This window comes from Zoogloea dura (assembly GCF_012927165.1).
GTDB classification, from domain to species: domain Bacteria; phylum Pseudomonadota; class Gammaproteobacteria; order Burkholderiales; family Rhodocyclaceae; genus Zoogloea; species Zoogloea dura.
The window spans coordinates 1-115,343 of record NZ_JABBGA010000001.1 but is presented as its reverse complement, the minus strand read 5'-3'; the positions used below and the strand labels follow the sequence as shown (position 1 = coordinate 115,343).

The 115,343-nt window shown below is 65.0% G+C and carries 99 protein-coding genes and 5 tRNA genes; 28 read left to right on the top strand and 76 right to left on the bottom strand.

Annotated elements, in window-relative coordinates; all coding sequences use genetic code 11:
* Window positions 1-207: 207 nt before the first annotated feature.
* The 8 genes from HHL15_RS00520 to HHL15_RS00485 form a co-directional block, all read right to left on the bottom strand.
* Window positions 208-284, bottom strand: a tRNA-Asp gene (locus tag HHL15_RS00520).
* Between the two features lie 29 nt (window positions 285-313).
* Window positions 314-389: transfer RNA gene (locus HHL15_RS00515), tRNA-Val, on the bottom strand.
* A gap of 40 nt (window positions 390-429) precedes the next feature.
* Window positions 430-702: an HU family DNA-binding protein gene (locus HHL15_RS00510; protein ID WP_169143864.1), complete on the bottom strand. Its 273-nt coding sequence runs from the start codon at window positions 700-702 to the stop codon at window positions 430-432.
* Between the two features lie 267 nt (window positions 703-969).
* On the bottom strand, window positions 970-1,248 hold the full coding sequence (gene rpsT, locus HHL15_RS00505; RefSeq protein ID WP_169143863.1) for a 30S ribosomal protein S20: 279 nt from the start codon (window positions 1,246-1,248) through the stop codon (window positions 970-972).
* Between the two features lie 147 nt (window positions 1,249-1,395).
* Window positions 1,396-2,580: an acetyl-CoA C-acyltransferase family protein gene (locus tag HHL15_RS00500; protein ID WP_169143862.1), complete on the bottom strand. Its 1,185-nt coding sequence runs from the start codon at window positions 2,578-2,580 to the stop codon at window positions 1,396-1,398.
* Window positions 2,581-2,607: 27 nt separating this feature from the next.
* Window positions 2,608-3,534 carry a CobD/CbiB family protein gene (locus tag HHL15_RS00495; RefSeq protein ID WP_169143861.1) on the bottom strand — a complete coding sequence of 309 codons (927 nt, stop codon included), beginning with the start codon at window positions 3,532-3,534 and terminating at the stop codon, window positions 2,608-2,610.
* 93 nt (window positions 3,535-3,627) lie between these two features.
* Window positions 3,628-4,206, bottom strand: coding sequence for a CoA pyrophosphatase (locus HHL15_RS00490; protein WP_408065710.1), 579 nt, complete (start codon window positions 4,204-4,206; stop codon window positions 3,628-3,630).
* A gap of 37 nt (window positions 4,207-4,243) precedes the next feature.
* Window positions 4,244-4,879 carry a retropepsin-like aspartic protease family protein gene (locus HHL15_RS00485; RefSeq protein WP_328824968.1) on the bottom strand — a complete coding sequence of 212 codons (636 nt, stop codon included), beginning with the start codon at window positions 4,877-4,879 and terminating at the stop codon, window positions 4,244-4,246.
* A 22-nt stretch (window positions 4,880-4,901) separates the two neighbouring features.
* Here HHL15_RS00485 and HHL15_RS00480 point away from each other — a divergent pair, with 22 nt between their 5' ends.
* Complete coding sequence (locus HHL15_RS00480) at window positions 4,902-5,603, top strand: type 1 glutamine amidotransferase (RefSeq protein ID WP_169143858.1); 702 nt, start codon at window positions 4,902-4,904, stop codon at window positions 5,601-5,603.
* A gap of 71 nt (window positions 5,604-5,674) precedes the next feature.
* Here HHL15_RS00480 and HHL15_RS00475 read toward each other — a convergent pair whose 3' ends face one another.
* The 6 genes from HHL15_RS00475 to argF are packed head-to-tail and all read right to left on the bottom strand — an operon-like array spanning window position 5,675 to window position 9,167.
* A complete protein-coding gene (locus tag HHL15_RS00475) occupies window positions 5,675-5,863 on the bottom strand; it encodes a YjfB family protein (RefSeq protein WP_169143857.1) in 189 nt (62 codons plus the stop codon).
* 4 nt (window positions 5,864-5,867) lie between these two features.
* Window positions 5,868-6,353, bottom strand: a complete 486-nt coding sequence (locus HHL15_RS00470) for a YajQ family cyclic di-GMP-binding protein (RefSeq protein ID WP_169143856.1) — start codon at window positions 6,351-6,353, stop codon at window positions 5,868-5,870.
* A gap of 13 nt (window positions 6,354-6,366) precedes the next feature.
* A complete protein-coding gene (ppnP, locus tag HHL15_RS00465) occupies window positions 6,367-6,690 on the bottom strand; it encodes a pyrimidine/purine nucleoside phosphorylase (protein ID WP_169143855.1) in 324 nt (107 codons plus the stop codon).
* 22 nt (window positions 6,691-6,712) lie between these two features.
* Window positions 6,713-6,946, bottom strand: coding sequence for a DUF2788 domain-containing protein (locus HHL15_RS00460; protein WP_169143854.1), 234 nt, complete (start codon window positions 6,944-6,946; stop codon window positions 6,713-6,715).
* Between the two features lie 9 nt (window positions 6,947-6,955).
* A complete protein-coding gene (locus HHL15_RS00455) occupies window positions 6,956-8,185 on the bottom strand; it encodes an argininosuccinate synthase (RefSeq protein WP_169143853.1) in 1,230 nt (409 codons plus the stop codon).
* Window positions 8,186-8,234: 49 nt separating this feature from the next.
* Complete coding sequence (gene argF, locus HHL15_RS00450) at window positions 8,235-9,167, bottom strand: ornithine carbamoyltransferase (protein ID WP_169143852.1); 933 nt, start codon at window positions 9,165-9,167, stop codon at window positions 8,235-8,237.
* Window positions 9,168-9,614: 447 nt separating this feature from the next.
* Here argF and HHL15_RS00445 point away from each other — a divergent pair, with 447 nt between their 5' ends.
* The 3 genes from HHL15_RS00445 (at window position 9,615) to HHL15_RS00435 (ending at window position 13,770) form a co-directional block, all read left to right on the top strand.
* Window positions 9,615-11,426: an asparagine synthetase B family protein gene (locus HHL15_RS00445; protein WP_169143851.1), complete on the top strand. Its 1,812-nt coding sequence runs from the start codon at window positions 9,615-9,617 to the stop codon at window positions 11,424-11,426.
* Window positions 11,426-12,154 (top strand): hypothetical protein, encoded by a 729-nt coding sequence (locus HHL15_RS00440; protein WP_169143850.1) that lies wholly within the window; start codon window positions 11,426-11,428, stop codon window positions 12,152-12,154. The genes HHL15_RS00445 and HHL15_RS00440 overlap by 1 nt, the downstream gene beginning before the upstream one ends.
* Window positions 12,155-12,345: 191 nt before the next feature.
* Entirely contained in the window at window positions 12,346-13,770 is a 1,425-nt protein-coding gene (locus HHL15_RS00435; protein ID WP_169143849.1) for an oligosaccharide flippase family protein, read from the top strand.
* Between the two features lie 33 nt (window positions 13,771-13,803).
* Here the strand turns inward: HHL15_RS00435 and HHL15_RS00430 are convergent, their stop codons facing one another.
* From HHL15_RS00430 to HHL15_RS00320, 23 genes are all read right to left on the bottom strand, one after another.
* Window positions 13,804-14,850, bottom strand: a complete 1,047-nt coding sequence (locus HHL15_RS00430; protein WP_169143848.1) for a glycosyltransferase — start codon at window positions 14,848-14,850, stop codon at window positions 13,804-13,806.
* 126 nt (window positions 14,851-14,976) lie between these two features.
* Entirely contained in the window at window positions 14,977-15,957 is a 981-nt protein-coding gene (locus tag HHL15_RS00425) for a glycosyltransferase family 2 protein (RefSeq protein WP_169143847.1), read from the bottom strand.
* Between the two features lie 132 nt (window positions 15,958-16,089).
* Window positions 16,090-17,268, bottom strand: a complete 1,179-nt coding sequence (locus tag HHL15_RS00420) for a beta-L-arabinofuranosidase domain-containing protein (RefSeq protein ID WP_206198517.1) — start codon at window positions 17,266-17,268, stop codon at window positions 16,090-16,092.
* A 36-nt stretch (window positions 17,269-17,304) separates the two neighbouring features.
* Window positions 17,305-18,141: an AAC(3) family N-acetyltransferase gene (locus HHL15_RS00415; RefSeq protein WP_169143846.1), complete on the bottom strand. Its 837-nt coding sequence runs from the start codon at window positions 18,139-18,141 to the stop codon at window positions 17,305-17,307.
* The gene (locus HHL15_RS00410) at window positions 18,138-19,550 is read right to left on the bottom strand and encodes a glycosyltransferase (protein ID WP_169143845.1); all 1,413 of its coding nucleotides are present in this window, start codon (window positions 19,548-19,550) and stop codon (window positions 18,138-18,140) included. Before HHL15_RS00410 ends, HHL15_RS00415 begins: the two co-directional genes overlap by 4 nt.
* Window positions 19,543-20,805 (bottom strand): glycosyltransferase family 4 protein, encoded by a 1,263-nt coding sequence (locus HHL15_RS00405; protein ID WP_169143844.1) that lies wholly within the window; start codon window positions 20,803-20,805, stop codon window positions 19,543-19,545. Before HHL15_RS00405 ends, HHL15_RS00410 begins: the two co-directional genes overlap by 8 nt.
* Window positions 20,802-22,376: an exosortase A gene (gene xrtA / locus HHL15_RS00400; RefSeq protein WP_169143843.1), complete on the bottom strand. Its 1,575-nt coding sequence runs from the start codon at window positions 22,374-22,376 to the stop codon at window positions 20,802-20,804. The genes HHL15_RS00405 and xrtA overlap by 4 nt, the downstream gene beginning before the upstream one ends.
* A complete protein-coding gene (locus HHL15_RS00395; protein ID WP_169143842.1) occupies window positions 22,373-23,740 on the bottom strand; it encodes a putative O-glycosylation ligase, exosortase A system-associated in 1,368 nt (455 codons plus the stop codon). The genes xrtA and HHL15_RS00395 overlap by 4 nt, the downstream gene beginning before the upstream one ends.
* A gap of 44 nt (window positions 23,741-23,784) precedes the next feature.
* On the bottom strand, window positions 23,785-25,155 hold the full coding sequence (locus HHL15_RS00390; RefSeq protein WP_169143841.1) for a phenylacetate--CoA ligase family protein: 1,371 nt from the start codon (window positions 25,153-25,155) through the stop codon (window positions 23,785-23,787).
* A gap of 8 nt (window positions 25,156-25,163) precedes the next feature.
* Entirely contained in the window at window positions 25,164-26,270 is a 1,107-nt protein-coding gene (locus HHL15_RS00385; RefSeq protein WP_169143840.1) for a glycosyltransferase family 4 protein, read from the bottom strand.
* Window positions 26,267-27,478 (bottom strand): TIGR04063 family PEP-CTERM/XrtA system glycosyltransferase, encoded by a 1,212-nt coding sequence (locus tag HHL15_RS00380; RefSeq protein ID WP_169143839.1) that lies wholly within the window; start codon window positions 27,476-27,478, stop codon window positions 26,267-26,269. Before HHL15_RS00380 ends, HHL15_RS00385 begins: the two co-directional genes overlap by 4 nt.
* A gap of 12 nt (window positions 27,479-27,490) precedes the next feature.
* Complete coding sequence (locus HHL15_RS00375; RefSeq protein WP_169143838.1) at window positions 27,491-29,407, bottom strand: XrtA/PEP-CTERM system amidotransferase; 1,917 nt, start codon at window positions 29,405-29,407, stop codon at window positions 27,491-27,493.
* Between the two features lie 15 nt (window positions 29,408-29,422).
* Window positions 29,423-30,613, bottom strand: coding sequence for a TIGR03088 family PEP-CTERM/XrtA system glycosyltransferase (locus HHL15_RS00370; protein WP_169143837.1), 1,191 nt, complete (start codon window positions 30,611-30,613; stop codon window positions 29,423-29,425).
* Window positions 30,610-31,860, bottom strand: a complete 1,251-nt coding sequence (locus HHL15_RS00365; protein WP_169143836.1) for a TIGR03087 family PEP-CTERM/XrtA system glycosyltransferase — start codon at window positions 31,858-31,860, stop codon at window positions 30,610-30,612. Before HHL15_RS00365 ends, HHL15_RS00370 begins: the two co-directional genes overlap by 4 nt.
* A gap of 6 nt (window positions 31,861-31,866) precedes the next feature.
* Window positions 31,867-32,904, bottom strand: a complete 1,038-nt coding sequence (locus HHL15_RS00360) for a FemAB family XrtA/PEP-CTERM system-associated protein (RefSeq protein ID WP_169143835.1) — start codon at window positions 32,902-32,904, stop codon at window positions 31,867-31,869.
* Between the two features lie 10 nt (window positions 32,905-32,914).
* Window positions 32,915-33,787 carry an XrtA system polysaccharide deacetylase gene (locus HHL15_RS00355; protein WP_169143834.1) on the bottom strand — a complete coding sequence of 291 codons (873 nt, stop codon included), beginning with the start codon at window positions 33,785-33,787 and terminating at the stop codon, window positions 32,915-32,917.
* Complete coding sequence (locus tag HHL15_RS00350; protein WP_169143833.1) at window positions 33,784-34,863, bottom strand: XrtA/PEP-CTERM system-associated ATPase; 1,080 nt, start codon at window positions 34,861-34,863, stop codon at window positions 33,784-33,786. Before HHL15_RS00350 ends, HHL15_RS00355 begins: the two co-directional genes overlap by 4 nt.
* A 6-nt stretch (window positions 34,864-34,869) precedes the next feature.
* The gene (locus HHL15_RS00345) at window positions 34,870-36,399 is read right to left on the bottom strand and encodes a TIGR03016 family PEP-CTERM system-associated outer membrane protein (protein WP_169143832.1); all 1,530 of its coding nucleotides are present in this window, start codon (window positions 36,397-36,399) and stop codon (window positions 34,870-34,872) included.
* Between the two features lie 53 nt (window positions 36,400-36,452).
* Window positions 36,453-37,463, bottom strand: a complete 1,011-nt coding sequence (locus HHL15_RS00340) for an XrtA-associated tyrosine autokinase (RefSeq protein WP_169143831.1) — start codon at window positions 37,461-37,463, stop codon at window positions 36,453-36,455.
* An 11-nt stretch (window positions 37,464-37,474) separates the two neighbouring features.
* Window positions 37,475-39,034 carry an XrtA system polysaccharide chain length determinant gene (locus HHL15_RS00335; RefSeq protein ID WP_169143830.1) on the bottom strand — a complete coding sequence of 520 codons (1,560 nt, stop codon included), beginning with the start codon at window positions 39,032-39,034 and terminating at the stop codon, window positions 37,475-37,477.
* Between the two features lie 64 nt (window positions 39,035-39,098).
* The gene (locus tag HHL15_RS00330) at window positions 39,099-39,707 is read right to left on the bottom strand and encodes an XrtA/PEP-CTERM system exopolysaccharide export protein (protein ID WP_235943157.1); all 609 of its coding nucleotides are present in this window, start codon (window positions 39,705-39,707) and stop codon (window positions 39,099-39,101) included.
* 186 nt (window positions 39,708-39,893) lie between these two features.
* The gene (locus tag HHL15_RS00325; RefSeq protein WP_169143829.1) at window positions 39,894-41,189 is read right to left on the bottom strand and encodes a DUF1302 family protein; all 1,296 of its coding nucleotides are present in this window, start codon (window positions 41,187-41,189) and stop codon (window positions 39,894-39,896) included.
* A 26-nt stretch (window positions 41,190-41,215) separates the two neighbouring features.
* On the bottom strand, window positions 41,216-41,962 hold the full coding sequence (locus HHL15_RS00320) for an ABC transporter ATP-binding protein (protein ID WP_169143828.1): 747 nt from the start codon (window positions 41,960-41,962) through the stop codon (window positions 41,216-41,218).
* Between the two features lie 42 nt (window positions 41,963-42,004).
* Here HHL15_RS00320 and HHL15_RS00315 point away from each other — a divergent pair, with 42 nt between their 5' ends.
* Window positions 42,005-42,787, top strand: coding sequence for an outer membrane lipoprotein-sorting protein (locus HHL15_RS00315; RefSeq protein WP_206198516.1), 783 nt, complete (start codon window positions 42,005-42,007; stop codon window positions 42,785-42,787).
* Window positions 42,788-42,814: 27 nt separating this feature from the next.
* Here the strand turns inward: HHL15_RS00315 and HHL15_RS00310 are convergent, their stop codons facing one another.
* Genes HHL15_RS00310 through rnr form a run of 3 tightly spaced genes read right to left on the bottom strand, consistent with a single transcriptional unit; the run spans window position 42,815 to window position 46,773 of the window.
* Window positions 42,815-43,486 (bottom strand): HugZ family pyridoxamine 5'-phosphate oxidase, encoded by a 672-nt coding sequence (locus tag HHL15_RS00310; protein ID WP_169143827.1) that lies wholly within the window; start codon window positions 43,484-43,486, stop codon window positions 42,815-42,817.
* A gap of 7 nt (window positions 43,487-43,493) precedes the next feature.
* Entirely contained in the window at window positions 43,494-44,240 is a 747-nt protein-coding gene (gene rlmB / locus HHL15_RS00305; protein ID WP_169143826.1) for a 23S rRNA (guanosine(2251)-2'-O)-methyltransferase RlmB, read from the bottom strand.
* On the bottom strand, window positions 44,233-46,773 hold the full coding sequence (gene rnr, locus HHL15_RS00300; protein WP_408065709.1) for a ribonuclease R: 2,541 nt from the start codon (window positions 46,771-46,773) through the stop codon (window positions 44,233-44,235). Before rnr ends, rlmB begins: the two co-directional genes overlap by 8 nt.
* Before the next feature lie 33 nt (window positions 46,774-46,806).
* Between rnr and HHL15_RS00295 the strand changes: the two genes are divergently transcribed.
* From HHL15_RS00295 to HHL15_RS00285, 3 genes are all read left to right on the top strand, one after another.
* A tRNA-Leu gene (locus tag HHL15_RS00295) sits at window positions 46,807-46,891 on the top strand.
* Window positions 46,892-47,045: 154 nt separating this feature from the next.
* Window positions 47,046-47,130: transfer RNA gene (locus tag HHL15_RS00290), tRNA-Leu, on the top strand.
* A 167-nt stretch (window positions 47,131-47,297) separates the two neighbouring features.
* A tRNA-Leu gene (locus HHL15_RS00285) sits at window positions 47,298-47,382 on the top strand.
* A gap of 195 nt (window positions 47,383-47,577) precedes the next feature.
* On the opposite strand, the gene HHL15_RS00280 is transcribed toward HHL15_RS00285, so the two are convergent.
* The 18 genes from HHL15_RS00280 to HHL15_RS00195 form a co-directional block, all read right to left on the bottom strand.
* Window positions 47,578-48,888, bottom strand: coding sequence for an adenylosuccinate synthase (locus tag HHL15_RS00280; RefSeq protein WP_169143825.1), 1,311 nt, complete (start codon window positions 48,886-48,888; stop codon window positions 47,578-47,580).
* Between the two features lie 6 nt (window positions 48,889-48,894).
* Window positions 48,895-50,049, bottom strand: a complete 1,155-nt coding sequence (locus HHL15_RS00275) for an ATP phosphoribosyltransferase regulatory subunit (RefSeq protein ID WP_169144299.1) — start codon at window positions 50,047-50,049, stop codon at window positions 48,895-48,897.
* Between the two features lie 15 nt (window positions 50,050-50,064).
* Window positions 50,065-50,250: a DUF2065 domain-containing protein gene (locus tag HHL15_RS00270; protein WP_169143824.1), complete on the bottom strand. Its 186-nt coding sequence runs from the start codon at window positions 50,248-50,250 to the stop codon at window positions 50,065-50,067.
* Window positions 50,250-51,158, bottom strand: a complete 909-nt coding sequence (gene hflC / locus HHL15_RS00265; protein WP_169143823.1) for a protease modulator HflC — start codon at window positions 51,156-51,158, stop codon at window positions 50,250-50,252. Before hflC ends, HHL15_RS00270 begins: the two co-directional genes overlap by 1 nt.
* Window positions 51,158-52,429 (bottom strand): FtsH protease activity modulator HflK, encoded by a 1,272-nt coding sequence (gene hflK / locus HHL15_RS00260; protein ID WP_169143822.1) that lies wholly within the window; start codon window positions 52,427-52,429, stop codon window positions 51,158-51,160. The genes hflC and hflK overlap by 1 nt, the downstream gene beginning before the upstream one ends.
* 56 nt (window positions 52,430-52,485) lie before the next feature.
* Entirely contained in the window at window positions 52,486-53,622 is a 1,137-nt protein-coding gene (gene hflX, locus HHL15_RS00255) for a GTPase HflX (protein WP_169143821.1), read from the bottom strand.
* A 51-nt stretch (window positions 53,623-53,673) separates the two neighbouring features.
* Window positions 53,674-53,916, bottom strand: a complete 243-nt coding sequence (hfq, locus tag HHL15_RS00250; protein ID WP_079434940.1) for an RNA chaperone Hfq — start codon at window positions 53,914-53,916, stop codon at window positions 53,674-53,676.
* Between the two features lie 102 nt (window positions 53,917-54,018).
* Window positions 54,019-55,347, bottom strand: a complete 1,329-nt coding sequence (der, locus tag HHL15_RS00245) for a ribosome biogenesis GTPase Der (RefSeq protein ID WP_169143820.1) — start codon at window positions 55,345-55,347, stop codon at window positions 54,019-54,021.
* A gap of 15 nt (window positions 55,348-55,362) precedes the next feature.
* Window positions 55,363-56,502 (bottom strand): outer membrane protein assembly factor BamB, encoded by a 1,140-nt coding sequence (gene bamB, locus HHL15_RS00240; RefSeq protein ID WP_169143819.1) that lies wholly within the window; start codon window positions 56,500-56,502, stop codon window positions 55,363-55,365.
* Entirely contained in the window at window positions 56,499-57,152 is a 654-nt protein-coding gene (locus HHL15_RS00235) for a YfgM family protein (RefSeq protein ID WP_169143818.1), read from the bottom strand. Before HHL15_RS00235 ends, bamB begins: the two co-directional genes overlap by 4 nt.
* Complete coding sequence (gene hisS, locus HHL15_RS00230; protein ID WP_169143817.1) at window positions 57,139-58,434, bottom strand: histidine--tRNA ligase; 1,296 nt, start codon at window positions 58,432-58,434, stop codon at window positions 57,139-57,141. The genes HHL15_RS00235 and hisS overlap by 14 nt, the downstream gene beginning before the upstream one ends.
* Before the next feature lie 36 nt (window positions 58,435-58,470).
* On the bottom strand, window positions 58,471-59,721 hold the full coding sequence (ispG, locus tag HHL15_RS00225) for a flavodoxin-dependent (E)-4-hydroxy-3-methylbut-2-enyl-diphosphate synthase (RefSeq protein WP_169143816.1): 1,251 nt from the start codon (window positions 59,719-59,721) through the stop codon (window positions 58,471-58,473).
* Window positions 59,722-59,732: 11 nt separating this feature from the next.
* A complete protein-coding gene (locus HHL15_RS00220) occupies window positions 59,733-60,680 on the bottom strand; it encodes a RodZ domain-containing protein (RefSeq protein ID WP_169143815.1) in 948 nt (315 codons plus the stop codon).
* Window positions 60,681-60,694: 14 nt separating this feature from the next.
* Window positions 60,695-61,492, bottom strand: a complete 798-nt coding sequence (gene pilW, locus HHL15_RS00215; RefSeq protein WP_169143814.1) for a type IV pilus biogenesis/stability protein PilW — start codon at window positions 61,490-61,492, stop codon at window positions 60,695-60,697.
* A 4-nt stretch (window positions 61,493-61,496) separates the two neighbouring features.
* Window positions 61,497-62,594 carry a 23S rRNA (adenine(2503)-C(2))-methyltransferase RlmN gene (gene rlmN, locus HHL15_RS00210; RefSeq protein ID WP_169143813.1) on the bottom strand — a complete coding sequence of 366 codons (1,098 nt, stop codon included), beginning with the start codon at window positions 62,592-62,594 and terminating at the stop codon, window positions 61,497-61,499.
* 48 nt (window positions 62,595-62,642) lie between these two features.
* Entirely contained in the window at window positions 62,643-63,068 is a 426-nt protein-coding gene (gene ndk / locus HHL15_RS00205; protein ID WP_169143812.1) for a nucleoside-diphosphate kinase, read from the bottom strand.
* 414 nt (window positions 63,069-63,482) lie between these two features.
* Window positions 63,483-63,665: a cbb3-type cytochrome oxidase assembly protein CcoS gene (gene ccoS, locus HHL15_RS00200; protein ID WP_169143811.1), complete on the bottom strand. Its 183-nt coding sequence runs from the start codon at window positions 63,663-63,665 to the stop codon at window positions 63,483-63,485.
* A gap of 8 nt (window positions 63,666-63,673) precedes the next feature.
* Window positions 63,674-66,133: a heavy metal translocating P-type ATPase gene (locus HHL15_RS00195; protein ID WP_235943156.1), complete on the bottom strand. Its 2,460-nt coding sequence runs from the start codon at window positions 66,131-66,133 to the stop codon at window positions 63,674-63,676.
* Window positions 66,134-66,316: 183 nt separating this feature from the next.
* On the opposite strand from HHL15_RS00195, the gene HHL15_RS00190 reads away from it, so the two are divergent.
* Both HHL15_RS00190 and HHL15_RS00185 read left to right on the top strand, forming a co-directional pair.
* Window positions 66,317-66,475, top strand: coding sequence for a DUF3309 family protein (locus HHL15_RS00190; protein ID WP_169143809.1), 159 nt, complete (start codon window positions 66,317-66,319; stop codon window positions 66,473-66,475).
* Window positions 66,476-66,519: 44 nt separating this feature from the next.
* Window positions 66,520-66,684 carry a DUF1328 domain-containing protein gene (locus HHL15_RS00185; protein WP_169143808.1) on the top strand — a complete coding sequence of 55 codons (165 nt, stop codon included), beginning with the start codon at window positions 66,520-66,522 and terminating at the stop codon, window positions 66,682-66,684.
* Window positions 66,685-66,782: 98 nt separating this feature from the next.
* Here HHL15_RS00185 and HHL15_RS00180 read toward each other — a convergent pair whose 3' ends face one another.
* From HHL15_RS00180 to HHL15_RS00165, 4 genes are all read right to left on the bottom strand, one after another.
* Window positions 66,783-67,346, bottom strand: coding sequence for a lipid-binding SYLF domain-containing protein (locus HHL15_RS00180; RefSeq protein WP_169143807.1), 564 nt, complete (start codon window positions 67,344-67,346; stop codon window positions 66,783-66,785).
* A gap of 156 nt (window positions 67,347-67,502) precedes the next feature.
* A complete protein-coding gene (locus HHL15_RS00175) occupies window positions 67,503-67,823 on the bottom strand; it encodes a chaperone modulator CbpM (protein ID WP_169143806.1) in 321 nt (106 codons plus the stop codon).
* Between the two features lie 2 nt (window positions 67,824-67,825).
* A complete protein-coding gene (locus HHL15_RS00170; protein ID WP_169143805.1) occupies window positions 67,826-68,773 on the bottom strand; it encodes a DnaJ C-terminal domain-containing protein in 948 nt (315 codons plus the stop codon).
* Between the two features lie 40 nt (window positions 68,774-68,813).
* On the bottom strand, window positions 68,814-69,497 hold the full coding sequence (locus HHL15_RS00165; protein ID WP_235943155.1) for a Crp/Fnr family transcriptional regulator: 684 nt from the start codon (window positions 69,495-69,497) through the stop codon (window positions 68,814-68,816).
* Window positions 69,498-69,736: 239 nt separating this feature from the next.
* Here HHL15_RS00165 and HHL15_RS00160 point away from each other — a divergent pair, with 239 nt between their 5' ends.
* Together HHL15_RS00160 and HHL15_RS00155 are read left to right on the top strand one after the other, a co-directional pair.
* A complete protein-coding gene (locus HHL15_RS00160) occupies window positions 69,737-70,141 on the top strand; it encodes a DUF4398 domain-containing protein (protein ID WP_169143803.1) in 405 nt (134 codons plus the stop codon).
* Window positions 70,142-70,171: 30 nt separating this feature from the next.
* Window positions 70,172-71,020 (top strand): OmpA family protein, encoded by an 849-nt coding sequence (locus HHL15_RS00155; protein WP_169143802.1) that lies wholly within the window; start codon window positions 70,172-70,174, stop codon window positions 71,018-71,020.
* A 278-nt stretch (window positions 71,021-71,298) separates the two neighbouring features.
* Here the strand turns inward: HHL15_RS00155 and HHL15_RS00150 are convergent, their stop codons facing one another.
* The 3 genes from HHL15_RS00150 to HHL15_RS00140 all read right to left on the bottom strand — a co-directional run bounded on the left by HHL15_RS00150 (window position 71,299) and on the right by HHL15_RS00140 (window position 72,214).
* Complete coding sequence (locus tag HHL15_RS00150) at window positions 71,299-71,493, bottom strand: hypothetical protein (protein ID WP_169143801.1); 195 nt, start codon at window positions 71,491-71,493, stop codon at window positions 71,299-71,301.
* Between the two features lie 92 nt (window positions 71,494-71,585).
* Window positions 71,586-71,810 carry a CsbD family protein gene (locus HHL15_RS00145; RefSeq protein WP_169143800.1) on the bottom strand — a complete coding sequence of 75 codons (225 nt, stop codon included), beginning with the start codon at window positions 71,808-71,810 and terminating at the stop codon, window positions 71,586-71,588.
* Window positions 71,811-71,866: 56 nt separating this feature from the next.
* Window positions 71,867-72,214: a DUF883 family protein gene (locus HHL15_RS00140; RefSeq protein ID WP_169143799.1), complete on the bottom strand. Its 348-nt coding sequence runs from the start codon at window positions 72,212-72,214 to the stop codon at window positions 71,867-71,869.
* A gap of 200 nt (window positions 72,215-72,414) precedes the next feature.
* Here HHL15_RS00140 and HHL15_RS00135 point away from each other — a divergent pair, with 200 nt between their 5' ends.
* The 4 genes from HHL15_RS00135 to HHL15_RS00120 all read left to right on the top strand — a co-directional run bounded on the left by HHL15_RS00135 (window position 72,415) and on the right by HHL15_RS00120 (window position 75,220).
* On the top strand, window positions 72,415-72,735 hold the full coding sequence (locus HHL15_RS00135; RefSeq protein WP_169143798.1) for a DUF1840 domain-containing protein: 321 nt from the start codon (window positions 72,415-72,417) through the stop codon (window positions 72,733-72,735).
* Between the two features lie 147 nt (window positions 72,736-72,882).
* Window positions 72,883-73,602, top strand: coding sequence for a Crp/Fnr family transcriptional regulator (locus tag HHL15_RS00130; protein WP_169143797.1), 720 nt, complete (start codon window positions 72,883-72,885; stop codon window positions 73,600-73,602).
* Window positions 73,599-74,399 (top strand): N-formylglutamate amidohydrolase, encoded by an 801-nt coding sequence (locus tag HHL15_RS00125; protein ID WP_328824967.1) that lies wholly within the window; start codon window positions 73,599-73,601, stop codon window positions 74,397-74,399. Before HHL15_RS00130 ends, HHL15_RS00125 begins: the two co-directional genes overlap by 4 nt.
* A complete protein-coding gene (locus tag HHL15_RS00120) occupies window positions 74,396-75,220 on the top strand; it encodes a transglutaminase-like domain-containing protein (protein WP_169143796.1) in 825 nt (274 codons plus the stop codon). Before HHL15_RS00125 ends, HHL15_RS00120 begins: the two co-directional genes overlap by 4 nt.
* 17 nt (window positions 75,221-75,237) lie before the next feature.
* Here HHL15_RS00120 and HHL15_RS26725 read toward each other — a convergent pair whose 3' ends face one another.
* A complete protein-coding gene (locus tag HHL15_RS26725) occupies window positions 75,238-84,141 on the bottom strand; it encodes a GH36-type glycosyl hydrolase domain-containing protein (RefSeq protein WP_328824966.1) in 8,904 nt (2,967 codons plus the stop codon).
* A gap of 212 nt (window positions 84,142-84,353) precedes the next feature.
* On the bottom strand, window positions 84,354-85,646 hold the full coding sequence (locus HHL15_RS00110; RefSeq protein WP_169143795.1) for a cation:proton antiporter: 1,293 nt from the start codon (window positions 85,644-85,646) through the stop codon (window positions 84,354-84,356).
* Between the two features lie 285 nt (window positions 85,647-85,931).
* Here HHL15_RS00110 and HHL15_RS00105 point away from each other — a divergent pair, with 285 nt between their 5' ends.
* Window positions 85,932-88,547: a chemotaxis protein CheB gene (locus tag HHL15_RS00105; protein ID WP_206198515.1), complete on the top strand. Its 2,616-nt coding sequence runs from the start codon at window positions 85,932-85,934 to the stop codon at window positions 88,545-88,547.
* Complete coding sequence (locus HHL15_RS00100) at window positions 88,537-90,039, top strand: ATP-binding protein (protein WP_169143794.1); 1,503 nt, start codon at window positions 88,537-88,539, stop codon at window positions 90,037-90,039. The genes HHL15_RS00105 and HHL15_RS00100 overlap by 11 nt, the downstream gene beginning before the upstream one ends.
* Here HHL15_RS00100 and HHL15_RS00095 read toward each other — a convergent pair.
* Together HHL15_RS00095 and acnA are read right to left on the bottom strand one after the other, a co-directional pair.
* Entirely contained in the window at window positions 90,036-91,376 is a 1,341-nt protein-coding gene (locus tag HHL15_RS00095; RefSeq protein ID WP_169143793.1) for a helix-turn-helix domain-containing protein, read from the bottom strand. The two genes, HHL15_RS00100 and HHL15_RS00095, sit on opposite strands and share 4 nt — an antisense overlap.
* Window positions 91,377-91,496: 120 nt before the next feature.
* The gene (gene acnA / locus HHL15_RS00090; protein WP_169143792.1) at window positions 91,497-94,241 is read right to left on the bottom strand and encodes an aconitate hydratase AcnA; all 2,745 of its coding nucleotides are present in this window, start codon (window positions 94,239-94,241) and stop codon (window positions 91,497-91,499) included.
* Window positions 94,242-94,382: 141 nt separating this feature from the next.
* Here acnA and fumC point away from each other — a divergent pair, with 141 nt between their 5' ends.
* Together fumC and HHL15_RS00080 are read left to right on the top strand one after the other, a co-directional pair.
* On the top strand, window positions 94,383-95,789 hold the full coding sequence (fumC, locus tag HHL15_RS00085; RefSeq protein WP_206198514.1) for a class II fumarate hydratase: 1,407 nt from the start codon (window positions 94,383-94,385) through the stop codon (window positions 95,787-95,789).
* A 428-nt stretch (window positions 95,790-96,217) separates the two neighbouring features.
* The gene (locus HHL15_RS00080; RefSeq protein ID WP_169143791.1) at window positions 96,218-97,855 is read left to right on the top strand and encodes a DUF4139 domain-containing protein; all 1,638 of its coding nucleotides are present in this window, start codon (window positions 96,218-96,220) and stop codon (window positions 97,853-97,855) included.
* A gap of 21 nt (window positions 97,856-97,876) precedes the next feature.
* Here HHL15_RS00080 and HHL15_RS00075 read toward each other — a convergent pair whose 3' ends face one another.
* The 3 genes from HHL15_RS00075 to HHL15_RS00065 form a co-directional block, all read right to left on the bottom strand.
* Window positions 97,877-99,313, bottom strand: a complete 1,437-nt coding sequence (locus HHL15_RS00075; RefSeq protein ID WP_169143790.1) for a DNA recombination protein RmuC — start codon at window positions 99,311-99,313, stop codon at window positions 97,877-97,879.
* 27 nt (window positions 99,314-99,340) lie between these two features.
* Window positions 99,341-101,851 (bottom strand): ABC transporter permease, encoded by a 2,511-nt coding sequence (locus HHL15_RS00070; RefSeq protein WP_169143789.1) that lies wholly within the window; start codon window positions 101,849-101,851, stop codon window positions 99,341-99,343.
* A gap of 95 nt (window positions 101,852-101,946) precedes the next feature.
* Window positions 101,947-103,116: a M20 aminoacylase family protein gene (locus tag HHL15_RS00065; protein ID WP_169143788.1), complete on the bottom strand. Its 1,170-nt coding sequence runs from the start codon at window positions 103,114-103,116 to the stop codon at window positions 101,947-101,949.
* A 91-nt stretch (window positions 103,117-103,207) separates the two neighbouring features.
* Between HHL15_RS00065 and HHL15_RS00060 the strand changes: the two genes are divergently transcribed.
* The 3 genes from HHL15_RS00060 to HHL15_RS00050 are packed head-to-tail and all read left to right on the top strand — an operon-like array spanning window position 103,208 to window position 106,192.
* Complete coding sequence (locus HHL15_RS00060) at window positions 103,208-104,128, top strand: histone deacetylase family protein (RefSeq protein ID WP_169143787.1); 921 nt, start codon at window positions 103,208-103,210, stop codon at window positions 104,126-104,128.
* A 29-nt stretch (window positions 104,129-104,157) separates the two neighbouring features.
* Entirely contained in the window at window positions 104,158-105,000 is an 843-nt protein-coding gene (locus HHL15_RS00055) for an AAA family ATPase (protein WP_169143786.1), read from the top strand.
* Window positions 105,001-105,013: 13 nt separating this feature from the next.
* Entirely contained in the window at window positions 105,014-106,192 is a 1,179-nt protein-coding gene (locus tag HHL15_RS00050) for a vWA domain-containing protein (protein ID WP_169143785.1), read from the top strand.
* A gap of 32 nt (window positions 106,193-106,224) precedes the next feature.
* Here the strand turns inward: HHL15_RS00050 and HHL15_RS00045 are convergent, their stop codons facing one another.
* Entirely contained in the window at window positions 106,225-106,995 is a 771-nt protein-coding gene (locus tag HHL15_RS00045; RefSeq protein ID WP_169143784.1) for an oxygen-binding di-iron domain-containing protein, read from the bottom strand.
* Window positions 106,996-107,161: 166 nt separating this feature from the next.
* On the opposite strand from HHL15_RS00045, the gene HHL15_RS00040 reads away from it, so the two are divergent.
* Complete coding sequence (locus HHL15_RS00040) at window positions 107,162-107,746, top strand: hypothetical protein (protein ID WP_169143783.1); 585 nt, start codon at window positions 107,162-107,164, stop codon at window positions 107,744-107,746.
* A 71-nt stretch (window positions 107,747-107,817) separates the two neighbouring features.
* Here the strand turns inward: HHL15_RS00040 and htpG are convergent, their stop codons facing one another.
* Window positions 107,818-109,740, bottom strand: a complete 1,923-nt coding sequence (htpG, locus tag HHL15_RS00035; RefSeq protein WP_169143782.1) for a molecular chaperone HtpG — start codon at window positions 109,738-109,740, stop codon at window positions 107,818-107,820.
* A gap of 107 nt (window positions 109,741-109,847) precedes the next feature.
* On the opposite strand from htpG, the gene HHL15_RS00030 reads away from it, so the two are divergent.
* A complete protein-coding gene (locus tag HHL15_RS00030) occupies window positions 109,848-111,653 on the top strand; it encodes a sensor histidine kinase (RefSeq protein ID WP_169143781.1) in 1,806 nt (601 codons plus the stop codon).
* Window positions 111,654-111,690: 37 nt separating this feature from the next.
* Here HHL15_RS00030 and greB read toward each other — a convergent pair whose 3' ends face one another.
* Together greB and HHL15_RS00020 are read right to left on the bottom strand one after the other, a co-directional pair.
* Window positions 111,691-112,248 (bottom strand): transcription elongation factor GreB, encoded by a 558-nt coding sequence (gene greB / locus HHL15_RS00025; RefSeq protein ID WP_169143780.1) that lies wholly within the window; start codon window positions 112,246-112,248, stop codon window positions 111,691-111,693.
* Between the two features lie 86 nt (window positions 112,249-112,334).
* The gene (locus HHL15_RS00020; RefSeq protein ID WP_169143779.1) at window positions 112,335-112,568 is read right to left on the bottom strand and encodes a DUF3567 family protein; all 234 of its coding nucleotides are present in this window, start codon (window positions 112,566-112,568) and stop codon (window positions 112,335-112,337) included.
* A gap of 149 nt (window positions 112,569-112,717) precedes the next feature.
* Here HHL15_RS00020 and HHL15_RS00015 point away from each other — a divergent pair, with 149 nt between their 5' ends.
* The 3 genes from HHL15_RS00015 to HHL15_RS00005 are packed head-to-tail and all read left to right on the top strand — an operon-like array spanning window position 112,718 to window position 115,121.
* On the top strand, window positions 112,718-112,942 hold the full coding sequence (locus HHL15_RS00015) for a DUF465 domain-containing protein (protein ID WP_169143778.1): 225 nt from the start codon (window positions 112,718-112,720) through the stop codon (window positions 112,940-112,942).
* Between the two features lie 33 nt (window positions 112,943-112,975).
* Window positions 112,976-114,280, top strand: coding sequence for an O-acetylhomoserine aminocarboxypropyltransferase (locus tag HHL15_RS00010; protein WP_169143777.1), 1,305 nt, complete (start codon window positions 112,976-112,978; stop codon window positions 114,278-114,280).
* Window positions 114,281-114,290: 10 nt separating this feature from the next.
* Window positions 114,291-115,121: an alpha/beta fold hydrolase gene (locus HHL15_RS00005; protein WP_169143776.1), complete on the top strand. Its 831-nt coding sequence runs from the start codon at window positions 114,291-114,293 to the stop codon at window positions 115,119-115,121.
* The last annotated feature ends 222 nt before the right edge of the window (window positions 115,122-115,343 follow it).

Below are 115,343 nucleotides of genomic sequence, written 5' to 3'. Positions count from 1 at the left end.
GCTTTGACAGCCGACCCTCCCAAGCTTTCGGAGTCTACAGCCTGCCGGCAAGTGGAACAAGCCCCTGCGGCGGGCGGCTTCCGCCCCAATAAAACATGCGGCCCCGAATCGGGGAAGCAAACAAAGTCAGGGCGTAAAAAAAGCCACCGCAGGGGTGGCTTTTCTTGCATGTCGCCTCCCATTCAGGGCGGCGACATGCATGGATCCTGGCGGAGTGGACGGGACTCGAACCCGCGACCCCCGGCGTGACAGGCCGGTATTCTAACCAACTGAACTACCACTCCAGGCTTGCCTGAGAAATTTCGAAATAGTGTGGTGGGTGCTGACGGGGTCGAACCGCCGACATTCGCCTTGTAAGGGCGACGCTCTACCGACTGAGCTAAGCACCCGTTTCACTTTATTTTCGAAACCACCGAAAGCAAGAGCCCATCAGTTTAGCGCATCTTTCAGCGCTTTGCCAGGCCTAAATTTAGGAATTGCCGCAGACTTGATCTTGATGGCCGCCCCCGTCCTGGGATTCCGCCCTGAACGTGCGGCACGCTTGCCTACATGGAAAGTACCAAAACCAACCAGCGTGACACTCCCCCCCTTCTTGAGCGCCTGCTTGACTGCAGCCACCGCCGCATCCAGTGCACGCCCGGCAGCCGCTTTCGACATATCGGCTTCTGCAGCAATCTGATCGATCAACTCGGATTTATTCATACTCGCCCCCTCGTTATAGAAGTTAACAAACAGGAAACTCCGACATCAAAACGCCCAGCCAATACCTGCAGACACTCATCAGGTGCAAAAATTATTCTTTATATAACGCCCTAAAAATCACGATGTCAAGAATGCACCGAGGAACATCCGCAACGACCGCACCCTACCGCCACAAGCATGCCGCCATAAAGCAAAAAAAGGACTGCATGCGCAGTCCTTTTTTATTCACAGCCGGGCTCACGCCCGCCGCGCCTTGCAAGAGATCTATCAGGCAGCAGCTACGGCGCCCATGCCCTTGATGGCGGCAGACAGACGGCTCTTGTGGCGAGCAGCCTTGTTCTTGTGAATGATCTTCTTGTCGGCAATGCTGTCGATCGTACGCTGGGAAGAAACAAACACCTGCTGGGCAGCTTGCTTGTCACCACCGAGGACCGCCTTGCGGACAGCCTTGATGGCGGTACGCAGACGGGAACGAAGACTCATGTTGAGGGCGCGGGCCTTCACAGCTTGACGGGCGCGCTTACGGGCTTGTGCCGAGTTGGCCATCTTTTAGTAATCCTGAAAGAAATGCAATGAAGCCAAGGATTCTATGGGAAATACCATTCTCTTGGCAAGCTGTTTATTGCACAAATTACATAATCAAAGAAACAGGGCCTCGCCATGGCGAGGCCCTGTGGATTCAGCAAAGCTGGATCAGATACGCTCGAACACGGCCGCAATACCTTGACCACCACCGATACACATGGTGACGAGGGCGTAGCGGCCACCGGTGCGCTGCAGTTCGTACAAGGCCTTGGTGGCGATGAAGGCACCGGAACAGCCAACCGGGTGCCCCAGGGCGATCGCGCCGCCGTTCGGGTTGGTCTTGGCCGGATCCAAACCCAGCACGCGCATCACGGACAGAGCCTGAGCCGCAAAAGCTTCATTGGACTCGATGACATCCATCTGATCCAGGGTCAGGCCGGCCTTCTTGAGCGCCAGGCGGGACGCCGGGATCGGGCCTTCGCCCATGATGTCGTTGGGAACACCGGCGATGGCGTAGGACACCAGGCGGGCCATCGGCTTGTAACCGGCATTCACGGCGGTAGCGCCGTCAGCCAGCACGAAGAAGGCCGCGCCGTCGTTGATGCCGGAAGCGTTGCCGGCAGTGACGGTGCCATCCTTCTTGAAGGCCGGCTTCATCTTGGCCAGGGACTCCATGGTGGTGCCGCGCTTCAGGTGCTCGTCGGTATCGAACACCACGTCACCCTTGCGGGTCTGCTTGACGATGGGAACGATCTGGGACTTGAAGCGGCCCTCGTCGATCGCTACAGCAGCACGACGCTGGGACTCGACCGCAAACGCATCCTGCTCTTCACGGCTGATGCCGTGCTTGGCAGCCAGGTTCTCGGCAGTGATGCCCATGTGGCCGACGCCAAACGGGTCGGTCAGCACTGCAACCATGCTGTCGATAGCCTTGGTGTCACCCATGCGGGCACCGGAGCGCAGCGCCGGCATCAGGTAGGCAGCCTTGGACATGACTTCAACGCCGCCGCCGATACCGTAATCGGAGTCACCCAGAAGGATGTTCTGGGCGGTGGTGACGATACCCTGCAGACCGGACGAACAGAGACGGCTCACCTGCATGGCCACGGATTCCATCGGCAGGCCGGCCTGGATGGAAGCCACACGGGACACGTAGGCGTAGCGGGAGTCGGTCGGCATGCAGTTGCCGACGGTCACGTAGTTGATCAGCTGGGGATCCACACCGGAACGGGCGATGGACTCCTTCATGACGATACCGGCCAGCTCACTGGCATCGAAATCAGCAAGGGCGCCACCGAAGCCACCGATGGCGGAACGAACTGCACTCAATACGACCACATCACGACTAGCCATCTGTATTCCTCCTCAGAATTATTACAATTAACTACCAACCCAGCCTGCAACGCCCAGCAATGCCAGCAGCAACATCACCAGCACCAAGGTGCGCCAAATCAGGCCGATGGTACTCTGCATGAAGTCCGCGTCAGCTTCGTCGCCGACGCCCATCTCGGGACGCTCCACGACCTCCCCGGACTCATGGATAGGCATGCCGAGACGCACGCCCAGCGCGCCGCCACCACTGGCCAAGAGTATACCGGAAGCCTTGTCCTTCCATTGATTCGCCTGGGCCCGCCAGCAATACACTCCATCCTCGAAGTCACCTACGATGGAGAAGGCTGCAGCGGTCATGCGAACCGGCAACCAGTCGAGCGCAGCGAATGCCTTACGGGCGAACTGACCGAAATCGCCGAAATCCGGATCCCCATCGCGACGTCCCCATTTCTCCTCGAAGAAGCGGGCCAGCCGATACAGGACGGCCCCGCTCGGTCCGGGCATGAGGATGAACCAGAAGGCTACACCGAACACATTACGGTGCGAGGCGACCAGCGCCTCCTCGATGGCGAGGCGCGCCACCTCGCTGGAGCTTGAACCTTCGTGGCGGCGGCCGCGCCATTCACCGACAAGCTGGCGGGCACGGGGCAGCTCCCCCATGCGCAGGGCGAGCTGGATGTCGGTGAAAAAATGGCTCACCTGCCGGAAGCCCATGGTGAGGTACAGCACCAAGACATTAAAGAGGATCCCGAGCAGGGGATGGATATGCCACAGCAGGAAGAAGACCAGCGCCGACCCGAAGCACGCAGCGATCACGGCCACCCACCAGGCCACAGCGCCATGACGGGACTCTCCGTCGTTGAAGCGATCCTCGAGAAAACGGGAAAATGCCTTCAGGGGCACGTCGACGAAGCGCGCGGGGAGCGGGCGGAGTTGCTCTATGAGCAGTGCGACGATCAGCGAAAACAGGGTCATGCGGCGGGGGGCCTTGGCTGGCCCTCATGGATCAATCCTATTGGGGATGGAGCAAGATACCATCAAACGGACCCAACACAAACGGCGTTCGGTTCACCGGTTCAGGAAACGCTGGAGGCTCACGATCATTCCGGCGGTTGCCCCCCAGATGAAGTAACCACCGTAGGGCATGGCGTAATACTCCCGCAGGCTGCCCCGCACCTCCATGGAGTGACGCTGATGATTGTCGGGATCCAGGAGGAATGACAGCGGCACCTCGAAGGCCTCGGCCACCTCGAAATCGTCCAGAGCCAGCTCGAACGGCGGCGCCACGAGACCAACCACGGGCACCACCTCGAAGCCCGTACCGGTCCGGTAAGGCGGCAGCGCCCCAAGCAATTCCACGTGGCGACGGGCCAGGCCGATCTCTTCCTCGGTCTCCCTGAGTGCCGTATCCATCGGCGACACATCCCCCTCCTCGACCCGCCCTCCAGGAAAACTCACCTGCCCGGGATGATGATGGAGGTGGTCGGTACGCTGCGTGAGCAGCATCGTCAAACCACCCTCCCGCATCACGATAGGCACCAGCACCGCAGCAGGCCGGAGAGGGCCAGGCGGCACACCATCCTCAAGCGGCGCATCGAAACTGGCCGGCAGGCTGAAGCGATGCCGCAACCATTCGGGAGTAAGCAAGGGGGGCTGATTCAAGAAAGAAGTCATCGATCAGAGTCTAGTAGCGCTGGCGCAGGTAGAGCGCCCCGCCCTCCCGCCGCATGTCCATACGATTCAGAAAACTCATCCCCAGCAGGGCCTGGGGCATATCCACCTCGAGCACAACCCCTGGCACGTTACGCAAGGTAATACCGTTGATGCGCACCGAATCCAGAGAAACCAGCCAGCCGCGCGCCTGACCGTTGGCGGTTTCCATGACGCGCGGCTCGCCCCGGGTATAAGCCACCCCGGCCTTCAGCGCGTCACTGCGCCCCAGGGCCACGGAAGTGGCACCAGTATCCACCAGAAAACGGATGGCCACGCCATTGACGGCCCCCTGTGCATGAAAATGCCCGCGGCTGTCGCCCTGCAACACGATCGACTCCGAGGCCACTCCGGTTGCACCGACACTGACGGCATGCTCTCCCACCACCAGGCGGCGACGCTTGCCGTCCACCTCAACGGTGGCTCCGGCATCATCGACAGCCACGATGCGGACGCCTTCCGGGGTACTGGCCCCTACTGCCAGGGCCCTGGGAGCACCATTGTTGATGATCACCAACGCCTTGCCCGGAAAGACTCCGGCCAAGGCCACCTCGGTAGCCTGAGCACCAAAGCTCACGCAGGCGAGGAGCAGACCGCTAAACTTGTGCACACGCACAATCTGGAGGAATCGCATGAAACCGGTAGCAATCATTCGACATAGCCTGACTGAAGGTCCGGGGCATTTTGCCACATTCCTGGACAGCCGCAGCCTCCCCTGGACCCTGATCCGCATCGACGCGGGCGATCCGGTCCCCACCTCCTGCGACGACTACTCGGGACTCTGCCTGATGGGCGGCCCCATGAGCGTGAACGATGATCTGCCCTGGATCCCTCCCCTGCTCGACCTCATCCGGAAGATGATGGCCGCCGACAAGCCGGTGATCGGGCATTGCCTCGGTGGCCAACTGATGAGCAAGGCCCTGGGTGGGCAGGTCAGCCGCAATCCAGTCAAGGAGATCGGCTGGGCTGCGGTATCGGTTGTGGACTCCCCCCTGGCCCGGGAATGGTTCGGTGACATCACGGGCTTCGAGAGCTTTCACTGGCATGGCGAGACCTTCTCGATTCCCGCGGGTGCGACGCGGATCCTGGAAAGCGCAGCCTGTCCAAACCAGGCTTACGCGCTCGGCAAGCACCTGGGCATGCAGTGCCACGTGGAAATGAGCGCCAGGATGATCGACGACTGGTGCGCCAGTGGCGCCGAAGAGATTGCGGCAGCCGGCGGAGTTCCGACCGTCCAGACCCCCGAAGCGATGAAGATCGACCGGGAGGCCCGCCTGAAGGCGCTCAACCAGTCGGCCGAGACGCTCTACACGCACTGGGTCAAGGGTCTCTGAAACGCTCAAAATGAAGAAAGCCAGCACGAAGCTGGCTTTCTGGCACTAGCGGTACCGGTCGGGAGGACCGGTCAGGCGTAGGTGTCCACCGAACGTCCGACAGTTGCAGTCGGATCAGGCGCCGGAGTGACCGGCGGAAGGGATGCAATCATCTGCTGAGCCACAGCCTGTTGCTGATCAAGGCTCTTTCGCAGCATCGTGATCGAAAGCCCGTCCTGGGTCTGGACCTGGCTGGTGGACGCCACGGACGAAATACTCATTCCATCAATCCCGGAAGTTGCCGTACTGCAAAGGATAGTCGGTGATTTCCTTGCGCACCAGGGCGATACACTCTTGCAGGAGATCCCGCTTGGCGCCGGTGACGCGCACGGCCTCACCCTGGATGCTGGCCTGCACCTTGAGCTTGCTATCCTTGATGAGCTTGACGATCTTCTTGGACTGCTCCTGCTCGATGCCCACGCGCACGGTGAGCTCCTGCTTGACCTTGTTGCCGCTGACCTTCTGCACGTCGCCGTGCTTGAGGCAGCGCACATCGATCTTCTTGCCCGTCATCTCCGGCAGGAGGATGGCCTGCATCTGGTCGAGCTGGAACTCGGTGTCGCCGTGAAGGGTGAGCAACTTCTCGCTCTGTTCCACGCGTGCATCCGAGCCCTTGAAGTCGTAGCGCCCGGTAATCTTGCGGTTGGCCCCCTCGACTGCGTTGCGCAGGGCGACCATATCGACTTCGGACGTGATGTCGAACGATGGCATGGCCCGCTCCCGCTCAGCCGAAGTAACAGACGTAGTGGTAGGGCTCGCCCGTCACTTCGATGTCGAAACTGGAGTCGCCCGGCACATTGAAGCTCTCGCCGGCCGCGGAAGTCTTCCACTCGGCCTCGCCCTTCAGGCGATAGCGGCAGGCACCGGCAACGGTCTCCATCACTTCGGGAGCGCCAGTGTTGAAGGTGAGGCTGGCAGGCAGGATCACGCCGACGGTCTTCTTGCTGCCATCAGCAAACAGCACGGTGTGGCTGACACACTTGCCGTCGAAATACACGTTGGCCTGCTTGACGACGGAAACGCCGTCGAATTGGGCGGACTGGGTCATTGCGTTCAATTCCGGTGAAAGATTATTCGATGCCAAGGAGCCTCTGGATGACCGCCTTGGCCATGAAGCCGACAAAGCCGACCCCGAGCCCCACGAACATCCAGATCGCACCATATTTCCCCGCCTTGGACTCCCAGGCAAGGTGGCCGATGATGAAAATCATGTATGCGATCAAGCCACCGACACAGACCTTGAGGGAGATGTCCTCAAACTCGGCGACGGTCAGCCCGAACAGCAAAGGGGCGCTGGGGTCCATACCGGCTCGTCAGTCGCGCTTGCTCTTGGCGTTGGCGGCAATGCGCATGCGCAGCGCATTCAGGCGGATGAAACCGTGGGCATCCTTCTGGTTGTAGGCGCCCTGGTCGTCCTCGAAGGTGGCGATCGTCGGGTCGAACAGCGAGTCGGTGCTGGAGTCACGGGAGACGACGATCACATTGCCCTTGTAGAGCTTGATGCGCACCCAGCCGTTGACAGTCTGCTGGGTCTGATCGATCAGGGCCTGCAGCGCCAGACGCTCGGGCGACCACCAGTAGCCCGTGTAGATCATGCTCGCGTAACGCGGCATGAGGTCATCCTTGAGGTGGGCCACTTCCCGGTCGAGGGTGATGGACTCGATGGCGCGGTGGGCACGCAGCAGGATGGTGCCGCCCGGGGTTTCGTAACAGCCGCGGGACTTCATCCCCACGTAGCGGTTCTCCACCAGGTCGAGGCGGCCGATGCCATGCTTGCCACCCAGCTCGTTGAGCTTGGCCAACAGTTCATGGGCCTTCATGCGGGTACCGTTGATGGAGACCAGGTCACCCTTCTCGAACTCCAGGTCCACATACTCTGCGGCATCGGGAGCCGCTTCCGGGGACACGGTCCAGCGCCACATGGATTCCTCGGCCTCAGCCGCCGGATTCTCGAGGTGGCGGCCCTCGAAGGAGATGTGCAGCAGGTTGGCGTCCATGGAATACGGGGAGCCGCCCTGCTTGTGCTTCATCTCGATGGGGATGCCGTTCTTCTCGGCATAGGCCAGCAGCTTCTCGCGGGACAGCAGGTCCCATTCGCGCCACGGGGCGATGACCTTCACGTTCGGCATCAGGGCGTAGTAGCCCAGTTCGAAGCGGACCTGGTCGTTGCCCTTGCCGGTGGCGCCGTGGGACACCGCGTCGGCGCCGGTCTGGCGGGCGATGTCGATCTGGCGCTTGGCGATCAGCGGACGGGCGATGGAGGTACCCAGCAGGTACTCGCCTTCGTAGATGGTGTTGGCGCGGAACATCGGGAAGACGAAGTCACGCACAAACTCTTCGCGCAGATCGTCGATGAAGATGTTCTCGGGCTTGATGCCGAACTGCAGGGCCTTGGCCCGTGCCGGCTCGAGCTCTTCACCCTGGCCCAGGTCGGCGGTGAAGGTCACCACCTCGCACTGGTAGGTGTCCTGGAGCCACTTGAGGATTACGGAAGTATCCAGCCCGCCCGAGTAGGCAAGCACAACCTTGTTTACGTCGCTCATGTCCTGCTTTCCGAATAGGAGTAGTTGAGTCTTTGTTCGATGGATGCGGTCAGGCGCAATCGCCTTCGATCCTGCCGACGAGAAGGAATTCCATCAGGGCCTTCTGCGCATGGAGCCGGTTCTCCGCCTCGTCCCAGACGACCGACTGAGGTCCGTCGATCACCTCGGCAGACACTTCCTCGCCCCGGTGAGCAGGCAGGCAGTGCATGAAAACCGCGCCAGGATTGGCCACCTTCATCATGTCCTCATCCACCTGCCAGTCGGCGAAGTCGCGCATACGCTCTTCGTTCTCGGCCTCGAAGCCCATGCTGGTCCAGACGTCCGTCGTCACCAGGTCGGCGCCCTTGCAGGCTTCCATGGGATCGTCGAAATGCGCGAAATGCCCGGTACCGATCAGCCCTGCCCGCTCGGGCTCGACCTCGTAGCCCGGCGGGGTCGAGACACGGACCTGGAAGTCCAGCACCTCGGCCGCCTGCAGCCAGGTATTGCAGACGTTGTTGGAATCACCCACCCAGGCCACCGTCTTGCCCTGGATGGGGCCGCGGTGCTCGATGAAGGTGAAGATGTCCGCCAGGATCTGGCACGGATGGTATTCGTTGGTCAGGCCATTGATCACCGGAACCCGCGAATATTCGGCAAAGCGCTCGATGATGGACTGCTCGAAGGTGCGGATCATCACGATGTCGCTCATGCGCGAGATCACCTGGGCCGCATCTTCAACAGGCTCACCACGGCCCAGCTGCGAGTCGCGGGTGTTCAGATAGATGGCCGATCCACCAAGCTGCTGCATGCCGGCCTCGAAGGAAAGGCGCGTGCGGGTGCTCGCCTTTTCGAAGATCATCACCAGAGTCCGGTCGAACAGCGGGTGATGAGGTTCGTAGCGCTTGAAGCGCTCCTTGATCCAGCGTGTCCGGGCAAAGAGGTAGTCGTACTCTGCGCGGGAAAAATCGTTGAACTGTAAGTAATGTCTCGGTGCGTTCATGGCACTCGTTCTTGGTTGTGGTGCAGCAGGAAACCTGTTGAGGAGCCGGACACTCCGCCCCCCCGCCCTGCCTACTGCACACTGAGCCCGCCCCGGCCGCTGCCGGTTCGGCAGAAAGGCGAAACGGCGACTCTCGCCGCCGTTTGTCTGCCAATATCAGGCCAGTGATGCTAATTCAAAAGTGCCCGTTTGTACAGACCGGAGCCACCCACCCTCCAGGCCGGGACGCACTTGCCGGGTAGATCAAAGCGAAGCACTACGTCACAAAATGCCCCATACATTCGTGCCAATATCATGATCATTTGCTAACCTTCGGTGGCGCGGAAAACCAGGGATGCCGCGCACCCTGCCGGGCATCCCCATCCGCAGCAGCCCGACTCCGCCCCTGAGCGATACCGTTTCTGAAACAGCCATTCCGGCCCCCACCTCCCAAGGCGCAGCGTACCCATGATCCGCGGTTTCATCGATTTCGACATCCTCGAACAGCCCTCCGCCCTCGCCGCCTGCGCGCCGGGCGAGCCCCTTGCCTTCAGGGGCCTCCACCTGGAGCACGACCACAGCGCCCGGACGGTGGTCAATGAGCGGGCCCTGCTCGTGCTGCTCGGCACGCCCCGCATCCGCGATGCCGCCCTCGCCGCCCGTGTTGCCGACCTCGGCTGGAAGGACGTCCTTCCCACTCTCTGCGGCAACCCGGAGGCGCTGCTGGGCAAGCTGGGCGGACGGTTCGCCCTTCTCTGGATCGACCTCGGCCAACGCAGCATCGGCCTCGCCTCGGATCGCTTCAATACCTTCAACTTCTGCTACGCCCGCGAAGGCGGCAGGCTCAGCTTCTCCGACCGGGCCGACGAAGTGCCGGCGCTGCGCCGGGAGATCAACCGGCAGGCCGTCTTTGACTATTTCTATTTCCATACCATTCCAGCGCCCGGCACCATCTTCGAAGGCATCCGCCGCCTCGAGCCCGGCAGCTTCCTGCTCGGCAACGCACAAGGCTCCCAGCTGCACGCCTGGTGGGCTCCCCATTTCGAAGAGTCAGCCAAGGCCGACTTCGGCAAGTCGGCCCAAAGTTTCAAGGACCTGATCCGCAATGCGGTCGAAAGGGAACTCGACGGCTCCCCTGTCGGCGCTTTCCTGTCGGGAGGAACCGACAGCTCCACCGTGGTGGGCATGCTGGGACGGAGCGGCAATCCCGTTACAGCGTATTCGATCGGTTTCGAAGCCGAGGGCTACGACGAGATGGAGTACGCAAAGCTCGCCGCCAAGCACTTCGGTGTGCGGCACACGCCCTACTACATCACTTCCGACGACCTCGTCGCCAACATCCCCCACGTGGCCACCCACTACGACCAGCCCTTCGGCAATTCATCCGTACTGCCCGCTTACTTGTGCGCCAAGCTCGCCCACGACGACGGCCTGGTCAAGATGTTTGCCGGCGACGGCGGCGATGAACTGTTCGGAGGCAACACCCGCTACGCCAAGCAACGCGTATTCGGCTACTACGACCGGGTCCCCGGGCTGCTCAAGGGCGCCTTGCTGGAACCCGTCCTGACCGGCACCCCACTGGGCAAGCTACCCTTGATGCGCAAGGCTGCCAGCTACGTCGAACAGGCCAGCACCCCCCTGCCCGACCGCAACGCCTTGTACAACCTGATCCTCCGTCTGGGGATCGACAACGTGTTTGAAAAGGACTTCATCGGTACGGTCGATACCGGCGCCCCCCTCGACCTGCAGCGCCGGGTCTGGCAAGGCATCGACGCCCATAGCCTGATCAACCGCATGCTCGGCTTCGACTGGCGCTTCACCCTGGCAGACAATGATCTGCCCAAAGTGGTCGGCAGCACGCAGCTTGCCGGCATGAACGTGATCTTTCCGCTGCTCGACGACGAACTACTCGACTTCTCCCTCAAGCTTCCGCCTGAGTACAAACTAAAGGGGCTCAAGCTGCGCTGGTTCTTCAAGGAAGCCCTCAAGGACTTCCTGCCTCCGGAGATCATCGTCAAGAAAAAGCAGGGCTTCGGCCTGCCCTTTGGTCACTGGCTGCTCAAGCACGCCGGATTGCAGAAACTCGCCCACGAATCCCTGAACCTGCTGGTCGATCAGAAAATACTGCGCAAGCCCTTCGTGGACGCCCTGTTCGCCAAGCATCTGCCAGCGTTCCCCGGGTATTATGGGGAGATGGTCTGGATTTCGATGATGCTGGGCCAATGGCTGGCCGGACAATCCCTGCCCGAAGCACGCAGCCTTACCTCGAGGAACACCTGATGCGCCGCAAGATACTCGGAACCGGGCTGCTGATGCTGGCCCTGCTGGCGACGGCAGCCCATGCTTCGGAATACGACTGCGGCAGCCTCGAGAACAGCCTGGGCCCCTTCGACTACAACGATCCTGCAATGCGCGTCCCCACAGGTGAAAACCCGATGGGCCAGGTCAGACGCGTGGAGAACGTGCACTTCCAGCCAGACATGCAGTTCCTGAATACCCGCAAGTTCTCACCGGAGCGGCTCCGCGCAGAGTTTGCCTACACACTCGGAGCCTTCCCGAACCACCGCATCGCCCTGAACGCTGTGTCCAGGCTCGAGATGCTCTACAGCAAGCAGCTCCCCCCCATCGGCAAGCGCTTCACCGCCGACTGCTTTTTCGATCGTGCGATTCGCTTCCGCCCCGAGGACAAGGGGGTACGCTTTGTCTATGGCGTACACCTGCACCAGAGGGGACGTTTCCAGGATGCCCTCAAGGAATACAAGCTGGCCGAAACCCTGGGCGAAGACAGCGCCAATTTCTACTACAACTTCGGCCTGCTCCATGCCGACATGAAAAACTGGCAGGAAGCCAGGCGTTGCGCCGAGATCGCCTATGGCCAGGGTGCCCAGCTCCCGGGTCTCGCCCAGCGCATCCAGAAGGCCGGGCACGGCACGGTCACCGGGGGACAGGCCAGAGCAGCTGCCGTCAGTGAAGAGGCAACTCCCTCCCCTGCCCCCGAAGCCCGCTAGGGCGCGCAGCGCCCCCTGACATGCACGGCAGTCCGACACGACCGACACGAAAACCCTGCGTGGCAGATTCCTGCCGCCCCCCGCCCCCCTCATACCAAACCAGGCGGAACCTTTTCCCGGATGACCAGCAGCCCCGAACGCGCCCCGCGGGCACGGCACTTGGGACGTATGAGCAAGCCGGGTAGATCTTCATGCTCAACATCAAAAAGAAACTCGCCGTCTCGTATCTTCAGCGCAATGCCACGCTGGTCCTGCAGCTTGTCTCATCACTCATTCTTGCCCGTCTGCTGAGCCCAGCCGAAATCGGCATCTTCGCCATCGGCAGCGTCGCAGTGTCCTTCCTGCACGTACTGCGTGATCTGGGTATCTCCGGCTACATCGTCCAGGAAAAGGAACTCAGCACCGAGCGGATCCGGACGGCCCAGGGATTCATGTGGATCACCAGCAGCACCCTGGCCCTTGTAGTGTTCCTTGCCGCGGTCCCTTTCGGCCACTTCTACAACGAAGAAGGCGTGACCGACGTTCTGCGCGTACTTGCGGTCAACACCCTGCTGCTGCCTGTCGGGGCGATCACCATCGGGCTGATGTCCCGCAGGATGGAGTTTGAGCGCCTCTTTGTCCTGAACGTGAGTTCGGCGGTCGTGCAGGCCGGCGCTTCAATCCTGCTGGCGGCCCTCGGCTACGGCTTCATGAGCCTCGCCTGGGGCAGCCTGGCGGGCGGGTTGACCACCGCGCTGATTGCCGCAGCCTTCCGCGACCGGGATCAACCCTGGATTCCGTCGTTTTCCGAACGCAAGCGGGTCTTTGCCGGCTGCTCCCGGCTCAGCGGATCGTCCATCCTTTACGAACTGGGCTTGAGCGGGCCGGAGCTCATCTGCGGCCGCAGCCTCGGCTTCGAAGCCGTGGCTTTCTATGGCAAGGCACAGGGAGCAGCCATGCTGCTGCTGCGGGCGCTGGTGGATAGCATCGTGCCGGTGGCCGTGTCCTACTACTCCCATTGCAGCCGCAGTGACATTTCTCTGAAGGAACCCTACCTGCGAGCCCTGTCGTGCCTGTCAGTCGTGGCCCTTCCCGCCTTTGCCTGCCTGGCTGTACTGGCCGGCCCTGTCATCGACCTGCTCTACGGCGACCAATGGCTGGCGGCAACAGTCCCCCTGCAGATCGCCACCTCCGGTGCCGCAATGATCGCTCTCGCCAACGTGGCGGGCGCAGTTCTCGTCGGTTCGGGACGAGCGGGCGATAACTTCGCGCTGCATGCAGTCTTCCAGCCGGCCAAGATCGTCCTGGCCCTGCTGGCGGCGCAGGCCGGGCTGATCTGGATCGTCATCGCGGTTGCCGCTGCGGACATCGGCATTTCGATCGCCAGCATCCTCAGGGTCAACCGGATCTTCAATGTGTCCTGGAGCGAATGCTTCTCCGCTGTCAGCCCGAGCATCGGTCTCGCCGTGATAGAGGGCCTGATCAGCTGGGCGATCCTGTCAGTCGGCAGGGAGCAGGCCCTCGGATCTGCAACCATCCTCGTGGCCGCAGCGCTCATCATCATCACCAGTTGGGCGCTTGCCCTCTTCGCCATCAAGCATGCGCTGGTAGCCGACTTCATCAAGAGACGGGCTTGAAGCCCGCGCAGGCGATGGCTCCGCTTCACGCGCTCAGAGGCAAGCCTCCAGGTCGCGTAGCACATCGGCGGCGATCCGATCCCAGTCGTGTTCGGCCGCAAAGCGCCGTGCCGACTCCGACACGGCTCGCGGATCTGCACTCAGGACCTGCGCCATCCGCTCCGGCAACTGCTCCTCCCGATGAGCCTTGTCATAGAGGAACACGAACTCCCTGTCTCCCAGGGTCGAGAACACGCCCTGCCTGGGCGCGATGATCGGCTTGCCGAAGGTCGCTGCCAGGTAGAGCATCCCTGATGTATAGATCTCGTCATAGGGCGCCAGGATGCAATCCACCGCAGACATCCAGGTGCATACCACCTCATCAGGCACGTCGTCCCCTCCCAAGCACAGCCGGACGCCCGGGAGATCAGCTGCCAGGCGCTGCAGGCGCTCCGCATAGTCTGCGTTGAGGCATTGCCCCATCACCACCAGCCGGGTATTGCCGGCGGAAGCCACCCTTGAAAAGGCGGTGATGGCTGCATGCGCGCCCTTGTAGGGCGAGATGCCACCGAACAGGAAGAACACGAAATCGTCCTGTGCCAGGCCAAGCTCCTGCCGTGCCTGAGCCTTCGATGGAATGTCCGGGTAGACCGGGTCGTAATTGCCATGGGGCAAGAGGATGACGCCTCGCCTGCGGTGAAACAGGCGCGCAACGTCAGCGCCAGCGCCGGGAAAGGTGACGCAGACCACATTGACGCTGTGAATGCACAGGAAACGGGCCAGCCAGGCCTTCCAGTCCCGCTTGCGGTTATGGGGATACTGGTTGTGCATGGTCCAAATCACCTTGTATCCCAGCGATCGGGCCATCAGGATCTTGAGCACGAAGGCTGCCAGGCGGACCAGCGAGACACCGTTACGGCCATCCCCGTAGTAGGTATCCAGCCAGTGAAAGTGCAGCACATCGACCTTCCCCCGATGCTCGCGCAACCACTCCTGGCCAAAATAACCGGACCGGACATAACTCACCCCCTGGCGCCCCAACGCGCCATAGAGCAAGGAAAGATAGGGATTGCCCAGGAAAGGGTTCGGAAACGAACTCATGCTGATGGACTTCGACTTAACCCGCACCCCCGAATCCTGCATAACCACTCCTGTCACAGTCACATTCCGCCGGAGCTTTTGCCCACGACGCTTTTCAATCAAGCCGGCCGTACGGCCAGACTCCGGCTAGCTCAGACTGGCACCGAGCATGGCCCCCAGGCGGTAGGGGAAAAAGCGGGCAATGGGATCGAGATAGCCACATCGATCAAAATCTACCCCCGGCGGTCCGAAACGTCCGCCGAGATAATGAAGCACCCCCGCCACACAAGCCCGGGCCTGTCTGATGCGGCCCGAATCATGGAGATTGCGTGCCTCCACCAGGATCTGCGCGGCGATCTTCCTCCTCAGCCTTGAGCGATGCTCGGCCGGCGTGTTTTCGGCCCAGAAGAGCAAGGCGTTCCTGCTGCAGAAGTAGAAATAATGAGGGGGGCGATCGTATGAATTGGGGAAGGAGTGATGCATCACGCTGACAGAAAAGGCCATCCGGCAGCGGTAGCCGTGGCGCACCGCCCTGGCGGACAATTCATCGTCCTCGTAGTAGGCGAAATAGCGCTCGTCGAAACCGCCCATTTCCTTCAGCATCGAACAGCGGGCCAGCAGGGCGGTTCCGGTCAACCACATGTCGTCGTGGCCCGCCGCTTCCCGCGCGCGGACCTCCTCAACATTCATCGGCCTCACACTGCGGAGCTCCTGCCAGTCATGCCATGCCCCGCAGAACTGATACCTGGCCCCCCCTCCATCCAGCGGGGGTAGCTCGATCAACGGCGACACCAGTCCCACCTTCGGGTCACTCTCGGCCACCGCGACCAGGCCTGCGAGATCGTCCTTGCCCACCGTACAGTCGTTGTTGAGGATCCAGACGTAGTCGAACCCTCGCTCCAGCGCCATGCGGATGGCCGTATTGTGCCCCCCGGCAAAGCCCAGGTTGGCCTTGTTCGACGCGAACTCGAACTCCGGAAACTCGCCGCGGAGGACCGAGACCTCATCCTCGCGGGAGGCGTTGTCCGTGACCACGATGCAAGCCCCGGCATAGTCGAGCCCGCGGAGCGAGGCGAGACAGGCCCGGGTTGTATCAAGTCCGTTCCAGTTGAGGATGCTGATCAGCACCCTGGGCAGAGGAGGAGAAGTCGGCATGGCACACACATAACAAAGTTGATTCCCGGAATCCGGCCCGGCTTCACGCCCGGCGACCGGCCTGCGGCAGACATTCCCCAGACAGCGACAGGCCCCACAGCCCCCTCAAAGAGCAGGCTCCTTGCGGATCACATAGCCAGGACCGCCCCGGTTTGCGCTGTCCATCATCAGCGCATCGGCATAGAACTTGGTGGCCCAGTTGGGATACTGCCAGGGGTGGTAGCCACCGTTCAGCGGATGTGAACCCTTGATGCCGCCCACCGTCGCCCGCTCCTCACCGGACAGCAGTTGGGTACGCTTGACGAAGCCGAGGATCTGCGTGGTCGCATCACGGTAGCGGGCTTCGCCGGTGATCTGGAAGAGTCGCCCCCAGTTGATGCCGAGCTGGCAATCGCCGGTCAGGCACGACCATTTGACGGTCGGACGCCATTGCTCGTCGAAACGGCCGGGCAGCCGGCCGTCCGCCGGCAGGGCCGCCACCATGGCATCACCGATCCGGCGGGCCGCGGCGATGAAATCCTCACGTCCGGCATAGACGCCGATCTCCAGCAGGCCGCGCATGGCGTAGGCAATGGTGTGGGTGAAGGGCTGCTTGTTGTCCTGCAGGCAGTTGGTATCGAGCCAGCCGTTGGCCCGCGCCTGGGTCAGGGCCCATTCGCAGTTGCGCACGGCTGCGTCCAGGAAGCGCGTCTCCCCGGTGATCTGGTGAGTGCGCGCCAGGCTCCAGGCGGAACGGGTGTTGTAGGTGTTGATCTGCTTGCCGGTCATCGGCGAGCCGAACTTACGCCAGCAGCCGTCCTCGTCCATGATGTCGCACAACCAGGCCGACGCGCGAACGGCTGCAGTCCGGTAGCGCTCGTCACCTTCCTCTTCGAAGGCCCTGACCCAGCCGAAGATGACCTGCCCGGTATTGAATACGGTGGGCTGGTCGGAATCGCCCAGCGCGCCGGCCAGCACGCCGCCATCGGGCAGCTGGATGTCGATCTCCCAGTCGGCCATGCGGCGGGCCCGCACCCGGCTGTCCTCGTCTCCGGCGATCGCCGCGTAGCGGTACAGGGTGGGAATGATGTAGCCGGTCGTCTCCGGGTAGGACGGCGCCCAGCGGCGGGAACGGACCAGCCAGGTCTGGGCGACACCGCCATTGCCGGTGACGTCCTGGGCATGCTTCAACCAGGCGATCGCGGCATCCAGGTGGATCCGGTTGTCGGTGGGCTCGGTCAGGCCGATGCCGAGGGTGTCCTTCAGGACGAGACGCTTCTGGCGCAGGGTTTCGCTGATACTCATCGCGTTTTTTTCCAGGTCTTTCGGGATTCGTTACGATCAGGGCGCATCGAAGAAATGCGTGCCGGCAGCCACGAAGCGGGCCGACTCGCGGCTGTGGTCGGAGGCCCTGATCCAGCTCAGGCGGGTATTGCCGATACGGGCTCCATGCAGCACGCCAGCCTGCTCCAGGTGCGCCACCAGGCGCGACTCGCGGCGCAGGCGGTTGGCTTCGGCGGACAGCACCCGCACCGGGCAGTCGAGGACGGCACCGCTGCGATCGATCACCTGGCCGCTCATCGTCCCGGGCTCGTACAGGGCGCAGGGCAAGGTGGCCTCCAGTTGGTCCTCGACGAAATGGGTGTAGGTGAAGGTCGAAAAGGGTGCATCGAAACCGAGGATGAGGGCGTCGCGCTCGAGCATGCGCATGAAGGGCGAGGCCGCGCCAAAGGGTCGCTCGGCACGTTCGTGGCCCTCGACGAAAGCATCGGCGTCACGCCCCCAGGCGAGCAGCGGGTGAGTGGGGCTGAGGCTGCGGCGCACGTTCTCGCTGCGCCGGAAGACCTCGGACACCAGGCCCATCATCGACGGGCTGCGGGCCACGTTCATCGGCTTGCCCTTGGCCAGCCACTGGGCGGAGCTCATGTTGTGGTAAGGCATCGACGGCATCACCAGGAGGCCGGTTTCACCCACAGCCTCCTTGAAGACCCGCACCAGGTCCGCCGGCTTGCCCTGGAAACCGTTGTAGGGCAGCCACGACGAATGCACGACCAGCGTGGAGCCGGGCTGTACGCCGCAGGCGCGCAGCTGCGGCAGCAGCTTGTCTGCTCCGTAGGCCCACACGCTACGGGCGGCGGTCTCCTTGACCCATTGTTTGAGGGCGGCCAGGCGGCTCATGGACGCTCCTTTCGCGCGGCTTCCACCACTTCGTCGAGCAGGCGCGCGAAACGGGCGGTGATCGCCTTGCGATCGAACTGGGCCAGGTAGGCGTCGTCCGAATCCACCGTCTCTGGCACCGGGCGGGCCAGCCACTCCCGCAGCATGGCCTCGCAGGCCTCCACCGATTCGGCCGGCACAGCCTTGCCGAGGCGGGCCCGCTCAATGATCTGCTGGGTGGCACCCGGGTCGCACAGGGCGAAGATCGGACGGCGGACCGACACATACTCGAAGAGCTTGCCCGGGATCACGCCATCGGAGGTCTCCCCGGTATCGACGATCAGCAGCAGGTAGTCGCAATTGACCTGGGCGTTCATCGCCTCCGCGTAGCTGACATCACCCGCGAAATCATAGAGATGGGCGATCCCGTAATCGGCCAGGATGCGGTCGTAGCGTTCGCGGATGGACGGCTCGACACCACCGAGGATGCGTACCCGGGCCCGTGCCGCCAGGGCCGGATCACTGCGGTGGATGCATCCGAGGGCTTCCGCAAAGGCATGGCCGCGCCGGTTCTTGAACAGCCGGCCGGTGTAGACAAACTCCACCGTTTCCCCCGTGAAGGGCCGGGTACGCTGGCGGTCGCCGTAGAGTTCAGTATCGTAGCCGTTGGTCAGCGTCTCCCAGCGCGCCTTGAGATCCGGGTGCAGACGCTGCATGTAGGTTGTCTTGGGCTCGGAGACGGTAATGACCACATCGGCCTCACTCAGGAGGCGCTTCTCCATTCGAAACTCGAGCTTTTTGCGCCAGCCGGGCACCCATTCCCGCAGCACATCACCAAACCACAGGTCACGGTAGTCCACGAGCCATGGGATCCCCGTCTCCTTGCGCAGCGCATGGCCGGCAAACATGCTGGCAAAGGGAGGCAGCGTCGTGTAGATCGCGTCGATCCGGCCCGCCTTGCAGAGGGGCCGGGCAGCCTCGACGACAGCCGTTGCCCACGGGCGGTAATCATCCGGCACATGCACGAAATTACGCAGGAGCCAGCGCGTGAGGGCGTGGGCACGATCCATCAATCCGCCCTGCGCCTGCGTGGACACGGGCGCAGGCGCCCTCCCCCCGCCCGGCACGCCGGCGCCTGCCGGCGCGCTCACCGGCATCGGACTCCGTCCCATCAAGCGCTTCACCGCATTGGCGATCTCGGCTTCGATGTCCCGCAGGGGCAGCCGAATGACCTCAACGCCGTCGGTGATCTCGGCCGACAGGGAAGGGTCGTAGTTGGGCTCGGTGCCGTTGGGCTGCAAAGTGATGACGATGGAGCGCCAGCCATACTGGCGGAGCTGCTCCACGAACTTGACCGTGCGAATCCGACCGATGGTCTTGAGTGGCGGAAACTCGCCCGCGATCACCAGCAAGGTGCGCGGCTCAGACATGCTTCTCTCCCTTGTTCTGCAGGCTGCGGCAGAGATCCTGGAAGATCCCGACCCGATTGGTCCAGCTGTTGGTCTGGGCGTGACGCAAGGCCCCCGCTTCCAGCTCGCGGCGCAGCGCGTCATCGCCCAGGATGCGGTTGATGGCCTGCCCGATCTCCTCGCTGCGCTCCCCGTCCACCAGCAGGCCGCTGACACCGTCCCGGACGGCCTCGACGGCCCCCCCCGCGCGGCCACCGACCACCGCACGACCGCAGGCATTGGCCTCAAGGAAGACCAGGCCGAAGCCCTCGGTGTCGCCGTCGGGCATCGTGCGGTTGGGCATCACGAACAGGCTGGCGCTGCGATAGGCGGCCAGCAGGGTGGCATCATCCACCGACCCCGTGAAACAAATGCTGTCGGCCACCCCGGAAGCCTGGGCCATGGCCTGCAGCGCGGCCCGCTGCGGCCCGTCGCCGACGATGACCAGGTGGGCATCCGGATGGGCCGCACGGACCTGCGGCCAGGCCTCGATGGTCTTGTCGAAGCCCTTGCGCGGCACCAGCCGGCCAACCGCCACCACAAGGCGCCGGCCATGCAGGCCGAAACGCTCCCGCAGGGCCGTATTGTCCGGGCCCGGCGAGAAGCGCCGCGTGTCCACACCGTTCTCGATGAGGCAGATCTTCCCGGGTGCCACACCCATCTGCTCCGCCAGGGCCTTCTCGGTGAAACGGCTCACCGCCACCACGGCATCGGCAGATTGCAGGTGGGCTGCGCGCCGACGTCCGAAGGAACCGGCATCCATGCGCTGGGTCACTTCCTCGCCATGCACGTAGAGGACCATCCGCGTCCCCGCCACCGCCCGGAAGAACTCCGCCAGCCAGGCCATCGAAGCGAGCTCGCCGATGCAGATCACCCGGACGTCATGCTTCCGGATCAAGCTCCAGACTGTACTGATGACCTTCAGGCGCAGCGGAATGTCGATGGTCAGATAGCGCCACGCCGATACCAGCTTGTTGGCCGGCGGCGGCATCTCGGCCGGGCGCAGCAGATCCAGGCGGTGCACCGGGAAGCCGCAGCCGGCATCATGCTCACGCCAACCCGGGATCTCCTCGCCGGTTTCATAGTGGCGGCGGCTCGCCAGCGCCAGCATGGCCCCGGGAGGCGCATAGCGGCACAGGTTGGCATACACCGTGGCCGAACCGCCCTGGATCGGCGTGAAGATGCTGGCAACCATCAGGCAGGCGCCCCCCGTATCCATCGGTCCGGCCCCCTTCATTGCCCGCCCTGCCCGTCTTGGGCAGCGCGATCGAGGTCGCCCAGGAGGCGCTCCAGGTGCGTCGCGGCAAAGTCCTGCACCCGTCGGCTGGCCTGCTCCACGCTCTCTGCGCTGTAAGCCGTGAGCGCCACGAAGGCCGCATCGTCCCCCTGTCCGCGCAACCGCGACCACACCTGCAGCAGCTTGCTGCCGAGATCGCTGGTGGTCGTGCTGCCTCCAACCCAATACAGATGATGCAACGCCGCATGCTTCCCGTTGCGGCTGTACCCCTCGAGGCGGGTTGGCGGAAGCGTCGGGCCAGCCCTCTCTGCATTCGCTGAGACAGACCAACTCCAGTCCCCGGTGGGTTCGATCTTGTTGAGGACACTGATCAACTCGGCCCCCTGAGCCTGATTGCGGTAGTAAGCGACGAACACATCGATGGGCTCGCCCTTGAACAGGTAGGTGGCCTGGTAGGTCATGCGTGCTCCGGGATAGACCGGCTGAACCTTGTCCGTCGGGCCCTCGGCACGCTCCAGGCCACTCAGCGAAGCCAGGGCAAGCGCTGGAGCAGCGGCGGATCCACGCACCTCGAGCCCTGCCGAAGCAAGCTGCCAACCATACGGCATCAGGGCCGCCACCAGCGCAGCGGAAGCGATCCGGCCCAAGGTCGCGCGCTCCCCGGGTGCCATTGGGGGAGAAACGGGAACCGGATCGCGCCAGCGGGTACCCACGGCGAAGCTCGCAAAGATGGCAACGCCAAAGATCAGCCAGCCCAGTGCCAGGTGGCTCAGGCCAAGCCCCCATTCATTGCCGGTCAGATGGGCCACCATCACGATCACGTAAGCCCTGATCCAGTTGGCAAACAAAGGCATGATCACCGCCCAGACCATGAACAGCACCCGCTTCAGGGGCCGGGTGTAGGTCAGGTAGGCAAAAACGGCACCGATGAAGATCGATGTCAGGAGATAGCGTATCCCGCCACAGGCCTCCACCACCGACCAGCGCCCGCTGGGAATGACGAAGTTCCGCCCTTCCTGATAGACCGGCACGCCGCTTTCGCGCAAGGCCACCACCGTTGCATCGGCGGTCCAGTTCATCAGGGTCGGCAGGATCTCGTGCCCGAAAGGCACGGCGAACAGCATGAAACTCAGCGGCCCCATGCACAGCCGGGCCGCCCTGTCGCCCGCCACCGCCCAGACGGCCCCGAACAGCATGAAGACCACCGAGAACTGGACAACGCCAGCCACCGACACCATGTCCCCCAGCAGCGCGGCAAAGCCCAGCAGATTCAGGAAAGCGAAGCCCTTCCATGAGGGGCGGCAGCTCACCTCCTGCAGTTGCGGGCGCTTCGTCCATAGCAGATAGGCCACCACCAGCAGAACCACATAGCCATGAGAATGGCTGGGGAGGGTCTCCCAAGCTTGGAGCACCAGCGCCACATGCCCGCGAAAGCTCAGCAGGATGGCACACCACACCAGTAAAACGGCCCCGAAAGTCAGGGCGGGCCTGTTGCCGGTCTCCCGGCCAGAGGATGGCGGAGTCTCCCGGAGCTCGTCCGGACTCTTGATGCGCGGTTCGACGACACTCATCCGATCACCCCACCACCTGCTGCCGGGCCGCGTCCGGCGGCCAGTTGCGCCCCTCCCTTTGCTGCCGGCGGGCTGGCCAGGCCGGCCCCGGCTTCAGACAGGTGGCGGCGGGCCCATAGCTCGGTGGTCACGAGAACGACCATCAGGTAATAGGGCATGTCCCAGTAGGCCAGGCTCAGGAAGGCTCCGCCAACGGCAAAGCCGATCAGGCTCACCTTGAACATGGCCCCCATCTGCACGACCCATTCGAGCCCCGGGTCCTTCTTGCCGAGGAGCATCAAGCGCCCCGCAGTCCGGTAGGTGAGCAACCAGAACAGGAGGTAGAGAAACAGGCCGATGTAGCCATGCTGGCCAAGGATCTGGAAGTAGATGCTGTGCGCCACGATGACGAAATTCGGATTCGGGGCGTACATCTGGTAGACGAAGGACGAATCAGTCACGAACCCGGCCCCGAAGAGCCGGCTGTTGGCGATGTTGAACGCCATCGTCCAGGCATTGATGCGCCCCATCGCCGACTCGTCTTCCTCGTAGGTCTTGATCGTGTTCATCCGGGAGGTCCATTCATCCGGCATGAACATGATTGCTGCCGGGGCCAGCAGCAGCAGCACCAGCCCGATCGTCAGCTTCGACTTGCTACGCCACCAGAATACCGTCGACATGGCGGAAATCGCCAGCAAGGCCCCCCGCGACTGGCTGCCGAGGGCCGCAAAGACGCTCAGGCAGATCAGCACGACAAGCCCCCGCTTGAACCACTTCTTGCTGAGAGGCTTGAAGACAGGCAGGCGCAATACCGTGTCTGCCTGGAGAATCAGGTAGTAGATCAGCGGGATGGTCACGATCAGCGCAACTGCGAGCTCGTTATTCCCTTCGATGGGGCTGGCCGTGGGACCCCAGACCCGCTGTCCACCGCCGGTGGTCAGGGTGAAGATGCCCCCCTTTGCACCGAAGTAGCCGATCGAAATCACCAGTACGCCGATCACACCAAGGATCTGTTCGCGGGTACGCACCACCGACGCGGTGACCACCACCATCAGCATCACCTTCAGCACCTCCACGTACACGCTGGCGCTCTCTGCGGGGTGGATGGCCAGCGCAGTGGTCAGGCCCATCCAGAAGACCATCAGGATCAGCACGGTGATCGGGCCACCGCTCGGCCAGCGTACCTCCTTGGAGTGGGCGAACATCGATGTCGCGGTGATGGCCACCGCCAGCAGCGCGAAAGGCATCGAATAGGCAAACCCCCAGCCAAGCCGATGGGGGTTCATGACACCGATCCAGACCCACAGCAACGCGCCGTAATAGGGATTCTTGAGCGCCTTGATCGCCCCGTAGGAAAACAGCAGCAGTACCAGTAAATCACGCAATTTTCACGCCCCAATTCCTGCAAAAGGCCACCTCTCGGCGCCTCTCAAGCCCTTGCCGCAAGGTCGGTCGCGATACGGCTGACAACATAGCGGAACTTGCCCGACGCTTCGGCCGGCAGCACCTCGACCTGCTTCACATCGATGACGACCGAATCGCCCAGGCGACGCTTCAGGCCGCTCTCGATACGCCCCGTATCGCCCGGCACGAAGGCCGGACCGGGCACCACGTATACCGTCGTCAAGCCCAGGCTCTCCTGGACGATCTTGAACGACGCGACGCCCGGAATATCCCGAAGAACATAAATCAAGGCAAGGCCATGCATCACGGTTCCATCGGCGGCGATCACAAAATCAGTGCTTCGCCCCTGGATCTCGCTGAGAACGGGCAAGCCACGCCCACAGGCGCAAGCCTGTGTGCCCAGGACACCGACATCCCCTGTACGGTAGCGGATGAAGGGATAGTCCCGGGTCGCCAGGTGGGTCACCACGATCTCGCCGGACTGCCCCGGCGGCAAGACCCGCCCTTCCCCGTCGATGATCTCCACCACGATGTCTTCGGCGGTGATGTGCATGGAACCGGACGGGCACTGGTGGGCGATGAAGCCCGCATCGCGCCCGCCGTAGCCGTTGGCCACCGGGCAGGCGAAGAGCCGGCTGATCGCCTCGCGCTGATGGTCGTAAAGGCGCTCCGAAGTGACGAAGACCACCTTCACACCCAGATCATCCAGGCGAATGCCCTTGCGTTCCGCGTAGCCCGCGATGTGGCTGATCGCCGAGGGGTAGCCGAAAAGCATGCGCGGCCGCATCTCGCGGATGGTGTCGATGAAGCCCTGGACCTTTTCGTCCGACATCTCGAAGGCCGGCAGCAGGCGGGTCCGCATCAGTGCGTCACGGATCAGGCGGACACGGTCCTGGGTACCCAGCTCGATGGGCGAGCCCCAGATCACCACCTCCGGATCGCCGATATCCACATCCCACCAGCGGGTCGCGCGCCATTTGGCGGCGACATCGTGGGTCACGCGCTCGGTACCGATGAAGAAGATCAGCGGCTCGCCGCTCGACCCCCCGGTATTGAAGCGCGACAGACCGACGGCATTGCTCGCCCGCAGGGCGTCGCTGTTGTCACGGATGAGCTTCTTGGTCAGATAGGGTAGCGCCTGCAGGTCGGCGATGCTGGCCACCCCTACCGGGTCGAAGCGATGCTCCGCGAACAGCGCCCGGTAGTAGGGCACATGCTCCTGCACATCGAGGAGGAAGGCCTTCAGGCGCTTCAACTGCAGGGCCTCTATGCGCTCGCGGGGCCACCACTGGGAATCCTCCATGCCCTCCTTGACGCGCACCGTGTCATGGTGCTTGAGGCGCTCCTGGAGGGGGAAAAGCACGCGGGAAACAAAACGGCCGTAGAGATCGGACATGATGACTTTCAATCCTTCGTCCGGCGATCCGCCGGTTGATGGGGGCGCCGCATGGCATCCATGTAGGCAGCCAGCAGCTCACTCCTGACGGCTTGCCAGCTATAGCGGCGCACCTCGGCCAGGCCGGCCTCACGCAGCGCCGATGCCAGCGTGGCGTCGCCGAGAACCCGCAAGGCCTCCGCCGCCATGGCCTCCGGCGCATCGCGGGGCACCAGCAGGGCGGTCTGCCCGTGACGCACGATGTAGGGAATTCCACCGACGTCGGTGGTCACCACCGGCACACCGCTGGCCAGCGACTCGAGCACCGAGTTGGGCATGTTGTCGACTCGGCTGGGGTTGAGGGACAGATCGGCGTCCCGGTACAGCGCGGCCATCTGGTCCCGGTCCAGGCGGCCGGTGAAACGCACGTGTGCAGCCACACCGAGCTCAGCAGCCAGGGCCTTCAGCGCGCCCTCCAGCGGGCCGCTGCCGGCCACCGACAACACGGCATCGGGGCGCGCCGCGTGGACAATGGCAAAAGCCCGCAGCGCCGTATCGATGCCGTATATGGCCTCCAGGTTGCGCGCCACCATCAGGTGCGCGCCGCCTTTGGGCGGCACCGGACGGAAACGGGCCAGATCGATGATGTTGGAGACCACCCGCCCCTGCATGCCAAAGCGGGCGAACACCTCCTGGAGAAACCCGGACGGCAACACCAGCTGGGTGACCCGGGCCATGGTGGGGCGGACACTGGCCACCGAGCGTTGCAGGAAAGGTTCGGCCTCCCCTCCCCGGTAATTGACGATCACCGGCACGCCCCGCAGGGACGCGATCCACACCGCCGGTGCGGCAAAGAGATGCCAGGACCAACCTGAGTTGGCCATCACATGCATCACGTCGGCGCGCCCGGCCGCCCGCAGCAGGGCCCACAGGTAGGGCAGCAGGCGGGCAAGGGCACGCAGGCCCTGGACCTGCCCGACCCAGGCCGGCCGGTAGGGTGCATTGACCTGCACCACCTCGACCGTGGCCCCCTCTCCCCGCAGCAACTCGGCAAGCTGGCGGGTCTGGTTGGCCATGCCGCCCGCCGGAGGCGGCAGCGGGCCGACGAGGGCAACGCGCAGGCCTTTGAAAGTCATGCAGCGTTTCCAGGCACAAGGGCGCCGTAGACGCGCCGGTAATTGGCCACACTGTTCTTCCAGTTGCGCACATCCTCGACGAAGCGTCGCCCGGCGGCACGCATGGCCGGCCAGCGTTCCCGGTGATCCAGCATGTCGGCCAGCGCAGCGGCCAGGGCATCGGCATCGCCCGCCGCAAACAGGCGGCCGGTCTCTCCGTCCCGGATCAACTCCTTGTGCCCCCCCACGTCCGAGGCCACGAAGAGATGGCCCTGGGCCATTGCCTCGAGGGGCTTGAGGGGCGTGACCAGCTCGGTGAGGCGCATGGAATGGCGCGGATAGGCGAGCAGGTCAATCAGGTCGTAGTAGCGGCTGACTTCGGCATGCGGTACCCGGCCGGTGAAGATGACCTTGTCGGCCAGCCCCAGACGCTGGGCCTGGGCCTTGAGATTGGCATCCTGGGGGCCGCCGCCCACCAGCAGCACGCGCAGATCAGGCCGCGAGGCAGACATACGAGCGAAGGCATCCAGCAGCAGATCGAGCCCCTCATAGGCATAGAAGGAACCGACGAAGCCCAGCACGGTGCAGCCTGCCAGCCCCCGCTCCCGGCGCAGGGCCGCGGTATGTTCGTCCGGTGCGGACACCTGAAAGCCCTCGATGTCCACGGCATTGGGGATCACCGTGACCTTGGACTCGGCGACTCCCCGCGCAACGATGTCCTTGCGCAAGCCCTCGCAGATGGTGAATACGTGATCGACGCGCCGGATCGCCCAGGTTTCCAGCGCCCGGGTTGCGCGGTAGCGCAGGCTGCCTTCAGAGGTGGTGCCATGATCCACCGCTGCATCCTCCCAGAACGCGCGGATCTCATACACCACCGGGATGCCCAGGCGCCGCCCCACCCGGATGGCAGGAATGGCGTTGAGCACCGGCGAATGGGCGTGGATCAGGTCGGGCTTCAAGTCCCGCGCCAGCTCCTCGAGGCGCTTTTCGGTGGCGCGGATCAAGCGCCACTCGTTGATGCCCGGCGGCCCAGACGGCGGCACTTCGCTGCGGTGGAAACGCAGGCCGTCCACGTCCTCCAGCGCCGCCGCCGTGGCGCCCTGCTTCGGCGAGGTGAGGTGGTGGGTCTCCCAGCCCAGGGCCCGCTGCTCGCGCAGGATGGCCGCAGTGCGGAAGGTGTAGCCGCTGTGCAGCGGGATGGAATGATCGAGGACGTGGAGGATACGCATGGTCGGGCCAGCTCAGACGGACACGGGAACGGCGGAGACGCGGCTGTTGTTGCGCAGGAAGGCCTCGAACATCAGGATGGTCCACAGGGGGGCGCTGTAGTCCCGCGCCCCCGACTGGTGGGCATCGACCAGATGCTCCAGGTAATCCCGGTTGAAGATGCCGGTGTCGGCCAGGGTGCTGCCCAGCACGGCGTCACGCAGGCGGGCCTTCAGAGGCCCCCGGAACCATCGCGCCAGCGGCACTGCAAAGCCCATCTTGGGGCGGTACAGCACATCGTCCGGCAGCAGGGGTTCCATGGCCTTCTTGAAGACGAACTTGCCCTCCTGCCCCTTGATCTTGAGGGAGGACGGCAGGGACGCCAGCCACTCGACCAGTTTGTGATCCATCAGTGGCTCGCGCACCTCCAGGGAATGAGCCATGCTGGCCCGGTCAACCTTGGTGTTGATGTCGCCCACCAGATAGGTCTTGGTGTCCAGGTACTGGATCAGGGCCAGGGGGTCATCGGCGTTGGCGTTGCCGGCATGGCGGCGGAACACCTCCAGGGCGTTGTAGCCCGCCAGCTCCTTGCGGAAGGAGGCGGAGAACAGGCTACGCCGCATGTCATCCCGCAGGATCGAAACGGAATGGAAATATGCTTGCACCGAATCCCGGGCCAGGGCCTGGAAGGTGGTTTTGGCGCGGAACACCCGGGGTGCCCAGTCGGCCTTGGGGTAGACCTTGCCGAGCAGCCCGAACAGCGGCCGGCGCACCCCGAAAGGCACGGCGCCACGCATCTTTTCTTCCATCAGGTGCATGCGGTAGCGGCGATAGCCGCCCATGCTCTCGTCCCCGCCATCGCCGGAGAGGGCCACGGTGACGTGCTTGCGGGCGAGCTGGCAGACCCGGTAGGTGGGGATCGCAGAGCTGTCCGCGTAGGGCTCGTCGTACAACGCGGCCAGGGTGTCGATGAGATCGAAGTCATCCGACTTCACCGTCTCGACGAAATGGCGCGTCTTGTAGCGGTCGGCCACCATCTGGGCGAAGGCCGATTCGTTGAAGGCCGGGTCGTCGAAGGCGATGGAGCAGGTATTGACCGGATCACCGGCCAGCCCGGCCATGGTGGCCACCACCGCGCTGGAGTCTACCCCGCCGGACAGGAAGGCCCCCAGCGGCACCTCGGCGATCATGCGCAGGCGCACAGACTCGCGCAGGCGCTCGGTGAGTTCGGCCGTTGCGTCAGCGAGGGTCAGGGGGTTGTCGAGGGTGTAGTGCACATCCCAGTAGGTCTTGGGCGCCGGAATCGGCTCCCCCCTGCGGATGCACAGGGTCTCCGCGGGCTGCAGCTTGCGGGCGCCCTTGAAGATGGTGCGCGGCTCGGCCACGTAGCCCAGGGCGAAATACTCTTCCACCGCATGCGGGTCGATGCGCCGATCCAGGCCGGGGTGCTGCATCAGCACCTTGAGTTCGGAGCCGAACACCAGGGTTCCGTCATCCAGCACCGCGTAGTAGAGCGGCTTGACGCCCAAGCGGTCGCGGGCCATGAAGAAGGTCTGGCGGTTGCGGTCCCACAGGCCAAAGGCAAACATGCCCCGGAAGCGCTGTACGCAGTCCTCACCCCAGGCCTCCCAGGCATGCACGATCACCTCGGTGTCGCTGCGGGTGTGGAAGACATGGCCCAGGGCCTCCAGCTCCGGCACCAGCTCCTGGTAGTTGTAGATTTCGCCGTTGAACACCACGGCCACCGAACCGTCCTCGTTGAAGAGGGGCTGCTGGCCGGTGGACAGGTCGATGATCGACAGGCGACGGTGCCCCAGGGCCACACCGGGCTCCTGGTAGATGTCGCCCTCATCCGGTCCGCGGTGGAACTGGATGTCGTTCATCCGCTTCATCAGCGCGGGGTCAAAATCGCGCTTGTTACGGGTATCAAATAGGCCAGCAATGCCGCACATGGATGATCTCTGATTTCAACGAAGTGCATTTCCGGAAGGCGCGGCGCGCATTCCGTCGGAAGCCTGGAGCCCGGCCTTGTCGCGGTATAGGGCCAGATAGGCCCCCACCATGGCATCGAGGCTGAATTGCGCCAGCACCCGCTCGCGCCCGGCCTGCCCCATGCGGAGCCCTAGCTCCCGGTTATCGAACAATTCAGCCATCACCGCCCCCATCGAGGCCGGATCAACGGCCGGCACCAGGCGGCCGGTCTGGCCGGGAACCACCAGTTCGCCGTTGCCACCCACATCGGTGGCGATGACCGGCAGGCCGGAAGCCATCGCTTCCAGCAGGGTGTTGGAGATGCCTTCGGCGCGGGAAGGCAGCACGAACACGTCCAGGCCGGCGTTGATCGCCGGAATGTCGGCACGCTCGCCAGCCAGCCAGACCAGAGAGTCGAGACCGCGCTCGCGGACCAGGGCCTCCAGTTCGCCGCGCAGGGGCCCGCCCCCCACGACGATCAGGCGCGCACGGTAGCGGGCGGAGGGCTGCTGTTCAAGGAAGGCCGCAAAACCGCGGATCAGCGTGGCATGGTCCTTCACCGCCTGCAGGCGCCCCACCGCCCCGAACACGTACAGCCCGGGATCGTTGAAGGGCGAGCCGTCGATGGGCTGACGTCGGGCAGTCGGCACGAAGCGCTCCGCATCCACCCCATTGCAGATCCGCCGGATGCGTCCGGCGGCGATCCCGACCTTCCCGCTCAGATAGGACTCGATGCGCTTCGACAAAGCCACATAGCCCGACACGAAGGGCGAATAGATGCGCCTCAGCGTCTGGTACTTGCGCGACTCGCCATCGGGATCGGAGCTGTCCCAGCCGTGTTCGCCGTGGATGCGCACCGGCACCCCGGCCAGCCAGGCCGGCACGGCCGCCTCGAGGGCCGCCAGGTTGCGGGTATGGACGATGGCCGGGCGATGCTGGCGGAACAGCCTGAACAGGCGCGGATAGAGCTTGATGCCATGCCCCTCGCCCTTGTGCAGGGACAGGAACTCCACGTCCCGCCGAGTGATCCGCTGGCAGAAGGACGGCACGCAGGCGGTCAGCGCCACGATCATGTGGCGAAAGCTGTCTGCGGGCATCCGGTTGATCAGATTGACGATCCCGTTCTCGAGGCCGCCGACATCGAAGCTGTAGACCACATGGATGACGAGAGGACGTGGATCGTTCATGGATGAAGGTTCTGATGATGCGGATGTGGAGCCGTCACGGCAGCCTCGTCGCCGAGCAGCCGTTCGAGCACCGACAGATGCGCTTCCCAACTGTAGCGTTCGAGCACTCTCTCCCTGGCTGAGCGGCCCATGCTGCGGCGCAATGCTACATCAGCCAGCAGAGCGAAGATACGCGAAACGAATTCCTCCGCACCATGGGCAATCTCACAGTCTCGCCCCGAGACGGCCTCCAGCCCGGTGGCCGGTGCGGAAGAAATCACGACCGGACGCGCCATCGCCATGGCTTCCAGCACCTTGTTCTGGATGCCCCGGGCGATCCGCAGGGGCGCCACCACCACGTCGGCGTGGGCCAGGTAGGGCCGCACATCGGGCACCGTGCCGGTGACCACCACGCCCTCCCCCGCCAGTGCCTGAACAGCCGGGCTGGGGTTCATGCCAACGATCCAGAAGCGCAGGTCGGGATGACGCTCCCGCAGCCGCGGCAGCATTTCGGCGCAGAACCAGACAACCGCATCCACGTTGGGCCAGTAGTCCATCGCCCCTGTGAAGAGCACGACGGGGCCGCCTGCCGGATAGGGATTGTCGAAAACCGGATCTGGCGAGAAGAATGTGGCATCGACACCGTTCTGCATGACGGAAACCCTGCTTGCCACCTCCGGGGCGGCGCGGGTGAACAGCCCCGCCTCGGCCTCGGTGACGAACAGGCTGGCATCGGCGGACGCCGCGGCCTTGCGTTCGAAAGCCAGCAGGCGGGCGCCTTCGCGGCGATACAGCCAGGACATCGGCCAGCGACGGTCACCCGCGTACTGGGACCACTTGGCCGAATCCACGTCACAGAAATCGATGATCCGGCGCTGCAGGGCCGGCTGATCCAGGTATTGGGCCATCGGACCCGAGAAGGCCACGGCCTGGCGGATGGCGTGGCGGGACACCACCTCAGCGACCCACTGCTTCAGCCCGGCGTCCCGGTAATAGGGCAGGCTCAAGGCCTCGCCGGAGAGCAGCCCGCGCAGGCTCAGCAGGCGTGACACCCCTGGCGACAGGCTGACCACCCGCAGCTCCTCGCACCACTCGGACAATTGCGCCACGTGACGCTGATCATCCGGATGATCGACAAAGGTCCCCAGAAAGATCCGGTGATGGCGCGCCAGCTGCCGCAGGATGTTGAAGGAGCGGACCTTGTCACCCTTATTGGGCGGAAAGGGAATGCGATGGACGAGGTAGAGCAGCGGGGTGCGTTCGGTCACCTGCCGTCATCCCAGGTTGCGGACAATATGTGGCCCGATAGTGTTGGCCACCCCCAGCGGCAGGCGCCGCCACAACGCAATGAAAGCACGGTACTTGGGGTTCATCGGATTGTTCTGGGGAATCTCTTCACGCTTGTAAAGGCGGTATTCGTAGGACAGGGGAAGAGGCTCGAAACCCCAGTTCTTCTTGAAGTTGTAGGGCCCGGTACCCACCTTGCTGCGGCCATAGTCAAAGATCCGGCACCCTCGGGCACAGGCGCGGCGCATCAGCTCCCAATACTTGAAATCGTTGGCCGCCAGATCACGGGCAGCCAGATCGTCGCCCGCGTAATACGGGAGGATCTCATCGCGGAAATAAAAGCTGAGCACCGTGGACAAGGCCTTGCCGTCGGGGCTAGACACCGTCATGACTTCGCAATCCTGCCCGAAAACCGAGAGCAGCGTCTCAAAGAAGTGTTTCGATAGTGCGGGCGTACCGTGACGCAGGACATTGTCGGAGTACAGGGCAAAGAAGCGGTCGGCGTTGCTGTCTACCGTGCTGACCAAGCCATTCTTGATCCCCTTGCGCACCATGGCGCGCTGTTTGCGGGGAATCGCCGCCATATTGGCCTCGTCGTCAGCCAGGATCTCCTTGCGGAAGGTGACGTAGAGGTCCTGGCGCGGCCAGTCCGTGTGCCGGGCCACCAGGTTGCGGTATTCCAGGTGCTGCACACCGGCCTTGCGGGCAATCCCGTCGGCCGCCGCCTCGAGTGCCTGGCAGGCATCCGCATCATCACCGGCAATGCCCCCGTACACCGCGAACGGCAGCGAGGTGATGGCATGGCCGAACAGGCGGCTCTTCACCTCGGCAAGCGGCAGCACGGCCACGATCTCCCCTGCCCTCTCGGCCAGCAGGTAGTGGGTCCGGTGACGGAAGACCTTCTGGATGATCTCCCGCCATTCGATTCTGTGGAAAAAGGTCGCGCCGGCGCAGGCGTAGACAAACGCGTTCCAGCGCGCGGCATCGCCCGCAGCAAAGGGGCGTACGGTAACAGCGGAAGGCATGGAGGAAACCTTAGTTTGAAGCGGTCACGGCCGGCAGGAAAACCTCGTCCATGCGGCCCCAGGAAAAGTCCTGGAGAAGCCTGACCAGCCTACCTTCGGTGCGATCCAGATTGACGTAGTGCCGGAAGCGGGTCTTTGCCGTGGCTTCCTTGACGACCGGCTGCTCCGGGTCGATTTCCCAGGGATGGAAGTAGAAGATGGCGGGACGCCGGTCTTCCTGGTTGACCTTGCGGATACCCCAGGCCGACACCGGATACGGCAGCAGACGGAAATAACCGCCGCCACCGACCGGCCAGTTGCGGCCGAAGCGCCTGACTGTGGTGATCGGGATCTCGACCAGCCCCTTGCCGACCGCGTAGGGAAAGCGCGGTGCGTCCGGCACCCCGTAGTGGTCGTGCTTGACCGGATAGACGCTGGAACTGTAGGTGTAGCCTGCCGCCTCGATGCAGCCATGCGCCCACGGGTTGGACAAGCCCACCGAAAAGCTCGGCGCACGATAGCCACGCACCTCGCAGCCGGCGATATCCTCGAGCACAGCCTTGGCCAGCTGGATATCGGCCAGAAAGGCCTCGGGGGTCTGGTCACTAGCCCGCTGATGCCCATAGCCATGGCTGGCCACTTCGTGCCCTTGCTCTGCAATGGCGCGGATCAGCTTGGGATAGCGCTCGGCAATCCATCCCAGGGTGAAGAAGGTACCCCGGGCGCCGCTCCGGTCGAGGAGTTCGAGAATCTTCAGGACGTTGCGCTCGACACGGCAAGGCGTGTCGTTCCAGCTTTCCTTGGGAAAATGCGGCGCGAGGGCGGATACCTGGAAATAATCTTCCACATCGATCGTGAGCGCATTGGTCACGATGTCCGTCTTGCGGGAAGGTGCAGAAGTCATTTTCCGGCAGACTCCCTGTCTTCCTGGCCACCGCCCTGCGGAGCAGTCCGGATCAGCTGACCAAGTGCATTGAGCGTCGTTGAAACAGTGCGCTCCAGCAAGGCGAGGCGCTCCTCGAAACGGGTCATGTCGAAGGACGGGCCGGCGGCGGTCAAGGCCTTCGCCAGATCCGGACTGGCCAGCAGGCGCTGCAGGTCGAGCATTCCGGCGGGCAATGCGGCCAGCGGCTGGCTGGTGGCCACGCTTTCACTGACGGACGGCGTGACCTGCTCTTCGCGCATCTCCTCGACGATCTGGGCGACGAGGTCGGCGGTGACCCGGCGCTGCTCACTCAGGAAGGCTCCCAGCATCACCCGGTCGCAGACGGCATTGATCCGGCGGGGGATGCCCTGGCTGGCCTGATAGATTTCGCGCATGGCATCCTGGTCGAAACCCGGATTGCCCTTCCAGCCGACACACCCCAACCGGTGCTCCACGTAGGCCTGGGTCTCCTGGAGATCCAGCGGCCCCAGGTGATACGAGGCGATGACCCGCTGCCGCAGCTGGACCATTTCCGGGCTCTGCATGATGCTGCGGAACTCCGGCTGGCCGACCAGGAAGCTCTGCAGCAGGGCGTGGTCCTCGAGCTGGAAGTTGGAGAGCATCCGCAGTTCCTCGACCGCACGCGGTGTCAGGTTCTGGGCCTCGTCGACAATCAGCAGCGCGCGCTTGCCGGCCGCCGTGGTCGACACCAGGAAGGCCTCGATGGCGAGCAGCAGATCGCTCTTGGAGAGATGCTTGCATGGAATGCCAAAGGACGCAGCGACAAGCCGAAGGATGTCGTCCGCATCGATCTGGGTGCTGACCAGATTGGCAGCCACGATCTTCTTGGGGTCGAGCTTCTCCAGCAGGCTGCGGACGAGCAGTGTCTTGCCGGCACCGATCTCGCCGGTGATGACGATGAACCCCTCATTCTGGTGGAGACCGTATTCGAGATAGGCCATCGCACGACGATGGCCCCGGCTGCCGTAGAAGAAGGAAGGGTCCGGATTAAGCTGAAAGGGCTTGCCCCGCAGACCGAAATAGGCTTCGTACATAAAGAATCAGAACAGGAGTGAAACCGATCCGACGACCGCGTTTTCCTTGTAATCGGTGGTCCCCGAACCCCGATTGTTCCGGAGCATCAGGGATCCGTTGAGCTTTGGAGAGAAGGCAGTCGTCAGCCCGGTGGTGAAAGTCCGGGTGCGGTTGTCGAGTTGTGTCCCAGTCGCGGTATTGTCGTTGCGGCTACGTGATGCATTGACATTCAGCGTCGCAGTTGTTGAAGGCGAGAGCTTGTGATTGACTGCGACCCCCCCTCCCAGATCAGTCACTGTCGTCCCTGAAGAGAAGTCACCTGTCAGCGCATAGCTCCTGTCCATGAGAGACGTTCTTTCCGAACGATAGGCTGTCAGCGACACCGAATTGCGGACTCCGGACAGGGTCATGCCGAACTGCGCGCGACGGTCCAGGAACAGACCGTTGGTCAGGACAGCCTGGAGCCCCACCAGCGGATTGCCGATACCCGGGGCCTGACTGGCCATCAGGTTGCGCACAAACGCGTCACGTACGCTGACATCGGGATAAGCCGACGTGTACTGCAGCATCAGCAGGTCATAGAGCGTCACCCCCCCAACCATGGATTGGCTGATCGAGCTGACGTCCTTCGAAAAACTGAATCGATAGGCGGACCGGGCGCTGCGGTGCTCGGCCGAGAGCATGTAGCCTGGTCCGAAGAAACGGTCTTCCCATGTGGCCGCCATGCGTGTGATCGGCGAAGGCGTCCAGTCCACGCCGATGCCGCTGACGGTGCTCCTCCTGGTATCGATGGAGTTCAGGTTGTTGGCCTCGGAGCCGACGATCAGGCGCAGTTGCACCTGGGGATCCAGGCGGACCAAGCCCGTGAAACGGGCCACCTGCTGCTTGGTATCCCTCGCATTGTCGGTATTGAGCTGGGTGTCGGAGAAGTTGAACGACCAGCCAAGCCGGCCGGTCACCTGCGGATCGGTGGCCGACGCGCTCCAGACCTGCCTGACCGACCGCGATACCGCCACATTGTCGGATTCAGTCAGATTGGAGGTGTAACGCAGCTCCATCGTCCCGGAATCCCGGAAGCGCCCCACTAAATAGGGAGAGACACTGAAGTTACGGACTTCTGCCTGATTGCTTGTGCCCGTCACCTGGTCGGCCGGGCGAGGCCCCAGCACGGACAGCAGTTCCCGCGAGATGGAGCCGCGAAGATCAACAAATGCCCGCTTTTCCCAGGCCTCGACCTTGCCGCTCCCCTGGACGGACAACATGTTCTGGTTACGGGAACTGTCGTTCGCGTACCAGGACGAGTTGACGCCCAGGTTGAGATTTCCCTGCAAACGGGCTCCCCGCGCCTCCATGAGCACGGACGGCGAAAGCACAGTGATCCAGTCACTCTCAGAACCACCGCTGCCAGAGCTCTGGCGCCCGCCACCGGCGCTCAGCCCGACGTTGTCCGAGACAGTTTCGGTCAGCCTGATGGATGGAACGACGCGGAAGGTCTGCTCCTGGGCCAGGGCCTGACCACCTGCAAACCCCAGCGGCAGACCAATGGGAAACAGCATGGCTACTGCACGCCAACGGCCAACAGGACGGATCGAGCCTGACGGGCGGATTCTCATTGATTTTCCTTTGGTGCGTGTCCGTAACCGTAGCCATAGCCGTAGCCATACCCATAACCGTAGGAACCTGCCGAGGTGTGCTGGGACTTGTTCAACAGCATCAGCTTCACCGGGCAGGACTCGATCGTCGACAAGGCCTGCTTGACCGCAGCCTGGGTTGTCTTGTTGGACTCGACGACCATCACGATCTGCCCCATGTGCGTGGCAAGCACGCGGGATTCGGTAGTCACCAGGAGGGGCGGTGAATCAAACACGATGATCCGATCGGAATAACGTTCGGCCAGTTCGGCCAGCAGTCCGTTCATCGCATCGCTGGCCAGCAATTCGGTCGCCCGGGGATGGGGAGTGCCGGCCGGCAGGAGGCTCAGTTTCTCGATGTTGGTCTTCAGCAACACATCGCCGAGCTGCATGTCGTTTGAGGTGAGCACATCCATCAGACCCTTGCGGGGCGGCAAACCCAGGATGTTGAGGACCGAAGGGCGCGACACGTCGGCATCGATCAGCAGCACCGTGTGATCCAGCTCCATGGCCATGCTGATGGCCAGGTTGATCGAACTGAAGCTCTTGCCCTCCCCCGGCAGCGAGCTGGTCACCATGATGAGGTTGGCGTTCTGAACCTCGGCTGCCCCACGGCCCTGAACGTTGCGAAGCAGGGGCCGCTTGATGATCCGGAATTCGTCTCCGATCAGGGAGCGCGGCGCATTCGGGGTCACGATGCCCACTGAATGAAGGCGCTCAAGATCGATTTCCACCGAGCGATCCCCACTCGGAGTGCGGACAGGCCGGGGCGCAGCTTTTTCCTTGGCCGCCACAGCCTCCTGGACGGCCGGAGCCGGAGCAGGAGCAGGAGCAGGAACCGCAACAGGCTCGGAGGATGCGGCCGGCGCAGCTCCGGCATCCGGAAATGCGGAAGCCTTCTGAACCTCCTCGGCCTCGACCGGCGCACTGGCACCCGCTGCCCGCTGGAGTTGCTCGAGCCGTTCCACCGCTTTTTCAATAATGCTCATGTTCTTCCCCATCAAGCCATTCTGGCCAGCATCAACCACACGGTCATGGCACCAAACAAGCCGATCAAGGCCCCAAGGCACCCCAGGAAGGCAATCTTTCCGCGACGGATGCTGCGCATGCGGTCCTGGTCGGAGAGGAGACTGACCGAACCCAGCACTGCCAGCCCTGTTACCTCACGAAGCACGTTCATGTCCGAGAAGGTCGGCCGGACCTGGCTGGTCAGGAAGCTGATCACTGCCCCCATCAGCAACGCAGCCAGGCCGGCGGCCGGCATCAGCAGCAGGCGGTTGGGCGCGGCCGGCTTGCTCGGGACGGTCGGCGGATCGATCAGGCGGAAATCTGCAACCCCGGAGGTTGCCCCCATTTCCACGGCCATGGACGCCGACTCCCGGCGGGAAACCAACTGGTCGTAATTGCGCTTGTTGACATCGTAGTCACGGTTCAACTGGGCGAATTCGGCTTCGATCTGCGGCAACATGCGCGAGGCGGCATTCAGGGTCTGGACACGGCTCTCGTATTCGGTCACCCGTGCCTTGAGAGAGGCCACGCTGGCCTCAGCCTCAGCCAGGGACATCTTCAGCTGCTGAAAGACCGGATTGGAACCCAGCGAAGTGCCGCCCGAAGCCGGAGCCACTTTCTTCCGGGCCTGTATTTCCTGAACCTTCTGCGCTTCGAGCTGGGCAATCATCTTGCGCGCGCCGACGACATCAGGATGTTGCTCGGTGAAGCGCTGGAGCAGGCCATCCAGGGATTTTTTCTGGGTTTCGATCCGCCCATCCAGCTCCGGTACCGAAACGGTGGACAGTACTGCGCTGCTCGGATTGTCCGGCAGCAGTACCGGCTCCTCACCGACCAGCTGACGCTTGAGCGTATCCCGCGCATTCTCCGCTTCGCGCAAGGCCAGGCGTGCCTGACCAAGCTGCTCGCTTGCATCGGTCATCTTGGCAAAGTAGTCCCTGCCGCCCGACCCCACCGTGGCCAGGTTGCGCAACTTGAATTCCTTGAGGCGGTTCTCGGCTTCTTCGAGCTTCTGCTCGTAGGACTTGATCTGCTCTTCGATGAACTTCCTGGCCGTATCGGAGTCCTTGCGCTTGTCACCCAGGCCGGACTCCACGAACATGGAGACAAGAGACTGCACCACACGTTTCGCACGCTCGGCATCCGTGTCGGTATAGGCAAGGGTGTAAAGATTGTCGCGGCCTGCTACGCGGATTTCCAGCGCCTTGGTCACGCCAGCGATCAGCACTTCACGCTCTTCCTTGGTCTTGACCGTCAGGTCGAGGTCGGCCATCCGGATCAGCTTTTCAACGTTTGGCCGGCTGATCAGGGTGCGGCTCAGGATGTTGATCTGCTGGTCGACGTTGGGCTGCACTGCCAGACCCGACATGAGCGGCTTGAGAATCGACTGGGTATCCACATAGACCCGCGCGGATGACTCATAGCGGTCAGGCAGCAGATAAACCGTCGCGGCAGCAATCGGGCCCACGATCCAGGCGGCAGCCAGACCCCACCAGCGATAGAGCCACATGCCGCGGAGGATCACCGACAGCTGTCTTAGTATGTCTTCCATTGGGAGATTCCAAAAGCGCCCCCCCGGCCCTTGCCGGGGAGGTTGTCATGAGAGGAATTGCAGATCAGAACCAGCTTTGCGGAATGATCAGGACATCACCCGGCTTGAGTTCGACGTTCGCGGACACATCGCCGCGCTTGATCAGGTCACGCAGTCGGACCGAGTACTGCTTGCTGCCCTCCGGCGTCAGGCGCAGCAGGCTGGCCCTGTTGCCGTCTGCGAAGTCGGTGATACCGCCCACCGCAATCATCAGATCAAGCATGGTCATGTTCTGCTTGAACGGCAGCGTCATCGGCCGGCTGGCCTCGCCCACCACACGGATCTGCTCGGAGTAAGGGCCGACGAACCCGGTCACGATGACGGTCACGACCGGGTCACGAATGTACTTGGCGAGCGCCTTCTCGATTTCCCGGGCGAGCGTGCTGGAATCCCGCCCGGCAGCCGGCAGGTCTTCAACCAGCGGCGTGGTGATCTTGCCGTCAGGGCGGACCGGAACGGACATGGACAACTCGGGATTGCGCCAGACCACGATGTTGATGTTGTCGCCGGGACCCACCAGGTAGTTGTACTCGGAGTTGGCCGCAGACGCCGGCGCTGCAGGATAAGGTGTCGCGCAGCCCGTCAGACCTGCCACCATGCCGGCCAGGGCACTCATCGCCAAGAAACGTTTCATATGCTACTTCCCCTCAATTAAGCCGGACTTCAGCCTTTTGATGATAACAAGCGGATATTACGGGAGGCCCTGAAGACCTCCGGAGAAAAACATCACGCCTCCATGAAAAGGGCACATGCCCATGCCATCCGCCTGCCCCCTGGTCAAGCGGGCGCTCCCGCATCTGGATGCAAGGCGGGGCTGCGATCAAAAGGACCAGCGAGCCTCGGTGTAGACACGGTCGCTGTCGTCATAGCGGCCAAAAAGTCCGTTCTGCTTGCCGCCGAAGACATCCACACCAAAGGTCAGCTTGAGGTTCTTGCCGGCAGCCCATTTGAGCTTGGGGCGGAACATGTAGTCCGTGCGGTTCAGCATGGACACCAGCAGTGCCTCGGTCTCCCAGCCACTTGCAATCCGCGTTCCCACAAGGATGCTGGCACCCTCTTCCGTACGATCCAGTCCGGTCGCCGGTTCATGGTTTGCGGCACGGCGGGCAAAATATTGAATATTGATTCTGCCGTCGTCAAAAGCCGGGATATCGACACCCATCACGTAGTCGAGGGTGTCCTGGCCGACAAGCCCGTTGGGCGCAGTCGGATCGGCGGTCAGGAACTGACGCCCCCTGGTGTGGACGACCTCGCCCTTGAGTACGAATTCTCCGAAATCCTTGGCAAGCGTGCCGCCGAACTGGGAGATCCGGTCATGGCGGGGCTGGAACTCGTTCGGCCCAACCACATAGAAGGTCTGTGCCACATCCATGCTGCGATAGTAAAAACCCGAGACATCCCAGCCTGCGATGAGACGGGACACCCTGCCCCCCCAGTTCGCATTGCCCGGCGAGGCATCCGGCTTGACCTCGCCGCGGACTGCGGCCCCCCTGGGCAGCGGGTAGAATTCAGCCCCAGGCTTGCCGATGCGGTCATAGCTGGGTACCGGGATCCACACCAGCTCGGCATGGGTCTCGCCGAAATAGTATTCGGCCCGGGCGGCCCACTGGGGAATGCGGAGCTGCTCGAAATCCGGCAGGTAGAAGGTTCGGAGGTCCCGCGCCGACACAACGTCGGCAAAGAACAGCCCGACCATCTCGCCCCACACGATGTGCTGGCGTCCCACACGGAAATCCACGTCTCCGGCGGAGAAATCCACGTAGGTCTCGCGGAGGTCGAACTGGTATTGCTGGTCGCGCCTGACCGCATCCGGGTAGAACCCGTTATCGATGGCAAACACCCCGTCGGCGTCCGCACGGCCGGAAATTTTCCACTTCAGGCCGGACCCGCCGCCCTGCGCAGAGACCTCGGCCCTCGCCCGGGCCATGGACCAGTGCTCCTTGCCTGCATAGGTCCGGGCAATATCGAACTGGAGGGTCGTGGCCGTCCGGGTCTTGCTGCCGGCATCAAGATCGAGGTCGAGATCAAGATCATCTGCCGCAGTGGCGGAGCCCGCAGCCAGCATGGCGGCCAGGGCGATTGAAATGGCCGAAGGCTTCGATCTGAAAAAACGCATGAATTCCTCTTGAATGGGATGGCAAGTCAAATGTCGGGGTCGTCCTCGGGCTTGCGCCGATCCTGAACAAAGATCCAGCTCCCTTCCCGCTTGAGGCCCAGGGCGGTGATCTGCCCGTCTTCCATGCGCACCAGCCGGTCCGCCCGGTTCATGACCCGCTTGTCATGGGTTGAGAACACAAAGGTGGTGCCGGAGTCCTGGTTGATGTCCCGCATCAGGTTCAGGATGCTCTCACCGGTGCGGCGATCCAGGTTGGCGGTAGGCTCGTCGGCCAACACGATCCGGGAATGGGTCACCAGCGCCCGGGCGATCGCCACCCGCTGGCGCTGCCCGCCGGACAACTGGTTGGGGCGGTGATGAGCGTACTTGCCGAGACCAACCATCGACATGTAGTGCTCGACCCGCTCACTGCGCTCCGCCTTGCTCAGCTCGGGGATCTGCAGCAGGGGATATTCGACGTTCTCATGGGCCGACAGGACCGGCAGCAGATTGAAGGTCTGGAAGATGAAACCGATTGTCCGCGCCCGCAGATCGGCGAGGTCGTCGGGTGTCTGCCCGGACACATCCTTGCCTGACACCTCTACGCGCCCCTTGCTTGGCGTATCGATGCACCCCATGATATTGAGCAGCGTCGATTTGCCACTGCCGGAAGGCCCGGCAATAGCCATGAAGACGCCCTCTTCAACCGTCAGAGACACCCCCTCCAGTGCAGTCACGTCCTGCTCGCCGAGGCGGTAAACCTTGCTTAAATCTTCAACACGAATGATCGGCATTTGTGCTCTGAACTATGTTGTTTGCTTTCCAAGGATAACACCATGCGCTTCAACTTTTACCTGCAAGGCTTGAGGAACGGCTGCCAGGCGCTGCTTGTCGCCGCTGCCCTCGGGATGTGCGGCGCTGCCCAGGCCGATGATGTGGAGACTGCCCGGGCCATTGTTGCCCGGGCCGACGAGGTCCGCTTTCCGAAGGAAGGCTTCCAGGTGCTGATCGACATCACCTCGGCCACTCCGGGCGAAGCCAGCGAGGACAGAAAGTACCGCATCCTCTCGAAGGGTAACGAAAACACCATCGTCCAGACCCTCGAGCCGGCCAGCGACCGTGGCCAGGCCATGTTGATGCGGGCCCGCGACCTGTGGGTCTTCATGCCCAACATCTCCCAGCCGGTCCGGCTCTCCCTGGCCCAGCGCCTGACCGGCCAGGTTGCCAACGGTGACCTGGCGCGGGCCAGCTTCTCGGGAGATTACGAGCCGAAGATCTTGCGCACCGACACCATCGACGGCGAGAAGATGTACGTGCTCGAACTCACCGCGGTAGACCGGGGCGTGACCTACGCCAAGGTGCTGTACTGGGTCCGCCAGTCCAACAGCTATCCCCACCGGGCGGAGTTCTACTCCCTGTCCGACCGCCTGCTGAAAGTCTGTCGTTACGAGAAGTTCCAGACTCTGGGCGGACGCATCCGGCCCACCCAGCTGGTCATGGAAGATGCCCTGCGCAAGGGCGATGTCTCCACCCTGCGCTACTCCCAGATGAGCCTGAAGGACCTGCCCGACCGGGTCTTCACCAAGCAGTACATGGACAAACTGAACCGGGTCGATTGAGCCCTGGTGGCCCGGTGACGGACGCCGTCAGGCCAGTCCATCACCGGCCCTGACCGGCGCCAGTCCGGCCAGGGCCGCTTGTGCGGCACGCAGCAGGGCCTGCGGGCCCGGGGCCTCGGGAGAAAGGGGCAGCCTGCGGAAGAGGCCTGCGATACGCAGATCGAGCCCCTCCTGATCCAGCCCCAGCAATCCTGCTCCAACCGGCACAAAGGGCGCCAGGGCGTCCAGCAAGGCGCCCTCCTCTACCGGCGCCAGGCAGGTGGCTGGAGCGGGCGGATCACTCCAACCCATCCGGGCAAATCCACCGATGAAACGCAAGCGGGCCGGCTCCAGGCGAAAGAAGCGGAAATCACCCAGCATCAGGTAATCCGCTGATTCAGGGCTATAGCGCAGGAAACGCTGGCGCGCGGCATCGTCCGGCTCGAATTCGGTCACTTCGCCCAGCAAGGTAATCCGGGCCTGCTCAAGGGGGTGGGCCCCACCCTCTGCCAGCAACAGGCTGGCCTTCGGATCGGCACGCAGGTTGCGTGTGTGCTCCGCCAGGCCGCTCAGCAGAAAGACCGGCCGCAGGTCCGAATCTGGAACGAAGGTCACCAGACTGACGAAGGGGTGGCCTGGCATGGCCAGGGAGAAGGTCCCGAGGGCACCGCAGCGGGCCGTGCGCAGCAGCTCCCTCACCTCTCTCGAATCCACCCCCATGACAGACTCAGCCCAGGCGCTGACGCCGGGCCTCGAACAGGCACAGGCCGCTCGCCACCGACACATTGAGACTCTCCACCGTCCCGTACATGGGAATGCTCACGAGCTCGTCGCAGGTCTCACGGGTCAACCGCCGCAGGCCATCGCCCTCGGCTCCCAGCACCCAGGCGACCGGGCCTTTCTGATCCACCGTGTAGATGGACTTTTCAGCCTCGCCGGCGGCACCGAGCACCCACACGCCGGCTTCCTGCATCTCGCGCAGGGCCCGGGCCAGATTGGTCACCGTCACGTAGGGCACGGTATCGGCCGCACCGCTGGCCACCTTGACCGCAGTGGCGTTGAGCCCGACCGCCTTGTCCTTCGGTGCGATGACCGCGTGCGCGCCTGCCGCATCGGCGACCCGCAGGCAGGCCCCCAGATTGTGGGGATCCTGGATTCCATCCAGCACCAGCAGCAACGCGGGTTCCGTCAGACCGTCCAGCACGTCGGGCAGCTTGAGTTCCTTGCGGCGCGCATCCACCCGGGCCACTACGCCCTGGTGGCGCCGCGTGCCCACCATGCGGTCGAGGCGCTCCCCGTCGGACGGAATGACACGGGTTCCCAGTTGCTCCGCGTGACGCAGCAGATCCCTGGCCCGCGCATCGGTGCGCTGGGCATCGGCAAAGATCTCGAAGACGCCTTCCGGGTCGTGGCGAAGCTTGGCAAGAACGGCATGAAAGCCGTAAATGAGGCGGGAACTGGCGTTATCAGACACTGGACTTGGCTTTCTTCGTAGTACGGGCCTTGGCGGCTTTGGCAGGCTTGGCCTTCGCAGGCTTGCTCTTGCCGGTCTTGGCAGGGGGCGTCTTGGGCTTGGCAGCCTTGGCGGCAGGCGCGGTGTCGGCCGCGGCCTTGCGCGCCCGGCTTGCCGGCCGGGGGGCGGATTCTACCGCAGCCTCGACAGGGGCGGCTGCCTTGACCGGCCGGCGCCTGGACTTGGGAGTCGGCTCCGCTTCAGCCACCACGGCAACCGGCGGAGCAGACACCTCCTGCCCCCGATCCCGGTCCCGGGCCGTCTTGCCCGTCCGGGCGGTAGCCCGCTCGGGCCCCTTTACGAGCCGGAAGTCGATCTTGCTCGCTTCCATATTGACCCGTACCAACTGGATGCGGACCCGGTCGGACAGGCGGTAACGTTCGCCCGAACGCTCACCCACCAGCGCGTGCTGCGCATCGTCGAAATGGAAGTAGTCGCTTCCCAGATCGGAGATATGCACCAAGCCCTCGACAAAGACGTCATCCAGCGCAACGAACAACCCGAAAGGCACCACCGCCGAGACGCTTCCCTCGAACTCCTCGCCGATACGATCCTGCATGTAGTAGCACTTGAGCCAGTTCTCCACATCACGGTCGGCTTCATCCGCACGCCTTTCGGTCATGGAGCAATGCATGCCGATGGCGTCCCAATCACCGTTGTCCTGGGCCGGCACATAACGCTCGCCGAGGAGCGCGGCCTTGATGGCGCGATGCACCAACAGGTCGGGATAGCGCCGGATGGGCGAGGTGAAATGGGTGTAGGCCTCGTAGGCCAGACCGAAGTGTCCCACGTTATCCGGGCTATACACGGCCTGGCGCAACGAGCGCAGCATGACCGTCTGCAGCAGTTGCAGATCGGGGCGCTCCTTGATGCTCGCCAGCAGCTTGGCGTAATCCCCAGCACGCGGCTCCTCGCCGCCGCCGAGCTGCAGACCGAATTCACCCAGGAAATCGCGCAGCTTGGCGAGTTTCTCCGGGGTCGGCCCCTCGTGGACCCGGTACAACGCCGGATGCTCCTGGGCCTGCAGGAACTCCGAGGCGCAGACGTTGGCCGCCAGCATGCACTCCTCGATCAGGCGATGGGCATCGTTGCGCGACTCCGGGACGATCTGGGCAATCTTGCCGTTGTCGTCGAAGATCATCCGGGTTTCCTGGGTCTCGAAATCGATCGCCCCCCGCTTGGCCCGGGCCTTCAACAACACCCGGAACAGCTTGTCGAGGTTCTGCAGATGAGGCAGCAGACCACCAACCAGCTCCAGCGCTGCCGGATCGTTGTCGTACAGCGCCGCCGCCACCTGGTTGTAGGTAAGGCGGGCTTTCGAGAACATCACCGCCGGATAGAAGCGGTACTGCTTGATCACCCCGGTCTGGGAGATCGCCATATCGCACACCATGCACAGGCGTTCGACCTGGGGATTGAGCGAACACAGACCATTGGAGAGCTTCTCCGGCAGCATGGGAATGACCCGCCGCGGGAAATACACCGAGTTGCCGCGATCGTAGGCGTCGCCATCCAGCGCCGACCCGACCTTCACGTAATGGGATACATCGGCGATCGCCACCACCAGCCGGAAGCCCCGGCCCTGGCGTTCGCAGAACACCGCATCATCGAAGTCCCGGGCGGTTTCCCCGTCGATCGTCACCAGGGGCAAGGCCGTCAGATCCTCGCGCCCCTTCCAGTCCATCTTGCGGACTGCGTCCGGCAAGCGCCGGGTCTGCTCGCGGGCCTCCCGGGAGAACTCGAAGGGCAGATCGTGCTTGCGCAGGGCGATCTCGATCTCCATGCCCGGATCGGCATAATTGCCCAGCAGCTCGACGATCTTTCCGACAGGCTGGGCGTACCGGGTCGGCTGGTCAACCAACTCGACCACCACCACCTGGCCGGGAACCGGCTTGAACTTGGAGCGGGGAGCCGGCGCCAGCAGGATCTCCTGGGAAATGCGGCGGTTCTCCGGCACCACCAGGGTCACCCCGTTCTCCACCAGCACGCGCCCCACGATACGGGTATTGGCGCGCTCGAGCACCTCGACGACCTTGCCCTCGGGGCGGCCACGCCGATCCATGCCGGCGATGCGCACCATGACCCGGTCTCCATGCAGGACTTCCCGCATTTCGTTGGGGCCGAGGAAGATGTCCTGCCCTTCGTCGTCAGTGACGACAAAACCATAGCCGTCAGGGTGGCCTTGCACCCTCCCCTTGATGAGGTCGGCCTTGGCTGGCAGCAGATACGCTCCCCGCCGGTTGCGCATGACCTGCCCGTCCCGCTCCATCGCAAACATGCGACGCTCGAAGAACTCGAGCTCGACGGGCTGGATGTCCATGGCCTGAGCCAGTTCGGCAAACGGCAGGGGCACGCCCTGCTCTGCCAGAACCTGGATGATGAATTCCCGACTTGGCAGCGGGAAGTCATATTTCTGACTCTCGCGCTCGAAGAAGGGATCGCTGCGACGCAGCTTGCTGAGCTTTTTAGTGTTTTTGCTTTTTGATATTGACACGGATAATTTCTACTCTATAATTTCTAGCTCGTTGCCCAGATGGCGAAATTGGTAGACGCGCTAGTTTCAGGTACTAGTGCCGCGAGGCGTGGAGGTTCGAGTCCTCTTCTGGGCACCAGATTTTCAGGAAAGCCGGTCTTTGACCGGCTTTTTTGTTGTTGGTTGCAGACTGCAGAAACCGGATTTCCGGGACGGATTCAAGAGACAAGGTTATCTAGCCCTCCAGGGGCTTCCACTACAAGATTAATTTGTTCTATAATAGCGCTTTCGTTGCCCAGATGGCGAAATTGGTAGACGCGCTAGTTTCAGGTACTAGTGCCGCGAGGCGTGGAGGTTCGAGTCCTCTTCTGGGCACCAAGGATTCAAGCAAGGCCGGTCATGGAAACATATGACCGGCCTTTTGCTTTTCATCTCCCTTGTATTCGCATCCCAGGATTGCACTTCGCATCCAAAACCGAACATCCGAACTCTTTTTCAAAAAGGCTTGCACAAATCCAATTTTGATCTATAATGGCGCCTTCGTTGCCCAGATGGCGAAATTGGTAGACGCGCTAGTTTCAGGTACTAGTGCCGCGAGGCGTGGAGGTTCGAGTCCTCTTCTGGGCACCAAGGATTCAGGCAAAGGCCGGTCATGGAAACATGACCGGCCTTTTGCTATTTGTCTGTCACCGGCCATCGCGCGTCGCCCCTACCCCACTCACGCGCCAGGGCCACGCACAATCACACCGCCCAAAGAAAAACCCCGGCAAGCCCCTCCATGAAGAGGCTTGCCGGGGTTGCGCCGGTCTTACGAGCAATACGTGATCAGGCGCCGAAAGGATGGCGCTTGAGGATCGTCTCGTCCCGCTCGGGGCCGGTGGAAATGACGTCGATGGAAATCTCGCAGATCTCCTCGATACGGTGCAGGTAGGCACGCGCCTCCGGCGGCAGCGCATCCCAGCTCTGCGCACCAAAGGTCGTCCCGCTCCAGCCCGGCATGGTTTCCAGGATGGGCTCGCAGCGCACAACCTCTTCTGCGCCCATCGGCAGCAGATCGATGCGCTTGCCGTCCAGCATGTAACCGGTACACAGCTTCAGCTCGGTCAGGCCGTCGAGCACGTCCAGCTTGGTGATGCACAGACCAGACACGCCATTGATGATGATGGAGCGCTTGAGCGCCGCCAGGTCGAGCCAGCCGCAGCGACGCTTGCGCCCCGTCACGGTGCCGAATTCACGGCCCACGGTGGACATCTGGTAGCCCGGGGTGCCTGGAGTCTCAAAATCCAGCTCGGTGGGGAAAGGACCGCCACCGACCCGGGTGCAATAGGCCTTGGTGATACCCAGCACGTAGTGCAGACGGCCGGGGCCCACGCCACAGCCAGCCGCAGCCTGGCCTGCCACACAATTGCTGGAGGTCACGAAGGGATAGGTGCCGTGGTCAATGTCCAGCAGCGTGCCCTGGGCGCCTTCGAACAGCAGGTTGCCACCCGCCTTGTTGACCGCATACAGGTCGGCCGACACGTCGGTCACCATCGGACGGATCTCTTCCGCATCCTTCATCGCCTGGTCGAAGACCGTCTGGAAATCGACGGCTTCCGCGCCCAGGTACTGGGTGAGCACGAAGTTGTGATAATCCAGCACTTCCCGAAGCTTTTCGGCGAAGCGCTGGGGATCGAACAGGTCGTACACGCGCAGGGCGCGGCGGGACACCTTGTCTTCGTAGGTCGGGCCGATGCCCTTGCCGGTGGTGCCGATCTTGTCGCCGGCGCTCTTGCGCGCTTCGCGGGCACGGTCCAGGGCCGAGTGATAACCCAGGATCACCGGACAGCCCGGGCTGATCTTCAGACGCTCACGCACCTTGATGCCGCCGGCCTCCAGGCCACGCACTTCCTCGAGCAGATGATGGATGTCGAGCACCACACCATTGCCGATATAGCACTGCACGCCTTCCCGCACGATGCCGGACGGCACCAGGTTGAGCTTGTATTCGGTGGTGCCGACCACCAGGGTATGCCCTGCATTATGGCCACCCTGGAATCGGACGACGCCCTGGGCCTGATCAGTCAGCCAATCGACGATCTTGCCCTTGCCCTCGTCACCCCACTGGGTGCCCACCACGACTACGTTCTTTGCCATTTCTAATTACTCTCCCTGAAGCGGTTCAACCTGCCAGGCACCGCCCCGCAGAACCAGACGCCGGTCACAGCCGGCCTCACGCCACGTGCCTTCATGGCCGGGCAATTCAATCACTACACTTTCCCCTGCTTCGCGCAGCGCGGCCACAGCCTCGCGGAAACCGTCACTGCCGGCGCCGGAGGCCAGGATCGCACCGGCCTGCACAGGGTCGGCCACCTGGGCCGCCAGTTCGCGCAGGTCGAGACTGAACCCTGTGGCCGGACGGCCCCGCCCGAAGGCGCGGCCCACGCTGTCGTAACGTCCGCCGAGGGCCAGCGCCACCGGGGAACGTCCGCCATAGGCGGCGAAGACCACTCCACTGTGATAGTGGTAACCGCGCAGGTCGGCAAGGTCAAAACTGATGGGCAGGTCCGCCAGCGCGGCGGCCAGCGCCTCGAGGTCATCGAGCGCGGAGCGGATTTCAGCATCTTCCGGCAGCAGGCCGCGGGCCTTACTCAACACCCCGGCGTCACCATAGAGGGTCGGCAGGGCCAGCAGGCCCTGGCGCACCGCTTCGGGTACGCCTCTGAGCAAGTCCTGCAAGCCAGGCAGATCCTTGGACTGGAGGCAATCGAAGAGCGGCTCCTCCCGGTCGGCCGACAGGCCGCTCAGGCGCACCAGCGCCTTGAACAGGCCCACATGCCCCAGATCGATGCGTGACGTACCGACACCCGCGATCGACAGGACCTCGGCAAGCAGGCGGATCACCTCGGCATCAGCCTCAAGGCCGGCGTGCCCATAGATCTCGGCGCCGAGTTGCAGCGGCTCGCGGGTGGCCGTCAGCGAAGACGGCACGGCATGCGCCACGGTGCCGCAGTAGCAGAGACGGGTCACGCCCTTGCGATTGAGCAGGTGGGCATCGATGCGGGCCACCTGCGGGGTGATGTCTGCCCGGACACCCATGGTTCGCCCGGAGAGCTGATCCACCAGCTTGAGGGTTTTGAGCTGCAGGTCCTGGCCAGCCCCGGTCAGCAGGGATTCGAGATACTCAAGCAGCGGCGGAGCCACCAACTGGTAGCCATTCAGGCGAAAGGTGTCGAGCAGGCGACGACGCAGGTCTTCCAGCTTGGCCGCCTCGGCGGGCAGCGCGTCCTGGATGTATTCGGGTAGAACCCAACGCAACATGGGCATGGCGCCTCAAGAAAAAACGATCAGGATGACGAGGCCGAGCAACATCGACCCCAGACCCACGAAGCGGATCTGGCCGTCCGCCAGCCGAAGCAGGCGAGAAAAAGTCTCGCGCCAGGTTGCTGGCGCGACAAAAGGGATGACGCCTTCGAGCACGAGCATCAGCGCGAAGGCCAGAATGAGCGTACGGCCCATTACTTTCCGTGCTTGCCGGAATCAGCCGCCGAAGCATTACGACCACCGGAGCTCTTGAAGTACTTGAAGAACTCCGAGTTCGGCTCGATGACCATCACGTCGGACTTGCTCTTGAAGCTGCTCCGGTAAGCCTCCAGGCTGCGGTAGAAGGCATAGAACTCGGGGCTCTGACCAAACGCCTGCGCATATATGGCCGAGGCCTTGGCATCCCCGTCACCCTTGACCATCTGGGCAGAACGGTAAGCTTCGGCAAGGATCACCTCACGCTGCTTGTCGGCATCCGCCTTGATCTTCTCGGCCTCCGCGCCGCCCTGCGAACGAAGCTCGTTGGCGACCCGCTTGCGCTCGGCCTCCATGCGCCGATAGACGGACTCCGACACCTCGGCGGGCAGGTCCACCCGCTTGAGCCGCACGTCGACAATCTGTACGCCGATCTTGCGCGCATCGAGGTCAGCCTTGAGGCGCATCTCGTCCATGATCTTGTCCCGCTCGCCGGACACCACATCATGCACGGTACGCTTGCCGAACTCCTCGCGGAGCCCGGCATTGACGGTCTGTTCCAGGCGGGTACGGGCACGGGCTTCATCGCCCCCGACCGAGATGTAATAGAGCTTGGGATCGACGATCCGCCACTTCACAAACAGATCCACCAGCACGTTCTTTTTCTCGGAGGTGATGAAACGCTCGGGCTCCGAAGTGTCGAGGGTCAGGATGCGCCGATCGAAATAGCGCACGTTCTGGATCATGGGGATCTTGAAATGGAGACCCGGCTCGCTGATCTGCTCCTTGACCTCACCCAGTTGAAAGACCAACGCATGCTGGCGCTGATCAACCGTGAAGAGGGACATCGACAGCACCGCAGCGACAAACAGGCCCACACCGGCCAGCAATGACAGACGTTCTCGCATCAGCGTTCTCCCCGCTCACGGTTGCGCGTGGTCTCACGGGTACGGGACTCCCCTGAGAGTGCATCCGCCCTGGGCGGTGTAATCGTATTTTCGGCACCTGCAGGAGTGGCAGCACGTGGCAACTGGGCCGGCTCGCCAGCGGGCACGCTACCCGGCGCTGCAGTGACCTGCATTAGCTTGTCGAGCGGCAGGTACAGCAGGTTGCCGTTACCTTTCGCATCGACCATCACCTTGCTGGAGTTAGACAGGACCTGCTGCATGGTGTCGAGATACAGACGCTGACGGGTCACCTCAGGCGCCTTGGCATACTCGGCGTAGACCTGCTTGAAGCGCGACGCATCACCCTCGGCCTGGGCAACCACACGCCCCTTGTAGGCGTCAGCTTCTTCCAGCAAGCGGGAGGCCGCACCGCGGGCACGCGGAATAACGTCGTTGGCGTAGGCCTGGCCTTCGTTCTTCTGGCGCTCCCGGTCCTGGCCGGCCTTCACGGCGTCGTCGAAGGCAGCCTGCACCTGCTCGGGCGGCTGGGCGTTCTGCATGGTCACCTTGCTGACCTGGATGCCCGTGGTGTAGCGGTCCAGAATATCCTGGGTCAGCTTCTGTGCATTGGCCGCCACCTGTTCACGGCCTTCATAAAGCACGAAATCCATCTTGCTCTTGCCGACGATCTCGCGCACAGCAGTTTCAGCAGCCTGAATGACCGAGTCATCCGCATTCCGGTTGCTGAAAAGGTAAGCCTGGGGGTCCTTGAGAACATACTGGACGGCGAACTGGATGTTCACGATGTTCTCATCGTCCGTCAGCATCAGGGCCTCTTTGAGGACCTTGTTGCGCTCGGAGCCGCGATAGCCGATCTCGACCGTGCGCACGCCGGTCAGGTTCACCAGTTCGTGGCTCTGGATCGGATAGGGAAGGCGCCAGCGCAGGCCGGGCTCGGTGGATTCCTGGAAGCGCCCGAACTGCAGCACGATCCCACGCTGGCTCGCGTCGACGATATAGAAGCCGCTGGCCAGCCAGATCACCGCTGCAAACGCCGCGATCAGACCGATGCCGCCACCAAACTGGCGGAAGGAAAACTCGGGACCGGGGCCTTTGCCGCCACCGCCGCCATCACCGCCGCCGCCCGGCGCACCATTGCGACCGAACATGCCGGAAAGACGCCGATTGAAATCACGCCAGAGCTCCTCCAGATCGGGAGGCCCCTGGTTATCGCCGCCGCCGCGGTTGTCTCCACCGCCACGGTTTCCCCAGCGGGGATCGTTGAGGGACATGAGAATGCCTGAAATCACGGTTTAATCCGCTCCGGAAGAAGACTCACTGGGATACTTCAAAACGACGACTCATGTTGTACCGCAAGAGCCGCCAGGGATGCCTTGTGTTTCTGGGCGACGTCGGCCAGCACCTGCCTCAGCAGGTCGAGACCTTCTCCAGTCCTGGCGCTGAGCAAAACGCGCGAGATGTTACCACAAGCGTCCTGCTGCACTTCCGCACTCGCCAGGCTCTGGTCGATCTTGTTCCACACCTGGATCTGAGGCAACTGCCCGGCCCCGATCTCTTCCAGAACACCATTCACGGCAGCAATCTGCCCTTCCCTGTCGTCACTCGACGAATCGACCACATGCAGCAGCAGGTCGGCAGAGACGGTTTCCTCCAGCGTGGCGTGGAATGCGGCCACGAGAGAGTGAGGCAGGTCACGGATGAATCCGACCGTGTCCGACACCACGATGTTCCCGGCTTCGCCAAGGAAAAGTCGACGGGAGGTGGTGTCAAGGGTCGCAAACAGCTGATCGGCGGCGTAAGCCCCCGCCTTGGTCAGCGCATTGAACAGCGTGGACTTGCCCGCATTGGTGTAGCCCACCAAGGATACGCTGAGCACATCGCGACGCTCCCGCGCCCGCCGGCGGACGGCCCGCTGGCGCTCCAGCACCTTGAGCCGCGCCTTGAGCAGCTTGACCCGCTCGCCCAGCAGGCGGCGGTCGGTCTCGAGCTGCTTTTCACCCGGACCGCGCAGACCGATACCACCCTTCTGGCGTTCCAGGTGGGTCCAGCCTCTGACGAGGCGTGTGGACAGGTGCTGCAACTGAGCCAGTTCGACCTGCAGCTTGCCTTCGTGGCTCTTCGCGCGCAGGGCAAAGATGTCGAGGATGAGGGCCGACCGGTCGATGACCCGGCAGTTGAGCTTGCGCTCGAGGTTGCGCTGCTGGGCCGCGGTGATGTCGTGATTGAAGATCACGATGTCGCCACCGCTCATCTGCACCAGCGAACCGATTTCCTCAGCCTTGCCCTTGCCGACGAACAGCGCAGGATCGGGCGCCTGACGACGGCCCTGGATCACCCCGACGATGACCGCTCCCGCACTGCCTGCGAGCAGGCCAACTTCGGCCAGGCGCTCTTCGATGCCGCCCTGGCCAAAATCGACCTGCACCAGAACGGCGCGGTTTCCCGACGAAGGTCGTTCAAACACGCCGCCACCCGACGTTCAGGTGGACCACAGACGGCCAGGAAATAATGGAACTCAGCTTGCGGCCTCGTTCTGTTCCTGCTGGATATTGACGGGACGCGCCGGCACCACGGTGGAGATGGCGTGCTTGTAGACCATCTGGGTAACGGTGTTCTTCAACAGGACAACGTATTGATCGAAAGACTCGACCTGCCCCTGCAGCTTGATCCCGTTCACGAGATAAATGGAAACCGGCACGTGCTCGCGGCGGAGCGCGTTAAGGAACGGATCTTGGAGGAGTTGCCCCTTGTTGCTCATTTTTAGAACCTCTATGGTTTTAGTTTGGAATAATTATAGAGCCTTTTGCTGCACCGCCACATCAGGTACGGCAAGCAGCTCGATGGTGTGGAAATCGGTTCTTCAATCCTTGCTTGCGAAGGGGTTCTTTGACGACTTGAATTGTATCCGCAACGGCGTCCCCTGCAATTTGAAGGCTTCCTGAAAGGTTCTTTCCAGATAGCGTACGTATGACGGCGGCACATGGTCAAGAGCGGCGCCGTGCACAACGATGATCGGCGGGTTCATGCCCCCCTGGTGCGCATAGCGCATCTTGGGACGGAAGCCATTATGACGGGGCGGTTGCTGACGCACGATGGCATCAAGCAGCAGGCGGGTCAGCTTGGGCGTGGCGAGCTTGGTCATCGCCGCCTCGTAGGCCCCATCGACAGCCTTCAACATGGGGACGATGCCCTGCCCTTTCAAGGCCGAGACATACAGAAAGCGTGCAAAACCCAGGAAGGGCAGCTTGCGGGCAATGTCTTCCTTGATGCGCTGGCGACGATAGTCATCGACGCTATCCCACTTGTTGACCGCCACCACCAGGGCGCGACCGGCTTCGACCACGAAGCCACCGATGTGGGCATCCTGCTCGGAGACATCCTGGCTGGCATCCAGCACCAGCACCACGACGTTACTCTGCTCCACGGCCTGGAGGGTCTTGATCACCGAGAACTTCTCGACGGTCTCGAACACCTTGCCGCGCTTGCGCAGGCCTGCGGTATCGATCAGCGTGTAGTGGCGCCCGTTGCGCTCGAAGGGCACCTCGATCGCATCACGGGTGGTGCCGGGCATGTCGAAGGCAATGACCCGCTCTTCGCCGATCAGGGTATTGACCAGGGTGGACTTGCCCACATTGGGACGCCCGACGATCGCCACCCGGGGGCCCTTCTCGGCCGGCACGTCGTCATCGTCATCCCGCGGAAAGGACTCGAGGATCAGTTCCATCAGCGTGGTGACGTTGTCACCGTGGGCCGAGGACACACACAGCGGCTCGCCGATGCCCAGGGCATGGAACTCGGCAGAGATCATCGCCCGGTTCATGCCCTCGGCCTTGTTCACCACCAGGAAAGTCGGACGGCCGGCCCGGCGCAGCCGGGTTGCGATCTGCTCGTCGTGGGGCGTCAGGCCGGCGCGGGCATCCACCATGAACAGCAGCGCATCGGCTTCGGCGATGGCCTGCTCGGCCTGCCGGGCCATTTCGTGGACGATCCCGTCCTTTGCGACGGGATCAAAACCGGCCGTATCGACGACCAGGAACTCCCGCTCGGCCGCCCGGCCAAGGCCGTAGCGACGATCGCGGGTCAGACCGGGGAAGTCGGCGACAAGCGCATCACGGGTCTTGGTAAGGCGATTGAACAGGGTAGATTTGCCCACATTGGGGCGACCTACCAGAACCAGGGTTGGCTTCACGCGTCGGGAACTCCGTTATTGCAGGCCAAGGCCATAAACATTGCCATCCTTGCTCTGGATGACCATTTCGCCATCACTGCGCTGGATGTCGGCAAGGATGGGGCTGGAGTCGACACGCTGCCGACCTGCCATTGCCCCGTCGTCCTTGCGCAGAAGATGCACGTAGCCCTCACCATCGCCCACCACCACGTAGCTGCCCGACACGCGCGGACGGCCCACGTTGCGGCCGGCCAGTTGATCCTGCTTCCAGGCGCTGGCGCCATTGTTCAGGTCGAGGGCGTGAACGGCCCCCTTCTCGTCGGTCACGTAGGCATACCGGGAATCCAGGTCGAGGCCCCTGGAGCTGGACAGGTCACGTGCCCACAGGGTCGAACCATTGGCCAGGTCGAAGCAGGCGATGCGGCCCTGGAAGGCCACGGCGCAGGCGGCGCGGGAGCCCAGCACCGGCAGGCTGGTGATGTCGGCCATGCGCTCCAGCTCGGTGGCGCCACGCGGCACGGCCACCGTGCCTTCCCACATCAGGCTGCCGTTGGCGCCGCTGACGGCCACCAGCTTGCCACCCGGAAAGCCCGCGAACACCGCGCTCCCCTCGATCACCACCCCTGCGGAATTACGCAGGGACAAGGCCGGAGTTGCCCGCTGGTAGGCCCAGCGCCGACGACCATCCTGGGGATCCAGCCCGAACAGCCGGCTGTCCGCGCTGCGCACCACGACCAGGTTGTCGGACACGGCGGGTGCGGCGAGGATCTCGGCATTCACCTGGACACGCCATTTGACCTGGCCCGTCCTGGCGTCGAGCGCCACGACCTCGCCCTTCGGCGTGGCCACCACGGCGATCTGCCCATTGCTGCCGACACCACCGGAGAGGGCGCCGTTGATGGAGGCCTTCCAGGTGCTGCGGCCTGCTTCCAGACGCAGCACGTCGCCGTCGGCGGCAGCGGCGAAGACGGCATTGCCGCTGATCGCCGGTTGCAGCACGTAGGCACCGGAAGCCCCCACCCGCGCCTTCCACACTTCAGAGACACGGACACCGTCGTTCTGCAAGGGCTTGAGGGCCGGCAGCTTGTTCTTGTCGGACGCAAACGGATTCAGGGACGAGCACGCCCCAAGCAGCAGCGCGCCCACCACAGCCACCGCCAGACGGGCGGGCGTCATTGCGCGCCCCCGATGGCGTCGAGCTTGGCCTGGGCGATTTCACGCAGGGTGGAGGACTCCGCCTTGACGGCGGTGCTCAGCGCATCCACGGCCGCCTTGTAGGCAACCCGGGCTTCCGCCGGCTTGCCCTGAGCCACCAGGATGTCACCCTTCAGGTCGGCAAACCGCGCGGCCAGTTCGGCATCGGTCGGTGCCTGCAACTGGGCCAGGGCTTCGTCGTAGGCCTTGTCATCGAACAGGACGGTGGCCAGACGCAGCCGCGCAATATTGCGCAGCGCCGGATCATTGGCCTTTTCGGCGGCCCAGGCCAGGGGAACCCGGGCGTTCTTGAGGTCGCCCGCATCGCTCTGGACCTTGGCCGACAGCAGCGCAGCCAGGTCGGCGTAAGGCGTGCCGCTGTACTTGTCGATGATCAGCCCGGCAGCCTCACGCGCCTTCTGGGCGTTCTTCTCGCCGGCGGCCTGTTGCACGGCGGTGTAGAGCGCCGACGCTTCCGTCCCCTGCTTGCCGCGGTACCAGTTCCAGCCTTGCCAGCCAACGGAAGCCAGCGCTGCCACCACCGCGAGGGTGGTCACGAGCTTGCCGTTCTCTTCCCACCATCCCTTGATCTGGGAAATCTGTTCCTGTTCTTCAAGGTCAAATGCTGCCATCGTCTTCTTCCGATTCGAGTAGGCGGTCGGCCAGGGTTTCGGGGAGTACGTCCATCGGGACGCGGATCTGTTCGGAGCCATCGCGCAGCGGCTTGAGGCTGACTTCGCCTGCGGCAGCCTCATCGTCGCCAATCACGACGGCAAAGGGTGCGCCGGAAGCGTCTGCCCGCTTCATCTGCGACTTGAAGCCGCCGCCGCCGCAGTGCAGCGTAACGGAGAAACCCGTACCACGCAGCGCTTCGGCAACGCGGAAGGCGGCCCGCTGGGCAGCCTCACCGGCATGCACCACATACACATCGGGCACGACTCGCTCGGCCTCGCCACCGCATTCCTGCCACAGGGACAGCAGGCGCTCCACGCCCATGGCAAAACCTGCCGCGGGCGCCGGCTTGCCGCCCAGCTGGGCCACCAGGCCGTCGTAACGGCCGCCGGCACAGATGGTGCCCTGCGCGCCGAGGCGCGTGGTGACCCACTCGAAGACCGTGCGGTTGTAGTAATCCAGGCCGCGCACCAAGCGATGATTGATTCGATAAGGCATGCCCGCATCCTTCAGCAGGGTCTGCACCCCGTCAAAGTGCTTGAGGGACTCCTCGCCGAGGAAATCCGCCAGCTTGGGCGCGGCTTCGACAATACCCTGCAGGTCGGGGTTCTTGGTGTCGAGGATGCGCAACGGATTGGTGTACAGACGCCGCTTGCCGTCCTCGTCCAGGCGATCCTGGTGCTGCTCCAAATAGGTGATCAATGCAGCCCGGTGGGTGGCGCGCTCCTCGCTGCTGCCGAGGGAATTGATCTCGAGCTTGACGTCCTCGAGGCCCAGGTCATCCCACAGACGCGCGCACATCAGGATGTGCTCGGCATCGATGTCCGGACCGTCGAAGCCCAGGGCCTCGACCCCCACCTGGTGGAACTGCCTGTAGCGCCCCTTCTGGGGACGCTCGTGGCGGAACATCGGGCCGTGGTAGTACAGGCGACGCGGCTGGCCGAACAGCAGGTTGTGCTGGATCGCCGCCCGCACGCAGGAGGCCGTGCCTTCCGGGCGCAGGGTCAGGTGTTCGCCATTGAGGGCGTCCTCGAAGGAGTACATCTCCTTCTCGACAATGTCGGTGACTTCGCCGATCGCCCGCTTGAACAGCGGGGTCGGCTCGACGATGGGCATGCGGATGGGGCGGTAGCCGTAGCTGTGCAGCCAGTTGCGGACGATGTCCTCGAACTGCTCCCAGACTTCTGCATCGTCGGGCAGGATGTCATTCATGCCGCGCACGGCCTGGAGGGTCTTGCTCATGATTCCTTTTATTCTTGTAGGCGGAGCGGCACGGCCTCAGGCCGGCGCGCCCTTGCGGGGATAGGTGCGGGCCACGTAACGCTCGATGATGGCCTTGAATTCATTGGAGATATTGTCGCCGCGCAGGGTCAGGGTCTTGACCCCGTCTTCGAACACCGGCGCGGCGGGCGACTCGCCGGTACCCGGCAGGGAAATGCCGATGTTGGCGTGCTTGCTCTCGCCCGGGCCATTGACGATGCAGCCCATCACCGCCAGGGTCATGTTCTCGACACCATCGTACTGGTCACGCCAGATCGGCATGTTGTCGCGGACAAAGCTCTGCACGTCGGAGGCAAGCTCCTGGAACAGGGTGCTGGTGGTGCGGCCGCAGCCGGGGCAGGCCGTCACCATCGGCGTGAAGGCTCGCAACCCCATGGTCTGCAGGATCTCCTGGGCCACCACCACCTCCTGGGTCCGGCTGCCGTTGGGCTCCGGGGTCAGGGAAATGCGGATGGTGTCGCCGATGCCTTCCTGCAGCAGCACCGACAGCGCCGCCGTGGATGCCACGATGCCCTTGGAACCCATGCCGGCCTCGGTCAGGCCCAGGTGCAGGGGGTAGTCACACTTGGCCGCCATGTCGCGATACACCGCGATGAGGTCCTGCACGCTGCTGACCTTGGCCGACAGGATGATCTTGTCGCCGCCCAGGCCATATTCCTCGGCCTTCGCTGCAGACTCGAGGGCGGAGGTGACCAGCGCCTCGCGCATCACGGCGCCGGCATCCAGCGGAACGGCACGCTTCGCGTTCTCGTCCATGATGCGGGCCAGCACCGACTGGTCGAGACTGCCCCAGTTGACGCCGATACGCACCGGCTTGTCGTACTTGCAGGCCATCTCGACGATGGACGCGAACTGGGTGTCCCGCTTGGCGCCCTGCCCCACGTTGCCGGGGTTGATGCGCAGCTTGTCGAGCGCCTCGGCGCAGGCCGGGTTATCGGACAGCAGCTTGTGGCCGTTGTAATGGAAGTCGCCGACCAGCGGCACATCCAGGTTCATTTGCAACAGCTTCTCACGGATCTTCGGCACCGCCTTGGCCGCCTCGTCATTGTTGACGGTGATGCGCACCAGTTCGGAGCCCGCCCGCGCGAGCTGGGCCACCTGCATGGTGGTGGCAAAATCGTCGGCCGTATCGGTGTTGGTCATCGACTGCACCACCACGGGCCCTGCCGAGCCGATCAGGACATTTCCGACACGCACCAGGCGGGTCTGGCGACGGGGGGCTGCGCGCCCCGAGAGGAGTAGATCCATGATTGTTCCGATTACTCGATCTTGAGACGGGCGACCGTTGCCTTGGCGGCCAGGCCCAGGTCGACCGGAGCACCGTTGCGCTCCAGCTTCACCGAACGGGCATTGCCGATCACGGCGGAAAAAGGCGGCTTGACATCAACCTGCTCGCGGGTACCGGCCTTGCCCAGGCGTGAAAACACCACCTTGCCGGCTGCATCCTTGATCTCCACCCAGGAGTCCTGGGCAAAGTCGAACACCAGCCTGTCGGACCCTGGCTTGGCGGCATCCGCAACGACAGCTGCAGCGGGCACTTCCTTCGCCGGCGTGGCAGCGGGCACCGCCACCACCGGCGCAGCAGGCGTCGGGGAACTGCCCGCCGGCGCAGCCGGAGACACGGACGCCGGCACGGGAACAGGAACGGGAACAGGCACCGGGACAGGAACAGGCGCCGCTTCGACCGCAGGAGGCACGGCTGCCGTGCCCTCCCCGCCCTGCGCACCGGGCGCAAAGGCAGGTGCCTGGGAGGGTGGCAGGCTGGCGACCAGGTCTTCCTGGGGCTTGCTCTTCTGGGTGTCGTAATACCAGCCGACGACCACGATGCCGAGCAGGGCCAGAGCGGCCGCCACGCCGGGCAGCACCGAACGGCGGAAACGTCCGCGCCCCACTTCCGGCATGTTGCCATGGGCATTCGAGGCCGGTGCCAGCTCGACGGTAGCATCGCTGGCGGGCGGTTCGAGCTCGGCCAGCAGCGGAGCGGGATCGATCTTCAGCAAACGGGCGTAGTTACGCAGGAAGCCGCGCGTGAAGGCCGTGCCCGGCAGCTGGTCGAAACGCCCCGACTCGATGGCCTCGATCTGGCGGGCATTCAGCTTGAGGGAATAGGCCGCTTCCGGAATGCTCATGCCCAGGGCCTCACGGGCACTACGCAGGGTTTCGCCGGCCCGGCGCTCGCCGGAGGTCTCGTCGGTCGAAGATGGCAAGACGTGAAGATCTGTCACTGATACTGCCCTTGCTGGAAAGCCTGGAATTCGGGGGAGGCCGGGAAGCGGCGCCGCAACTGCTGAACAAGGGTGGCCTCCGCAGCGCGGTCTCCGAGCCGGCGTTCGATCCGGATGCCCAGCCAGAGGCTCTCGGCGGTCGGTTCACCGAGCTTGTGCAGAGCCGCGACGTAGCGCCGCGCGGCTTCATAGGCACCGCGCCGGTAGGTGATCGAGGCCAGGTGGTAGATGGCCGGCAGATTGGTGTCGTCGGCCTCCAGTGCACGGATGAAATACGGCTCGGCGGCGGCGTCATCCTTGAGTCGCAGGTGGCACAGGCCAATATTGGTGAGGGCCCGCGCAGGCGTCTGATAGTAGGGATTGCGCACCGCTGTCGTGAGCAGCGCGAGGCCCGCCCGCTCCTTGCCCGTCGAGCACAGGAACCAGCCGTAGGAATTCATGATCTCCGGATCGCCCGGCGCCAGCCGTCGCGCGTGCTCGAAGCTCGCCTCGGCCACCGGGTTCTCCTCGAGATACATATGCACCTGCCCCATCAGCTGATAGGCAGGGGCATAACCCGAGTCGTAGCCCGCCGCCGCCCTGGCTTCATCGAGGGCCACGCCGAAGCGCCCGGCCTGGAAGTAGGCCTGCCCCAGCTCGACATGCACCTTGGCCTTGCGCCGCGCATCGGTCTGCACCGGCATCTCGGACACCGGGCGCTCCAGGCGGGTGTCGATGCCGGACAGATTGGGGCCGCTTGCACAGCCGGCCAGGACCAGGGAGGCAACGAAAGCAGGCAGGAAGGACTTGAGCATCGCGTCAGGCACCCTGGATCGGGATGATCCGCGCCGCAGTCCGCCGGGTCTTGTCCTGCACCTGGCCGGCCAGCTGACCGCAGGCCGCATCCACGTCGTCGCCACGCGTCTTGCGGGTGGTGGTGACAATACCGGCATCGATCAGGATCTCCGCGAAGCGCTTGATGCGCGGCGCGGGCGAACGGTCGAAGCCGGACGACGGGAAGGGATTGAAGGGGATCAGGTTGAACTTGCAGGGCACGTCCCGGACGAGGGAGACCAGTTCGCGGGCGTGGGCGTCGGAATCATTCACCCCGTCGAGCATCACATACTCGAAGGTGATGAAATCGCGCGGCGCCTTCACCAGGTAGCGCTGGCAGGCGGCCATCAGCTCGCGCAGGGGGTATTTCTGGTTGATCGGCACCAGGCGGTCGCGCAGCGCATCGTTGGAGGCATGCAAGGACACGGCCAGGGCCGTCGGGCAGGCATCGCGCAGGCGGTCCATGGCCGGCACGATGCCGGAGGTGGACACGGTGACGCGGCGCCGTGAGAGTCCGTAGGCGTTGTCGTCGAGCATCAGCTTGAGGGCCGACACGACATTGTCGAAGTTGGCGAGGGGCTCGCCCATGCCCATCATCACCACGTTGCTGATCACCCGCTCGCCGTCGCCGTTGGCGCCGAGCATGCGGTTGGCGAGCCACAGCTGGCCGATGATTTCGGCGGCACTCAGGTTGCGGTTGAAGCCCTGCTTGCCGGTGGAGCAGAAGGCGCAATCGAGGGCACAGCCGGCCTGCGACGAGATGCACAGGGTGCCGCGATTGGTTTCGGGAATGAACACCGTTTCCACCGCGTTGGCATTGCCCACATCGAGCAGCCACTTGCGGGTACCGTCGGACGACACGCTGTCGCGCACCGGCACTGGCGGCGCGATGCAGGCAGTCGTTGCGAGCTTGGCCCGCAACGACTTGGCCACATCGGTCATCTCCTCGAAGTCGGTCGCACCGAAACGGTGCACCCAGCGGAGCACCTGCTTGGCACGGAACGGCTTCTCACCCTGCTGGACGAACCAGTCGGTGAGGGCTTCGGCATCGAAATCGAGAAGATTGACCACTTTTACTTCCATCAGGATCGGCGGGTGACGAGAACATCCCGGACTCGCCGATAAAGATCATCAACGGCTGTAAACGTTCATGCCGGGGAAGAAGAAAGCCACTTCCACAGCTGCGGTTTCAGGCGCGTCGGAGCCGTGCACGGCGTTGGCGTCGATGGAATCGGCGAAATCGGCACGGATGGTGCCCTTCTCGGCCTTCTTCGGGTCGGTGGCGCCCATCAGCTCACGGTTCTTGGCAATGGCGTTCTCGCCTTCCAGAGCCTGGATCATCACCGGGCCGGAGGTCATGAAGGACACCAGATCCTTGAAGAAGGGGCGCTCCTTGTGCACAGCGTAGAACTCGCCGGCTTCACGCTCGGACAGATAGGCCAGCTTGGCGGCAACGACCTTGAGGCCGGCGGCTTCGAAACGGGCGTAGATCTGGCCGATCACGTTCTTGGCAACGGCATCGGGCTTGATGATGGACAGGGTGCGTTCAATAGCCATGAGACAAACTCCAGTGAGACAAGGGATGGTCGAAAAACCGAAAGCTCGGAATTTTAGCAGGTTTGCGGGGCTGCTTCGGCGCTTTTCCATGCCCTTCCGCCATGCGGCCGTGCCCGGCCGGCGGGGCTGGCGGCTGGAAAGGCGGACTTGAGGGTGTCGCGCCACGGTGCCCGGCAAGGCACCGGGCCGGAAAAGTGGACAAAAAAAAGGGTGCGCATCGCGCACCCCCAACCCCAACAGAGAGACTTCAGCCTGGGTGCCGCGGCACCCTGAAAACGCGTTTTGTTGCTCGTGTTTGCGTCTTCAACTTGGGATCGATTATGGGGACTTCCGGGGGGGCGCGTCTTGACCTGGGTCAAAAACCCTTCACGTGACAGGGTGAAATACGGGATAAATCAAGCATTCCATCCGGATTCAACGATCAGCAGGCTCGTCGCCGTCGGGTCTGGCCGGAGGGGCATCATCGTCGGCCACCACCTTGTAGCCCGGCCCTTCCAGATCGTCGAATTGGCCGCTGCGGACCGACCACCAGAAGATCACCCCGATCAGGAAGACCAGCACCACGGACATGGGAATCAGGAGATAGAGGCTTTCCATGGCGACCTTTAACGGGCGAGCCTGCGCTGCAGGCGCAAGGCATTGAGTACGACGAAGAGAGAGCTGGCGGACATGCCGATGCCAGCCATCCAGGGCGTCACCAAGCCGAACATGGCCAGGGGGACGGCCGTGAAATTATAGGCAAAGGACCACCACAGGTTTTGCCGGATGATGGTGAGCGTCCGGCGTGACACATCGAATCCGTCGGCCAGCGCGCCCAGGCGGGAGCCCAGCAGGACGATGTCGGCCTGATTGCGGGCCAGATCGGTACCACCGCCCATGGCCACGGACACCTGGGCCTGGGCCAGCACCGGCGCATCGTTGACACCATCGCCCACCATCGCAATCACACCGCCCCCGGCCTGCAGGGCCCTCAGGGCTTCGTGCTTGCCCTCGGGCGTCATGCCGCCGACAGCCTGCGAAATCTCCAGGCGACGGCCCAGCGCCTCGACGGTGGACGGTGTGTCGCCACTGAAGATCGACAGCTTGATGCCGCGTGCGCGCAGCGCCTCGAAGGTGGCGGGGCAATCCTCGCGCAGGCCGTCCGACAGCACGAAGGCGGCCAGCCAGCCGGCGGACGAACCGAGGGCGACGACACTGCGCCCCGACTGTTCGTCCTCCACCAGGCCGCGCGGCAGCTCGTCACCCGCCAGGCCGGCCACGAAGGCGGGCCGCCCGATGCGGTAATTCACCCCGTCCAGGACGCCGCTCATGCCCTGCCCGGTCACCGCCGTCAGCGCGCCGAAGGCAGGCAGTCCACCGGCCGCCGCCTGCAGGCGCAGGGCCGTTGCGATGGCATGCTCGCTGCCCTGCTCGAGGCCCGCGGCCAGCGCCCGCACCCGCTCTTCGGAGATCTCGCCAAAAAGGCGCACGCCTTCGACCCGCATCTCGCCATAAGTCAGGGTACCGGTCTTGTCGAAGACAAAATGCTCGGCGCGGGCCAGCGCCTCGATGGCATGGCCGCGGGTCACCAGCACCCCCATCCGGGCCAGGGTGTCGGTGGCCACCGTCAGCGCCACCGGCGTCGCCAGCGACAATGCGCAAGGGCAGCTCACCACCAGCACGGAGACAAAGACCCACAGCGCCCTATCCGGATCGGTCCACCACCACCAGGCGGCGGTGACCACGGCGAGGACCAGCAGTGCAACGATGAAATAAGCCGCCACCCGGTCGGCCTGCTGGACCACCCGCGGCTTCTCCGCCGAGGCGCGCTCCATCAGCTGACGGATCGCCGCCAGGCGGGTGTGCTCGCCGGTGCGGCTGACCCGCACCAACAGCGGGCTGCCGATGTTCACACTGCCACCGGTGACCTCCGCCCCCGGCCCCTTGGGCACCGGGCGGCTCTCGCCAGTCAGCAAGGCCTCATTGGCCTGGCTCGACCCCTCGATCACCACACCGTCGGCCGGCACGGCCTCGCCCGGCTTGATGCGGATCACGTCTCCCGCCAGCAGCTGGGACACCGGCACCTTGTCGCCTTCCGGCGCAGGGTAGCCGGCCAGGCGCTCGGCGAAGGCCGGCAGGGCCTTGCCCAGTTCCTCCACGCCGCGCACCGCCTTCTGGCGCGCCAGCATCTCCACGTAGCGCCCGCACAGCAAAAAGAACACGAACATCGTCACCGAGTCGAAGTACACCTCGCCCCGCCCCGTCAGGGTCGCCCAACAGCTGGCGATGAAGGCCGCCCCCACCCCGAGGGCCACCGGCACATCCATGCCGAGGCGGCGCAGGCGCACGTCACGCAGGGCGTGGCTGAAGAAAGGCGCTGCGGAGTAAAGCACCACCGGCGTGGTGAGGATCAGGCTGGCCCAGCGCATGAGCAGCTCGATGTCGGCGGTCATGTCGCCACTCTCGGCGATGTACACCGGGAAGGCGTACATCATCACCTGCATCATGCCGAAGCCGGCCACGAACAAACGCCACAGGGCGGTGCGGCGCTCACGCTGGGAGATCTGTTCGGAGCGCGCCGCATCGTAGGGATAGGCGCGGTAGCCGATGGCCTGGATCGCCGCGAGGATGTCCGACAGCTTGATCCTGCGTTCATCCCAGCGCACCCGGGCACGGCGCGTCGCGTAGTTGATGTCCACCGCCGTCACGCCGGGCTGGTGCGCCACATGCTGCTCGTTGAGCCAGATGCAGGCCGCACAGGTGATCCCTTCAAGGATCAGTGCCGCCTCGCGCTCGTGCTCGCCGATGGGCTTGACGAAGCCCTTCTGGAAATCCGGGTGGTCGAACAGGCCCAGATCCTTCAACTCGTCGGGCAGGGCCTCGCGGGCCTGCTCGGGCATCGCGTCACGACGCTTGTAATAGTCGATCAGCCCGCTATCGACAATGGACCTGGCCACCGCCTGGCAGCCGGTACAGCACATCTGGTGACGGGTTCCGGAGATCTCCACCGGAAGATCCACATCGGCGGGAATGGGCAGGCCGCAGTGATAGCAGTCATGCTCGGGCGAAACGGGGGAGTCGGACAACGAGGGCCTCGCACACAACGCACGTGGCCGGGACTGGCCACGGGAAACACGCCGTTTTATCACAAAGCCGGTTTCCGGCAAAACGGAGCGGCATCGGCTGGCTCCATGTTCGGCGGCGCACAGACACCTGTCCATGGGTGCGTAGCATCAGGCAGGCCATGTGTCCCGTTGAGGAGGAATCAAATGTCTATCGGAACCATTTTGTTGATCGTGCTGGTGCTGCTGTTGATCGGCGCCTTTCCGAGCTGGCCTCACAGCCGCAGCTGGGGCTACGGCCCTACCGGGGGCATCGGCCTCCTGCTGGTCATCCTGCTCGTACTCGTGCTGCTCGGTCGCATCTAGCCGGCCGCATCCCCTATTCACACGTCGAAAAGAAAGGAAATGACATGCTTCAGTATGCAGGAATATTTCTCGTCATCGCGCTGGTCGCAGCCCTGTTCGGCTTCACCGGGATCGTCGCCGGGGCGGTCGAGATCGCCCGGATACTCTTCTTCATTTTCCTGGTGCTGTTCGCCGCATCCTTCGTCATCGGGCTGTTCCGCCGGAACTGACCGTCCGACCCGCCGCAACCACCATGAAAAAACAGCGGGCCACCCTTGTTCAGGGTGGTCCGCTGCGTCGCCAGGCGGTGGCGAAACCCAGTCGCTGATCAGCGCTTGATGCGCGAGATCTTTGTGCCTTCGATGCTGAGGCTGGCCATCAGGCCCTGCTGGTCGAAGATGAAGGCGTAGGCATCATCCTTCAGGGTCGAGGACGAGAGATTCTTGGCAACGCCTTCGTTCACCACCACCACCGACGGCCCGACCCCGATTTCCCAGCCCTTCGACTTGTCCAGGTATTTCACGGCCTTGTCGCTCATCAGGAACACCACGTAACCGTAGGATTCCGCACCCGCCTGCCAGCCCCACGAGGCAGACACCGAGTTGTAGTAGCCGACCTTGGTCGCGCCCTTGTTCAGGACCCCCTCGCCATAACTGCCGCCGAACACCAGGCCGGCCTTGATGATCTTCGGGAAGACCAGCACGGCTCGCGCCTTCTTCCCGAGCGACTCGGCGCTCGGGTTGGTCTTGTAGAGCATCTGCAGGGCCTGGACCGCGTCCTTGTCCAGGTCATCGGCGGTGGCCGCAAAGGCGGGAGCCCCCAGCCCGGCAAGAGACAACGAAGCGGCGGTCACGAGCATCATCTTGCTGAAATTGCGTCTGGCGTTGGTCATTTTCGTTTCCTTTACGTGGGCAGCGAAACCGGGAGAAGCACCACCATGCGGATCGCGGGCGGCCGCCCAACCCGGGTTCGGGACGATCGGGTACTGCGGACTTTCATGCTGCGCCACTTCGATACAGAGGTCGGTACGCTGGCGAACAGAGCAGCCCTAGCTGTCGCCAAGGGCGTGCAGCCTTTGGCGCAGTACCTCCACTTCATCGAGCAGTTCCAGGGCCAGCGCCGCCCCCGCCAGATTGAGGCCGAGATCGCGCTGCAGGCGCAGGGCTACCGTCGCCCGGCGCACGTGCAACCCGGTGAAGCGCCAGCAATGGGGTTCCCGCCCGAGAGGGGCGACGACCCCCTCGTCCACCAGTTCGACGATGGCCTCGGCACGCACGGCACAGGCCTGGCATACCTCGAGCAGGGTCAGCCCGGTCTGCTCCTCGAGAATGGTCACGCTGAGCTGCGGCAGCAGTCTGGTCTTGTCCATGTTCAATGTCCGGCGGAAGGTCGTGGATCGAAGGACGGGAACTGAGCGGCCATCCCGGCATAGAAATCGCGGGCCGACTCGCTGTCGGCCGGCGGCAGGGCGATCTGCAGGACGACGTAGAAGTCGCCCGGCGTGGCACCGGGAATGCCGCGCCCCTTGAGACGCAGCTTGCGTCCTGCCACGGCGCCCGCCGGAATCTTCAGGTCGACCTGGCCATCAGGCGTCGGAATGGCCAGGGTCGCTCCCAGCGCAGCCTCCCAGGGCGCGATGGGCAGATCGAAGTAGACGTCGCGCTGCTCGACGCGATAGTGCGGATGAAGATGGAAGGCCACCTCCAGGTAAAGGTCGCCGGGCGGCCCCTTCCCCATTCCCGGCATGCCCTGGCCAGCCAGGCGGATATGCTGCCCGGCGCGGACCCCCCGCGGAATCACGACCTTCAGCGTATGCCGGCGAAGATGCACGCGACCGTGCTCATCCACCTCGGGCGTCTGCAGGGAAATAGCCCGGGTCGCCCCTCTGTAGGCGTCCTCCAGATCGATCGACACCTGGGCATGGTGATCCTGGCCGCGGGCGTGATATGCGCCCCCCGCCGTCTGCGAGTGTCCGCTACGACGGCCGTAGAGCGAGGCGAAGAAGTCACTGAAATCGGCGTTGCCATCGTCACCCTCCCCGCCTCCCGAGAACTCGAAGCTCCCGTTCCCGCCAGGAGGTGGCCGAAAGTCCTGGCCGGCCTTCCAGCCACTGCCCAGCGCGTCATAGGCCGCGCGCTTCTCCAGGTCCTTGAGCACAGCGTAGGCCTCTCCCAATTCCTTGAAGCGGCTCTCGGCGTCCGGGTCCTTGCTCACATCGGGATGATATTTGCGTGCCAGCTGCCGATACGCGCGCTTGATCTCCCCCTGGCTGGCATCCCGCGCAAGCCCCATGAGCGTGTAATAGTCCTTGAATTCCATGGCGGGTCTGCAGAATGGTCGGGTTCACAACCCGGGAAGCTCAGGTCGCGATCCGGTCGGGCAGCAGACGCCCGTACTCCTTGCGGACCACGGCATAGCACTCGCAGGTACGCGCCTCCAGCCCCACCCGGTCGAGCACCGTGATATGGCCCCGGGCATAGCGGATCAGGCCGGCAGCCTGGAGCTTGAGGGCCCCTTCGGTGACGCCCTCACGGCGCACTCCGAGCATGTTGGCAATCAACTCCTGGGTCATCACCAGCTCATTCCCCTGCAACCGGTCCAGGCTGAGCAGCAACCAGCGGCACAGTTGCTGATCGAGGGAATGGTGGCGATTGCACACCGCGGTCTGGGCCATCTGGGTGATCAGCGCCTGGGTATAGCGCAGCATCAGGTGCATCACCGGCCCCGAGCGACTGAAGACCTCCTTGATCGCCTGCCCGCGCAGGCGGAAGCCCTGCCCGGCGCTCTGCACCACCGCCCGGCTGGGCGTGGATTCGCCGCCCATGAACAGGGCAATTCCGACGACCCCCTCGTTGCCGACCACGGCGATCTCGGCCGAAGCGCCGTTCTCCATGACGTACAACAAGGAGACGATGGAGGTGGTCGGAAAATACACGTGACTGAGGGTCCGCCCCGATTCATAGAGCACATGCCCGAGAGGCATGTCGACCGCCTCCAGCTGGGGTTTGAGGCGCTCGAACTCGATCTCGGGGAGAACCGCCAACAACCTGTTCTGCAGGGGAGAAGGCGCATTGGACATTGAAGAATCCCGGTGGAACGAACAAGCGCAAGTCTGACCAGACCGGCAGTTTGAGTCTGTACGCTCCCGCACACAGCAGCCCCCGCCCGTACGCCACCGCACCGACTACCCCGCCGGCCCGCTCCATCCTTCGTCTGCAAGTCTCGATAAGGCAGGCAACCGCCGGGCCGGTCGATGACTGCCGTGAAAAAGGAAATCCGATCATGAAAGCCGCATCCCACCCTACCGCCCCTCCCCGACCGCTCCGGCGGCGCCACCTGCCGGTACTCCTCGCCAGCCTGGGACTCTTCCTCGCAGCTTGCGCAGGCCTTCCCGCGCCCACCGAACAATTGGCCGTCTCCACCGCGGCAGTAAGTCGGGCGGGGGGCGCAGGCGGCGGCGAGATGGCCCCGGCCGAAATGCAGATGGCGCGGGAAAAGCTGGCCAAGGCCCAGCAGGCCATGGCCGACGAAGATTACGGCACCGCCCGCGACCTGGCCCGGGAAGCCCAGGTAGATGCCCAACTGGCCGAAGCCAAGGCCCTTTCCGCCAAGGCCCGCAAGGCAGCCGACGAATTGAACGCCGGCAATCGCGTGCTGCGCGACGAGATGGACCGCAAGAACAAGTGATCGACCATACACAAGAAGAGAGGAAAGACCATGAGCACACAACGTAGCTTCACGATGACCCTCATCGCCCTGGCCACCCTCGCAGGCTGCACCATGCAGCCCCCGAAGAACGCCCAGTTGGACCAAGCCCGCAGCGACTACCAGGCGGCCCAGGACAACACCGAGGCACGCACTCTCGCCGGCGCCGAAATGAAACAGGCAGGCGACGCCCTCAGCCTCGCCAACCAGGCCGCAGAACGGGGTGACAAGTCCAGCGAGGTGGATCACCTGGCCTACCTGGCCAGGCAACGAACCGCCATCGCCCGGGAAACCGGCAACCGCAAGGCCGCAGAGCAGGCGGTGAACAACGCCGAAGGCGCCCGGGACAAGGTTCGCCTGGCTGCCCGCACAGCTGAAGCCGACATGGCTCACCAGCAGTTGGACGGCGCCCGGGCAGCCACCAGCGACGCCCTGACCCGCAACCAGAAGCTGGAACGCGAACTCAAGGCCCTTAATGCCAAGCAAACACCCCGTGGCATGGTCATCACCATTGGCGACGTGCTGTTCGCCACCAATAGCGCAGATCTCACTTCCGGCGGCCGGCATAATCTGGACAAGCTGGCCGAGTTCCTGAAGAACTACCCGGAAAAAAAGGCGCTGATCGAAGGCTTCACCGACAGCGTTGGCAGTGACGAGCACAACCTCCAACTGTCGGTACGACGGGCTGGAGCTGTCTTGAACGCGCTCGTGGAAAAGGGCATTGCCAGCGAACGTCTATCGACGCTGGGCTTTGGCGAAGCCTATCCCGTTGCAGGCAATGGCAGTAGCAGCGGCCGCCAGATGAATCGTCGGGTGGAGATCATCCTGTCCGACGAAAGCGGCAAGATCTCAACCCGCTGAGCCTGCAGACAGGCAGGCATCCGGCCTCAGGGAGCCGGATGCCCAGCGTCGCCGGGGCGACAGAGCCTGCCGCAGCGGTCAGTGGTGCAGGGTGGCCCCCCTGCGATACACCCGCAGATTCCCCTCCCAGTTACACCCCATCGTCGCACAGCGATAGCGGTGGGTATGACTGAAGACTCCCAGCAGCACATCGATGAAACGCCGTGGAACCCGGTAGGCTGGGCCGTCACAGCAAGGACAAGCCCGATCGTGATAGCCCCCTGCGAAAAGGTCCCGCATCATGACTGCGCAGAAAGCAGAACTGGCACTGCCAGGCTTCCCCCCTCGCCTTCCCACACCTTGAGTCCGGCCTTTTTCGGTCGGCGGGGTGCCGCTGCATCAAGACACTTCGCCATCTGCTCTGCAAATGGCGAGATTTCGGAACGGTCGTCGAGGGCCGGCAACGACGGGGTAAAGCGCATGAAGACACTCATGATTTCAATCCTTCCATAAACGCCCGAGCGCGATGCGGCCCGCTCCGCCACATGCCGGCACCTGGGGTGCGGCACGCGGCGGAACAGCCGGGTCACGAAAGCTTCTTCGGCGGTGAATCGGTGTTGAGCGCCTCAAACTTCTTGATCTGCGCTTCAGCCTCGTCCTTGCTGACCCCGTAGGCCTCCTGGATCGAACCGGCCAAGTGTTCGCGCTTGCCGGAGATCACATCCAGATGATCATCGGTGAGCTTGCCCCACTGGGCCTTGACCTTGCCCTTGAATTGCTTCCAGTTACCTTCCACGATATCCCAGTTCATTTTGCACTCCTTGCGTTGGTGAGCCGGGCGGCGGGAATGCCGACCGGACCTGCGGATCAGCGGCGGTTGATGAAAACACCAGCGAGAAAGCCCAGCACCGCCGCTCCAGCCAGCACATGCCAGGGTTTTTCCCGCATGTAGGTCTGGGTCGCCTCGGTCGCACAGTGCGCCTGATGGAGGGCGCGCCGGCGAACATCGTCATAGCGCGAACGGGCCTCGCCCATCGCCCCCTGTACCGTCGAGCGCGCCGCGGCATAGCCCTCCGCCGTGGTTTGCGCCATGTCAGTGATCAGATCATCGGCGCTCCCGACAACACCCTTCAGATCCTTCACGAATACATCCTTACGACTCTCGCCGCTGGCCGGGATAGTGCTTGAGATAGTGCTTGATTCAGTACTCATCATGCCTCCTGCTTCAAGTGGAGCCTGCGAACAGGCCGGAAAAGCTTCCATCGCCCATCCTCATCGTCTCCGCGCATCACGTCGGTACGCCAGCGCACGCAATCGACCAAGTTCGCCTTCTGCGGCCAGTACGTTCGATACCGTACAGACTCTCCGCACAGGGGCTCACATAATGGGCGCATCGTCCAAGAGAGCCTCCCGCCATGCTGATCATCTTCAAATCCGCCGCCAGCGGCGACGTCATCACCTTCGAGAAGAACGCCCGGCAAATCCTCGAGGTCCTCGGCAAGGACCGCGACGACGGAAAGGGCATCGTCACCGTGGAACAACTCCCGGGCGCCATCGCGCAGCTGCGCCAGGCCATCGCCGATGACCTCGCAACCTATATGGCCCCCCTCGATGAGGTTCCCCAATCGACCTTGGCTGAAGGAGAAGGCGTCAGCTTCCACCAGCGGGCCACTCCCATGCTGGAGTTACTGGAACGCTCTCTGGCGGAACGCGTGCCCGTAACCTGGGGTGTTTAGGCTGGGACACCAAGCGACGCAAAGGCTGACCTGCTTTTGTACGCAGACGTACCGACAGAGCCCCGGTGCTGCACCACGCTGAGCAGAGTCCATTCCGGGAGCACCAAACCGTGGCGCCCCCGCTACTTGGAGTTCGGGAGAACCTCTGTGTCGGCCACCCTCGCACCATCCGCCAACCGCCTGCTCGCCGCCCTTCCTCCGCAGGAGAACGCGCGCCTGCTGGCGCACTGCGACACGGTGGATCTGCAATTTGCCGAGGTCCTGGCAGAACCGGGAGAACCCATTCGCCATGTCTGGTTTCCCACCGGCAGTGCCATCGCGCAGATCCGCCGGATCGATGCGCACGCCAGCCTCGAAGTGGGGCTGATCGGTGACGAGGGTGCCCTGGGCATCCCCCTGGCCCTCGATGCAACCGAGTCGTCCCTGCGTGCCCTGGTCCAGGCCCCCGGCGGCGCCCTGCGCATCTCCGCGCCCGCCTTTTGCCGGGTGCTCGAGGACAGCCCGGCGCTGTCACGAATCCTCCGGCAGTACATCCATGTGCTCATGGGCCAGCTGGCCCAGACCGCAGGCTGCACCCGCTTCCACCTGCTAGAGCCACGCCTCGCCCGCTGGCTGCTGATGACCCAGGACCGCACCCATTCGAATGGCTTCCACATCACCCACGAGTTTCTGGCGCAGATCCTCGGCGTCCGCCGCGTCGGCATCACCCACGCGGCCAGCACCCTGCAGCAACACCAATTGATCCACTATCGGCGCGGCGACATCGCCATCGTCGACCGGGCGGGCCTGGAGGCCGCAGCGTGTACCTGCTACGCCACGGACAGGCTGGCCTACAGCCGCGGCATGCGCGGTGTAGCCCCATCGTGACCTCCGGGGCACCTGCCCGCGGCCCCGCCGAAGCGGCCCTGGTCATCACCTGCGAACACGGCGGCAACCGGATTCCCCATGCCTACCGTGCCCTCTTCGCCGGCCAGTGCGCCCTGCTCGCCTCCCACCGAGGCTTCGATCCGGGCGCACTCGAGATGGCCGAAGATCTGGCACTGGCCTTTGCGGCCCCCCTCGTGGCCTCCACCGTCAGCCGCCTGCTGGTGGACCTGAACCGCTCCATCGGCAATCCGGCGCTCCATGCGGCGCAGGTCCGCCGGCTCTCGAACGAGCAGCGGGAGGACATCCTGGCCCGCTACTACCGCCCCTTCCGGAGCCGCGCCGAGCAGGCCGTGCGGCGCACCATCGCCGAGAACGGCGCGGTACTCCACCTGTCGTCCCACAGCTTCACCCCGGAGCTGGACGGCAAGACCCGCCGGGCCGACATCGGCCTGCTCTACGACCCGCGGCGCCCGGGCGAATCCGAACTGTGCCGGCACTGGCAGGCCGCCCTGGCCGGCGCCGCCCCCCACCTGACCGTCCGCCGCAACTACCCCTATGCGGGCAAGGGCGACGGCCTGACCCGCTGGCTGCGCCAGCGTCTGCCAGCAGACACCTATGCCGGCGTCGAGCTGGAGGTGAACCAGCGTCACGTACTCGAGGCCGGACCTCACTGGCCGGCCCTTCGCCAGATCCTCGTCACCACCCTGCGCCACGCCCTGAGCCAAGCTCAGACCGGCCTCCCCGCCGCACGTGCCGCCCCCCATCACCCCACCATCCCCCGAGGGAGCCCACCATGAACATCCGCATCGGTTTCGACCTGATCTACGAATTCCCGCAGCCCACACCCATGATCCTGACGCTGAGCGTGCATCACTCGCGCATCGACGACATGATCACCCCCGACCACCTGGTCACCGACCCCCCGCTGTCCCACACGGGCTACCGGGACAGCTTTGGAAACTGGTGCATCCGTGTCCTGGCCCCCAAGGGGCTGGTGCGCCTGAGCAACACCGCCGTGGTGCGTGACAGTGGCTTGCCCAACATCGTCGTCCCGTGGGCCCGCCAGAGCCAGGTCATGGACCTGCCCGACGACACACTGCTGTTTCTCCTGGGCAGCCGCTACTGCGAAACAGACCGGCTATCCGAAGAAGCCTGGAGGCTGTTCGGCCAGACACAGCCCGGCTGGTCACGCGTGCAGGCCATCTGTGACTATGTAAATGGGCATATCCGCTTCGGCTATGAACACGCCCGCCACACCAAGACCGCCCTGGAGGCCTATCAGGAAGGCGTCGGGGTCTGTCGCGACTTCGCCCACCTGGCCATCACCTTCTGCCGCTGCATGAACATCCCGGCCCGCTACTGCACCGGCTACCTGGGCGACATGGGGGCGCCGCCGCCCTACGGCCCGATGGACTTTGCCGGCTGGTTCGAAGCCTGGCTGGACGGTCACTGGTACACCTTCGACGCCCGCAACAACGTGCCACGCATCGGCCGGGTGCTCATCGCCCGCGGCCGCGATGCCGCTGACGTGGCGATCAGCAACACCTTCGGCCCCAACACCCTGAAGCAATTCACCGTGCGCACCGAGGAAGTGACCGATGACTTCTCCCCCCCGTAAACGGCACGTCCCTGCGACTAAGCACCGCGCCGGCCGGCATCCGGCGCGGGATGCCCCAGCACCAGGGTGACCGCATGCCGGGCGCCGTCATCCACCAGCCGGATCACCCCATCGGCCTGCGTAACTCCGTCGACCTGCAGCAGGTCGGCCGGCCCGGAGTCGATGGGTCCCCGTGACACGGCGATGTCGAACACGCTCTCCCCGAAGCGGTAATGCATGGAGAACCCCGGCCAGTCGGCCGACAGCCTTGGCGCAAGACGCAGCAGGCTGCCCTCGCGGCGCAGGCCAAGCAGGGATTCGGTGATCAACCGATACATCCAGCCGGCGGCGCCGGTATGCCAGCTCCAGCCCCCCCGTCCCACATGGGGCGGGCAGGCATACACATCAGCAGCCAGGACATAGGGCTCCAGTTTGTAGCGGCCGACCCCCTCGGGCGTGGCCGCGTGGTTCACCGGATTGATCAGCGCCAGCAGTGCCCAGGCCCGCCCGGCATCACCCAGCTCGGCGAAGGCCATGGCCGCCCACACCGCTGCATGGGTGTATTGCCCACCGTTCTCCCGCACTCCCGGCAGGTAGCCCCGGATATAGCCTGGAATCGGGCTGGCCGCGTCGAAAGGCGGGTCGAGCAGCTTCACCAACCCCTCATCAGGCTTCACCAGATGCCGGTCCACCGCATCCATGGCGGCACGGGCACGGCCTGCCGGTGCAGCGCCCGACAACACCGCCCAGCTTTGCGCCACGGAATCGATCCGGCACTCGGCGTTGCCGGCGGAGCCAAGGGGCGTTCCATCGTCGAAGTAGGCCCGTCGATACCAGCCCTCCTCCTCCCCGCTTTCGTTCTCCGCCCCTTCCCAGCCATGGGTTTCCAGGGCCTCGCCCAGGCGCGCCGCCTCCGTCCTGCACAAGGCCGAGAATTCGGCATCGCCACGCTCCCCGGCCAGCCCGGCGAACTGCCCGAGCACGGTGTACAGGAAGAAGCCCAGCCACACACTCTCACCCCGTCCGGCCAGGCCGACCCGGTTCATGCCGTCATTCCAGTCGCCCGAGCCCATCAGCGGCAGCCCGTGGGCGCCGAAACGCAGACCGTGGCGGATCGCCCGCGTGCAATGGGTGTACAGGTCCGCCACCTCGGCAGACTGGGCCGGCTGGTCATAGTAGGAATCATCCCCGGGGTTCACCGGGCGCCCCTCCAGGAAGGGCACTTCAACGTCCAGCACCGCCGTATCCTCATTGGCAGCCAAGTAGCGGCAGGTGGCCAGGGGCAACCACAGGTAATCATCCGAACAGCGAGTACGCACCCCGCGCCCCGATGGCGGATGCCACCAGTGCTGCACGTCACCCTCCCGGAACTGGCGGCCGGCGCACAGGAGCAGATGGGCGCGCAGCAGGGCCGGCTCCGCATGCACCAGGGCCATGGCATCCTGCAACTGGTCGCGGAAGCCGAAGGCCCCCCCCGACTGGTAATAGCCGCTGCGCGCCCACATACGGCACGCCAGGGTCTGGTACAGCAACCAGCCGTTGGCCATCAGGTCCACCGCGGGCTCCGGAGTCTCGATGCGCACGCAGTCGAGGGTCCGCCGCCAATAGGCATGCACCGCCCGCAGGGCTTGCCGGGCGGCTGGCAGGCCCCTGAAGTCCTGGACCAGGCGGTCGGCCTCGGCAACATCACGCCCGGCGCCCAGCCTGAACACCTGCTCCCAGCTTTCGTCCGGATCAAGTTCAACCCCCACCTGGATAGCCGCGCAAGGATCAAAACCTCCCCCGACCCGTCCGGCCAGCCCGATGCGGCCTAGCGCAGCCGGGTGCGCGAGTGTCCCGTTCCGGCCGAGAAACTCCCGCCGGTCGGCAGTGACACCGCGAACCGGCCCATCAGTATCGAAAAACCCCACCCGCCCGGCGAACTCCAGGCTGTAGGGGTTGCGCGCGTGGATGGCCCCGCTGCGCGGCGCGAGCTCGGTGCTCACGTGCATCGCCGACTTTTCGCGCAGGTCGCCCAGCACCCATTCCACGTAGCCGGTCACCGACACCCGGCGCGGCCGCCCTGAAGCGTTGCGCAGCTTGAGCAGCGAGAACTTGACGGCGGCGTTGAGGGCCACGAACACGGTCAGCTCCGAATGGATACCGTCCTCGACCGTCTCGAAGCGGCTGTATCCAAAGCCGTGACGGACCACGTAGGTGCCGGAGCCCCGCGCTGGCAGCGGCGTCGGCGACCACAGATGACCGCTCTCCTCGTCGCGCAGGTAGATGACCTCGCCTCCCGGGTCACCCACCGGATCGTTGTGCCAGGGGCTGAGGCGGAACTCGTGGGCGTTCTCGCTCCAGCTGTAGGCGCTGCCACTCTCCGAGATCAGGGTGCCGAAATACGCATTGGCCAGCACATTGGACCAGGGTGCCGGGCTGCTCCGGCCCGGCGCCAGGGTCATGACGTATTCACGCCCATCCGGGCTGAAGCCCCCCAGGCCATTGGCAAACTGCAGGTCCCGGGCTGCTGCGGCCACTGCCGCAGATGGTTCCTGTGTATCGGGACGGCGGCCGCGCGTGGGCAGCAGGGCCGCCGGATAGGCCGGCAGCGGCTCCCGCTGGCCGAGCTGCTCCTCCAGGGTGCCGCGACAGTCGGTGAGGAGCACGCGTGCCACGGCCTGGAACAGCAGCCGGTCCTCGCCGGATATATGCTCGGCCGGGCGCACAAAGATCCCCCCCGGCCGGTCGATGACGCTGCCGCCACTGCCCGAGGCAATGAGGCCGACGATCTCGTCCTGCAGGCGTTGCCGGTAGCCGGCGTGATCTTCGTTCCAGATCACCAGGTCCACCGCCAGGCCTTTCAGACGCCAGTAGGCATGGGCCTGCACCAGCTGGCGCACCAGCTCCACATTGGCGGCGTCGCCGATCTGCAGCAGAACGATCGGCAGATCGCCAGAAATGGCATACCCCCACAGACCCGACTGGCCCCGCCGGTTGCGGATCAGCAGGCTGGCATCGGCGCGCAGGGCACTCCCCGCGTACAGCACGGCCCCGGCCAGGCGGGCGTACAACTGGGCCTCCGCGTCCGACGCATTGAGCTGCTGCAACTCCACCTGGCTGTGGGTCCACGCCAGTTCGAAGACCCGGTCGGCCAGGTGCCTGTCGCGATACTTGGCCACCAGGCCGAGCGCCAGCTCACGCGTGTCGGCCATGCCGGTGACGATATCCACGCTGACCGACTGCCCCGCTGCCAGCATCAGGCTCTGGCGGATCGCCACGATCGGGTCGAGCACCGGCCCGGCGCTGCCCGACAGGGGGCCCGTCGCTATCATCGCCTGCGGTGATGCGGTGCTGCGGGTCCGTCCGATGAAACGGGCCCGGTCGGTCTCCCAGGACACGCTGTCCGCGTCCACGCCGTGGGCCGTCATGCCGTGGAACAGCCAGGGCGTCGGCTCGTCGGCGGCGCGGGGCCGGCGCATGCACAGGATGGCGCGCTGGTCCGCCACGATCTCCGTCTGCACGAAGAGTTTGCTGAAGGCCGGATGGAGGGCGTCCGCGGACGGGGGCGCGATGACCACTTCCGCATAGCTGGTGATCTCGAGCCTTCTGGGCTGGTCCGAGCGGTTGGTGAGGCGGACTCGGCGCAGCTCGATGTCGTCCTCCGGCGATACGACGATCTCGGTATAGGTCTCGATCTCCGCGCCGGGCCCGACCTCGTCGCAACGCCGGAACTCGACCCGCCCCTCCGACAGGATGGCTTCGTAGCTGAGCGGTGGGCGGCGGGTCGGCTGGTGGGCCGTGGACCAGAATCGCCCGCTGGTCATATCGCGGATGTAACAGAAGGCGCCCCGCTCGTCGCAGGTGCCGTCCTCGCGCCAGCGCGTCACGGCCAGTTCGTGCCAGCGGCTGTAGCCACCTCCGGCCTGGCTGATCATCACGTGGTAGCGGCCGTTGGAGAGCAGCTGGATCTCGGGCATCGGCGTGTCGGCGGTATCGAAGATCCGCAGGGGCACACCCACCGCCGCAGAACGGGCGCTGGGCCCGGTCAGCTCGACCAGTTCGGGGAACAGCCCCGAGGCCCGCGGCACACGCTCCTGGAGCAGCGGCATCACCGCCTGGAACATGGGCTCGGACTCGAAACGGCGCTGCATCGGGCGCCCCAGCAGCAGCCACGCCAGGGCCAGCAGGCTCATGCCCTGATGGTGGGCCATGAAGGCCCGCACCACGGCACGCGGCTGGCCGCGGCGCTGGCGTGCCGGGGTGTAGTCGATGGCCTCGTAGAAGCCGAACTTGCCGATGAAGCCCTCGCCGGCCAGTCGCTGCAGGTTGGCGCAGGCGGCCTCCGGGGCAATCATCAGGGCCAGCACCGTGGCGTAGGGCGCCACCACCAGGTCGTCGGCCAGGCCCCGCTTGAGACCCAGCCCGGGTACCCCGAAGGCCCGGTACTGGTAGTTGAGCCGGGTGTCCACGCTGTTGTAGGCCGACTCCGACATGCCCCACGGCACGCCGCGCTGGCGGCCGTATTCGATCTGGCGGGCCACCGCGGCGCGGCTGGTCTGGTCGAGCAGGGTCCGCTCGTAGGTCGGCATCACCAGCTGCGGCATCAGATACTCGAACATCGAGCCGCTCCACGACAACAGCACCGGCTCCCCGCCGACCCGGGTCAGCAGGCGGCCGAGGGCGAACCAGTTCTCCTTGGGAAGTGCCCCCTGGGCGATGCCGACAAAGCTGGCCAGCCGCGCCTCGGAGGCCAGCAGGTCATAGCAGCTGGCATCCACCCGCCGGTCCTGCACGTTGTAGCCTATGGCGAGCAGGTGCCGCAGCGGGTCGTACACAAAATCGTAATCCATGCAGGCCAGCGCGCCGGCTTGGCCGGCCACGCGGTCGATCTCTGTCAGGCGGCCGACAGCGCGGGCGCTGCCCAGCTCGACGGCATGCCGAAAGGCTTTGAGCCAGGCCTGGCGGGCGGCCACCGGTCCGGCATCGGCGGGGATGGGAATCTCCCGGTGCCAGTCGTCGGCGAGGGTGGCCAGCGCGCGCAGGCTCAGCACCCCGGAGCGCTGGGAGAAGCGGGTCAGGAAGCCCTCCAGCCCCGGCGGAGGGGGCAGCAAGGTCAGCCAGGGCGCCAGCTTGTCCAGCTCACCCAGCATCCGGCGGACTTGCTGCAGCAGCGCCTCCGCCCAACGCCGGATCTCCGCACCGGGCATCAGGGCGTCTTTCGTCTCCACGGTCTCCGCCGTCTGCACCAGTACATTCGCCGCGCAACCGCCAAGGCCTTCCAGCAAGGAGCGGACCACCGGCAAGGTGGCGGGCGCCAGAGCCGACGCGGCGTCCAGCGCACGCCGGCATGCTGCCAGCCGGCTGTCTGCGCCGGGGCCAAGCGCCTCCGCGAGGATCCGCACCGTGTCCTCCATGCCTTCGAACAGGCCAGGTGTGATGATCGGATCGTCCGCAAGTCCAGCGAGGCCTGCCCGCAGGGTCAGCAGATGGCCCGCCAGGTTGCCGCTGTCCACCGTCGACACGTAGAGCGGCGGCATGGGCTGCAAGCTCTGCGTGTCGTACCAGTTGTAGAAGTGTCCCCGGTAGCGGGCCAGGCCTTCCATGCTGGCCAGGGTCAGGGCCGTGCGCTCGAGCACGCTGCCGGCCGGGATGTAGCCGAAATCGTAGGCCGCCAGATTGGCCAGCAAGGCCAGCCCCATGTTGGTGGGCGAGCTGCGGTGGGCCACCGCCGCGCCCCGGTACTCCTGGAAGTTGTCAGGGGGCAGCCAGTGGTCCCCGGGGCCGACGAAGGTATCGAAGTAAGACCAGGTCCGCCGGGCCAGGGCCCGCAGGAAGCGCACCTGCTCCTCCGGCAGATGAGCTTCGCGGCGCCCCAGGGGCCGGCTGACCCACCAGGCCAGCGCCGGCGAGGACAGCCACAGCAGCAGGATGGGCAGGGCCACCCGATGCGCCGTCGGCGCCACCAGGGCCAGGACGGCCGCCACGCTCACCGCGCCGAGCGGCCCTGCCGCCATGCTGCGGAACGCCGCCTCCAGGCTGCCTCGGGCGTGCGCAGCGACCGCCCGTTCGACCTCGCTCGACGGACACCATTCGAGCAGCCGACGGTGGCTCACCCCCAGCCGCCACAGGGTCCGGACGATGGCGTCCAGGTTCGACCACGCCTCGAAGGGCAGGCAGGCCAGTTCGAAGCCGAGTTGCGCCCCGCGCAGCCTCGCCGCCCGGGCCACGTCGGCCAGGTGCTCGCCGAAGCGCGCCTCCTCCGGCTTCCTGACCAGATCCAGCACAGTCACGCACAGCGCAGGCAGCACGATGATGCCCAGCAGCAGTGCGGTCCAGCCCACGGCCGGCAGCCCCATCGCCCAGCCTGCCACCAGCAGCACCAGCAGGGCCGGCGGCACCAGGCTGCGGCGCAGGTTGTCCACCAGCTTCCATTGGGACAAGGCGGACAGGGGATTGGCCATGCGGTGGGGCAAGGCGTCCCCGCCCTCGCCCTTGCATGCACACGGGACGCGGCGCATCAGCCAGCCGGCCAGTTGCCAGTCACCTCGGATCCAGCGGTAGCGGCGCGCCATATCCACCGCATAGCTGGCCGGATAGTCCTCGTACAGCAGCCCGTCACTGAGCAGGCCGGAGCGGGCATGGCAGCCCTCCAGCAAGTCATGGCTGAGCACCCGGTTGTCCGGAAAGCGCCCTCCCAGCGCCTGTTCGAAGGCATCCACGTCGTAGATGCCCTTGCCGATGAAGGAGCCTTCGCCAAAGAGGTCCTGGTACACATCCGAGACCGCCCGGGTGTAGGGATCGATGCCGGGCTCGCCGGCGAACAGGCGGGCATACAGGGAGCGCCCGGCCCCCGGCAGGCTGATCGCCACCCGGGGCTGCAGGATGCCGTAGCCGGCCGCCACCCGCCCGCTCGCGGGGTCGAAGACCGGGCGGTTGAGGGGGTGGGCCATGGCGGCCACGAACTGCCGCGCAGCGTCCTGGGGCAGTTGGGTATCGGTATCCAGGGTGATCACGTACTTGACGCCGGCAAGGCCGGCCCGGTCGCCGACGATCTGGGCAAAACCCTCCCCGCCACCGCCCCGCAGCAGTGCATTGAGATCGGCCAGCTTGCCGCGTTTGCGCTCGCTGCCCATCCAGCTCTGCTCCCCCGGGTTCCAGCGCCGCGGACGATGGAAGAGGTAGAAGCAATCCCCGCCCTGCCCGGCGTAACGGGCGTTGAGCGCCATGACACCCGCCCGCGCCCGCTCCACCAGACCGGCGTCGCCCGGCAACTGCTCCCGGGCTGCGTCGAGAAAATCGGTCAGCAGGCCGAACAGCACACAGGGATCCCGATTGGCCAGGAAGCGCACCTCGAGGGCCTCGAGCAGGCCATCCACACCGGCCTCGCTTCCCAGCATGGTCGGCACCACCACCAGGGTCCGCGCGGTGGGAGGAATGCCCCTGGAGAAGTCCATGCGCGGCAGAGGCCGCGGCGACACCAGCAAGGTGACCAACCAGTTCACCAGCGCCACCGCCAGCTGGCTGCTCACCAGAACGGTCGGCAGCACGAGCGCCAGCATCACCCAGGGCGTGCCCTGCGCCGCCGGCAGCATGCTCAGCACTCCGCTGGAGGCCAGCACGGTGAGCAGGGCAATGGCGCCAAGATAGAGACCCAGGCCTCTCCGCGCGGCCATCCGGGACACGCGGGCCCAGGCCCCCGGATCCACGCCTACCGCCCGCTCGAGGGCCGGGCGGCCTTCGTCCACCAGGTAATAACCCACGTGGGCGGCCCGGCTCATGCCCTCACCCGCCGCCGCCCGCGCCAGGCCCAGGGCCCGGCGGGCCACCTCACCCTCGCTCAGGTGGCCCCGGCGGGCAATCTCCTCGGTGGCATGGCGATAGCGGTCGCGGGTGGCAAAATCCATCCGCCCATAGATGCCGTCCGGGTCTTCCCGCAGCACCCGCTCCACAACACTCTGGCTCTCGACGAAATCCCGCCAGTCCATCGCCCCGAGCACCCGCAGGCTGCCGATGCTGTTGCTGATCGAGACCTGGTCGGCGGCCTGCTGCTGGTTCTCCGACTGGACCAGCTGGGCCACCGTCTGGCCCGACTGGCCGAGGTGCTGTTCGACCCAGGCCAGCGCCTGGGCCAGGGCCGGCCCCCTGCCCTGCAGGCGGCGCGCCAGCTCGGCGACAAAGGCCCCGACCATGGGTGGTTCGGAGCGCACCATGTCGGCGATCACCAGGATCAGGTTGCGCGGGTCGCTCTCGACCCCCTCGACCAGCTGGTCGGCCCAGTTGCCGGCCAGTTCCCGCTCCTGCCGCCCGGTGGCGATGCGCACGCAGACCCGCCGGAGGTTCTCGATCACTGCCAGCCGCAGCATGATCGGAATGGCCCACAGTTCCCCGAGCTCCAGCACCTCGACGGTCTGGTAGGCGGCCACGAAGCAGCCCAGACTCTCCGCGTCCAGCCGGCCGTCGCCGTGGGCAACGGTTTCCAGGGCAATGTCGTAGACCCGCGGCTGCCCGGCCGCCGCCCCCGTGCCGGCCAGCCGCGGCAGGGCACGGCTGTAGCCCTCCGGCAAGAGGCGGCGGGCCATGCGGATCTGTTCCTCGAGGAGGTAGAAGTTGTCGAGCAGCCATTCGCCGGCCGGCGTGATGCGCTGGCGGTCGGCCACCGCGTCGGTGAGCTGCCGGCTCACCCTGGCAAGAACCCGTTCGTTGTCGGCGAGGCGGGCCAGCAGGCGATCGTGGCCCGGGCCGGCGGCCAGCACATGGGAGGCTGCCAGGATCCGGCCATGGGCCGCCATCTGCTCGGTGCTGAACAACTCGGAGCGCAGGGGAGCTTCGTCCATAAGAGGAGCTTCCTGCCAGCCCTGCCGGCCGGGTAAGGCCCGCAGCAGGCGTTGCAGGGTGGCGCTGGCACGTGCCAGGGGATCCCCCCAGGGACGGCGCGACGAACGATTGGTCAGGAGACCCACGGAAACCCTTCAGCAATTCGCCATGCAACGGCTGACGATGAACCGGAGCACGCTCCCGGCAGCCCTGTTTCAGATGCGGCCGCGGCTTCCCGGTCAGCCCTTCGTCGGACTGGCTCCTGTGGGGAACAACTCGGATCCAGCCTAGCCGCTGACGTCCGTCGGGGTCTGTACGCTGGCGCACATGCCCGGCCGAGAGGGGCCCAGGCACAGGCTCAGGGGCCTCCCGACTTGTGTCTCGCATACCAGGCCATGACCGGCTGCACCGTGATCCCATGGACGAGGATAGACGCCGCCACGGTCAGCAGGGTCAGCGTGGTCAGGTGGCTGGCAAGCGCCCCATCGACCCCGTGATGCAGGGCGAACATGAGGTAGAAGACCGAGCCGATGCCACGAATGCCGAACCAGCTGATCATCGCCCGCTGCAGTCCAGGCAAGGGCCTGCCCAGCGTCCCGGCCAGCACGGCCAGCGGACGTACGCCGATGAACAGCACCGGGAGGAACCACCAGGCCATCGCCTCCGGCACCGCGTGAGGCAGCATGGCTCCGATGATCAGCACCATCGCCAGTTCGGCGAGCCTTTCCAGTTGCTCGTTGAATTCTTCCACGGCCCGGGTCATTGCCGCGCTGGCATGGTGGGAGTGGGTCGCGCGCGGCTCGTCGCCCGGATGGCCATCCAGGGACACCGAGCCGGCCAGCGGATGCTCGCTGACCCGGCTGAGGGCCAGCCCGGCCGCGGCCACCGCCAGGAAACCCGAGGCCAGACAAAGCTGGGCGACACCATAGGAGATCGCAATCAGGCCCAGGGACAGAAACTCGTCGAGCCCCACCGCGCTGTGATGGCGGGTCCGCAGATAGACCACCAGCTGACCTATCAATGCCCCCATCAGAGCGCCGATCAGGAGCCCGCCAAGGGTGGACCACATGAGATCGACCAGCCACCAGTGCCAACCGCTGCTGCCCAGGTCGTGCAGCCCCAGCAGGCCCAGCCCGAGCAGGACGAAGGGAAAGGCCGAGCCGTCATTGAGCGCCCCCTCGCCGGCCAGGCTGAAACGCACGGGATCGGGGCGCTTGCCCACCTCCATCTGCACACCGGACGCCAGCACCGGATCGGTCGGCGCGAGGATGCCGCCGAGCAGGATCGCCGCCCCCGGGGACAGTCCCAGGCCGAAAATGCCGATCAGGGCGATGAGCGCCACCGTGATGAACATGGATGGAAAAGCGAGGCGCAAAGGCAACTGCCAGCGCCGGTCCCGCATCGGTACCCCGAGCTTGAGCCCCACGGTGAACAGGGAGATCAGCAGAGCCACCTCGGCCATCAGCTCGAGGCTGGCCGCATCGCGGGAGGGATCGGGCGCGATCAGCCCCAGCCAGCCGGGTCCGAGCAGGTAGCCCAGGCACATGTAGATCATCGCGCTGCTCAGCGGGATCCGGGCCAGCAGCGTTCCCGCCAGCACCATCGAGATGAGCAGGATGCCAAGAAGGAGCGACCAGTGAGCTGCAGACATGGGAGACACCGCCAATGACCGCGCGTATCCCGGGGTGAGTGTTGCGCAAGCGGTAGCCTGAATGCTGCGCCAACGCACGGAATTCCGCCCGCTGCAGCAGTGAGTGGCAACGCACAGACAGACAAGGGACGCGGGGTGCACGCTGACCGATGCATCCTGTCGGAACAAACTGGCGAACGGTCTATCAGCTGCCCCGTTACAATCGTGCTCCCCACTGCGGAAAAGACCGGCAGGCCGCCTCGCATGCGCCCTGCTCAGCACGTTCTCCCTGAACCCGGACCCGGAATGCCCAAAGATCCCATCTCGTCCCCGCTCGGGCCGGCTCACTCTTCCGGCCGCCCCCTCGAGGCACCAGGCAAGCACGCGGGCCACCGCCCGGGCATGCCGGCCTCAGGAACGGCCGGGTTCCCGATCGTCGGCATCGGCTGCTCGGCGGGCGGGCTCGAAGCGCTGGAGGCGATGTTGAAGCACACGCCCGCGAACAGCGGCATGGCCTTCGTCATCGTCCAGCACCTCGCCCCGGACCATCCCAGCACCCTCCCCGAGATCCTGCAGCGCAGCACCGCGATGCCGGTCCTCGAAGCCACCGAAGGCCAGGCGGTGAGGCCCGATCACGTCTACGTGATCCCGCCCAACACCGACCTGTCCCTGCTGCAGGGCTGCCTGCACCTGATCGCGCCCCTCGAGAAGCGCGGCCTGCGCCTGCCCATCGATTTCTTCCTGCGCACCCTGGCCGATGACTGGCAGCACCTGGCGGTCGGCGTCATCCTGTCCGGCATGGGCTCGGACGGTGTGCTGGGCCTGGGCGCCATCAAGGGCAAGGGTGGCCTGACCCTCGTCCAGACGCCCTCGGAAGCCAGTGCAGGCAGCATGCCCGGCAGCGCCATCGAAGCTGGCGTGGTCGATATCACGGCCCCTGCCAACACCCTCGTGGCACGCATCATCGACTACCTGCACCACGTTCCGCACGCTGCGCAGGCCGACGAAAGATCCGCTCCCCTCGCCGATCAGGCCGCCCTCGACCGTATCCTGATCCTGCTGCGCAACCGCAGCGGCCACGACCTGTCCCTGTACAAGCCCAGCACCCTCTACCGGCGCATCGAACGGCGCATCGCCCTGCTGCAGATCGAGAACATCGCCCGCTACGTGGGCTACCTGCGCGAGAACCCGCAGGAGCTCGACCTGCTCTTCCGGGAGATGCTGATCGGTGTCACCCACTTCTTTCGCGACCCCGCCGCCTGGGACTTCCTGCGCGACACGGCAATGCCCGCGCTCTTCGCCCGCTACCCGGACGGCCAAGCCTTGCGCGCCTGGGTCCCCGCCTGCTCGACGGGGGAAGAGGCCTACTCCCTGGCCATTGTCTTCCGGGAGGCCCTCGAGAAGCTCAAGCCGCCGGGACACTTCACGCTGCAGATCTACGCCACCGACCTGGATGCAGACGCGGTCGACCGGGCCCGCCGGGCCTTCTACCCCGCCAACATCGCCGCCGATGTGACCCCCGAGCGACTGGCCCGCCATTTTGTCCAGGAAGACAACGGCTACCGCCTCAACCGCAACATCCGCGAGATGGTGATCCTGGCGCCGCAGAACGTGGTCTCCGACCCGCCCTTCACGCGCCTGCACATCCTGTCCTGCCGCAACCTGCTCATCTACTTCGGCCAGACCCTGCAGCGCAAGGTGCTGACGCTGTTCCACTACGCCCTCAACCGCGACGGCATCCTGCTCCTCGGCAGCGCCGAAACCATCGGCGGACTGACCGATCTCTTCGCGCCCCTCGACAAGAAGAACCACGTCTTCCAGCGCGTGGACCAGAGCGCCCGCGCCCACTGGCCGGACTTCCCGACCCGCGCCCCGGCCGGCCCGCCCGCGGTGGACTTCGGCGGGCGCCCGGACTACCGGGACAGCCTGGAATACCTGACCGACCAGTTGATCCAGCAACACTTTGCCCCCGCCGCCGTGCTGGTCAACGGCGACGGCGACATCCTGTACATCAGCGGCCGAACCGGCAGATACCTCGAGCCGGCGGCCGGCAAGGTCAACATCAACATCCACGCGATGGCGCGCGGAGGGCTGCGAGACGCCCTGATCGGAGTGATCCGCACAGCCTTGCACCAGCCCCAGCCGATCCAGCTGGAGGAGATCCAGGTGGACGTGGACGGACGCACTCACGTGGTCAACGTGACCGTTCAGGGCCTCGACAAGCCCGAGGCCCTGCGCGACCGCGTGCTGGTCGTGTTCCAGGATGTGAAGACCCCCGCGGGGGGCCGCCGCCAGCGGCGCCTGGCCACTGACCGGGAAAGTGCCCTGATGCTGGAACTGAACCAGTTACGGGAAGCCCTGCGCGTGAACCAGGAGGAGATGCAGGCCTCCCTCGAAGAGGTCAAATCCGCCAACGAGGAGCTCCAGGTCACCAACGAGGAACTCACCACCTCGAAGGAAGAGCTGCAGTCCATGAACGAAGAACTGCAGACCATCAATGCGGAGCTGCAGTCCAAGGTGGATGACCTCACCTGGGCCAGAAACGACATGACGAACCTGCTCAACAGCACGGAGATCGCCACCGTCTTCCTCGACAACGAAATGAAGCTGCGGCGTTTCACCACCCACGCCACCCATCTTTTCAAGTTCATCCCCGGGGATGTCGGGCGCCCCCTGTCCGACATCGTCTCCGACCTGGACTACCAGGGTCTGCACGAGGACGCCATGGCGGTCCTGAAGACCCTGATCTTCTGCGAAAAGCAGGTCAGTACCCAGGATGGGCGCTGGTACCGGGTGCGCATCATGCCCTACCGTACCCAGGACAACGTGATCGACGGCGTGGTGGTAACCTTCATCGACATCACCGATATCAAGCGGCTCGAAGCCCGGCTGAGGACACGCGAGAGCCCCAATGCCACCTGACATGCCACCTGACATGCCGCTGGACATGCCTCCGGACGAAAGTGACGCCGGCACCCTGCGACGGGCAGCCGAAGCCCAGCTGCGCCGACTTCCGGCCACTGTGCAAGATGGGCACGCCGACACCCTGCGCCTGGTGCACGAACTTCGCGTTCATCAGATCGAGCTGGAGATGCAGAACGAGGAGCTGCGCCGCGCCCGGGAGGAGGCCGAGACGGCCCGGGAAGCGCTTGAGCGGATCAATGCCCATCTGGAAGCCCTCGTCGCCGCCCGCACGGCCGACCTGGTGGCCGCCCGCGACGCAGCCGAGGCGGCCAACCGCGCCAAGAGCAGCTTTCTGGCCAACATGAGCCACGAGATCCGGACGCCGATGAACGGCATCCTCGGCATGGCGCAGCTGCTGCTGCGCGAGCACCCCGCCCCGGCGCAGGCAGAAAAGCTCAAGCACATCGACAGCGCCGGCCACCACCTGCTGAAGATCATCAATGACATCCTCGACCTCTCTCGAATCGAGGCCGGCAAGCTCGAACTGGAGCAGACCGATTTCAGTGTGGAAGACCTGCTCGAGAGCACGGTGGGCACCCTGGCAGACAGTGCCGCCCTCAAGGGGCTCCAGTTGCTGACGGACTTCCAGGGCGTGCCGCGCTGGCTGCGGGGGGACGACCGGCGACTGGCCCAGGCCCTGCTCAACTACCTGGGCAATGCCATCAAGTTCACCGCGGCGGGCAGCATCACCTTGAGCGCACGCCTGGAAGAAGCCACCGAGGCCGGCTACCTGCTGCGCTTCGAGGTCTCCGACACCGGAATCGGCATCCCTGCGGCTCAGCAGGCAGGTCTCTTCGAAGCCTTCTCACAGGCGGACAGTTCGACCACGCGCCGTTTTGGCGGTACGGGGCTGGGCCTGGCCATCACCCGACGCATCGCCCAGGCCATGGGGGGCGATACCGGTCTGCGCAGCGTCCCCGGCAAGGGCAGTTGTTTCTGGCTCACCGCACGGTTTGGCAAGGGCAATGAAGCCCCTGCCGTGTCGCCCGGGCAGGCGGGGCTGGACGAAATGCGCCTCCGCAACGAGTACGCCGGAGCCCGGATCCTGGTGGCCGATGACGAGCCGGTCAACCTCGAGGTGGTCCGCCTGCTGCTTGAGGACCTCGGCCTGAGGGTGGACGCCGCGGAGAATGGACTTGAGGCCCTGGAGATGGCCTTGGCAGGGCACTACGCGCTGATTCTGATGGACATGCAGATGCCGCAGCTCGACGGCCTCGCAAGCACGCGTGCGCTGCGGGAACTCCCCCACATGGGGGCCACGCCCATCATCGCCATGACCGCCAGCGCCCTGCCGGGCGACCGCGAAACCTGCCTGGCGACCGGCATGAACGACTTCATCTCCAAGCCCCTGAGCGTCGACGCCCTGTTCGGCATGCTGCTGCGCTGGCTCGACGCATCGCGCGGCGGGGAAGCGTCAGCAGACCTCTCCCCGCCTCCGCCAGCCCCCTAGGCAATCACGTCAAGGCCGCGCAACCTGCGCGATGCCGGGGCTTCTCCCGACTCGCCACGCCCTGCTCCGCCCCCGCCTTCGGTCACTTCCATCACCACCATGCGGCACTCGCGGCCTTCTTCATCGGCCGCCGCTTCGATCCGGATCAGCAACTCGGGACGACGCTCCGTCGCCATCAGGGCGATCTCGCACTTGCTGCGCGCCTTGCCGCTCAGGACTTCATCCACGAAGGCATTGAACTCGGGCAGGAAGGCCGGCTTCACATGCGCCGCAAAGCGCGAGCGTCCGAGCTGCGAGCGCTTGACCCCGAGCAGGATGGCCCCCGCCAGGTTGAGCTGCACGATCACCCCCTGGGCATCCAGGGTGAAATAGCCCACCGGCGCAAAGTCGTAGAGATCGGCATAGCGTTCGCGCAGCGCATCCGCCTCGTCATAGGCCTGACGAAGCTCCTCGTTGTGCATTTCCAGCTCCACCTGATGGACCTGCAACTCATGTAGCAGGCGGGCCGTATCCCACTGGTTGCACGGACTCACCGACTGGGCCTGCCTCAGGCGAGTCTCGGCGCGCTGACGCAGGGTCAAGGGGTTGGGACGCGCCCTCTGGCGGGCCAGGGTGACCGTCATTCCTTGGAAGAGCCGTGCGTGCTCGGCCTTCACCGCGTGGTAGCACTCGCATACCCGGTTTTCCAACCCAGCCCTGTCCATGACCTCAATGTGGCCGCGGCGATACTGGATCAGGCCCGCCGCCTGGAGCTTGCCGGCCGCTTCGGTGACACCCTCGCGGCGCACCCCGAGCAGGCCGGAGATCATCTCCTGGGTCACATCCAGCTGCGTACCGGCAATATGGTCGAGCCGCAACAGCAGCCAGCGGCACAGTTGCTGAAGCACCGAATGATGGCGGTTGCACAGCACGCTCTGGGCCATCTCGGTCATCAGCGCCTGGGTGTAACACAGGGACAAGCGCCGCAGGCTGGCGTCCTGCTGTTCCAACTCCCAGCACATGGACTCGGCACGCAGGCGCCAGGCGCCGCCCGCGCACTGGACCACTATCTTGTACTGGCTGGTCTCCCCGCCAAGCACCAGCGGAATGCCGACCAGGCCGTCATTGCCGGTCATCGCCAGCTCCACCGAGTAGCCGTCCGTCAAGGTGGCGATCAGCGAAAAGATGCAACTGGTCGGGAAATACACAAACTCCAGTTTGTCGCCGGATCCGAACATGACCTGGCCTGCCGGCAGCTGGAGGTACTCCAGGCCATCCACCAGCCGGGCATATTCGTCTGGGGGAAGCGCAGCCAGAATTCGGTTCTGTCGCGGCTCGTCGGAGCTTTCGATGGTCATTGCACGTCCCCTTTTGTGCGCACGCCGCCATGACTTCGTGCTTGTAAATAATCGTCACACAGGCAGCTTAGACCATAAACACGCTTGGCTATGTGCGCCGGCCAACATATGCCCTTAGGATTACGGATCCAATCCTCCTTCCAGGCTTTCGGCGCTGCGCTCCGGCCCGCCGAGCAGCTCCCGCAGCACAAACGGCAGGATCCCGCCGTGCAGGTAGTAGTCCACCTCCACCGGCGTGTCGATGCGCAGCAATACACTGGCCTGGGCAATCCGGCCATCGCCGCGACGGATCGTCAGGGTCAGCCGCTGGCGCGGTGCGATGCCCTTCTCGAGACCTGTCAGATCGAAGGACTCGTCGCCGCAGATTCCCAGCGTGGCCGCATCCAAGCCTGCCTCGAACTGCAGCGGCAGCACCCCCATGCCGACCAGGTTGGAGCGGTGGATGCGCTCGAAGCTCTTCGCCACCACGGCCTTCACGCCGAGCAGGCGGGTGCCCTTGGCCGCCCAGTCCCGGCTCGACCCGGTGCCGTACTCCTCGCCGGCGAAGATCAGCGTCGGCGTGCCGGCCGCGATGTAGTCCATCGCCGCATCGAAGATCGTGCTCAGCCCACCGCCGGGCTGGACCACGGTCAGGCCGCCCTCCACCGGGCGTCCGCTGGCATCGGCCGGCAGCATCAGGTTACGGATGCGCACATTGGCGAAGGTGCCGCGCATCATCACCTCGTGGTGCCCCCGGCGCGAGCCATAACTGTTGAATTCGTCGGGCGCCACCCCGTGGGCTTCCAGCCACCGGCCCGCCGGTGAGCCCGGCTTGATGGACCCCGCCGGGCTGATGTGGTCGGTGGTGACCGAATCACCGAAGACCGCCAGCGCGCGGGCGCCGCGGATGAGCGGCAGCGGCGCCGGGACCATCCCGAACTGGTCGAAGAACGGCGGCGCGGCGATGTAGGTCGAGGCATCCCAGGCATAGACCTCACCGACACTCGTGCTGATGGCGTTCCACAGGGGGTTGCCGGTGGCAAAGTCGGCGTAGAGACGGCGATAGGTATCCGGATCGGTGGCCCGGGCCAGCATGGCGCCCACCTCCTCCTGGCTCGGCCAGATATCGCGCAGATAGACCGGCTGCCCGTCACTGCCCCACCCCAGCGGCTCACGGGACAGGTCGATGCCGACCCGCCCGGCCAGTGCAAAGGCCACCACCAAGGGCGGGCTCATCAGGAAGTTGGCCTTGATGGCCGGATGGATGCGCGCCTCGAAATTGCGGTTGCCCGACAGCACCGAGGCGCAGATCAGGTCATGCCCCACAAGGGCCTCCTCCAGCAGCGGCGCCAGCGGGCCCGCATTGCCGATGCAGGTGGTGCAGCCATAGGCCACCACGCGGAAGCCCAGGGCTTCCAGCGGCGCCAGCAGACCGGCCCGCCCCAGGTAGTCCGTCACCACCCGGGAGCCAGGCGCCAGGGAGGTCTTGATCTTCGACGCCACCGTGAGGCCGCGCGCCACCGCCTTCTGCGCCAGCAGGCCGGCGGCCAGCATCACGCCGGGATTGGAGGTATTGGTGCAGGAGGTGATCGCCGCGATCAGCACATCGCCGTGCCCCAGCGTGTCGCTGTCGGCCAGGGCATGGCGCCCGGCCAGATCCAGCCCTGCCTTGCCGTAGCCGCCCTTGCCCGCGTCCTGCTCCAGCAGTGCGTCGAAACGCTCCTTCAGTTCCGGCAGGGGGATCCGGTCCTGCGGCCGGCCGGGGCCGGCCACGCTGGGCACCACGCTGGAAAGGTCGAGCTCCAGCTCGGCGCTGTAGTCGATCTCGCCGGTGCGGGGCATGCCGAACAGCTCCTGGGCCTGGAAGTAGCTCACAAAAGCCTCCACCTCATCGACGCTGCGCCCGGTGGCCGACAGGTAGGCGGCGGTCACCTCGTCCGGTGGGAAGAAGCCCATCGTCGCCCCGTACTCCGGCGCCATATTGGCCAGGGTGGCCCGGTCCGGCAGGGTCAGCGAGGCCGCGCCGTCACCGAAGAACTCCACGAACTTGCCCACCACCCGCGCCTTGCGCAGCATTTCGGTGACGGCGAGCACCAGGTCGGTGGCGGTCACGCCTTCGCGCAAGCGCCCGGCGAGGTGCACGCCGACCACGTCCGGGGTCAGGATATACAACGGCTGGCCGAGCATGCCGGCCTCCGCCTCGATGCCCCCCACGCCCCAGCCGACCACGCCCAGGGCGTTGATCATGGTGGTGTGGGAGTCAGTGCCGACCAAGGTGTCCGGGTAGTACAGATCACCGTCGCGGATCACCCCGCGGGCCAGGTATTCCAGGTTCACCTGGTGCACGATGCCGATCCCCGGCGGCACCACCCGGAAGGTGTCGAAAGCCTGCATGCCCCACTTGATGAAGCGGTAGCGCTCGGCGTTGCGGTGGAACTCGAGGCGCATGTTGAGATCGAGGGCGTTGCCCTCGCGGAAGTGATCCACCTGCACCGAGTGGTCCACCACCAGGTCCACCGGCACCTTGGGTTCGACGATCCGCGGATCCTTGCCAAAGCGCTGCGCCACATCGCGCATGGCGGCCAGGTCGCACAGCAGCGGCACGCCGGTGAAGTCCTGCAGGACGATGCGGGCCACCACGAAGGGGATCTCCTCGCTGCGTTCGGCCAGGGCCTGCCAGCCGGCCAGCCGGCACACCTGGGCTTCGGTGATGCGCTTGCCATCGAGGTTGCGCAACAGGGACTCGAGGATGATGCGCAGGGATACCGGCAGCCGGCCAAGATGGGCAAAGCCCGCCGCCTCCAGGGCAGGCAGAGAATGGAAACGGCCACTACGGCCGGGGGCGATGACAAATTCACGAAGCGTGTCGAAGGCGCGGGCAGACATGGCGTACTCCCGGTGGAGGTGCCCGCTGCACGGGCGAGGCGTGCCTGCCGGGCTCGGCGGGGCACGTTGAAGGAGAAACAACTAGACTCAAGTCAGACCCACGCCCCCCCAACATCGTTCGCCCCCACCAAGGAGATAGCCATGACGCTGTCCACCCGCATCGAGAGAGACGCATTCGGCCCCATCGACGTCCCCATCGACGCCCTGTGGGGCGCCCAGACCCAGCGCTCCCTGCACCACTTCGCGATCTCCACCGAACGCATGCCGGCCGAGCTCATCCTGGCCCTGGCCGAGGTCAAGCGTGCCTGCGCCACCGTCAATGGCGAGATGGGCCTGCTCGCCAGCGACACCGCCGCCGCCATCATCAATGCCGCCGACGAAGTGCTGAGTGGCGCCCACGCCGACGCTTTCCCCCTGTCGGTGTGGCAGACCGGCTCCGGCACCCAGACCAACATGAACATGAACGAAGTCCTGGCCAACCGGGCTTCGGAGCTGCTGGGCGGCCCGCGTGGCCAGTCGCGCAGCGTTCACCCCAACGACCACGTGAACCTCGGCCAGTCATCCAATGACATCTTCCCCACGGCCATGCACCTCGCTGCGCTGGGCAGCCTGCACGACACCCTGCTGCCGCCGCTCAGAGCCCTGGCCGCAACGCTGGCCGCCAAGGCCGCCGAATTCGCCGATGTGGTGAAGATAGGCCGGACCCACCTGCAGGACGCCACGCCCCTCACCGTGGGCCAGGAGATGTCGGGCTGGCTGGCCCAGCTCGATCACGCCGAGCAGGCCATCATGGCCACCCTGCCCGCCCTGCAGGAGCTGGCGGTCGGCGGTACCGCGGTCGGCACCGGCCTCAACACCCCCGCCGACTTCGGCGAGCGCGTCGCCAGCGAACTGGCCTCGCGCAGCGGCCTGCCCTTGCGCAGCGCAGCCAACAAATTCGCCGCGCTGGCCGCCCACGACGGGCTGGTCAATGCCCACGGCGCCCTCAAGACCCTGGCCACCGCCCTCATGAAGATCGCCAACGACGTGCGCTGGCTGGCCTCCGGCCCCCGCTCCGGCCTGGGCGAGCTGCGCATCCCGGAAAACGAGCCCGGCAGCTCGATCATGCCCGGCAAGGTCAATCCCACCCAGTGCGAAGCCCTCACCATGCTGTGCTGCCAGGTGTTTGGCAACGACGTGGCGATCACCATCGGCGGCGCCTCCGGCAACTTCGAGCTGAATGTGTTCAAACCACTCATCGCCCACAACTTCCTGGGCAGCGTACGCCTGCTGGGCAGCGGCATGGCCAGCTTCAACCAGCATTGTGCCCAGGGCATCGAGCTGGATCGCCCACGCCTCGCCGAATTGCTCGAGCGCTCGCTGATGCTGGTCACCGCCCTCAACCCCCACATCGGCTACGACCGCGCCGCCGAGATCGCCAAGCTGGCCCACCGCAACGGCAGCACCCTGCGCGAAGCCGCGCTGGCCCTGGGCCACGTGAGCGGAGAGGATTTCGACGCCTGGGTGAAGCCGGAGGCCATGGTGGGGCCGGATAAGTCAGTTCCGTGACGGCACAAGTCAGATCCACCACCCGTTAGCTGACATCCGTGGTCCGTTAACTCAAATCCGTCACCCGTTAACTGACATCCGCGGTCCGTTAACTCAAATCCGTCACCCGTTAACTGACATCCGCGGTCCGTTAACTCAAATCCGTCACCCGTTAACTGACATCCGCAGTCCGTTAACTCAAATCCGTCACCCGTTAACTGACATCCGCAGTCCGTTAACTCAAATCCGCCACCCGTTAACTGACATCCGCGATCCGTTAACTCTGATCCGCACGCCTTTGACTGACATCCGCAATCCGGAACCCGGGCGTGTCAGGAATTTTGTGTTCGAGGCTCCCGAACGCTCCGATACATTCATTTGCCATTCTCCCGTGCCCCCTGCGGATGGCCTCCTATAATCGTCGGCATCTTTTCTGCCGGACGCCGACGATGAAACCCGCCTCGCATAGCTCCTTCCTCCCCCTGCCCTGGCTGCTTGCCGCCCTGCTTGGCAATCTGCAGCCGGCTTTTGCCGCATCTGCCACCGCACCGGGGGAATCTCTCCAGGCGCAGAGCGCCGCCCAGGTGGCGCCGATCACCCGGGTGATGCTCTACCCCGACAGCGCGGTGGTGGAACGCAGTGTGCGGGTGAAGGCAGGCGATACGCGCATCGAGATTCCGGGTTTGCCGGCCAATTTCAGCGTCCAGGCGCTACAGATCGACAGTGACGGCGGCGTCCGCATCGGCGAGACGACGGCGCTGGACAGCAGCCGCCATGCCCCGCTCACTGCCGAAGAGGCGAGGCTCGATGCGGAGGTGAAACGCCTCAAATCCCGCATCGACGCCATCGAGATCGACAAGAAGGCGGCCGAGCTCGAACTCAAATATCTCGACAGCCTGGCCTCGCCCAGCGAAAGCCAGCGCACCGGGCAGCCTGCCGCCACCCTGCAGACCCTGCGCCAGGGCAGCATCCAGGCCCAACGGCGGATCCTCGACGCCGAGGCCGAGAAGGCCCGCCTGCAGCCCACGCTGGACAGCCTCAGCCAGGATCTGACCCGCATCCGCCCCGCGGTGAACGAAGTCCGTACCCTGCGGATCCGGGTGGAGGCGCCCCGGGACGGCCTGCTGCGCCTGCGTTATCCCCTCGCTGACGCGGGTTGGCGGCCTGCCTACCGGGCGACCCTCAATGCGGATGGAACGGGAGTCAGCCTGGAGCGGACGGCCCAGCTGGCGCAGCGGACGGGCGAAGATTGGTCGCGGGTGAAGCTGAGTCTGGTCACCGGGCGCTCGCGCAACGCGGTGACGGGCCCGGTTCCTTCGCCCTGGAACATCCAGCTGCGCCCGGAATACCGCGCCGAGATGGCCCGCGCCGCAGCCTATCCGGCCGCTGCCCCGGTTCCGGTCCCGACGGCCTTGCGTGCCAAGGAGGCGACGCCCGAACCGCTCTTCGAGGTGGCCGCCAACCACGGCGAATACAGCACCGAATACGACCTGTCCGAGCCCCTCAGCCTGCCCGCCGATGGCCGGCCCATGAATGTGTCACTCGAGACCCTGCGCATCCCGGTGCAGCTGCAGGTGCAGGTCTCACCGCGGCAGGACAAGGCCGCCTGGCTGGTCGCCACCGGCAGCCTGCCGGAGGGTGTGTGGCCAGCCGGCGAGATGCAGCTCTATCGCAACGGCAATTACGTGGGGTCGAGCCGCTGGAACCCGGCCTGGACGACCGGCCTCAAGCTGCCCTTCGGCCAGGATGAGCAGATCCGGGTGAGCGTGCGCCCGGTGACGGCGCGCAACGCCAGCAGCGGCCTGATCGGGCAGAGTGCCGAGCGGCAGCTCGAAGATGTGTTCACCGTGACGAGCCGTCACAAGGCGGCGGTGAAGCTCCTTGTGCTGGAGGCCAGCCCGGTGGGGCAGGACGAGAAGATCGAACTGAGCAGCCAGTTCAAACCCCCGGTGAGCCACCAGGACTGGGACGGCAGGCGGGGCGTGGTGGCCTGGGAGCAGGAACTCAAGGGCGGCGCCAGCCAGGACTTCTCGGTGGAATACCGGATCCGCTGGCCGAAGGAGCGTCAGATCATCGGCCTGCCCTGAGCCCCCGCCCGCGCAAGCCCTTTAAGGCAGCTCCGGCGCGGGCAGCGCCGACGGGGGCAGGTCATCCAGCTGCGCCGATTCGATGCGCTGGAAGTGGGCGCTGATCTTGCGCGACGAGGTCTGCACCTCGGCCACGTCCTCGCCGGCCTGGCGGATGTGGGTGGCGAGGCGCTGCATGCGCTCGTCGAAGCGGGTGAAGTCCTTCGACAGCTTGCCCAGGGCGTCCTTGATCACGTGGATCTGCTTGCGTGTCTCGACGTCCTTGATCACCGCCCGGGCGGTGTTGAGCACGGCCATCAGGGTGGTGGGCGAGACGATCCACACCCGGCGGCTCATGGCGTAGGCCACCACCTCCGGGTGATAGGCGTGGATCTCTGCAAACACCGCCTCGGCGGGGATGAACATCACCGCGCCATCGCTGGTCACCTCGGGCAGGATGTATTTGGTGGCGATGGCCTCGACGTGGCGCTTCACGTCATTGCGGAAGGAAGCCTGGGCGCCCCTGCGCTCCAGGTCGCTGACACCGGCGGCGAACATGCGGTGGTAGTTCTCCAGCGGAAACTTCGAATCCACCACCACCATCCCGGTCGGCTCGGGCAGGCGCAGCACGCAGTCAGCCCGGGTGCCGTTGGGCAGGGTGAACTGGAAGTCGAAGGCCTCCGGCGGCAAGGCATTGCGCACCAGGGCTTCGAGCTGCACCTCGCCGAAGGCGCCCCGGGCGCGCTTGTCGCCGAGCAGCTCCTGCAGGCTGACCACATTGGTGGTCAGGTCGCCGATCTTCTTTTGCGCTTCGTCGATGGTGGCGAGGCGGGCCATGACACTGGCGAAGGTTTCATTGGTCTTGCGGAAGCCCTCGTCGAGACGCTGGTTGACATGGCCGGTGATGGCCTCGAGACGTTCCCCCACCGTGCGGTTCATCGCCTCGATGTGGGTCGCCAGCTGATCCGAGGCCGCCTTGAGGCCGCTCTGCAGCAGCTCACGGTCGGCCCGGGCGTGCTCGGAGAGGGTCTTGAGCGTCTCGGCCAGCATCTCGCTGCGCAGCTTCTCCTGGGCCGCCGCCAGCGTGCTGGCCAGCTCGGACAGACGCAGCGCGCTGTCCTCCTGATGCTTGCCGAACTGCCCGATGAGGGCCAGGTGGAACTGCTGCAGGCCGTGGCGGGAGGCGGCCTCCCCGGCTTCCAGGCGTTCGCGCAGGCGGTCGGTCTCGCCGGCCACCATGTCCATGATGCGGTCGGCGTTGGTGGTGGCGGAGGCCTGCAGCTCGCGCACGAACTGCAGTTGCTGGTGGCCGAAGAGGCTTTCGAGGCGGCTGCCCAGGTCTTCGGCCAGCTCATCCCCCAGGCGGTCGAGGCGACGCACCTGCAGGATGAGATAGATGACGGCGCCCAGCGTGAGCAACAGCGCGGCGAGCAGCCAGGGGAACAAGGTGGCGATGGTGGAGAGGGTCTCGGGAGTCATGCCCCGAGTATACCGCCCGCCTGTAGATCAGTTCAGCGCCCGCAGGCTGGCCAGCGGCGGCTGGGCCAGCAGATGGCGGGTGCCATACCAGCCCGCCAGGGTCACCACCGCCACACCGGCCAGCGCACCCGCCAGCACCGGCAGCACGTCCGGCACATAGGGCAGCTTGAACACGAAATGACCGAGGGCCCAGCCGATCCCGCTGGCCCCGACCCCGGCCAGGCCACCGGCGATCAGGCCCAGCACGGCAAACTCGGCCAGCAGTGCCGCGCGCAGCTGGGCATTGCGGGCGCCCAGGGTGCGCAGGATGGCCAGCTCCTTCTCGCGCTCGTCGTGGGTGGACTGCAAGGCGCCGAACAGGACGATCACCCCGGCCACCACGGCGAAGCCGAAGACGAATTGCACCGCTGCGATGAGCTGATCGACCATGCCCTGGATCTGGGAGATCACCGCCGCCACGTCGATCACGGTGAAATTGGGAAAGGCCGCCACCAGCCGGTTGGCAAAGTCCATTTTTGTGGCAGGCAGGTAGAAGCTGGTGATGTAGCTGGCCGGAAAGCTCTCGAGCATGCCCGGCCCGGCGATGACGAAGAAGTTCACCCGCATCGAGTCCCAGTCCAGCTTGCGCAGGCTGGTGATGCGCGCCTCGCTGCGGCTGCCGGCAATCTCGAAGGTGAGCACATCGCCCATGCTCAACCCCAGCGTCTGGGCCAGGCCCTGCTCCACCGAGAACTGGGGCGTGCTGGCCTGGCCATGCCACAGCCCTTCCACCACGCTGTTGCCATCCGGCAGGCGGGTGTCGAAGGAGAGGTTGAAATCCCGGTCCACCAGGCGCTTCGCACGGTCTTCGGCGTAGTCGTCCGGCCCCACGGGGCGGCCGTTGATGGCCACCAGGCGGCCGCGGATCATCGGCTGCAGGTTGGGCGCCGGCCGGCCTTCGGCGCGGAAGAACTCACGCACCGGCTCGAGCTGTTCCGGCTGGATATTGATGACGAAGCGGTTCGGTGCGTCGATCGGTGTGGCCTGCTTCCAGTTGGCCAGCAGATCACTACGCACCAGGGTGAGCAGCAGCAGCGCGGTGATGCCCATGCCCAATGCCAGGATCTGCACCAGGCTGGCCACCGGTCGCCGCTTGAGGGAGGCGATGCCGTAGCGCCAACCGCTGCTGGCCACCCCGCGGACCCGCCCGAGGGCAGCGAGGGCCGCCCAGCCGACCAGGCCATACACCGCGAAGGCCAGCGCAAAACCACCGACCACGGCGGCTCCCAGCAGCCAGTCACGGGCAATCGCCACCAGCAGAGCGGCCAACACCAGGGCGCCAGCGGCCCAGGCCAGGCCTTCACGGGCTGCCATGCCGTCCCATTCGCGGCGCAGCACGCGCAATGTCGGCACCCGCCCGAGGCGGATCAGCGGCGGCAGGGCGAAGCCCAGCAACAGCAGCAGAGACACCCCCAGGCCATGCACCACCGGCCATCCGCCCGGCGCCGGCAGCGGAAAGCCCACCAGGCTGCCGAGCAGCGCATTGAGACCGAACTGCACGCCGAAGCCGATCAGGCAGCCGACCGCCCCGGCCCCCAGCCCGAGCAGCGCAAACTCGCCGAGGAAGAGGCCCATCAGGCGCGACTGGCTGGCACCCACGCAGCGCATCACGGCGCAGCCGTCGAGGTGGCGCTCGACGAAACGCCGCGTCGCCAGGCCCACCGCCACTGCGGCCAAGACCACCGCCAGCATCGCCGCGAAGCGCAGGAAGCGTTCGGTGCGGTCGAGGATGCTGCGCACCTCGGGCCTGGCGTTGTCCACGTTCTCGAGGGACTCGCCACGCTTCAGGCGCGGCCGCGCCCAGGCGTCGAAGCCGGCCACGGCCTTGGCCTCACCAGCCACGTGCAGGCGATGCACGACCCGGCTGCCCGGCTGGATCAGCCCGGTGGCGGGCAGGTCGGCCGCATTGAAGATGAGCCGCGGCAGCAGGCTGAAGAAGTTGGCGCCACGATCCGATTCGAAGCTCAGCACGGCCGCCATGCGGAAGCTGGAGGCGCCCAGGCCGATCTGGTCGCCGACCTTGGCCCCCAGCGCACTGGCCAGGCGCTCGTCCAGCCACAGTTCGCCCCGCGCCGGAATGCCCGGCGCCGGCGCGTCCGGCTGATTCAAGCCCGGCGCAATGCGGATCGCACCGCGCAAGGGGTGGCCGTCCTCCACCGCCTTGACGCCGGCCAACTGGGCACTGTCACCACGGCTGGCCATGCTGGTGAAGGTGCTGGACACCACGCTCTGCAAGCCCCGCGAGGTGGCCTCCTGACGCCAGGCGGGGTCGAGGGCGTGGTCGGACACCAGGACCAGGTCGCCGCCCAGCAACTGGTTGGCCTCCCGCCCCAGGGCCTGGGCCACCCGGTCGGTGAAGAAGCCGACGCTGGTGAGGCTGGCCACGGCGATGATCAGTGCCACGAGGAGCAGGCCGAGCTCGCCCGCCCGCAGGTCACGGCGCAGCATGCGCCAGGAAAGAGCCAGAGAGGCGCGAAGGGAGAGTGCGGTGGGATTCATGGGCTCTCAGGCAACGGACGCGCAAAAAGATTCCGGCCGCAGCCGGAATCTCCTTGTAACAGCCCGCCATGGCAGGCCGATGACGACAGGCGGGCTCAGGCGCGGGCCAGCCAGCGCTCCACCAGGCGTATCCAGTAGGCCACGCCGAAAGGGATGGCTTCGTCGTTGAAGTCGTAGCGCGGGTTGTGCAGGGTGCAGCCGCCCTCCCCCGGCCCGTTGCCGAGCCAGATGTAGCAGCCGGGCTTTTCCTGCAGGAAGAAGGAGAAGTCCTCGGCCCCCATGCTCGGCTTGGCATCCACCGAGACCCGGCCCTCGCCGCACACCTCGCCGGCCACGCCGGCACAGAACTCGGCCTCCGGCACGGTGTTGATGGTCGGGGGGTAACCGCGGCGGTATTCGAAGTGCACGTTGGCGCCGAAGGCCGCCCCGACGCCGGCACAGACCCGCTGCATCGCGTCTTCCACCTGGCGCTGGATGTCCGGGCTGAAGGCCCGCACGGTGCCGCAGATGCGCGCCACGTCGGGGATCACGTTGTAGGCATCGCCGGCATGAAACTGGGTGATCGACAGCACCGCCGCGTCCTGCGGATCACGGTTGCGGCTGATCACCGACTGCAGGGCCTGCACCAGGGCCGCGCCGGCCAGCACCGGGTCGATGCCCTGGTGGGGCATGGCGGCGTGGGCGCCGTGGCCCTTGATCTCGATGTCGAAGCGATCGGCGCAGGCCATCACCGGCCCGCGATGCACGGCGATCTGCCCGACCGGCAGGCCGGGCCAGTTGTGCAGGCCGAAGATCGCCTCCATGGGGAAGCGTTCGAAGAGGCCGTCGGCGATCATCGCCGGCGCGCCGCCCTCGCCCTCCTCGGCGGGCTGAAAGACGAAATACACGGTGCCGTCAAAGTCCGGCTGGCGCACCAGACGCGCCGCCGCGCCGAGCAGCATGGCGGTGTGGCCGTCATGCCCGCAGGCATGCATGCGCCCGGGGTGCTTCGAGTGGTGGTTGAACTCGTTCTTCTCCTGGATGGGCAGCGCGTCCATGTCGGCGCGCAGGCCGATGGCGCGCGGGCTGTTGCCGGCGCGGAGTACGCCGACCACGCCGGTCTTGCCGATCCCGGTGTGGGTCTCGATGCCGAGTGCCCGCATACGCTCGGCCACCAGGGCGGCGGTGCGGTGCTCTTCGAAGGCAAGTTCGGGGTGGGCGTGGATGTCCCGACGGATCGCGGTGGTCTCCGCATGGTCGGCCCGCAGAGTGTCGATAAGGTGCATGATGCGTCCCGATGAGCGGCCCATGGCCGAGGCAGGAAATGATAGCAGCGGCGGGGCTTGCGGCTCCATCGCACCAGACTCTGGAACAAGGATGAAACTGTTTTACGCCGACCACTTCGTGCTGCCCCTGCCCGAGGGGCACCGCTTTCCGATGGAAAAGTACTCGCGCCTGCGGGCCCGCCTGACGGACTCCGGCCTGTTCGGCGCGGAGGACTTCCATGTGCCCGCCGCCGCCAGCGACACCGAGATCCTGCGCGCCCACGACGCGGCCTACCTGCAGCGGATGGTGCGCGGCAGCCTCGACAAGGAGGAGATCCGGCGCATCGGCTTTCCGTGGTCCGAGGCCATGGTCGAGCGTTCGCGCCGCTCTGCCGGCGCCACCCTGGCCGCGTGCCGGGCGGCGCTGGAAGACGGCTGCGCGGCCAACCTCGCGGGCGGTACCCATCACGCCTTCCGCGACCACGGCGAGGGCTTCTGCGTCTTCAATGATGCGGCCATCGCCGCCCTGGCGATGCGCGCCGAAGGCCGCGTGGAGCGGGTCGCCATCGTCGACTGCGACGTGCACCAGGGCAACGGCACCGCGTCCATCCTGGCCAATCGCCCCGAGTGTTTCACCTTCAGCATCCACGGTGCCCGCAACTACCCCTTCGACAAGGAAGCCAGCGACATGGACGTGGAGCTGCCCGACGGCACTTCGGACGACACCTATCTCACCGCCCTGCAGGCCGCCCTGGGCGCCGTGTTTGCCCGCGGCCGCCCCGACCTGGTGATCTACCTGGCCGGCGCCGACCCCTACGAGGATGACCGCCTGGGCCGCCTGAAGCTCACCAAGCAGGGCCTCGCCGAGCGCGACCAGCTGGTCTTCGAGAAGGTGAAGAAGCGCGGCTTGCCGATCGCCATTGCGATGGCCGGCGGTTACGCCCGCCAGATCGACGACACGGTCGAGATACACACCAATACGGTGTGCAGCGCGGCACGGCACTTCCGTAAACGTCAAACCGCCTCGCTATAATCGAACGAAACTCCACAGAGGACTCCCCGATGCGTTTCGAAGGCTCAGAAAACTACGTCGCCACCCCCGACCTGATGCTGGCGGTGAATGCCGCCATCCGCCTGCAGCGCCCCCTGCTGATCAAGGGCGAACCCGGCACCGGCAAGACCATGCTGGCCGAGGAAGTCGCCGCGGCTCTGGGCATGCCGCTGCTGCAATGGCACATCAAATCCACCACCAAGGCCCAGCAGGGCCTGTATGAATACGATGCGGTGTCGCGCCTGCGTGACTCCCAGCTCGGCGACGACCGGGTCAAGGACATCTCGCAATACATCGTCAAGGGCCCCCTGTGGCAGGCCTTCGAGGCCGACCAGCCGACCGTGGTGCTGATCGACGAGATCGACAAGGCCGACATCGAGTTCCCCAACGACCTGCTGCGCGAACTCGACCGCATGGAGTTCTATGTGTATGAGACGCGGGAGCTGATCAAGGCCCGGCACCGCCCCATCGTCTTCATCACCTCCAACAACGAGAAGGAACTGCCTGACGCCTTCCTGCGCCGCTGCTTCTTCCACTACATCAAGTTCCCCGACCGGGACACCATGCAGAGGATCGTGGATGTGCACTTCCCGGGCATCAAGCAGGCCATGCTGAAGGAGGCCCTGGAAGTCTTCTTCGGCCTGCGCGACGTGCCCGGCCTGAAGAAGAAGCCCTCCACCTCCGAGCTGATCGACTGGCTCAAGCTGCTGGTGGCCGAAGAGATCCCCGTCGAGGCGCTGCGTTCGCCCGACCAGAAGGCCAGCATCCCGCCCCTCCACGGCGCCCTGCTGAAGAACGAGCAGGACATGCACCTCTTCGAACGCCTGGTCTTCATGGCCCAGCGCAACCGTTGATCCGGGCGGCGTCATGCTGATCGACTTCTTCCTGCATCTCAAGGCGCGCAAGCTGCCGGTGTCCACCAAGGAGTTCCTGACCCTGCTGGAGGCCCTGCAGTCCGGCCTGGCCGGGCACAGCATGGAGGACTTCTACTTCCTGGCCCGGGCCAGCCTGGTCAAGGACGAATCCCAGTTCGACCGCTTCGACCAGGCCTTCGGCGAGTACTTCAAGGGTTTAGAGGCCATTCCCGGCCTCGAGGTGGATCTGCCCGAGGAATGGCTGAAGGCGATGATGCAGAAGCACCTCAGCCCCGAAGAGAAGGCGAAGCTTGAAAAGCTGGGCTGGGACAAGCTGATGGAGGAGTTCAAGAAGCGCCTGCAGGAGCAGAAGGGACGCCACCAGGGCGGCTCCAAGTGGGTTGGCACCGGCGGCACCTCCCCCTTCGGCAACAATGGCTTCCACCCGGAGGGCATCCGGGTCGGCGGCGAGTCCGCCGGCAACCGCACGGCGGTCAAGGTCTGGGACCAGCGGGAATACCGCAACCTGGACGATTCAGTGGAGCTGGGCACCCGCAACATCAAGGTCGCCCTGCGCCGCCTGCGCCGCTTTGCCCGCCAGGGCGCACCGGACGAACTGGACCTGGACGGCACCATCACCGCCACGGCCCGCAATGCGGGCTACCTGGACCTGCTGATGCGACCGGAGCGCCACAATGCGGTGAAGGTGCTGATCTTCTTCGACGTGGGCGGTTCGATGGACGACCACGTGAAGGTCTGCGAGGAGCTGTTCTCGGCCTGCCGGACCGAGTTCAAGCACATGGAGTACTTCTATTTCCACAACTGCGTCTACGACCAGGTCTGGCGCGACAGCCACCGCCGCCACTCGGAGCGCACCCCGACCCTCGATGTGATCCACAAGTACGGGCCGGAGTACAAGCTGATCTTCGTCGGCGACGCGACCATGAGCCCCTACGAGATCCTGCAGCCCAACGGGTCGATCGAATACAGCAACACCGAGGCCGGCGCGGTGTGGCTGCGCCGCCTGATCGATGCCTACCCGGCCACCGCATGGCTGAACCCGGAGCCGGAGCGGACCTGGGACTATCGTCAGTCCATCGGCATCATCCGGCAGATCGTCGGGGAACACATGTTTCCCCTCACCCTCGACGGACTGACCCGGGCCATCACGCACCTGTCACGCAAGCACTGAGGGGCCCCTGACCCCTCGGTAAATAAGGCGGATCAGGGCACCCGGTAGTTTTCCTGGGTCATGATGTCGATGCCGCACTGCAGGTTCTCGATCCAGTCGAGGAAGCGGTTGACCATCGCCTTGCCCTCGAAGCGGCAGCCGTGCTGCGGCACGATCATCTCCACGTCGAGCTGGCGCACCATGTTCACCCAGTAGCGGCAGATCTTGTTGGAGATCATGTAGCGGCGGTGGAAGCCGGCCATGGTGATGACGTGGTCGTCGAAATCCTTGACCGGCATCGCCGCCTGCTCGTGGGTCACCAGCGAGGCGCCCATGTCGCCGGAGAACAGGATCTTCGCAACCGGGTCGTAGAACTGGAAGTTGCCTTCGGAGTGCATGAAGTGAGCCGGCAGGGCCTTGATCTTGCTCTCGCCCAGCGCGATGTTCATGCCTTCGTCGGGAATCCCGAGAATGCGGCTGGTGTAGTCCTTGCCCGTGGTGAAGTGCGGAATGAAGCGGGTCCACAGGCGCGAGATCATGACCTTGCAGTGGGTGGTGACCATCCACTTGTTGAGCGACGCGATGATGTCCGGATCGGCATGGGTCGCGAAGATGAAATCCAGGCCCCGCGACGGGAAGAAGCGCTGCATCGACATCAGCAGGCCGTTGTAGGTCATGTTGCCGCCCGGGTCGATGAGGGCCCCGTGCTCGCCATCCACGATCAGGAACTGATTGCATTGCACCGCATGGTCCGCCTCCTCGTCCACCAGATCGTAGAAGGCCAGACAGGCGTGCTTGCCATTATTGAAAAGTTCAACAGCCATGGGAGTGTCACGGGAATGAAATCGGACCGCTACTTTAGCCGACTCGCCAAATGGCGAAAACATGACAACCACTGTCCTTGATCGTGGTCAACGGATTGCATCGTCAGACACGCTTGTTTGCGGTATCTTCCACCCCTTGCTGAACATCACGCCCTGGAGTATCCCGTTGAAATTCCAACGCCCGCTGCTTTTCCTGGTTTCCGCCTGCCTGCTGCTCCTGAGCCATCAGGCCTCGGCACTCGGTCCAGGCACTGATCCCCGCGGCATGGCCATCGGCCCCGGGGCGCCGCAGGCCATGCCCTTCGGAGGCATCAATCGCGAGGGACAAGGGGGCGTACGTCCGGAAAACCTCAAGGGCCCGAGCGGCACAGTCTGCAACTCGCGCAGCACAAACAGCGGCACCACCCGCCGCGACCCGTCCGGCAAGGTGCAGATCTTCAACGACACGCGCTCCCTGCGCAGCCGCAGCGGCAATGTGTACGGCAACTGCAACGACTCGGCCAGCGCCATCGGGAAGCGTCTGCCCGGCACCGCATCCAGCGGCGCCACGGGCCGTCTCACCGGCAAGAACAAACCCAAATCCGCCTTCAACAGCCAGACCAATACCCTCAAGGCGGCCTCCGACGGCTACGTGGATCGTTCCGCCACCAGTTCGATGATGCCCAGGAAGCGGGCCTCGCTCTACGACCCCGCCACCGGCGGACTGCGTCAGCCCAAGGTGATGGATCCGTACCAGATCTACCAGCGCTGAACCTGTGATCCTGCAATGAAAAAGGGGCGCCATCCGGCGCCCCTTCTCTTTGATGCGGTCCGCCTGAAGGATCAGGCGCCGTTCATCGCCAGCATGAGCTGGTTGATGCGCTTCACGAAGCTCGCCGGGTCGTCGAGGGTGCCGCCTTCGGCCAGCAGGGCCTGGTCGAACAGCACCGCGGCCCAGTCGGCAAACTGCGCATCCTCGTACTTGAGGCGCAGCACCACCGGGTGGCTCGGGTTGATCTCGAGGATGGGCTTGGACAGGGGCGCGTTCTGCCCGGCGGCCTTCATCAGGCGGGCCAGGTTCATCCCCATGTCGTGCTCGTCGGCCACCAGGCAGGCAGGAGAGTCGGTCAGGCGATGGGTGACCCGCACTTCCTTGACGCGCCCTTCCAGGCTCGCTTTCATCTTGTCGAGCAGATCCTTCAGCTCACCGGTTTCCTTCTCGACAGCGGCCTTCTCGGCTTCGTCCTCGAGCGCACCGAGGTCGAGGCCGCCCTTGGCCACGGAGGCCAGCTGCTTGCCATCGAACTCGGTGAGATGGCCCACCACCCATTCATCGACCCGGTTGGACAGCAGCAGCACCTCGATGCCCTTCTTGCGGAAGATCTCGAGGTGCGGGCTGTTCCTGGCCGCGTTGAAGGTGTCGGCGGTGACGTAGTAGATTTTCTCCTGGCCTTCCTTCATGCGGCCGATGTAATCGGCCAGGGAGACGATTTCCTCGGCCGTGTCGGCCTGGGTGGAGGCGAAGCGCAGCAGGCCGGCGATCTTGTCCTTGTTGGAATGGTCTTCGCCCACCCCTTCCTTCAGCACCTGGCCGAACTCCTTCCAGAAGGTGGTGTACTTGTCCTTGTTGTTTTCGGCCAGATCCTCGAGCAGACCCAGGACCTTCTTGGTGCAGCCGGCACGCAGGGTGTCGATGTCCTTGGATTCCTGCAGGATCTCGCGGGAGACGTTGAGGGGCAGGTCGTTGGAATCCACCACGCCACGCACGAAGCGCAGGTAGAGGGGCATCAGCTTCTCGGCGTCGTCCATGATGAAGACACGGCGCACATAGAGCTTCACCCCGTGGCGGGCCTGGCGGTCCCACATGTCGAAGGGTGCATGGCCCGGCACATAGAGGAGCTGGGTGTATTCGTGGCGGCCTTCCACCTTGGAGTGGGTCCAGGCCAGCGGCTCTTCGTAGTCGTGGGCAACGTGCTTGTAGAACTCGGTGTATTCCTCGTCGCTGATGTCGGACTTGGCGCGGGCCCACAGGGCGTTGGCCTTGTTCACCGTTTCGAGTTCGTCGGTGACCACCTGCTCCTTCTTCTCCTCGTCCCACTGCTCCTTCTTCATCACGATGGGCTGCAGGATGTGGTCGGAGTATTTCTGGATGATGCTGCGGAGCTTCCAGCTGGACAGCAGGTCGTCCTGGTCTTCCCGCAGGTGCAGGGTGATCTCGGTGCCGCGGTCGGCCTTGTCGATCGCCTCGACGGTGTACTCGCCGGCGGTGTCGCCGGTCATCGCGCATTCCCAGCGCACGCCGTCAGCGGCGGCCAGGCCGGCACGCCGGGTGCGCACCGTGACCTTGTCGGCGACGATGAAGGCCGAGTAGAAACCGACCCCGAACTGGCCGATCAGGTGGGCGTCCTTCTTCTGGTCGCCGGTCAGCTTGCCGAAGAACTCCTTGGTGCCGGACTTGGCGATGGTGCCCAGGTTGGTCACCACCTCGTCGCGGTTCATGCCGATACCGTTGTCGGAAATCGTCAGCGTGCGCGCGGCCTTGTCCAGTTCCACCCGGATCTTGAGCTCGCTGTCGCTCTCGAACAGCCCGGCATTCTCCAGGGCCTCGAAGCGCAGCTTGTCACAGGCGTCGGAAGCATTCGAGACCAGCTCGCGCAGGAAGATCTCCCGGTTCGAATACAGCGAGTGGATCATGAGATGCAGCAACTGCTTCACTTCCGCCTGGAAGTTCATGGTTTGCGCGGACGACATTTTCTCGACAGTCATAAAGCTTGCTCCATGGGGACCGTTAACGTCCCACATATGGGTCCATCCCCACCACTTTCAAGCCCCCGAAGGTCAATGCCCGCTTCCAACTGATGGAACGCTTCAGATTGTCTGCTCCACCCCCGGCCCCGCTGCATGCCACGAGCGAGACGGGCGATCCCCCTCCGCGCCAGGCCGCATCGCTGCGTCGCCTGCGCATTGCGGTCTGGGCGGCCTTTGCGCTGCTCGTCGGCATCATCATCATCGTTTCCGTGTCCTTGATCCGCTATGACCGGGAGCAGGCGCTGCGTCGGGCCGACTCCGAACTGCTGAGCCTGACCCGCGTCCTGGAAGAGCACGTTGCCCGCTGCTTCGGCGAAACGGAAGCAGCCGTCTCCGAGATCGCCGCGCAGGTGGCCCGGCAAGGCAGCATCGACAGCCTGGGCGAAGCGGCCCTCCAGTCCCTGCTCCGCCAGCGCGCCGCCAATCTGCCGGAAGCGGAATTCCTGTTCGTCGAACGGGAAGACGGCAGCCTGGCAGCGGACTCGTCCCCTCCCGACAGGCAGGGCGTCGAGCCCCGCGAAGGCGCCCTGCACACGCCGGCCATGCCCCATCAGCTGAGCGAAGGCGTGGATATCGGAAGCCCGCTGAAGAGCCCCTTGTCAGGCCGCTGGATCACCCCGTTGACCCGTCAGATCTTCGACGCATCCGGAAAATACCTGGGCACCGCCGGGGCGGCCATCAGCCATCCTTATTTCGAGGGCGTGTACAAGGAGCTCCAGCTGGCGCAGAAGGACACCATCATGATCCTCCACGTCAACCGGGCAAGCCTGCTGATCCACCACCCGCCTGCCGACGCGCTGATCGGCAGCAGCGTGGCCGGATCACCCGCCATCAGCCTCGACCTCCGGCAACGCAGCAGCATCGTCACCGCCACCCTTCCCGGCGGTCCGGAAGAGCGGATCACCGCCTACCGGAGACTCGCCGACAGACCACTGATCGTCAGCACCAGCCGCCCGGTCGCCGACGCCCTCGCCGATTACCACGCGCACCGCGAACGGATCATCACGGCGGCAGGCGTCATGACCACCCTGCTCGCCGCCCTCGCCCTGCTGCTGCACCAGGACACCCGGCGGCGCGACGCCGACCGCCAGACCCTGGCCGAGCTCAATGCCTCGCTGGAAGAGCGGGTCCGCCGGCGCACCGAGGAGCTTGAGCACTCCAACCGGGAACTGCTGAATTTCAGCTACTCGGTGTCCCACGACCTGCGCGCACCGCTGCGCGCCATCAACGGCTTTTCCCATGCGCTGGAGGAAGACTACGGACAGAAGATCGACGACACCGGCCGCGAATACCTCGCCCGCCTGCGCAAGGCCAGCCTTCGGATGGGCGAACTGATCGACGAGCTGCAGAAACTGGCCAGCGTGTCCCGCCACACCCTGCGCATCGAACAGACCGATGTGAGCGCCATCGCCCAGGACATCCTGGACGACCTGGCCGCAGTGAACCAGGGACGGCACGTGCAGGCCCATGTGGAACCGGGCCTGACGGCCGATGCCGACCCCACCCTGATCCGCAACGCTCTGGAGAATCTACTGGGCAATGCCTGGAAATTCACCCGGGACAGCCATCCGCCGATCATTCACGTGGGGGGGCGGCCGCACGGCGCGGAAAAACTCTTCTACGTGACCGACAACGGGATTGGCTTCGACATGGAGCACGCCAACAAGCTGTTCCAGCCTTTCCAGCAATTGCACAAGCGGGAAGGCTTCGAAGGATCGGGGATCGGTCTTGCCAGTGTGCGGCGCATCATCGAGCGCCATGGCGGAACGGTATGGGCGGAGTCGTCGCCGGGGGCCGGCACGACCATGTTCTTCACCCTCCCGCGCAGCCCGGCGCTGGTGCGCCGCCCCCGCGAGAAACTGCAGGGCTGAAGCGCTGGGAGGCCACCTCCCGCGACGGGCGTGCAGCCTAGATGTAGCGGATCTCGACGACCTCGATCTCGCGCATGCCGGCCGGGCTCGCGAATCGCACCACATCCCCCTCCCGGGCCTTCAAGAGGGCTCGGGACAGGGGCGCGATCCAGCTGATCCGCCCTTCCGAGGCATTCGCCTCGTCCACTCCGACGATCTGATAGGTCTGATCCTCGCCGCCATCGGCATCGCACACCACCGTGACGGTCGCCCCGAAGAAGACCTGCTCGGTATTTTCCTGCTCGGAGGGGGTGACCACCGTGGCGCTTTCCAGCCGCTTGATCAGGAAGCGGATGCGGCGATCGATCTCGCGCAGGCGTTTCTTGCCGTAGATGTAGTCGCCGTTCTCGGAACGGTCACCATTGGATGCGGCCCATCTCACCGTCTCGACGAGCCGGGGGCGCTCATCCTTGACCAGCTGATCGAGCTCCGCCTTGAGGGTCTCGAAACCCCGACGGGTCATATAGTTGCGTGTCCCCGGCGGCAGACTGGGGGCACCGGGCGACGCCTCGTCGTCCTCGTCCTGGTCGTTCTCCTTGACGAAAGCCTTGTTCACCCTGACAACTCCGGATCACCCAAAAGGAGGGGAATGGTAGGACTGCCATGGCCCCGCTGGCAAGCCAGGCAGTCCCTGCGGAGCGCTCAGTGATACACGGCGGGCTGGGTCATCAACGTTCCGTAGTCATCGATCCAGGTCCCAAAGTCGTCCATTTCGGTTGCGGAACTGGCCATCTCCCGCAATTCAGTGCGAAAACGCTGCGCGGCTTCGTCGCGAAAAAGCGCACCCTTGCCACTGCGCTTGTCGATGACCTCGACGGCATCGACACTCGGATAGTCCACCACGTAAAGAACCGGGTTGTTCAGCACCACGTTCATGACAGGCCTCCTGATCACGGGGTTGTGCCTCAATGGGCATCGATGCTTCCGGAGATGGGAACACATCCGGGTACTTCAAGTTCCCCGCAACGTTGTATTTCCTATCCACCGCGCCTAAGATTCAACGAAATCAGCCTTCACGCCACGCCATGAACGACTGCAAAGAACCCGATGCCGACGTTACCAGCCTCGCCTCCCGCCTGGCCGTGCTGACGACCGAGCACCGGGACCTCGACGCCGTCATCGCCCAGGTTTCGATCGCTCCCCCGCCAGGCGACGATCTCCTGCTGCGACGCCTCAAGAAGCGCAAGCTGGTTCTCAAAGACCGCATCTCCCTGATCGAGCGGCTGCTCGACCCGGATGTGCCTGCCTGATGCCCCTCAACCCACCCTGACGCTCCCGACTGCATGCCCATCCACCGAAACGCCGGGGCCGACACGCTCGCCCTGCACGCCGGACAGACGCCCGATCCCGTCCATCGCTCCCGCGCAACACCGATCCACTTCACCACCAGCTACGTCTTCGAGAGTGGTGATCACGCCGCCGCCCTGTTCAACCAGGAACGAGCCGGCCATGTGTATTCGCGCATTTCCAATCCCACCAACGCGGTGCTGGAGGAACGCATCGCTGCCCTCGACGGCGGGGTCGGCGCCATCGCCTGCGCCAGCGGCCAGGCGGCCCTGACTCTGGCCATCACCACCCTGATGGGCAGCGGCGGGCATATCGTCGCCTCGCGCTCCCTGTATGGCGGCTCCCACAACCTGCTGGGCTACACCCTGCCGCGTTTCGGCATCGAGACCACCTTCGTGCCGGCCGGCGACGCAGACGCCTGGCGCGCAGCCATCCGCCCCAACACCCGCCTGCTGTTCGGCGAGTCCATCGGCAACCCGGGCCTCGAGGTGCTCGACATTCCGACGCTGGCCCAGATCGCCCGTGATGCGCGGCTGCCGCTGATGGTGGATGCCACTCTGGTCACCCCCATCCTGCAGTGCCCCATCGACCTGGGTGCCAACATCGTCATGCACTCCGCCACCAAGTACCTGGGCGGTCACGGTGTCGCCATCGGCGGCCTGCTGGTGGATGGTGGCAACTTCGACTGGGAAGCCAGCGAGGGGCGTTTCCCGACCCTCACCGAACCCTACGAAGGCTTCCACGGCATGGACTTCGCTGAGGAGTCGCCCATCGCCGCCTTCCTGCTGCGTGCCCGCCGTGAAGGCCTGCGCGATTTCGGCGCCTGCCTGTCGCCGATGAACGCCTTCCAGATCCTGCAGGGCATGGAAACCCTCGGCCTGCGCATGGAGCGCCACGTCGCCAACGCCCGCGCCCTGGTGGAGCACCTGGTGAAGCATCCCTTTGTCGAATCCGTCTCATGGCCCGAGCTGGACACCCACCCGGACAAGGCCCTGGCCGCGAGCCTGCTGCCCAGGGGCTGCGGTGGCGTCTTCAGCTTCAGCCTCAAGGGCGGGCGCAAGGCCGGCAGCACCTTCATCGAAGGCCTGCGCCTGTTCTCCCACCTGGCCAACGTGGGTGACGCCAAGTCCCTGGCCATCCACCCGGCCAGCACCACCCACTTCCGCATGTCCGCCGAGAGCCTGCTCGCGGCAGGCATCACGGAGGGCACCGTCCGCCTGTCCACCGGCCTCGAGACCGCCACCGACCTGATCGAGGATCTGGACCGGGGCCTGTACGCCGCCCAGAAAGCCTGCGCCTGAACTCCCCACGATGAAACTCACTGTCTCCGGCAAGTCCGTTTATTGCTATACCGGCGGCCGCGCAAACCAGCCCGGCCGTCCCACCCTTGTCCTGATTCACGGCGCCGGCCACGACCACAGTGTCTGGACCCTGCAAAGCCGCTACTTCGCGACCCACGGCTGGAACGTACTGGTGCCCGACCTGCCCGGTCACGGCCAGTCCGAAGGCCCGCAGCGGGAATCCATCGGCGAGCTGGCCGACTGGGTTGGCCTGCTCCTCGAGGCTGCGGGCATCGGCCCGACACTGCTGGCGGGGCACAGCATGGGCTCCCTGGTGGCGCTCGAAACCGCCGCACGGTTTCCCACCAGGGTTTCGCTGCTCGCCCTGATCGGCTCCGTCGCCCCGATGCCGGTGGCTGCGCCCTTGCTTGAGGCCACCCTCGCCAACCGGGACAAGGCCCACGCCATGATCAACCAGTGGTCTTACGCCCCGGGCAGCCAGCTTGGCAGCAGCAGCATCCCCGGCATGAACCTCACGGCCATCAACGAACGCCTGATGCAGCGCCAGGCCCTCGGCGTGCTGCATCGCGACATGTCAGCCTGCAACGCCTATGCCGGAGGCTTTGAAGCCGCCGCGAAGGTACGCTGCCCGACCCTGCTGCTGAGCGCCGCCCAGGACCGCATGACCTCACCCAAGGCCATCACCCCGCTGGCTGAGGCCTTCGGGCAGGAAACTCCGCTGCGCAAGCTCGTCATCCCCGCCGCCGGCCACGCCATGATGGCCGAGGCGCCCGGCGCCGTACTCGAAGGCCTGTGGAACTTTGCCGGCGCTTTCGCCTCCTCTCTCCAGGAGCGTCCATGACCTGACACACAGCCCTCTCCAGGCCTGCCCACCGTTGCTGCACGGTGGCTCGCCCCTCCCGCTCCCAGCCATTTACATCCAAAAAACCATAACGGAGACAACTCATGGCTCAGCACGAATCCCCATCGGACGACCGGAACGCCGAAGGTCTGCCCTTCCCGAGTATCCGCAGCATCGGCTTCGGCGCTCCCCTGCGCTGGCTTGCGCGAGGCCTTTCCGACC

Bases quoted from the DNA above. Each gene is read 5' to 3' on its own strand.
- HHL15_RS00510 (WP_169143864.1), bottom strand. From the start codon at position 702: ATGAATAAATCCGAGTTGATCGATCAGATTGCTGCAGAAGCCGATATG.
- rpsT (WP_169143863.1), bottom strand. From the start codon at position 1,248: ATGGCCAACTCGGCACAAGCCCGTAAGCGCGCCCGTCAAGCTGTGAAG.
- HHL15_RS00500 (WP_169143862.1), bottom strand. From the start codon at position 2,580: ATGGCTAGTCGTGATGTGGTCGTATTGAGTGCAGTTCGTTCCGCCATC.
- HHL15_RS00495 (WP_169143861.1), bottom strand. From the start codon at position 3,534: ATGACCCTGTTTTCGCTGATCGTCGCACTGCTCATAGAGCAACTCCGC.
- HHL15_RS00480 (WP_169143858.1), top strand. From the start codon at position 4,902: ATGAAACCGGTAGCAATCATTCGACATAGCCTGACTGAAGGTCCGGGG.
- HHL15_RS00475 (WP_169143857.1), bottom strand. From the start codon at position 5,863: ATGAGTATTTCGTCCGTGGCGTCCACCAGCCAGGTCCAGACCCAGGAC.
- HHL15_RS00470 (WP_169143856.1), bottom strand. From the start codon at position 6,353: ATGCCATCGTTCGACATCACGTCCGAAGTCGATATGGTCGCCCTGCGC.
- ppnP (WP_169143855.1), bottom strand. From the start codon at position 6,690: ATGACCCAGTCCGCCCAATTCGACGGCGTTTCCGTCGTCAAGCAGGCC.
- HHL15_RS00460 (WP_169143854.1), bottom strand. From the start codon at position 6,946: ATGGACCCCAGCGCCCCTTTGCTGTTCGGGCTGACCGTCGCCGAGTTT.
- HHL15_RS00455 (WP_169143853.1), bottom strand. From the start codon at position 8,185: ATGAGCGACGTAAACAAGGTTGTGCTTGCCTACTCGGGCGGGCTGGAT.
- argF (WP_169143852.1), bottom strand. From the start codon at position 9,167: ATGAACGCACCGAGACATTACTTACAGTTCAACGATTTTTCCCGCGCA.
- HHL15_RS00445 (WP_169143851.1), top strand. From the start codon at position 9,615: ATGATCCGCGGTTTCATCGATTTCGACATCCTCGAACAGCCCTCCGCC.
- HHL15_RS00440 (WP_169143850.1), top strand. From the start codon at position 11,426: ATGCGCCGCAAGATACTCGGAACCGGGCTGCTGATGCTGGCCCTGCTG.
- HHL15_RS00435 (WP_169143849.1), top strand. From the start codon at position 12,346: ATGCTCAACATCAAAAAGAAACTCGCCGTCTCGTATCTTCAGCGCAAT.
- HHL15_RS00430 (WP_169143848.1), bottom strand. From the start codon at position 14,850: ATGAGTTCGTTTCCGAACCCTTTCCTGGGCAATCCCTATCTTTCCTTG.
- HHL15_RS00420 (WP_206198517.1), bottom strand. From the start codon at position 17,268: ATGAGTATCAGCGAAACCCTGCGCCAGAAGCGTCTCGTCCTGAAGGAC.
- HHL15_RS00415 (WP_169143846.1), bottom strand. From the start codon at position 18,141: ATGAGCCGCCTGGCCGCCCTCAAACAATGGGTCAAGGAGACCGCCGCC.
- HHL15_RS00410 (WP_169143845.1), bottom strand. From the start codon at position 19,550: ATGTCTGAGCCGCGCACCTTGCTGGTGATCGCGGGCGAGTTTCCGCCA.
- HHL15_RS00405 (WP_169143844.1), bottom strand. From the start codon at position 20,805: ATGAAGGGGGCCGGACCGATGGATACGGGGGGCGCCTGCCTGATGGTT.
- xrtA (WP_169143843.1), bottom strand. From the start codon at position 22,376: ATGAGTGTCGTCGAACCGCGCATCAAGAGTCCGGACGAGCTCCGGGAG.
- HHL15_RS00390 (WP_169143841.1), bottom strand. From the start codon at position 25,155: ATGTCCGATCTCTACGGCCGTTTTGTTTCCCGCGTGCTTTTCCCCCTC.
- HHL15_RS00385 (WP_169143840.1), bottom strand. From the start codon at position 26,270: ATGACTTTCAAAGGCCTGCGCGTTGCCCTCGTCGGCCCGCTGCCGCCT.
- HHL15_RS00380 (WP_169143839.1), bottom strand. From the start codon at position 27,478: ATGCGTATCCTCCACGTCCTCGATCATTCCATCCCGCTGCACAGCGGC.
- HHL15_RS00375 (WP_169143838.1), bottom strand. From the start codon at position 29,407: ATGTGCGGCATTGCTGGCCTATTTGATACCCGTAACAAGCGCGATTTT.
- HHL15_RS00370 (WP_169143837.1), bottom strand. From the start codon at position 30,613: ATGAACGATCCACGTCCTCTCGTCATCCATGTGGTCTACAGCTTCGAT.
- HHL15_RS00360 (WP_169143835.1), bottom strand. From the start codon at position 32,904: ATGCCTTCCGCTGTTACCGTACGCCCCTTTGCTGCGGGCGATGCCGCG.
- HHL15_RS00355 (WP_169143834.1), bottom strand. From the start codon at position 33,787: ATGACTTCTGCACCTTCCCGCAAGACGGACATCGTGACCAATGCGCTC.
- HHL15_RS00350 (WP_169143833.1), bottom strand. From the start codon at position 34,863: ATGTACGAAGCCTATTTCGGTCTGCGGGGCAAGCCCTTTCAGCTTAAT.
- HHL15_RS00345 (WP_169143832.1), bottom strand. From the start codon at position 36,399: ATGCTGTTTCCCATTGGTCTGCCGCTGGGGTTTGCAGGTGGTCAGGCC.
- HHL15_RS00340 (WP_169143831.1), bottom strand. From the start codon at position 37,463: ATGAGCATTATTGAAAAAGCGGTGGAACGGCTCGAGCAACTCCAGCGG.
- HHL15_RS00335 (WP_169143830.1), bottom strand. From the start codon at position 39,034: ATGGAAGACATACTAAGACAGCTGTCGGTGATCCTCCGCGGCATGTGG.
- HHL15_RS00330 (WP_235943157.1), bottom strand. From the start codon at position 39,707: ATGAAACGTTTCTTGGCGATGAGTGCCCTGGCCGGCATGGTGGCAGGT.
- HHL15_RS00325 (WP_169143829.1), bottom strand. From the start codon at position 41,189: ATGCGTTTTTTCAGATCGAAGCCTTCGGCCATTTCAATCGCCCTGGCC.
- HHL15_RS00320 (WP_169143828.1), bottom strand. From the start codon at position 41,962: ATGCCGATCATTCGTGTTGAAGATTTAAGCAAGGTTTACCGCCTCGGC.
- HHL15_RS00315 (WP_206198516.1), top strand. From the start codon at position 42,005: ATGCGCTTCAACTTTTACCTGCAAGGCTTGAGGAACGGCTGCCAGGCG.
- HHL15_RS00310 (WP_169143827.1), bottom strand. From the start codon at position 43,486: ATGGGGGTGGATTCGAGAGAGGTGAGGGAGCTGCTGCGCACGGCCCGC.
- HHL15_RS00280 (WP_169143825.1), bottom strand. From the start codon at position 48,888: ATGGCAAAGAACGTAGTCGTGGTGGGCACCCAGTGGGGTGACGAGGGC.
- HHL15_RS00270 (WP_169143824.1), bottom strand. From the start codon at position 50,250: ATGGGCCGTACGCTCATTCTGGCCTTCGCGCTGATGCTCGTGCTCGAA.
- hflC (WP_169143823.1), bottom strand. From the start codon at position 51,158: ATGCGAGAACGTCTGTCATTGCTGGCCGGTGTGGGCCTGTTTGTCGCT.
- hflK (WP_169143822.1), bottom strand. From the start codon at position 52,429: ATGTCCCTCAACGATCCCCGCTGGGGAAACCGTGGCGGTGGAGACAAC.
- hfq (WP_079434940.1), bottom strand. From the start codon at position 53,916: ATGAGCAACAAGGGGCAACTCCTCCAAGATCCGTTCCTTAACGCGCTC.
- bamB (WP_169143819.1), bottom strand. From the start codon at position 56,502: ATGACGCCCGCCCGTCTGGCGGTGGCTGTGGTGGGCGCGCTGCTGCTT.
- HHL15_RS00235 (WP_169143818.1), bottom strand. From the start codon at position 57,152: ATGGCAGCATTTGACCTTGAAGAACAGGAACAGATTTCCCAGATCAAG.
- hisS (WP_169143817.1), bottom strand. From the start codon at position 58,434: ATGAGCAAGACCCTCCAGGCCGTGCGCGGCATGAATGACATCCTGCCC.
- ispG (WP_169143816.1), bottom strand. From the start codon at position 59,721: ATGGATCTACTCCTCTCGGGGCGCGCAGCCCCCCGTCGCCAGACCCGC.
- pilW (WP_169143814.1), bottom strand. From the start codon at position 61,492: ATGCTCAAGTCCTTCCTGCCTGCTTTCGTTGCCTCCCTGGTCCTGGCC.
- rlmN (WP_169143813.1), bottom strand. From the start codon at position 62,594: ATGGAAGTAAAAGTGGTCAATCTTCTCGATTTCGATGCCGAAGCCCTC.
- ndk (WP_169143812.1), bottom strand. From the start codon at position 63,068: ATGGCTATTGAACGCACCCTGTCCATCATCAAGCCCGATGCCGTTGCC.
- ccoS (WP_169143811.1), bottom strand. From the start codon at position 63,665: ATGGAAAGCCTCTATCTCCTGATTCCCATGTCCGTGGTGCTGGTCTTC.
- HHL15_RS00190 (WP_169143809.1), top strand. From the start codon at position 66,317: ATGTCTATCGGAACCATTTTGTTGATCGTGCTGGTGCTGCTGTTGATC.
- HHL15_RS00185 (WP_169143808.1), top strand. From the start codon at position 66,520: ATGCTTCAGTATGCAGGAATATTTCTCGTCATCGCGCTGGTCGCAGCC.
- HHL15_RS00180 (WP_169143807.1), bottom strand. From the start codon at position 67,346: ATGACCAACGCCAGACGCAATTTCAGCAAGATGATGCTCGTGACCGCC.
- HHL15_RS00175 (WP_169143806.1), bottom strand. From the start codon at position 67,823: ATGGACAAGACCAGACTGCTGCCGCAGCTCAGCGTGACCATTCTCGAG.
- HHL15_RS00170 (WP_169143805.1), bottom strand. From the start codon at position 68,773: ATGGAATTCAAGGACTATTACACGCTCATGGGGCTTGCGCGGGATGCC.
- HHL15_RS00160 (WP_169143803.1), top strand. From the start codon at position 69,737: ATGAAAGCCGCATCCCACCCTACCGCCCCTCCCCGACCGCTCCGGCGG.
- HHL15_RS00155 (WP_169143802.1), top strand. From the start codon at position 70,172: ATGAGCACACAACGTAGCTTCACGATGACCCTCATCGCCCTGGCCACC.
- HHL15_RS00150 (WP_169143801.1), bottom strand. From the start codon at position 71,493: ATGAGTGTCTTCATGCGCTTTACCCCGTCGTTGCCGGCCCTCGACGAC.
- HHL15_RS00145 (WP_169143800.1), bottom strand. From the start codon at position 71,810: ATGAACTGGGATATCGTGGAAGGTAACTGGAAGCAATTCAAGGGCAAG.
- HHL15_RS00140 (WP_169143799.1), bottom strand. From the start codon at position 72,214: ATGATGAGTACTGAATCAAGCACTATCTCAAGCACTATCCCGGCCAGC.
- HHL15_RS00135 (WP_169143798.1), top strand. From the start codon at position 72,415: ATGCTGATCATCTTCAAATCCGCCGCCAGCGGCGACGTCATCACCTTC.
- HHL15_RS00120 (WP_169143796.1), top strand. From the start codon at position 74,396: ATGAACATCCGCATCGGTTTCGACCTGATCTACGAATTCCCGCAGCCC.
- HHL15_RS00110 (WP_169143795.1), bottom strand. From the start codon at position 85,646: ATGTCTGCAGCTCACTGGTCGCTCCTTCTTGGCATCCTGCTCATCTCG.
- HHL15_RS00105 (WP_206198515.1), top strand. From the start codon at position 85,932: ATGCCCAAAGATCCCATCTCGTCCCCGCTCGGGCCGGCTCACTCTTCC.
- HHL15_RS00100 (WP_169143794.1), top strand. From the start codon at position 88,537: ATGCCACCTGACATGCCACCTGACATGCCGCTGGACATGCCTCCGGAC.
- HHL15_RS00095 (WP_169143793.1), bottom strand. From the start codon at position 91,376: ATGACCATCGAAAGCTCCGACGAGCCGCGACAGAACCGAATTCTGGCT.
- acnA (WP_169143792.1), bottom strand. From the start codon at position 94,241: ATGTCTGCCCGCGCCTTCGACACGCTTCGTGAATTTGTCATCGCCCCC.
- fumC (WP_206198514.1), top strand. From the start codon at position 94,383: ATGACGCTGTCCACCCGCATCGAGAGAGACGCATTCGGCCCCATCGAC.
- HHL15_RS00080 (WP_169143791.1), top strand. From the start codon at position 96,218: ATGAAACCCGCCTCGCATAGCTCCTTCCTCCCCCTGCCCTGGCTGCTT.
- HHL15_RS00075 (WP_169143790.1), bottom strand. From the start codon at position 99,313: ATGACTCCCGAGACCCTCTCCACCATCGCCACCTTGTTCCCCTGGCTG.
- HHL15_RS00070 (WP_169143789.1), bottom strand. From the start codon at position 101,851: ATGAATCCCACCGCACTCTCCCTTCGCGCCTCTCTGGCTCTTTCCTGG.
- HHL15_RS00065 (WP_169143788.1), bottom strand. From the start codon at position 103,116: ATGCACCTTATCGACACTCTGCGGGCCGACCATGCGGAGACCACCGCG.
- HHL15_RS00060 (WP_169143787.1), top strand. From the start codon at position 103,208: ATGAAACTGTTTTACGCCGACCACTTCGTGCTGCCCCTGCCCGAGGGG.
- HHL15_RS00055 (WP_169143786.1), top strand. From the start codon at position 104,158: ATGCGTTTCGAAGGCTCAGAAAACTACGTCGCCACCCCCGACCTGATG.
- HHL15_RS00050 (WP_169143785.1), top strand. From the start codon at position 105,014: ATGCTGATCGACTTCTTCCTGCATCTCAAGGCGCGCAAGCTGCCGGTG.
- HHL15_RS00045 (WP_169143784.1), bottom strand. From the start codon at position 106,995: ATGGCTGTTGAACTTTTCAATAATGGCAAGCACGCCTGTCTGGCCTTC.
- htpG (WP_169143782.1), bottom strand. From the start codon at position 109,740: ATGACTGTCGAGAAAATGTCGTCCGCGCAAACCATGAACTTCCAGGCG.
- HHL15_RS00020 (WP_169143779.1), bottom strand. From the start codon at position 112,568: ATGAACGTGGTGCTGAACAACCCGGTTCTTTACGTGGTGGACTATCCG.
- HHL15_RS00015 (WP_169143778.1), top strand. From the start codon at position 112,718: ATGAACGACTGCAAAGAACCCGATGCCGACGTTACCAGCCTCGCCTCC.
- HHL15_RS00010 (WP_169143777.1), top strand. From the start codon at position 112,976: ATGCCCATCCACCGAAACGCCGGGGCCGACACGCTCGCCCTGCACGCC.
- HHL15_RS00005 (WP_169143776.1), top strand. From the start codon at position 114,291: ATGAAACTCACTGTCTCCGGCAAGTCCGTTTATTGCTATACCGGCGGC.